Origin of the sequence: Flavobacterium sp. Root420 (assembly GCF_001427905.1) — a bacterium.
Classification (GTDB): Bacteria; Bacteroidota; Bacteroidia; order Flavobacteriales; family Flavobacteriaceae; genus Flavobacterium.
In genome coordinates this window covers 153,051-268,393 of the sequence record NZ_LMEF01000023.1, presented here as the reverse complement: position 1 = coordinate 268,393, position 115,343 = coordinate 153,051, and the positions used below count along the sequence as shown (strand labels likewise).

The 115,343-nt window shown below is 32.7% G+C and carries 109 protein-coding genes (2 of these 109 cut by a window edge); 77 read left to right on the top strand and 32 right to left on the bottom strand.

All coding sequences use genetic code 11. The annotated features are described in order from the left end of the window. Positions 1-1,014, top strand: the 3' portion of a protein-coding gene (locus tag ASC72_RS13210) for a M1 family metallopeptidase (RefSeq protein ID WP_056191442.1). The gene continues 1,056 nt to the left of window position 1, outside the view; the window shows 1,014 of its 2,070 coding nt (coding positions 1,057-2,070); its start codon lies off the left edge, out of view; the stop codon is at positions 1,012-1,014. 144 nt (positions 1,015-1,158) lie between these two features. After that, positions 1,159-2,058, top strand: a complete 900-nt coding sequence (locus ASC72_RS13205; protein ID WP_056191440.1) for a patatin family protein — start codon at positions 1,159-1,161, stop codon at positions 2,056-2,058. A 78-nt stretch (positions 2,059-2,136) separates the two neighbouring features. On the opposite strand, the gene ASC72_RS13200 is transcribed toward ASC72_RS13205, so the two are convergent. Further along, positions 2,137-2,658: a hypothetical protein gene (locus tag ASC72_RS13200; RefSeq protein ID WP_056191438.1), complete on the bottom strand. Its 522-nt coding sequence runs from the start codon at positions 2,656-2,658 to the stop codon at positions 2,137-2,139. Positions 2,659-2,782: 124 nt separating this feature from the next. On the opposite strand from ASC72_RS13200, the gene ASC72_RS13195 reads away from it, so the two are divergent. The 4 genes from ASC72_RS13195 (at position 2,783) to ASC72_RS13175 (ending at position 7,809) form a co-directional block, all read left to right on the top strand. Further along, the gene (locus tag ASC72_RS13195; RefSeq protein WP_056191436.1) at positions 2,783-3,550 is read left to right on the top strand and encodes a TSUP family transporter; all 768 of its coding nucleotides are present in this window, start codon (positions 2,783-2,785) and stop codon (positions 3,548-3,550) included. A gap of 106 nt (positions 3,551-3,656) precedes the next feature. Next, positions 3,657-3,956, top strand: coding sequence for a hypothetical protein (locus ASC72_RS13190; protein WP_056191434.1), 300 nt, complete (start codon positions 3,657-3,659; stop codon positions 3,954-3,956). A gap of 584 nt (positions 3,957-4,540) precedes the next feature. Beyond that, positions 4,541-6,877 carry an ATP-dependent helicase gene (locus tag ASC72_RS13180; RefSeq protein ID WP_056191433.1) on the top strand — a complete coding sequence of 779 codons (2,337 nt, stop codon included), beginning with the start codon at positions 4,541-4,543 and terminating at the stop codon, positions 6,875-6,877. Positions 6,878-7,188: 311 nt separating this feature from the next. Further along, positions 7,189-7,809: an L-threonylcarbamoyladenylate synthase gene (locus tag ASC72_RS13175; protein ID WP_056191431.1), complete on the top strand. Its 621-nt coding sequence runs from the start codon at positions 7,189-7,191 to the stop codon at positions 7,807-7,809. A 188-nt stretch (positions 7,810-7,997) separates the two neighbouring features. Here the strand turns inward: ASC72_RS13175 and ASC72_RS13170 are convergent, their stop codons facing one another. From ASC72_RS13170 to ASC72_RS13160, 3 genes are read right to left on the bottom strand one after another with little or no spacing between them, the layout of a single operon-like run. Beyond that, positions 7,998-8,831 (bottom strand): OmpA family protein, encoded by an 834-nt coding sequence (locus ASC72_RS13170; RefSeq protein ID WP_056191429.1) that lies wholly within the window; start codon positions 8,829-8,831, stop codon positions 7,998-8,000. Between the two features lie 34 nt (positions 8,832-8,865). Beyond that, positions 8,866-9,885 carry a glycosyltransferase family 2 protein gene (locus tag ASC72_RS13165; RefSeq protein WP_056191427.1) on the bottom strand — a complete coding sequence of 340 codons (1,020 nt, stop codon included), beginning with the start codon at positions 9,883-9,885 and terminating at the stop codon, positions 8,866-8,868. 19 nt (positions 9,886-9,904) lie between these two features. Continuing rightward, the gene (locus ASC72_RS13160; RefSeq protein WP_056191426.1) at positions 9,905-10,357 is read right to left on the bottom strand and encodes a type I restriction enzyme HsdR N-terminal domain-containing protein; all 453 of its coding nucleotides are present in this window, start codon (positions 10,355-10,357) and stop codon (positions 9,905-9,907) included. Positions 10,358-10,431: 74 nt separating this feature from the next. On the opposite strand from ASC72_RS13160, the gene holA reads away from it, so the two are divergent. The 3 genes from holA (at position 10,432) to ettA (ending at position 13,446) form a co-directional block, all read left to right on the top strand. Further along, positions 10,432-11,436: a DNA polymerase III subunit delta gene (gene holA, locus ASC72_RS13155; RefSeq protein ID WP_056191424.1), complete on the top strand. Its 1,005-nt coding sequence runs from the start codon at positions 10,432-10,434 to the stop codon at positions 11,434-11,436. Between the two features lie 71 nt (positions 11,437-11,507). Then, positions 11,508-11,684, top strand: coding sequence for a CAL67264 family membrane protein (locus ASC72_RS13150; RefSeq protein ID WP_198528495.1), 177 nt, complete (start codon positions 11,508-11,510; stop codon positions 11,682-11,684). Between the two features lie 70 nt (positions 11,685-11,754). After that, on the top strand, positions 11,755-13,446 hold the full coding sequence (gene ettA / locus ASC72_RS13145; RefSeq protein ID WP_056191419.1) for an energy-dependent translational throttle protein EttA: 1,692 nt from the start codon (positions 11,755-11,757) through the stop codon (positions 13,444-13,446). Between the two features lie 142 nt (positions 13,447-13,588). On the opposite strand, the gene ASC72_RS13140 is transcribed toward ettA, so the two are convergent. Both ASC72_RS13140 and ASC72_RS13135 read right to left on the bottom strand, forming a co-directional pair. Further along, positions 13,589-14,002, bottom strand: coding sequence for a thiol-disulfide oxidoreductase DCC family protein (locus ASC72_RS13140; RefSeq protein WP_056191417.1), 414 nt, complete (start codon positions 14,000-14,002; stop codon positions 13,589-13,591). A 247-nt stretch (positions 14,003-14,249) separates the two neighbouring features. Beyond that, positions 14,250-16,415: a DNA mismatch repair protein MutS gene (locus ASC72_RS13135; RefSeq protein ID WP_056191415.1), complete on the bottom strand. Its 2,166-nt coding sequence runs from the start codon at positions 16,413-16,415 to the stop codon at positions 14,250-14,252. A gap of 132 nt (positions 16,416-16,547) precedes the next feature. On the opposite strand from ASC72_RS13135, the gene ASC72_RS13130 reads away from it, so the two are divergent. After that, positions 16,548-17,213 (top strand): uracil-DNA glycosylase, encoded by a 666-nt coding sequence (locus tag ASC72_RS13130; protein WP_056191413.1) that lies wholly within the window; start codon positions 16,548-16,550, stop codon positions 17,211-17,213. Positions 17,214-17,290: 77 nt separating this feature from the next. Here the strand turns inward: ASC72_RS13130 and ASC72_RS13125 are convergent, their stop codons facing one another. From ASC72_RS13125 to ASC72_RS13105, 5 genes are all read right to left on the bottom strand, one after another. Continuing rightward, the gene (locus ASC72_RS13125; protein ID WP_056191412.1) at positions 17,291-17,665 is read right to left on the bottom strand and encodes a DUF4258 domain-containing protein; all 375 of its coding nucleotides are present in this window, start codon (positions 17,663-17,665) and stop codon (positions 17,291-17,293) included. 36 nt (positions 17,666-17,701) lie between these two features. Continuing rightward, positions 17,702-18,901, bottom strand: coding sequence for an alanine dehydrogenase (locus ASC72_RS13120; protein WP_056191410.1), 1,200 nt, complete (start codon positions 18,899-18,901; stop codon positions 17,702-17,704). Between the two features lie 84 nt (positions 18,902-18,985). Next, positions 18,986-19,459: a GNAT family N-acetyltransferase gene (locus ASC72_RS13115; protein ID WP_056191937.1), complete on the bottom strand. Its 474-nt coding sequence runs from the start codon at positions 19,457-19,459 to the stop codon at positions 18,986-18,988. Positions 19,460-19,566: 107 nt separating this feature from the next. Then, on the bottom strand, positions 19,567-19,974 hold the full coding sequence (tsaE, locus tag ASC72_RS13110; protein WP_056191408.1) for a tRNA (adenosine(37)-N6)-threonylcarbamoyltransferase complex ATPase subunit type 1 TsaE: 408 nt from the start codon (positions 19,972-19,974) through the stop codon (positions 19,567-19,569). A 75-nt stretch (positions 19,975-20,049) separates the two neighbouring features. Next, positions 20,050-21,603, bottom strand: a complete 1,554-nt coding sequence (locus ASC72_RS13105) for a bifunctional response regulator/alkaline phosphatase family protein (protein WP_056191406.1) — start codon at positions 21,601-21,603, stop codon at positions 20,050-20,052. A gap of 223 nt (positions 21,604-21,826) precedes the next feature. Between ASC72_RS13105 and ASC72_RS13100 the strand changes: the two genes are divergently transcribed. The 19 genes from ASC72_RS13100 (at position 21,827) to ASC72_RS13005 (ending at position 45,501) form a co-directional block, all read left to right on the top strand. Further along, a complete protein-coding gene (locus ASC72_RS13100; RefSeq protein WP_056191404.1) occupies positions 21,827-23,056 on the top strand; it encodes an HD domain-containing protein in 1,230 nt (409 codons plus the stop codon). A 39-nt stretch (positions 23,057-23,095) separates the two neighbouring features. Beyond that, positions 23,096-24,139, top strand: a complete 1,044-nt coding sequence (gene lpxD, locus ASC72_RS13095) for a UDP-3-O-(3-hydroxymyristoyl)glucosamine N-acyltransferase (protein ID WP_056191402.1) — start codon at positions 23,096-23,098, stop codon at positions 24,137-24,139. Beyond that, positions 24,132-25,520 carry a bifunctional UDP-3-O-[3-hydroxymyristoyl] N-acetylglucosamine deacetylase/3-hydroxyacyl-ACP dehydratase gene (locus tag ASC72_RS13090; protein ID WP_056191935.1) on the top strand — a complete coding sequence of 463 codons (1,389 nt, stop codon included), beginning with the start codon at positions 24,132-24,134 and terminating at the stop codon, positions 25,518-25,520. Before lpxD ends, ASC72_RS13090 begins: the two co-directional genes overlap by 8 nt. A gap of 72 nt (positions 25,521-25,592) precedes the next feature. Beyond that, positions 25,593-26,378: an acyl-ACP--UDP-N-acetylglucosamine O-acyltransferase gene (gene lpxA, locus ASC72_RS13085; RefSeq protein ID WP_029270176.1), complete on the top strand. Its 786-nt coding sequence runs from the start codon at positions 25,593-25,595 to the stop codon at positions 26,376-26,378. Between the two features lie 93 nt (positions 26,379-26,471). Beyond that, positions 26,472-27,038: an elongation factor P gene (efp, locus tag ASC72_RS13080; protein WP_035624093.1), complete on the top strand. Its 567-nt coding sequence runs from the start codon at positions 26,472-26,474 to the stop codon at positions 27,036-27,038. A 136-nt stretch (positions 27,039-27,174) separates the two neighbouring features. Continuing rightward, the gene (locus tag ASC72_RS13075; RefSeq protein ID WP_056191400.1) at positions 27,175-28,104 is read left to right on the top strand and encodes a UDP-3-O-(3-hydroxymyristoyl)glucosamine N-acyltransferase; all 930 of its coding nucleotides are present in this window, start codon (positions 27,175-27,177) and stop codon (positions 28,102-28,104) included. A 1-nt stretch (position 28,105) separates the two neighbouring features. Continuing rightward, positions 28,106-28,468: a nuclear transport factor 2 family protein gene (locus ASC72_RS13070; RefSeq protein ID WP_056191398.1), complete on the top strand. Its 363-nt coding sequence runs from the start codon at positions 28,106-28,108 to the stop codon at positions 28,466-28,468. An 84-nt stretch (positions 28,469-28,552) separates the two neighbouring features. Then, entirely contained in the window at positions 28,553-29,425 is an 873-nt protein-coding gene (gene sucD / locus ASC72_RS13065) for a succinate--CoA ligase subunit alpha (protein ID WP_007808093.1), read from the top strand. 140 nt (positions 29,426-29,565) lie between these two features. Then, positions 29,566-29,994 (top strand): hypothetical protein, encoded by a 429-nt coding sequence (locus tag ASC72_RS13060; RefSeq protein ID WP_056191396.1) that lies wholly within the window; start codon positions 29,566-29,568, stop codon positions 29,992-29,994. Positions 29,995-30,442: 448 nt separating this feature from the next. Next, on the top strand, positions 30,443-31,054 hold the full coding sequence (locus ASC72_RS13055; RefSeq protein ID WP_056191394.1) for an RNA polymerase sigma factor: 612 nt from the start codon (positions 30,443-30,445) through the stop codon (positions 31,052-31,054). Positions 31,055-31,143: 89 nt separating this feature from the next. Further along, on the top strand, positions 31,144-32,256 hold the full coding sequence (locus ASC72_RS13050) for a FecR family protein (protein ID WP_056191392.1): 1,113 nt from the start codon (positions 31,144-31,146) through the stop codon (positions 32,254-32,256). Positions 32,257-32,504: 248 nt separating this feature from the next. Then, the gene (locus ASC72_RS13045) at positions 32,505-36,233 is read left to right on the top strand and encodes a SusC/RagA family TonB-linked outer membrane protein (RefSeq protein WP_056191390.1); all 3,729 of its coding nucleotides are present in this window, start codon (positions 32,505-32,507) and stop codon (positions 36,231-36,233) included. 12 nt (positions 36,234-36,245) lie between these two features. Beyond that, entirely contained in the window at positions 36,246-37,721 is a 1,476-nt protein-coding gene (locus ASC72_RS13040) for a RagB/SusD family nutrient uptake outer membrane protein (RefSeq protein WP_056191387.1), read from the top strand. Positions 37,722-37,740: 19 nt separating this feature from the next. Then, positions 37,741-38,601, top strand: a complete 861-nt coding sequence (locus ASC72_RS13035; RefSeq protein WP_056191385.1) for a substrate import-associated zinc metallohydrolase lipoprotein — start codon at positions 37,741-37,743, stop codon at positions 38,599-38,601. A gap of 11 nt (positions 38,602-38,612) precedes the next feature. Next, positions 38,613-39,965 (top strand): DUF4302 domain-containing protein, encoded by a 1,353-nt coding sequence (locus tag ASC72_RS13030; RefSeq protein ID WP_056191383.1) that lies wholly within the window; start codon positions 38,613-38,615, stop codon positions 39,963-39,965. A 555-nt stretch (positions 39,966-40,520) separates the two neighbouring features. After that, positions 40,521-41,267: a 3-oxoacyl-[acyl-carrier-protein] reductase gene (fabG, locus tag ASC72_RS13020; protein WP_056191379.1), complete on the top strand. Its 747-nt coding sequence runs from the start codon at positions 40,521-40,523 to the stop codon at positions 41,265-41,267. A 143-nt stretch (positions 41,268-41,410) separates the two neighbouring features. Beyond that, positions 41,411-43,438 (top strand): hypothetical protein, encoded by a 2,028-nt coding sequence (locus tag ASC72_RS13015; protein WP_056191377.1) that lies wholly within the window; start codon positions 41,411-41,413, stop codon positions 43,436-43,438. Between the two features lie 114 nt (positions 43,439-43,552). Then, a complete protein-coding gene (locus tag ASC72_RS13010) occupies positions 43,553-44,449 on the top strand; it encodes a LysR family transcriptional regulator (RefSeq protein ID WP_056191374.1) in 897 nt (298 codons plus the stop codon). Positions 44,450-44,523: 74 nt separating this feature from the next. Next, positions 44,524-45,501, top strand: a complete 978-nt coding sequence (locus tag ASC72_RS13005) for a YeiH family protein (protein ID WP_056191373.1) — start codon at positions 44,524-44,526, stop codon at positions 45,499-45,501. Between the two features lie 14 nt (positions 45,502-45,515). Here the strand turns inward: ASC72_RS13005 and ASC72_RS13000 are convergent, their stop codons facing one another. Beyond that, a complete protein-coding gene (locus tag ASC72_RS13000) occupies positions 45,516-46,466 on the bottom strand; it encodes a hypothetical protein (RefSeq protein ID WP_056191371.1) in 951 nt (316 codons plus the stop codon). A gap of 172 nt (positions 46,467-46,638) precedes the next feature. Between ASC72_RS13000 and ASC72_RS12995 the strand changes: the two genes are divergently transcribed. After that, the gene (locus ASC72_RS12995) at positions 46,639-47,637 is read left to right on the top strand and encodes a zinc dependent phospholipase C family protein (RefSeq protein ID WP_056191368.1); all 999 of its coding nucleotides are present in this window, start codon (positions 46,639-46,641) and stop codon (positions 47,635-47,637) included. 215 nt (positions 47,638-47,852) lie between these two features. Here ASC72_RS12995 and ASC72_RS12990 read toward each other — a convergent pair whose 3' ends face one another. After that, positions 47,853-49,943: an LTA synthase family protein gene (locus ASC72_RS12990; protein ID WP_056191366.1), complete on the bottom strand. Its 2,091-nt coding sequence runs from the start codon at positions 49,941-49,943 to the stop codon at positions 47,853-47,855. Positions 49,944-50,140: 197 nt separating this feature from the next. Between ASC72_RS12990 and ASC72_RS12985 the strand changes: the two genes are divergently transcribed. The 14 genes from ASC72_RS12985 (at position 50,141) to ASC72_RS12920 (ending at position 62,397) form a co-directional block, all read left to right on the top strand. Beyond that, positions 50,141-50,806 carry a response regulator transcription factor gene (locus ASC72_RS12985; RefSeq protein ID WP_056191365.1) on the top strand — a complete coding sequence of 222 codons (666 nt, stop codon included), beginning with the start codon at positions 50,141-50,143 and terminating at the stop codon, positions 50,804-50,806. Next, a complete protein-coding gene (locus tag ASC72_RS12980) occupies positions 50,807-52,207 on the top strand; it encodes a HAMP domain-containing sensor histidine kinase (protein WP_056191364.1) in 1,401 nt (466 codons plus the stop codon). Between the two features lie 309 nt (positions 52,208-52,516). Next, on the top strand, positions 52,517-53,374 hold the full coding sequence (gene hisG, locus ASC72_RS12975) for an ATP phosphoribosyltransferase (protein ID WP_056191363.1): 858 nt from the start codon (positions 52,517-52,519) through the stop codon (positions 53,372-53,374). Positions 53,375-53,478: 104 nt separating this feature from the next. Continuing rightward, complete coding sequence (hisD, locus tag ASC72_RS12970) at positions 53,479-54,762, top strand: histidinol dehydrogenase (protein WP_056191361.1); 1,284 nt, start codon at positions 53,479-53,481, stop codon at positions 54,760-54,762. A gap of 118 nt (positions 54,763-54,880) precedes the next feature. Next, positions 54,881-55,927, top strand: coding sequence for a histidinol-phosphate transaminase (gene hisC / locus ASC72_RS12965; RefSeq protein WP_056191359.1), 1,047 nt, complete (start codon positions 54,881-54,883; stop codon positions 55,925-55,927). Between the two features lie 100 nt (positions 55,928-56,027). Continuing rightward, positions 56,028-57,164, top strand: a complete 1,137-nt coding sequence (gene hisB, locus ASC72_RS12960; protein WP_056191357.1) for a bifunctional histidinol-phosphatase/imidazoleglycerol-phosphate dehydratase HisB — start codon at positions 56,028-56,030, stop codon at positions 57,162-57,164. Between the two features lie 15 nt (positions 57,165-57,179). Further along, a complete protein-coding gene (locus tag ASC72_RS12955) occupies positions 57,180-57,608 on the top strand; it encodes a hypothetical protein (RefSeq protein WP_056191355.1) in 429 nt (142 codons plus the stop codon). A gap of 24 nt (positions 57,609-57,632) precedes the next feature. Further along, positions 57,633-57,983, top strand: a complete 351-nt coding sequence (locus ASC72_RS12950) for a nuclear transport factor 2 family protein (RefSeq protein WP_056191353.1) — start codon at positions 57,633-57,635, stop codon at positions 57,981-57,983. A gap of 314 nt (positions 57,984-58,297) precedes the next feature. Next, positions 58,298-58,879 (top strand): imidazole glycerol phosphate synthase subunit HisH, encoded by a 582-nt coding sequence (gene hisH, locus ASC72_RS12945; protein ID WP_056191351.1) that lies wholly within the window; start codon positions 58,298-58,300, stop codon positions 58,877-58,879. 54 nt (positions 58,880-58,933) lie between these two features. After that, a complete protein-coding gene (gene hisA, locus ASC72_RS12940; protein WP_056191349.1) occupies positions 58,934-59,659 on the top strand; it encodes a 1-(5-phosphoribosyl)-5-[(5-phosphoribosylamino)methylideneamino]imidazole-4-carboxamide isomerase in 726 nt (241 codons plus the stop codon). Between the two features lie 121 nt (positions 59,660-59,780). Next, positions 59,781-60,092 carry an NIPSNAP family protein gene (locus ASC72_RS12935; protein WP_056191347.1) on the top strand — a complete coding sequence of 104 codons (312 nt, stop codon included), beginning with the start codon at positions 59,781-59,783 and terminating at the stop codon, positions 60,090-60,092. A gap of 113 nt (positions 60,093-60,205) precedes the next feature. After that, entirely contained in the window at positions 60,206-60,961 is a 756-nt protein-coding gene (hisF, locus tag ASC72_RS12930) for an imidazole glycerol phosphate synthase subunit HisF (RefSeq protein WP_056191345.1), read from the top strand. Positions 60,962-61,061: 100 nt separating this feature from the next. Then, entirely contained in the window at positions 61,062-61,658 is a 597-nt protein-coding gene (gene hisIE, locus ASC72_RS12925) for a bifunctional phosphoribosyl-AMP cyclohydrolase/phosphoribosyl-ATP diphosphatase HisIE (protein ID WP_056191343.1), read from the top strand. Positions 61,659-61,785: 127 nt separating this feature from the next. Continuing rightward, positions 61,786-62,397, top strand: coding sequence for a hypothetical protein (locus ASC72_RS12920; protein WP_056191340.1), 612 nt, complete (start codon positions 61,786-61,788; stop codon positions 62,395-62,397). A 4-nt stretch (positions 62,398-62,401) separates the two neighbouring features. Here the strand turns inward: ASC72_RS12920 and ASC72_RS12915 are convergent, their stop codons facing one another. Next, positions 62,402-63,100 carry a carbohydrate-binding family 9-like protein gene (locus ASC72_RS12915; protein ID WP_056191338.1) on the bottom strand — a complete coding sequence of 233 codons (699 nt, stop codon included), beginning with the start codon at positions 63,098-63,100 and terminating at the stop codon, positions 62,402-62,404. 168 nt (positions 63,101-63,268) lie between these two features. Between ASC72_RS12915 and ASC72_RS12910 the strand changes: the two genes are divergently transcribed. Beyond that, entirely contained in the window at positions 63,269-64,924 is a 1,656-nt protein-coding gene (locus tag ASC72_RS12910) for a M1 family metallopeptidase (RefSeq protein ID WP_056191337.1), read from the top strand. 43 nt (positions 64,925-64,967) lie between these two features. Further along, positions 64,968-65,828, top strand: coding sequence for a penicillin-binding transpeptidase domain-containing protein (locus tag ASC72_RS12905; protein ID WP_056191335.1), 861 nt, complete (start codon positions 64,968-64,970; stop codon positions 65,826-65,828). Between the two features lie 139 nt (positions 65,829-65,967). On the opposite strand, the gene ASC72_RS12900 is transcribed toward ASC72_RS12905, so the two are convergent. Then, positions 65,968-67,512, bottom strand: coding sequence for a hypothetical protein (locus ASC72_RS12900; protein ID WP_056191333.1), 1,545 nt, complete (start codon positions 67,510-67,512; stop codon positions 65,968-65,970). Positions 67,513-67,667: 155 nt separating this feature from the next. On the opposite strand from ASC72_RS12900, the gene ASC72_RS12895 reads away from it, so the two are divergent. The 7 genes from ASC72_RS12895 (at position 67,668) to acs (ending at position 78,251) form a co-directional block, all read left to right on the top strand. Further along, positions 67,668-68,843, top strand: a complete 1,176-nt coding sequence (locus ASC72_RS12895) for a 2-isopropylmalate synthase (protein ID WP_082564309.1) — start codon at positions 67,668-67,670, stop codon at positions 68,841-68,843. A 72-nt stretch (positions 68,844-68,915) separates the two neighbouring features. Continuing rightward, entirely contained in the window at positions 68,916-70,034 is a 1,119-nt protein-coding gene (gene leuB, locus ASC72_RS12890) for a 3-isopropylmalate dehydrogenase (RefSeq protein ID WP_056191329.1), read from the top strand. Positions 70,035-70,302: 268 nt separating this feature from the next. Next, on the top strand, positions 70,303-71,976 hold the full coding sequence (gene ilvD, locus ASC72_RS12885; protein WP_056191327.1) for a dihydroxy-acid dehydratase: 1,674 nt from the start codon (positions 70,303-70,305) through the stop codon (positions 71,974-71,976). Positions 71,977-72,049: 73 nt separating this feature from the next. Further along, positions 72,050-73,738 (top strand): biosynthetic-type acetolactate synthase large subunit, encoded by a 1,689-nt coding sequence (gene ilvB / locus ASC72_RS12880; protein ID WP_056191324.1) that lies wholly within the window; start codon positions 72,050-72,052, stop codon positions 73,736-73,738. Positions 73,739-73,810: 72 nt separating this feature from the next. Next, positions 73,811-74,332 carry an acetolactate synthase small subunit gene (ilvN, locus tag ASC72_RS12875; RefSeq protein WP_056191322.1) on the top strand — a complete coding sequence of 174 codons (522 nt, stop codon included), beginning with the start codon at positions 73,811-73,813 and terminating at the stop codon, positions 74,330-74,332. A 42-nt stretch (positions 74,333-74,374) separates the two neighbouring features. Then, positions 74,375-75,844, top strand: coding sequence for a ketol-acid reductoisomerase (gene ilvC / locus ASC72_RS12870; RefSeq protein WP_056191320.1), 1,470 nt, complete (start codon positions 74,375-74,377; stop codon positions 75,842-75,844). A 496-nt stretch (positions 75,845-76,340) separates the two neighbouring features. Then, the gene (gene acs / locus ASC72_RS12865; RefSeq protein ID WP_056191932.1) at positions 76,341-78,251 is read left to right on the top strand and encodes an acetate--CoA ligase; all 1,911 of its coding nucleotides are present in this window, start codon (positions 76,341-76,343) and stop codon (positions 78,249-78,251) included. 69 nt (positions 78,252-78,320) lie between these two features. Here the strand turns inward: acs and ASC72_RS12860 are convergent, their stop codons facing one another. The 4 genes from ASC72_RS12860 to ASC72_RS12845 all read right to left on the bottom strand — a co-directional run bounded on the left by ASC72_RS12860 (position 78,321) and on the right by ASC72_RS12845 (position 82,134). Further along, on the bottom strand, positions 78,321-78,917 hold the full coding sequence (locus tag ASC72_RS12860; protein WP_056191318.1) for a PolC-type DNA polymerase III: 597 nt from the start codon (positions 78,915-78,917) through the stop codon (positions 78,321-78,323). A 3-nt stretch (positions 78,918-78,920) separates the two neighbouring features. Beyond that, positions 78,921-80,837, bottom strand: coding sequence for a DUF294 nucleotidyltransferase-like domain-containing protein (locus ASC72_RS12855; RefSeq protein ID WP_056191316.1), 1,917 nt, complete (start codon positions 80,835-80,837; stop codon positions 78,921-78,923). Positions 80,838-81,222: 385 nt separating this feature from the next. Further along, on the bottom strand, positions 81,223-81,606 hold the full coding sequence (locus ASC72_RS12850; protein WP_056191313.1) for a hypothetical protein: 384 nt from the start codon (positions 81,604-81,606) through the stop codon (positions 81,223-81,225). A gap of 111 nt (positions 81,607-81,717) precedes the next feature. Then, complete coding sequence (locus ASC72_RS12845) at positions 81,718-82,134, bottom strand: hypothetical protein (protein ID WP_056191310.1); 417 nt, start codon at positions 82,132-82,134, stop codon at positions 81,718-81,720. Positions 82,135-82,286: 152 nt separating this feature from the next. On the opposite strand from ASC72_RS12845, the gene ASC72_RS12840 reads away from it, so the two are divergent. Further along, on the top strand, positions 82,287-83,516 hold the full coding sequence (locus ASC72_RS12840; RefSeq protein WP_056191308.1) for a multidrug effflux MFS transporter: 1,230 nt from the start codon (positions 82,287-82,289) through the stop codon (positions 83,514-83,516). A gap of 155 nt (positions 83,517-83,671) precedes the next feature. Further along, on the top strand, positions 83,672-83,944 hold the full coding sequence (locus tag ASC72_RS12835) for a DUF4242 domain-containing protein (RefSeq protein ID WP_056191306.1): 273 nt from the start codon (positions 83,672-83,674) through the stop codon (positions 83,942-83,944). A 54-nt stretch (positions 83,945-83,998) separates the two neighbouring features. Here ASC72_RS12835 and ASC72_RS12830 read toward each other — a convergent pair whose 3' ends face one another. From ASC72_RS12830 to ASC72_RS12810, 5 genes are all read right to left on the bottom strand, one after another. Continuing rightward, positions 83,999-85,264 carry an NAD(P)/FAD-dependent oxidoreductase gene (locus ASC72_RS12830; protein WP_056191300.1) on the bottom strand — a complete coding sequence of 422 codons (1,266 nt, stop codon included), beginning with the start codon at positions 85,262-85,264 and terminating at the stop codon, positions 83,999-84,001. Between the two features lie 123 nt (positions 85,265-85,387). Then, positions 85,388-85,915, bottom strand: a complete 528-nt coding sequence (locus tag ASC72_RS12825; RefSeq protein WP_056191297.1) for a GNAT family N-acetyltransferase — start codon at positions 85,913-85,915, stop codon at positions 85,388-85,390. An 83-nt stretch (positions 85,916-85,998) separates the two neighbouring features. Next, a complete protein-coding gene (locus tag ASC72_RS12820; protein ID WP_056191295.1) occupies positions 85,999-87,333 on the bottom strand; it encodes a DEAD/DEAH box helicase in 1,335 nt (444 codons plus the stop codon). 288 nt (positions 87,334-87,621) lie between these two features. Beyond that, entirely contained in the window at positions 87,622-89,160 is a 1,539-nt protein-coding gene (locus tag ASC72_RS12815; protein ID WP_056191293.1) for a DEAD/DEAH box helicase, read from the bottom strand. A 108-nt stretch (positions 89,161-89,268) separates the two neighbouring features. Further along, positions 89,269-89,802 carry a DUF6155 family protein gene (locus tag ASC72_RS12810; protein ID WP_056191291.1) on the bottom strand — a complete coding sequence of 178 codons (534 nt, stop codon included), beginning with the start codon at positions 89,800-89,802 and terminating at the stop codon, positions 89,269-89,271. A 102-nt stretch (positions 89,803-89,904) separates the two neighbouring features. Here ASC72_RS12810 and ASC72_RS12805 point away from each other — a divergent pair, with 102 nt between their 5' ends. Together ASC72_RS12805 and ASC72_RS12800 are read left to right on the top strand one after the other, a co-directional pair. Next, positions 89,905-90,192 (top strand): DUF3817 domain-containing protein, encoded by a 288-nt coding sequence (locus tag ASC72_RS12805; protein WP_056191289.1) that lies wholly within the window; start codon positions 89,905-89,907, stop codon positions 90,190-90,192. Further along, a complete protein-coding gene (locus ASC72_RS12800) occupies positions 90,185-91,441 on the top strand; it encodes a mechanosensitive ion channel family protein (protein ID WP_056191288.1) in 1,257 nt (418 codons plus the stop codon). Before ASC72_RS12805 ends, ASC72_RS12800 begins: the two co-directional genes overlap by 8 nt. A gap of 179 nt (positions 91,442-91,620) precedes the next feature. On the opposite strand, the gene ASC72_RS12795 is transcribed toward ASC72_RS12800, so the two are convergent. Further along, positions 91,621-92,049 carry a hypothetical protein gene (locus ASC72_RS12795; protein WP_056191287.1) on the bottom strand — a complete coding sequence of 143 codons (429 nt, stop codon included), beginning with the start codon at positions 92,047-92,049 and terminating at the stop codon, positions 91,621-91,623. A 59-nt stretch (positions 92,050-92,108) separates the two neighbouring features. Then, positions 92,109-92,492, bottom strand: a complete 384-nt coding sequence (locus ASC72_RS12790; RefSeq protein WP_056191284.1) for an acyl-CoA thioesterase — start codon at positions 92,490-92,492, stop codon at positions 92,109-92,111. Between the two features lie 69 nt (positions 92,493-92,561). Between ASC72_RS12790 and ASC72_RS12785 the strand changes: the two genes are divergently transcribed. The 4 genes from ASC72_RS12785 (at position 92,562) to ASC72_RS12770 (ending at position 95,184) form a co-directional block, all read left to right on the top strand. Next, positions 92,562-92,969, top strand: coding sequence for a hypothetical protein (locus tag ASC72_RS12785; RefSeq protein WP_026985104.1), 408 nt, complete (start codon positions 92,562-92,564; stop codon positions 92,967-92,969). A 9-nt stretch (positions 92,970-92,978) separates the two neighbouring features. Beyond that, positions 92,979-93,458, top strand: a complete 480-nt coding sequence (locus tag ASC72_RS12780) for a hypothetical protein (RefSeq protein WP_056191283.1) — start codon at positions 92,979-92,981, stop codon at positions 93,456-93,458. A gap of 25 nt (positions 93,459-93,483) precedes the next feature. Further along, positions 93,484-94,059: a Crp/Fnr family transcriptional regulator gene (locus ASC72_RS12775; protein ID WP_056191281.1), complete on the top strand. Its 576-nt coding sequence runs from the start codon at positions 93,484-93,486 to the stop codon at positions 94,057-94,059. 153 nt (positions 94,060-94,212) lie between these two features. Beyond that, positions 94,213-95,184 (top strand): zinc-binding alcohol dehydrogenase family protein, encoded by a 972-nt coding sequence (locus ASC72_RS12770; protein ID WP_056191279.1) that lies wholly within the window; start codon positions 94,213-94,215, stop codon positions 95,182-95,184. Positions 95,185-95,251: 67 nt separating this feature from the next. Here the strand turns inward: ASC72_RS12770 and ASC72_RS12765 are convergent, their stop codons facing one another. After that, positions 95,252-96,994 carry a DUF885 domain-containing protein gene (locus ASC72_RS12765; RefSeq protein ID WP_056191277.1) on the bottom strand — a complete coding sequence of 581 codons (1,743 nt, stop codon included), beginning with the start codon at positions 96,992-96,994 and terminating at the stop codon, positions 95,252-95,254. 64 nt (positions 96,995-97,058) lie between these two features. After that, positions 97,059-99,035, bottom strand: a complete 1,977-nt coding sequence (locus ASC72_RS12760) for a thiamine pyrophosphate-dependent enzyme (RefSeq protein WP_056191275.1) — start codon at positions 99,033-99,035, stop codon at positions 97,059-97,061. 174 nt (positions 99,036-99,209) lie between these two features. Between ASC72_RS12760 and ASC72_RS12755 the strand changes: the two genes are divergently transcribed. From ASC72_RS12755 to ASC72_RS12710, 10 genes are all read left to right on the top strand, one after another. Then, complete coding sequence (locus ASC72_RS12755; protein WP_056191274.1) at positions 99,210-100,160, top strand: isopenicillin N synthase family oxygenase; 951 nt, start codon at positions 99,210-99,212, stop codon at positions 100,158-100,160. 111 nt (positions 100,161-100,271) lie between these two features. Next, positions 100,272-100,604, top strand: a complete 333-nt coding sequence (locus tag ASC72_RS12750; RefSeq protein WP_056191272.1) for a translation initiation factor — start codon at positions 100,272-100,274, stop codon at positions 100,602-100,604. 98 nt (positions 100,605-100,702) lie between these two features. Beyond that, positions 100,703-101,572 carry a nucleoside phosphorylase gene (locus ASC72_RS12745; RefSeq protein WP_056191270.1) on the top strand — a complete coding sequence of 290 codons (870 nt, stop codon included), beginning with the start codon at positions 100,703-100,705 and terminating at the stop codon, positions 101,570-101,572. 35 nt (positions 101,573-101,607) lie between these two features. Then, entirely contained in the window at positions 101,608-102,048 is a 441-nt protein-coding gene (locus ASC72_RS12740) for a DinB family protein (RefSeq protein WP_056191268.1), read from the top strand. Between the two features lie 3 nt (positions 102,049-102,051). Beyond that, a complete protein-coding gene (locus tag ASC72_RS12735; RefSeq protein ID WP_056191267.1) occupies positions 102,052-102,444 on the top strand; it encodes a VOC family protein in 393 nt (130 codons plus the stop codon). A 76-nt stretch (positions 102,445-102,520) separates the two neighbouring features. Beyond that, positions 102,521-102,994 carry a DUF4265 domain-containing protein gene (locus ASC72_RS12730; RefSeq protein ID WP_056191266.1) on the top strand — a complete coding sequence of 158 codons (474 nt, stop codon included), beginning with the start codon at positions 102,521-102,523 and terminating at the stop codon, positions 102,992-102,994. 55 nt (positions 102,995-103,049) lie between these two features. Beyond that, the gene (locus ASC72_RS12725) at positions 103,050-103,901 is read left to right on the top strand and encodes a substrate-binding domain-containing protein (protein ID WP_056191265.1); all 852 of its coding nucleotides are present in this window, start codon (positions 103,050-103,052) and stop codon (positions 103,899-103,901) included. Between the two features lie 19 nt (positions 103,902-103,920). Beyond that, positions 103,921-104,853 (top strand): hypothetical protein, encoded by a 933-nt coding sequence (locus tag ASC72_RS12720; protein WP_056191263.1) that lies wholly within the window; start codon positions 103,921-103,923, stop codon positions 104,851-104,853. A gap of 137 nt (positions 104,854-104,990) precedes the next feature. Continuing rightward, a complete protein-coding gene (locus ASC72_RS12715) occupies positions 104,991-105,359 on the top strand; it encodes a hypothetical protein (protein WP_056191262.1) in 369 nt (122 codons plus the stop codon). A 186-nt stretch (positions 105,360-105,545) separates the two neighbouring features. Next, the gene (locus ASC72_RS12710) at positions 105,546-105,974 is read left to right on the top strand and encodes a GNAT family N-acetyltransferase (protein WP_056191260.1); all 429 of its coding nucleotides are present in this window, start codon (positions 105,546-105,548) and stop codon (positions 105,972-105,974) included. Between the two features lie 75 nt (positions 105,975-106,049). Here the strand turns inward: ASC72_RS12710 and ASC72_RS12705 are convergent, their stop codons facing one another. Then, on the bottom strand, positions 106,050-107,510 hold the full coding sequence (locus tag ASC72_RS12705; RefSeq protein WP_056191258.1) for a glycosyltransferase family 2 protein: 1,461 nt from the start codon (positions 107,508-107,510) through the stop codon (positions 106,050-106,052). A 280-nt stretch (positions 107,511-107,790) separates the two neighbouring features. Next, positions 107,791-108,234: a PepSY-like domain-containing protein gene (locus ASC72_RS12700; RefSeq protein WP_056191256.1), complete on the bottom strand. Its 444-nt coding sequence runs from the start codon at positions 108,232-108,234 to the stop codon at positions 107,791-107,793. A 143-nt stretch (positions 108,235-108,377) separates the two neighbouring features. Between ASC72_RS12700 and ASC72_RS12695 the strand changes: the two genes are divergently transcribed. From ASC72_RS12695 to ASC72_RS12680, 4 genes are all read left to right on the top strand, one after another. After that, entirely contained in the window at positions 108,378-108,848 is a 471-nt protein-coding gene (locus tag ASC72_RS12695) for a GNAT family N-acetyltransferase (RefSeq protein WP_056191254.1), read from the top strand. 3 nt (positions 108,849-108,851) lie between these two features. Beyond that, a complete protein-coding gene (locus ASC72_RS12690) occupies positions 108,852-109,313 on the top strand; it encodes an SRPBCC family protein (RefSeq protein WP_056191251.1) in 462 nt (153 codons plus the stop codon). A 64-nt stretch (positions 109,314-109,377) separates the two neighbouring features. Continuing rightward, positions 109,378-109,947 (top strand): Crp/Fnr family transcriptional regulator, encoded by a 570-nt coding sequence (locus ASC72_RS12685; RefSeq protein ID WP_056191250.1) that lies wholly within the window; start codon positions 109,378-109,380, stop codon positions 109,945-109,947. 79 nt (positions 109,948-110,026) lie between these two features. After that, complete coding sequence (locus ASC72_RS12680) at positions 110,027-110,764, top strand: SDR family oxidoreductase (RefSeq protein ID WP_056191248.1); 738 nt, start codon at positions 110,027-110,029, stop codon at positions 110,762-110,764. Between the two features lie 127 nt (positions 110,765-110,891). Here ASC72_RS12680 and ASC72_RS12675 read toward each other — a convergent pair whose 3' ends face one another. Together ASC72_RS12675 and ASC72_RS12670 are read right to left on the bottom strand one after the other, a co-directional pair. Beyond that, positions 110,892-111,506, bottom strand: a complete 615-nt coding sequence (locus tag ASC72_RS12675; RefSeq protein WP_056191246.1) for a pyridoxamine 5'-phosphate oxidase family protein — start codon at positions 111,504-111,506, stop codon at positions 110,892-110,894. Between the two features lie 49 nt (positions 111,507-111,555). Further along, positions 111,556-112,539 (bottom strand): type I glyceraldehyde-3-phosphate dehydrogenase, encoded by a 984-nt coding sequence (locus ASC72_RS12670; RefSeq protein WP_056191244.1) that lies wholly within the window; start codon positions 112,537-112,539, stop codon positions 111,556-111,558. Between the two features lie 601 nt (positions 112,540-113,140). Here ASC72_RS12670 and ASC72_RS12665 point away from each other — a divergent pair. Both ASC72_RS12665 and ASC72_RS12660 read left to right on the top strand, forming a co-directional pair. Further along, positions 113,141-113,509, top strand: coding sequence for a response regulator (locus ASC72_RS12665; RefSeq protein ID WP_082564300.1), 369 nt, complete (start codon positions 113,141-113,143; stop codon positions 113,507-113,509). Positions 113,510-113,594: 85 nt separating this feature from the next. Beyond that, positions 113,595-115,343, top strand: the 5' portion of a protein-coding gene (locus ASC72_RS12660) for a CheR family methyltransferase (RefSeq protein WP_056191240.1). 1,617 nt of this gene lie beyond the right edge of the window; 1,749 of the gene's 3,366 nt are visible here — the first part of the coding sequence; the start codon lies at positions 113,595-113,597; its stop codon lies beyond the right edge, outside the window.

The following is a 115,343-nucleotide window of genomic DNA, read 5'->3' as shown; positions in this document are numbered from 1 at the left end:
ATTCCGGTTTTAAATGCCAAAGCGAGTTCATTGACTTTTTATGAAAAAGGAGCATGGGTCTTGTTTGTTTTGCATGAATCGATTGGAGACAAAGCTTTCAAAAAAGCAATAAAAAGTTATTTAAAAAAGTATGCTTATCAAACCGTAAACACACAAAATTTCTTCGATGAAATAAGAAAAGTATCTAATTTTGATCTAGATAAATTACAGAAAACCTGGTTAGAATCGACTGTTTTTGATACATCGGCGGCCAATGCTTTATTGAGTAAGAATAAAGCGATTCAGGTTCGGTTGGAAATAGATAAATTGAAGAAAACACCGTTGACTGAAAAGGAAGCTTTCCTTAAAAAAACTTTAGAATCAGATATTTATCATTCTATAAAAGAAGCGATTGTTGATCAATTGGAAAATGAAAAATTTGAAGTAAAAAAAGCCTTATTACTAATTGCTTTGCAGACGAATAATATTCAGGTTCGTCAGGCTGTTGCTGCTTCATTATCAAAAATACCCGAAGATTTTAGAACAGAATATGAAACGTTACTTGATGATAAATCATACCAAACCCAGGAAATTGCTTTGTATTATTTATGGAGAAATTTTCCGGAGCATCGCATAGCTTATCTCAATAAATCGAAAGATTGGATTGGTTTCAACGATTATAATCTTCGCACTTTATGGCTTTCATTGGCTCTGTCAACCTCAAATTATGCAGATAATCCGGAATCTTTAATTGCCGAATTAACCGCATTTTCATCTACAAAATATGAAGCCACAACAAGACAAAATGCACTCGAAAAGTTAATTGCTTTTAAAATTATTAACGATCAGGTTTTGAGTAATTTAGTTGGAGCAACAACGCATCATATGTGGCAATTTTCAAAATTTGGAAGAGATACAATAAGATTGTTATTAAAAAATCCTGAAATGCGTGCTTCGTTTGAAAGAATTTTGCCTAATTTGACCCCCGATGAACAGTTTCAATTGAATCGTTTGTTGAAAGAGATAGAGAAGTAGAAGCAAGAAACAAGAGGAAAGATTGACGAGAATAGAATATAGAATATAGAGTAAAGAGCAAAAGTTTAAAAAGTGAATAGGAAAGTCTTTGCTCTTGCTTCTTTGCTCTATTCTCTAAATAAATACAAAACCTACATTAAATATATGAGAGCATTGGTTATTTCTGGTGGAGGAAGTAAAGGAGCATTTGCCGGCGGTGTTGCGCAATACCTAATAGAAGAAAAAAATTACGAATACGATTTGTTTTTAGGAACTTCTACAGGAAGTTTACTTATTCCGCATTTGGCTTTAGGTCACATCAAAAAAATTCACTCAGTTTATACGAATGTTACCATGGGAAGCATTTTCAATATTTGCCCATTTGTAGTTAAAAATAAAGATGGAGTTGATATTGTAACGATTAACCACTTTAATGTAATACGTCAGTTTTTTAAAGGAAAAAGAACTTTTGGCGAAAGCAAAGGTTTGAAGAAATATATTAGAAATAATTTTTCCTTATCAGATTTTAATAAACTAAAAAAACTGAATAATGATGTCGTTATTACTGTAACTAATTTTACTAAAAACGAATCAGAATACAAATCGGTAAAAGATTGTACGTATGAGGAATTTTGCGATTGGTCCTGGATCTCCAGTAACTACGTGCCTTTTATGAGTTTGGTGGAGAAAGACAATTGCGAATATGGCGATGGCGGGTTTTCAAGTTTAGTGCCAATTCGGGAAGCGATCAACCGTGGTGCGACAGAAATTGATGTAATTATCTTAGAAACTGAAGTAAATATGGATAAAACTGTTATTGGTAAAAATCCGTTTTCACTAATGATTGATTTGTTCCGAATAGCCTTGGATCAGGTTGAAAAACATGATATTGCTATAGGAAAACTTATGGCAAACAATAAGAATGTGAAACTTAACTTATATTATACGCCCACAAAACTGACTGATAATGCGTTAATTTTTAATAAGGAAGTGATGAAAGAATGGTGGGAGCAAGGTTATGAATACGCTCAGAATAAGTCTGAGGTTATGAGTGATAATAGGTAATTTTAGATTGTTGATTTTAGATTTTAGATTGTCTGTGCGGGATCTAAAATCTAAAATCGGAACTCTAAAATTAAAATGTTACCAAAGTTCTGAAACCTCATTTTTAATATAACCCAAAGCAGCATTGCTAGGAGATTGTTTCTCTAATAAATCATTCAAGATTTTCTCTCTTAATTTATCAGCGCTGTCGACTCTGTCGCTCATTGCAGCTTTACGGATAATTTGTATCGTTGAGTTTTTAGCGGTTGTAATTATTGTCCAACATTCATCAGACATATAAATTTGCTGCGTTAAATTGTGTTCGAATTCCTGTTCAATTTGGTCGATTACGAAGTTTTCATAATCATGTTTTTCGTTTGAAATTGGCGCAATTCTAATCAATAATTTGGTCAGGTTGATACGCTCTAAATATAAAGTCATACGCTCGTAAGCCTGTAAACGTATAGGTAAAGATTGTTTTTGATATTCCCTGTTTAACAGAAAATTACGTTTTTTATCATTGTTTTTAATATGTAGTTCAAAAAAACTATAAGCCACAAATCCGGTAACGATGGCTGGTAAAGTATAACTCGCTAATTCTATAATTCTTGTAAAATCCATTTGGTTTAATTTTTCAACAAAAATATAATTTTTGCTGAGAAAACAATAGTAATTCTATTGTAATAAATAAAAGGGAAGTTTACTTTTGTGTACAGTTCTCAAAACCAAATGAAACACAATATTAATGGAAAGCTATATTATAATTTTACTTTGTTTAGCTGCTTTTGCTGCAGGATTTATTGATGCAATTGTTGGTGGCGGAGGACTCATTCAAACACCAATGGGATTAATTTTATTGCCCAATTTACCGGTTTCTACAGTTATTGGAACTTTAAAATTACCAGCTTTTACCGGAACTGCTTTTGCTGCTTTCCAATATTTGAAAAAAGTAGTTATTCAGTGGAAATTACTTTTGATTATGATGTGTTTAGCCGTTCCCTCAGCATTTTTGGGTTCTACAATTTTGACAATGGTGAGTAATGACTTTATGAAACCGCTTTTGCTCGTGGTTTTGTCCTTACTATTCATATATACTTATGCGAAGAAAAATTTTGGTCAGCATGTTGCAAAAGATCATTCACCAACAACACAAATAATTTACGCAGTTGTTATCAGTGTGATTGTTGGTTTTTATGATGGATTTATCGGTCCTGGCACCGGAAGTTTTTTTGTTGTGGCTTTTATAGCGCTTTTAGGCTTCGATTTTTTGCATGCTTCTGCGAATGCTAAAATGGTAAATCTGGCTACTAATTTCGGTTCAATCTGCTTGTTTATGATAAAAGGAAAAATCATATGGACAATCGCGATTCCGATGGCAGTCAGCAATGGACTTGGAGGATGGCTTGGCGCTAAACTGGCAATCAATAAAGGGAATGGCTTTATTCGGATTTTCTTTTTGGTTGTGGTAATCGGTACTTTGATTCGATTTGCGTATGATGTGTTTTTTAAATAAGGTATAAGAGGGTGAGATTCTGAGTGCTAAGTTTTATTCTGTTTTTTGTTTACTATCATTTAATTGGAGTATATTTGTATTATATTAATACTAATGGTATCATAAGATGATAGAAATAGTTGAAAATTACGAGAATTACATCAATAGTCTACCTGAATTAATAGGTAAGTCGTATTATAAAGCAGAATTTTTTATGCAAAAATTAGGTTTAAAACACGCAACTTATTATAGAAAGTTAAAATCGAAAAACTTCACTCATCAAGAAGTTAAGCTAATTACTACACTTTTATTTCCTGAAGAAATTTTACTTCAGCAGCTAGAAAAAAGCGAAGAAGATATTAAAGCAGGGAGAACGATAGATTTTTCAGATTTTAAAGAAAAACTAAAAGCTAAGTACAATATCTAAATTTGTTGGATTTCTTTTGTTGTCCCAAAAAAGAACTACATAAATTACTTGAAGTTCGATTTTGTAAAACAAATAAACTTGATTTGATATTAAGAATTTTCGATAGGAAGTTTTTTTATATCTAGATCCAATTTGATTATTATGTTCAATCATGTGCAGAATTGAAATAGTATTTTAGAAAAAGAAGCTGATTTACTTTCAGAGTATTTATACAGGATGTCAAAATATGTTTTCTCAGCTACTTCAGTAATTACTATTTTCATTTTATTTCATAAGTTTTGCAAATATAAGATTATTTAAAATTAAGGAATTTTCTTTCAAGATATTTAAAAGAAGCCAATTGTTTGTATCTGAGCCCCGATAGAGGTGGTATCCTCGCATCCCGATGGCTATCGGGAGGAGAGATATAGCCGAAAGCGGGAATGCTGTCTGAAAAAGAGCCCTTTGTTTTGCTTCGGACAAATATTTTATAATGACCTAATTAACCAATTTTAAAATATCTTAGTAACTTAGAACCTTAGTCTCTTAGTATCTTTCTTTTTACATCTTTAATTGCTATTTTTGCATAAAAGGAGAAAAATTTCATGCAAAAATATATTGACCAGCTAAACGAAGCACAACGAGAACCCGTTTTAAAGAAAGACGGGCCAATGATTATTATTGCTGGTGCAGGATCTGGAAAAACCCGTGTTTTAACTATTAGAATTGCTTATTTGATGGCGCAGGGTGTTGATGCATTCAACATTTTGTCGCTTACTTTTACAAATAAAGCGGCCCGTGAAATGAAACACAGGATTTCGGATATTGTGGGAGCAACGGAGGCTAAAAACCTATGGATGGGAACTTTTCACTCAATTTTTGCCCGTATTCTTCGTTCAGAATCGGATCATTTGGGTTACCCTTCCAATTTTACGATTTATGATTCACAAGATTCCGCCAGACTTATTTCTTCTATTATTAAAGAAATGCAGCTGGATCGTGATATCTATAAACCAAAGCAGATTTTAGGCCGAATTTCAAGCTATAAAAATAGTTTGATTACAGTAAAAGCCTATTTCAACAATCCTGAATTGGTTGAAGCCGATGCAATGGCAAAAAGACCGAGATTGGGAGAAATTTACCAGCAATATGTAGAGCGCTGTTTTAAGGCCGGTGCCATGGATTTTGATGATTTATTATTGAAAACTAATGAGTTACTAACTCGTTTTCCAGAAGTTTTAGCGAAATATCAGAATCGTTTCCGTTATATTTTGGTTGATGAGTATCAGGATACAAATCATTCTCAGTATTTGATTGTTAGGGCTTTATCTGATAAATTTCAGAATATTTGTGTAGTTGGAGATGACGCTCAGAGTATTTATGCTTTTCGTGGAGCGAATATTAATAATATCCTAAATTTTCAGAAGGATTATGAAGGTGTTGTAATGTTTCGTTTGGAGCAAAATTACCGTTCGACCAGAAATATTGTTGAAGCGGCAAACACTGTAATGGAACATAATAAAACCAAACTGGATAAAGTAGTTTGGACGGCGAATGATTTTGGAGCAAAAATTAAGGTTCATCGTAGTTTGACGGATGCAGAAGAAGGACGTTTTGTGGCCAGTACCATTTTTGAACAGAAAATGCAAAATCAGCTTCATAATGGAGCTTTTGCCATTTTGTATCGTACTAATGCTCAGTCGCGTGCGATGGAGGATGCATTAAGAAAACGCGATATTCCGTATCGAATTTATGGTGGATTGTCTTTTTATCAACGTAAAGAAATCAAAGATGTTTTGTGTTATCTGCGTTTGATAATCAACCCAAAAGATGAAGAGGCTTTGGTTCGTGTGATTAATTATCCAGCTCGTGGAATAGGAGATACAACTGTTGAAAAACTTACGATTGCTGCGAATCATTACAAACGTTCGATTTGGGAAGTAATGGTAAATATTGATAAGATCGATTTAAAACTGAATACCGGAACAAAGAATAAACTGAATGATTTTGTGACGATGATTCAGAGTTTTCAGGTAATCAATGAAAACCAGGATGCCTTTTATATTACAGATCACGTTGCCAAAAAAACAGGTTTGGTTCAGGAATTGAAAAAAGATGCTACACCTGAAGGAATGGCAAAAATTCAGAACATTGAAGAGCTTTTAAACGGTATAAAAGATTTTACTGAAGGCCAAAGAGAAATTGACGGTGCAAGAGGAGCTTTATCTGAATTTATGGAAGATGTTGCACTTGCAACTGATTTAGATAAAGATACTTCTGATGAAGATCGTGTAGCCTTAATGACGATTCACCTGGCAAAAGGACTTGAGTTTCCTCATGTTTTTGTGGTTGGTATGGAAGAAGATTTGTTTCCAAGTGCGATGAGTATGAGCACCAGAAGTGAATTAGAAGAAGAACGTCGTTTATTTTACGTAGCTTTAACTCGTGCAGAACATCAGGCGTATCTGACATATGCGCAATCGCGCTACCGTTGGGGGAAACTGACAGATAGTGAGCCATCGCGTTTTATTGAAGAGATCGATCCGCAGTATTTAGAATATTTAACGCCTGCAGAAAGTAATTACCGTTACAAACCGATGATTGACGGTGATATTTTTGGAGATGTTGATAAATCTAAATTACGACTGGCAAAACCAATAGGAGGAACGCCACCAAAACATATTACCGATAACGAGCCAAAACCGGATTTAAATATTCGCAAGCTAAAACCTGTTGCAGGTAATGCACCAAGTGCCTCAAATGCGAATTTATTTGATAGTAAACTAACTATTGGAAATGTAGTAATGCACGAACGTTTTGGAAAAGGTGAAGTTGTTAATTTAGAAGGTTTTGGTCCCGATAAAAAAGCTGAAATAAAATTTGAAGTTGGTGGAATTAAAAAACTATTACTGAGATTTGCAAAGCTTGATATAATAGGTTAAAAAATAGAAGAAAGAAAATAAATAGAGGCAAGAAAAAAGACTTTTCATAAAACTTAATTTAATTGAAATTATCAGTTTTTTGGAGGGTACTTATTTGTTGATAACGACATATTTAGTTTTTAACTCATGATGTTTTTGCAGGGACTTGATTTTCATTGTTCACATTTTTTCTTTATATTCCGTGGAAATGGAAATATTCTTCATTTTAATTGAATTTATTTGCATGTGAATTAACTATATACACTAAAAGTTTTAAAAGGAATAAACTTTAGTCTTTATTCTATAATCTAACATCTTTATTCTAAAAAAAAATGGCTGAGTTCATAAAAATATACCCTGATAAACCAAGTGAAGCTGCAATTGCAAAAGTGGTAAAAGTGCTTCAAAATGGCGGTTTGGTAATTTATCCAACTGATACTGTTTACGGTTTGGGTTGTGATATTACCAATTCACGTGCCTTAGAGAAAATTGCTAAGATTAAGGGAGTAAAGTTAGAAAAAGCAAACTTCTCCTTTATTTGTCACGATTTGAGTAATCTATCAGATTATGTAAGACAGATCGATACGGCAACTTTTAAAATTTTAAAAAGGGCATTACCTGGTCCCTATACTTTTATTTTGCCGGGGAATAATAATTTGCCTAAAGAATTTAAAAAGAAAACAACGGTAGGGATTCGTGTTCCGGATAATAATATTGCTTTAGAGATTGTACGTCAATTAGGAAATCCAATAGTTTCAACCTCTATCCGTGATGAAGATGATGTAATAGAATATACAACAGACCCGGAATTGATTTTTGAGAAATGGCAGAACCTTGTTGATATGGTAATTGATGGCGGTTATGGTGACAATGTAGGGTCGACAATTATTGATTTATCTGAACACGAGCCTGTAATTGTAAGGGAAGGAAAGGGAGATATTGATATTTTGTAAAAAAATACTGAAATTGCATAAAAGTTTAAAATAAATAACTAACTTTAGGATAGTTAAAATTTAGTTAGTTAATTAAAAATAATGTTGTTCTTGATTTGCATTTAATTGCCGAATTAAAAGAATTAAGAATACAAAAAAGCAGGTCAATTGACCTGCTTTTTAGTTTTTTAAAGTATGTAAAACGCTAATTATTTAGCTTGTTTTTTCATTTCTTTTTCAATCATATCGTAGAATTGATCGATTTTTGGCATAACCACAATACGAGTTCTTCTGTTACGTGCTTTGTTTTCAGCGCTGTCATTTGCAACTAAAGGTACATATGAACTTCTACCAGCAGCAATTAATTTTGCAGGGTTAACTCCAAGATCATTTGTTAATACACGCACAATAGAAGTAGAACGTTTAACACTTAAATCCCAGTTGTCCAGAATTATACCATTGCTTTTGTATGGAACATCATCAGTATGACCTTCAACCATACATTCGAAATCTGGCTTGTCATTAACTACTTTTGCAACTTTAGCTAAAACAGATTTTGCTTTATCACTTACTTCATAACTACCGCTTTTGAATAATAATTTATCTGCGATAGAAATAAATACAACTCCTTTTTCAACATTGATTTCGATATCCGGATCGTTGATTCCAACAGCACCTTTTAAACTTGTAACTAATGCTAATGTCACACTGTCTTTTTTAGTTAAGGCATCCTGAAGTCTGGAGATTTTTAAATCTTTTTCTTTTAAACTCTCTAGAGATTTTTCAAGGTTTTCAGCTCCTTTAGTAGTTAATACAGTTAAATCTTTAGAGCTGTTTATTAAGTCTTGATTGTGTGCTTTATAACTTTCAGCTGTAGCTGCTAATCCTGCTTTTTCTTCTAAACAAGAATTTAATTTAACTGTGCAAGAGTTTAATAAATCTTGTGTCTCTTTGTTCTTAGCTTCTAATGCTGCGTATTGCTTTTTCGATACACAAGAAGTTAAGGCCATTAATACTGATAGTGCGATAACTATTTTTCTCATAGGTATTATATTTAATTAAACGTTGATTACAAATTTAGTTTTTAATATTTTGATTACTGTTAAAGATTTCTTTAAATACAGTCAATCTCTTAATGTAATATAGGTAAACGATACTTTTTACGGTATAGTATTGCTGTATTTGAAAATCTTTTCTTTCCCGAAGATATTTTAAAGATATACAATAAAAAGAAAAGTGGGCCTTTAGAATTGCTAAAGTATGGCTGAATTTTCCTTGTGTAAGAAAACGAATACCAGCGATTCCATCTAAAATCATTCGAAAGAAAATTCTAAAAAACAATCCTTTTTTTGGTAAATTTTTTACAAGCATTAGCAATGAATTCCTAAAATTTAAAAATGTCTTTCTCGGATTTCCCTGTTGCAATGTCGCGCCTCCAAGATGATAAACAACTGATTTAGAATTGTACTTAATAATATGTCCCTCATTTGCAGCACGCCAACACAAGTCAATTTCTTCCTGATGCGCAAAAAAGCTTTCATCAAAACCTTTCAATTCATCATATACTTCTTTTCGGATAAAGAAACAAGCTCCCGAAGCCCAGAATAATTCACAGTTATCATCATACTGCCCATTATCTTTTTCAATGGTATCAAAAATGCGTCCTCTACAATAAGGAAAACCATATTTATCAATAAATCCACCAGCAGCACCGGCATATTCAAAATAGTCTTTGTTTTTATAATCAAGAATTTTGGGCTGAATAATTGCGGTCTGTTTTTCAGCGTCAAAAGTTTCAAGTATTGGTTTTAACCAATTTTCTGTTACTTCAATATCTGAATTGACTAAGGCATATATTTCGGCATTTACCTCCTTTAAAGCATCGTTATACCCTTTTGCAAAACCATGATTGCCATTGTTTTGGATAATTTTTATGGTTGGGAAATTTTGTTTGACGAAATGTATTGAATCGTCTGTAGAAGCATTATCGGCTACATAGATAGTAGCTTCTGCTGAAAATTGAAGAACTGAAGGCAAAAACTGCTCAAGCAATTTTTTTCCATTCCAATTTAAAATGACAACTGCTATTTTATCCAAAAGTATGTGATGTTATGATTTAATAAATTTCTTTGTAATCCGGCAATGATTTTAAAAACTCATATTTTTCATTTTCAAAATCCATCTGACAATAAAAATGATTCAGACCGTTTGTGACTTTCAAAAACCGTGCCTGCATTGTCATATTGTAACGGGCAATTTGATCAAAAGTTGCCTGTGATATTTTTACTTCTGGTGCTTTGCATTCTACTAATATATGTATAGAACCGTCAGAATTGAATACCACTACATCATAGCGTTTTCGTAAGCCATTGACTGTTAAAACTTTCTCTACGTTTATGAGGGATTTTGGGTATTTTTTTTCATTCATTAAATAATGAACAACGTGCTGACGAACCCATTCTTCAGGAGTAAGAATGATGAATTTTTTTCTGATTTCATCAAAAATAGACACTTTATTTTCGCTATTTTTGAATCGAAAAGGATATGAAGGAAAATTTAGCTTTAACATAAAGCAAAAATATAAAATAAAGATTATGGTTTTCAATCTGAAATCTAAAATCTAAAATCTGCACTTAAAATAAAATGGACGAAGTTGTAAAAATTGTTAATGATATCAAAGCGGGAAATATAAAGCCAATTTATTTTTTAATGGGAGAAGAACCTTATTACATTGATAAATTATCGGAATATATTGAGGAAAATGTTCTTTCAGAAGAAGAGAAGGGATTCAATCAAACGGTTTTATACGGAAGAGATGTTTCTGTTGAAGATATTGTTTCAACGGCCAAGCGCTATCCTATGATGTCTGACCGTCAGGTTGTTATTGTGAAAGAAGCACAAGATTTATCCAGAACAATAGATAAAATCGAGTCCTATGTTAATAATCCAATGCAAACTACGGTTTTGGTTTTTTGTTATAAATACAAAACACTGGACAAACGTAAAAAAGTAACCAAATTATTAGCACAAAATGGTATCGTTTACGAGAGTAAAAAATTATACGAAAACCAGGTTGGTGATTGGATAAAACGAGTTCTTGCCGGTAAAAAATATACTATTGATCCTAAAGCAAACGCTATGTTGGTAGAGTTTTTAGGAACAGATTTGAGTAAAATTAATAACGAACTGGAAAAATTACAAATTATTTTGCCACAGGGTACTGTAATTACGCCACAACATATTGAGGAGAATATTGGTTTTAGTAAAGATTATAATGTTTTTGAATTAAGAAAAGCTATTGGCGAGCGGAATCAGTTAAAAGCATATAAAATTGCCGAAAATTTTGCTCATAATCCTAAAGAATATCCACTGGTAATGACGACCGGATTGGTGTTTGGTTTTTTTGTTCAGCTTTTGAAATACCATGGATTGAAAGATAAAAACCCAAAAAATGTAGCTTCAGCAATTGGCGTAAATCCTTATTTTCTAAAAGAATATGATTTGGCTGTAAAAAATTATCCGATGCGGAAAGTGAGTCAGATTGTTGGTGCTTTGCGTGATGTGGATGTTAAAAGCAAGGGTGTTGGCGCTAATGCTTTACCACAATCAGATTTGCTTAAAGAAATGCTATATAAAATATTTAATTAAGCCGTGGAAATTCACGATATTTGCACTTCTAAAAATAAATCACATTAAAAATAATTATTACAATTATGGGAATGAATAAAAATACCGTTTTAGGATGGGCTACTTTTATAATGATACTTATGGGATTGTTACTTATAGGTCTTGGCGCTTTTAGATACAGCGAAGTATCGGGCTGGGGTTTTGTGGCCGTTGGTGTTGGCTTTTTAGCGAATGCCTGGGTTTTTAATGCTTTGAAAGGAAGAGTTTAGAAAAATTCAATTGCAATAACAATATTAAAATTCAATAGAAAATAATTAATTAAAATAAAAAATATATAAAATGTCAGACGATAAGAAAGTAATTTTCTCAATGCAAAAATTGAGTAAAACCTATCAAGGAGCAGACAAACCAGTGCTTAAAAATATTTATTTGAGTTTCTTTTACGGAGCTAAAATTGGTATTTTAGGTTTAAATGGTTCTGGAAAATCTTCTCTTTTGAAAATTATTGCCGGAGTAGATAAAAATTATCAGGGTGATGTTGTCTTTCAGCCTGGTTATACGGTTGGTTATTTAGAACAAGAGCCTATTCTTGATGATTCTAAAACAGTCATCGAAATTGTTCGTGAAGGAGCCGCAGAAACAATGGCGGTTTTAGAAGAATACAATCAAATTAATGACTTATTTGGTCTTCCGGAGAATTACGAAGATCAGGACAAAATGGACAAGTTGATGGATCGTCAGGCCGCTTTGCAAGATAAAATTGATGCTCTTGGTGCTTGGGAAATCGATACAAAACTTGAAATTGCAATGGATGCTTTGCGTACGCCGGAAGGAGATACGCCAATTAAAAACCTTTCTGGAGGTGAGCGTCGTCGTGTGGCTTTATGTCGTTTGTTGTTACAGCAGCCTGATGTATTGTTACTTGATGAGCCTACTAACCACTTAGATGCAGAGTCTGTACTTTGGTTAGAGCAGCATTTAGCGCAATATGCCGGAACTGTAATTGCCGTAACGCACGATAGATATTTCCTTGATAATGTTGCTGGTTGGATTTTAGAGCTGGATAGAGGAGAAGGTATTCCATGGAAAGGAAATTATTCTTCGTGGTTAGACCAAAAATCAACCCGTATGGCACAAGAAGAAAAAGTAGCTTCTAAACGCAGAAAAACGTTAGAACGCGAGTTGGACTGGGTTCGTCAGGGAGCAAAAGGGCGTCAAACGAAGCAAAAAGCGCGTTTACAGAACTACGACAAATTATTAAACGAAGATCAAAAACAACTGGATGAAAATCTGGAAATCTATATCCCGAACGGTCCGCGTTTAGGAACCAATGTAATTGAAGCTAAAAATGTAGCAAAAGCTTTTGGAGATAAATTGTTGTATGATAATTTAAATTTCACTTTACCGCAAGCTGGAATTGTTGGAATTATTGGGCCAAACGGTGCTGGTAAATCAACCATTTTCAAAATGATTATGGGCGAGCAAAAAACGGATAGTGGAGAATTTTCAGTTGGAGAAACAGTGAAAATTGCCTACGTTGACCAGTCGCACTCTAATATTGATCCGAATAAATCGATCTGGGAAAATTTTGCCGATGGTCAGGAATTGATTATGATGGGTGGAAAGCAAGTAAACTCAAGAGCTTATTTATCTCGTTTTAACTTTGGTGGAGGTGAGCAAAACAAGAAAGTTTCAATGCTTTCAGGAGGTGAACGTAACCGTTTGCACTTAGCAATGACTTTAAAAGAAGAAGGAAACGTACTTTTACTGGATGAGCCTACGAATGATTTAGATGTAAACACACTTCGTGCACTTGAAGAAGGTCTGGAGAATTTTGCAGGTTGTGCTGTAATTATTTCTCACGACAGATGGTTCTTAGACAGAATTTGTACACACATTCTGGCTTTTGAAGGAGATTCTGAAGTTTACTATTTTGAAGGAGGTTTCTCTGAATACGAAGAAAATAAAAAGAAACGTTTAGGTGGTGATTTAACTCCAAAACGTTTGAAGTACAGAAAGTTGATTAGATAATTTCTAATAAATTTCAAATTTAAAAATCCCAAATTCTAATCTTAAGTGATTTGAATTTGGGATTTTTTTATGTTCAATCTTGTAATTCCTCGGGATGACAAAAAAAGTGATAATTGGAATTTGGAATTTTGTAAATTGGAATTTAAAGAAACTTAGCTTTCAATTCCGGAGTAGGAATCATACAGCTTTCTTTTTTGCCATACCATTTGTAGCGATTCTTGGCAATATAGTCATAAATATAATTTCTAAGTTTTTCAGGAAAGATTCTAATAATAGATATTAGACTATAAATTCCTCCCAGTTCTTCTGCAATTTCTATAGCAGCTGAAGATTTATAGTAATAAGCAACACCAGGATTATATAAAATTATACTATCAATTTTATTCTGATCAACACCAATATAGTTACAAATCTCTTTCCCAAAATCTGATTGCAAAGCCACAAAACGAAAAATATCTTTTTTATCATTTTTGATGATAAATTGAACGGCGCTGTTGCATAAATTGCAAACGCCATCGAAGAGAATTATTTTTTTATTTGGTGGAAAGTCAGTCATGAGTGTTAGATTTTTAGGTTTTAAAATGCAATGTTTTATAGGTATTTGTTTTATCTATTAAAATGAAAATTCATATAAAATTTACAAATCAAAACATGCTGTCATAAATTTATTTTAAGCCATTTTTAAAAAACAACGATCTTCTTTCTCGTAATTTTGAAGATCTTCATTTAAATCGCTTTATTTTAATTTTGACAATTTTTAATCATAATTCCAGGCTGAAAACTGCGACCGAAAACTGAAAACTTTATTTCTTCCCAGCCTCAACAAATTCCAATTCATCCAAACTTACCTTCGAAGTAAAAATCCCGTAATTCACAGTTGCTTTATTTTTTTCTATTGAATCAATACTCCCAACAGATCTTCCATCTAACATTCTTACACGATCTCCAACTTTCAAAATTGGTTTTGGTTTTTCGATGATAGGTTTCAGTTTCTTTTCTTTTTTCTCTTTTCGTATTTCTTCAACCTGAACAGAAACTTCAGCGATAACTTCTTTCTTCTTTTCGATTATGGCTTTAGCTTCTTTTGGAGTTGCTTTTTTACGTTTTGAATTTTCAATTTCAATAATTTTCAAAAATTCTCCAATAAGTTCCTTCTTATTTTTGTTGTTAAAATATTTTTCTGAAATATCTTCAATTTTCTGACCAATGTAAATAGTCTTCTGGTTGCTGTCGTATAATTCCTGATAGCTTTCCAGTTTCTGTTTAATTTTTACATTGATATTTTCCATCTTTTTGCTTTCTTCACGGGCTCGGGTTTCTTCTTCCTTTAAATTGATAGAAGTTTTTTCGAGCTTCGATCTTTCTTTCTGAAGTGTTGCAATGGTTTTGTCAAAACGAACTTTTCCAACTTCGATTTTCTTTTTGGCACGATTAATCAATCCAAACGGAATACCATTTTTCAAGGCAACCTCAAAAGTAAACGAACTTCCGGCTTGGCCTAAAGCCAGTTTGTACATTGGCTCAAGTGATTTTTCATCGAACATCATATTCGCATTGGTAGCAAAAGGCAATTCGTTAGCCAAAATTTTCAAATTTGAATAGTGTGTGGTAATAATTCCAAATGCTTCACGATGGTAAAATTCTTCTAAGAAAATTTCTGCCAAAGCGCCTCCTAATTCAGGATCAGAACCGGTACCAAATTCATCAATCAAAAACATGGTTTTCTTGTTGCACTTCTTCAGAAAATAATTCATGTTTTTCAGACGATAACTGTAAGTACTCAAATGATTTTCAATAGATTGGTTATCTCCAATATCGGTTAAAATTCTATCAAATAAGAAAGTTTCACTTCGTTCGTGAACCGGAATCAACATGCCGGACTGTAACATCAGTTGTAGTAAACCAACTGTTTTGAGCGATATTGTTTTTCCACCTGCATTTGGTCCTGAAATTACAATAATTCGATTATCTTGTTTTAATTCAATAGTTTGCGGATGCGTAACTTCGTTTTTCTCTTTGTTATTCAAATACAAAATCGGATGATAAGCTTCTCTAAAGAACAATCTTCTTTCTTCGGTTATTGTTGGTAAAATTCCGTTAATTCTATTGGCATATTTTGCTTTTCCCGCAACAACATCAATATCACTCAAAAATCCCTGGTATTCAATTAGTAAAGGCAAATACGGACGAATCTGATTTGATAATTGTTTTAGAATTCGCGTGATTTCTTCTTTTTCTTCGTATTCCAGATTCGCTAATTCTCTGGAGTATTGTAAAGTAGCTTCCGGTTCAATATAAGCAATACTTCCAGTTTTGGAACTTCCTAAAATTGAACCTTTTACTTTACGACGATACATCGCTAAAACCGCTAAAACTCTACGATTTTGCACGAAACTTTCTTTAATATCGTCCAAATAACCAAGGCTATTATTGTGAGAAAGAGCAACTCCAAAACTTTGGTTTACTTTACCGCGAACAATATTCATATTTTGGCGAATGCTCAATAAAGCTGGAGAAGCATTGTCTTTTATTTCTCCATATTTGTCTACAATAGCATCAATTAAGGTAACGATATCTTTGGTGTATTCTACTCTTGAAGCTCTCGCGTTTAGATTTGGGTAATAATCGTCAAACTTTTTAAGGAAATTTAGCAAGAAATTGGATGTTGACGAAAGTGTAGCAATTTTTCTAAAACTGCCTACTTCCAAAAAACTATCTTCAATAGCTAAGAATTTGATTTCGTGTGTAATGGCGTCAAATCCGTGATTCGGAATTGCGTTATTATTTTGAAAAGAGGAAACATATTCTGATGTCTGCAATAAAGCCTGCATCAAAGTTTCTTTATCTCTAAATGGTGTTATTTGTAAAGCTTTTTCTTTTCCAATATCTGTGTTACAACCTGCTGAAATGGTTTCGAGCACCGTTGGAAATTGTAAATCTTGTAATGTTTTTTCGGTAATACTGATCATTTAATTCCTTTAATAAAGTACATGCAAAAGTACGAAATTAGTAGCATTGAATTCTAGAAAGTTCAGGTCTAAATTTTATTGCTTTAAATATGATTTTACTTAAAAATTCCGGAAATTCGCATAAAAAAAGTTATGGACATAAAAATGCATTCTTCCTGGAAACCAGTTTTAAGTGATGAATTTGAAAAAGCCTATTTCAAGGAATTAATTGCTTTTGTAAAATCTGAGTATGCCACTAAGATTTGTTATCCAAAAGGGAGTCAAATTTTTTCGGCGTTTGACCATTGTCATTTTGATCAGGTAAAAGTGGTTATTATAGGCCAGGATCCGTATCATGGCCCAAATCAGGCGAATGGATTGTGTTTTTCTGTAAATGACGGAATTCCGTTCCCTCCATCTCTTTATAATATTTTTAAAGAAATCGAAAAAGATTTGAACAAACCGATTCCCAAGACAGGTAATTTAGAACGCTGGGCAGATCAGGGTGTTTTTCTTTTAAATGCGACTTTAACAGTGAGACAATCTGAGGCTGGAAGCCACCAGGGCAAAGGTTGGGAGAAATTTACTGATGCAGTTATTAAGCAGATTTCCGCTGAAAAAGAAAATGTAGTTTTTTTACTTTGGGGAGGTTTTGCTCAAAAGAAAGCTGCATTAATTGATGCGTCAAAACATCATATTCTAAAATCCGGACATCCTTCTCCTTTAAGTGCTAACAGAGGATTTTGGTTTGGAAATAAGCATTTTAGCCAAACAAATGATTTTTTGAGATCAAAAGGACTGAAAGAAATAGAGTGGTAGTAATAAACACAAATTTCACAGATTTGCACTAATTAATAATTTGTGATAATTCGTGAAATTTGTGTTATTGGCTTTGTTTATTTCTTAACAATTTCGTCTAAAATCGCTTTATTTTCAAAATTGATTACTTTTAAAATAATTTCTTGATTCTTAGCTGTTTTTCCTTCAATAATATAAAGTTTTCCTTTTTTGAACGGAACATTACTTTGATCAAAATCAACATCTCCAAAAGTCAGTGTGTTTTTAACATCAACTGTATCAACCCATTTTTCATTCAAAGTTTGGATTGCTTTATCGGAATATTGAAAAGGTTTTGTGCGTAAATTATTTAAAACCCGGGCGTTTGGGAAGTAATTGCAACGGGTATCTTTCCCACTAAATACAAGGGCTACAAAAAAGCATCCCATAACTAAACCAATCAAATAATAAGCAAAACGATGTACGAACTTCATGAAATAAAATTTTTGCAAAGGTACAGTAAAGTTCCTTTAAAATACAAGTAAATTAATATCGTTGTCTGGCAAATCGAACCAATCACCAATTGCTTTATTTGTTAGGATTCCGTGGTATAAATAAACTCCGTTTTTTAATCCTTTATTGCATCTGATAGAGCTTTCTAAACCACCGTCGTCTGCTATCTGAAGTAAGTATGGAGTTAATATGTTACTAATTGATAATGAGGCAGTTTTGGAGTATCTTGATGGGATATTTGGTACGCAATAATGCAAAACATTACTTTTTATGAAAGTCGGTTTTTCGTGTGTGGTAACTTCTGAAGTTTCAAAACAACCTCCGGTATCGATGCTAACGTCGACAATTACGGCTCCTTTTTTCATGTGTTCAACCATAGTTTCTGTCACTACAATCGGGCAGCGTTCTTTACCGCGCATGGCGCCAATTGCGACATCACAGCGTCTTAACGCTTTTAATAATGCTTTTTGTTGTACTGTAGAAGTAAAAATTCTTTGGTTTAAATTATTTTGCAAACGACGTAACTTTGTAATCGAATTGTCAAAAACCTTCACATTTGCACCAAGTCCAATGGCAGTTTTAGCAGCAAACTCGCCAACAGTTCCAGCGCCTAAAATTACAACTTCGGTAGGGGGGACGCCGGTAATGTTTCCGAATAATAATCCTTTTCCAAATTCATCTGTAATCATTAATTCGGCAGCAATAAGGATTGATGCTGTTCCGGCAATTTCACTTAAAGATTTTACTGCAGGATAAGATCCGTCTTCATCTTTAATATATTCGAAAGCTAGTGCGGTTATCTTTTTTTGAGCTAAAGCTTCAAAATATTCTTTCTTTTTAGTTTTTAACTGAATAGCCGAAATGATAATCGTTTCAGGATTAATCATTTTAATTTCAGCCAGAGTAGGTGGCTCTACCTTAAGTAACATTGGACAGCCAAAAACTCTTTTGGTGTCTTTTGTCACTTCCGCACCCGCATCACTATATTCCTTGTCAGAATAACTCGAACTCTCGCCGGCACCAGATTCAATCATTACACGATGTCCTTCGTATGTAAGAGAGTTAACAGCGTCTGGTGTCAGGCAAATACGACGTTCCTGATAACTTGTTTCTTTAGGTATCCCTATGAAAAGCTCTCTTTTAAATCGGCCCACCTCAAGTTTTTCTTCTTGTGGTAACAATTGTTGTTTCGTAAATGGAGTTAAGGTAATTGACATGGGTTGTGCAAAAAATTAAGAGTACAAATTACGTAAAAAGTTTTAAAATTAGTGCAAATTTTCTGCTAATACTAAAAGTGAGTATTAAGAGATTGTTTTTTCCATTTTTATGTCGGCTCTTTCGTAGCTGACATCTTCTAATCGAACTTCAACAAAACCAAATTTTTCATATAAATGAAGAGCAGGAAGCAAAATTCTATTTGAATATAAAAGTAACTTTTTGATATTATTTTCTTCAGCGACAGCTACACTATGAACCAATAATTTATTTCCAATTCCGAGACCTTGTGCTTTGTCTGACACCGCCATTTTGCTCAATTCGAAAGTGTTCTCATCTATCTTCATCAGAGAAACTGTTCCGAGGATTGCATCATTATATTTAGCGTAAAAAATCATTCCGCCTTTATCTATAATCTCTTCCTGCGGATTTGAAAGTACTAATTCATCTTTTTCCTCAACTCTAAAATATTTTTGGAGCCATTCTATGTTTAAAGTTTTTATGTGTTCTTTTAAATCTGCTGAGTAGGGGATTATTTCTACTGTATTTTGGGTATTCATAATAATATTAGTTGTTAAGAGGTACATGAAGTTTTCGCAAAGGTTCGCAAAGTTTTTTAAAATATTCTTTGCGATTCTCTATAAAGTCTTTGTGAATCTCTGTGGAATTAAACCAGTTCTAAACTTCTCTTTCCATCAGTCAACAACTCAATTGTAACTGTAGAATGTTCTTCCGGAATTAAATTGGCAATTTTTTCAGACCATTCAATAAAACACCAATTTCCAGAATATAAATAATCATCAACACCCATATCAAGCGCTTCGGTTTCTTTGTTTAATCTGTAGAAATCGAAATGATAAACGATTTGATTGTTAGACGTGTAATATTCATTAACTAAAGAAAAGGTTGGACTACTTGTAGCATCCTGAACGCCTAAGCTTTTGCATAATTGCTTGATTAAAGTAGTTTTTCCGACACCCATTTCTCCATTGAAAAGAATGATTTTTTTTGGATTTGAAGCTATAATTTGCTCCGCTACTTCCTGAATTTGATCTAATGAAAAAACGATATTCATTTGTGTTTATTTATTATATAGTCTCAGTTTACAGTTTTCAGCTGCGACTGTAAACTGCGACTGAAAACTTTTTTTTTATTTCGGATTAAAAACCAAAAAAGGTATAATCATTTCTTCTAACGAAATCCCTCCGTGTTGGTAGGTGTTTCTGTAATAACTCACGTAATGATTATAGTTGTTTACATAAGCCAAAAAGGAATCATTTTTAGCGAATATAAAGGAGCTACTCATATTTATAGCTGGTAATCCAATATCTTTCGGTTCTTTTACAACGTATACATCTTTTTGTTCGTAAGTCAAACTACGACCGGTTTTGTAACGCAAATTTAAACTTGTATTTTTATCTCCAACTACTTTCGAAGGGTTTTTTACATTGATAGTTCCGTGATCTGTGGTCAGAATTAATTTGAAACCTAAAAGCTGTGCCTGTTGGATAATTTCTAAAAGCGGAGAGTTTTTAAACCAGCTTAATGTCAATGAACGATAGGCTTTATCATCAGAAGCTAACTCTTTTACAACCTCCATTTCTGTCTTGGCATGCGATAACATATCTACAAAATTGTAAACGACTGTAACTAAATCATTGCCTTTTAAAGCTTTGAAGTTCTCAGCCAGTTTTTTTCCGCCTACGTAATTCGTGATTTTGAAATAATCTTCTTTGATATTTAAGCCTAAACGTTTTAATTGAGCAGAAAGAAATTCGGCTTCATAAAGGTTTTTTCCGCCGTCTTCAACATCGTTTTTCCAGTATTGTGGAAATTGTTTTTCCATTTCGATTGGTAATAATCCAGAGAAAATAGCATTTCTGGCATATTGAGTTGCTGTTGGAAGAATCGAGAAATAAGGAACTTCTTTTTCTAATTTATAATAGTTAGAAACCACTGTTTCAAAAGATTTCCACTGGTCATAACGCAAATTATCAATAACCACAAACAAAATTGGTTTGTCTTTTTTCTTGATTTCCGGAACAACTAATTCCTTAAACAAGTTGTGAGATTGAATAGGTTTATCTGCTTTTGGAACAAACCAGTCTTCGTAATTTCTTTCGATATATTTTCCGAATTGCGAATTGGCTTCAACCTTTTGAGATTCAAGTATTTCAATCATTCCCTGATCGTTAATATTCTCCAATTCTAATTCCCAGAAAATCAATTTTTTATACAATTCAACCCAATCTTCAAAAGAATTAACCATTGCTAATTCCATTGAAATTTTACGAAATTCTTTTTGATAATCTAAAGTTGTTTTTTCAGAAATCAATCTTGAATGATCCAGGTTTTTCTTCAAACTCAATAAAATCTGATTAGGATTTACCGGTTTTATCAAATAATCCGCGATTTTAGAACCAATCGCTTCTTCCATTATATATTCTTCCTCGCTTTTGGTAATCATAATCATTGGAATGGCCGATTTTTTTTCTTTCATTTCCGAAAGTGTTTCCAAACCGCTCATTCCCGGCATATTTTCATCCAAAAAAACAATATCAAAATTATCTTCTTCAAACAAAGCAATAGCATCTAAGCCGTTGTTACAAGTAGTTACAGCATAGTTTTTTTTCTCCAGAAATAATATATGTGGTTTTAAAAGATCGATTTCATCGTCGACCCAAAGTATTTTTATCTTGTCCATAAACGTATTTTAATTTTTATGCAATTTAGAAGTATAGAACTTAAAAAGTATTAAAAATAGTATAAAATTCAGAATAATTAATACTGTTTTTAGATTAAAAATCTTTTTTAATTAAGATAATTTTTTGAAAATCAATGTGAATTATTGTTGATTTTTAAATGGAAAAACCCAAAGGTGTTTATAGTTAATTACTTATATTTGTTGACCAAAAAATAACCAGATAGTGACTCATATTAATAAGTTAAAAATATTTAATGATCCCATTTATGGGTTTATTTCCATTCCGAACGAACTTATTTACGATTTAATTCAACACCCGTATTTTCAGCGCTTACGCCGTATTTCGCAAATGGGATTGTCGTATTTGGTTTATCCGGGTGCTAATCATACCCGTTTTCATCATGCTTTGGGATGTATGCATTTGATGCAGAAAGCTGTTGAAACACTTCGTTTTAAGGGAGTTGCAATTTCAAACGATGAAGAATGTGCCTTATTAATAGCTATTTTATTGCATGATATTGGTCATGGACCATTTTCACATGCTATGGAAAAAAGTATTGTTGAAGATGTGAATCATGAGGCTATTTCCTTATTATTTATGAATCAGCTGAATGAAGAATTTGACGGAAGATTAAGCTTGGCAATTCAGGTTTTTAAAGGTGAATATCATAGGAAATTCATGTTGCAATTGATTTCTAGTCAATTAGATATGGATCGAATGGATTATTTAAAACGTGATAGTTTTTACACCGGAGTTGCAGAAGGAAATGTAAACTCAGAGCGATTAATTCAGATGATGAATGTGGTCGATGGTGTATTGGTTATTGAAGAAAAAGGAATTTATTCTGTTGAAAAATTCCTGCTTTCCAGAAGATTAATGTATTGGCAGGCTTATTTGCACAAAACGAGTTTGGTGGCCGAATTAATTTTGATGAAAGTACTAAAAAGAGCTAAAGAACTAACCTTAAAAGGAGTTTCTTTACCTTGCAGCGAACCACTGTTGTTTTTTATGCAGAATAAAGTTGCCTTAGAAGATTTTGATGCCGAAAAACTGGATTTATTCTCTCAATTAGATGATTTTGATATTATAAGTGCTTTAAAAGCGTGGCAAAAACAAGATGATTTTATACTTTCTACTTTAAGTAAAATGATCATTAACAGAGATTTGTTAAAGATTAAATTAAGTGCCGAAAAGATTCCGATGGAAGAATCGCAATCAATGAAAGAGGAATTTGCTGAAGAGCATCATATTTCGCAATTAGAAGCGGGTTATTTTATTTTTAGAGGGAAAATTAAAAACCAGGCCTATAGTAAAGAAGCTGAACCGATACGGATTTTGAAAAAAGATAAAACAATTGAAGATGTTGTAGAAGCATCTGATCAGTTGAATTTGAAATCGTTATCTAAATTGGTGACAAAATATTACATCTGTTTTCCAAAACAACTTATCTAAAATTAACATTTAAAATCTATTTTTTATATTTTTGTCGCAATGAAATTTACAGCAGAACAAATAGCAGGAATTTTAGAAGGAGAAGTTGTTGGTAATCCCAATGCAGAAGTTTCTCGGCTGTCTAAAATTGAAGAAGGCGAGGAAGGATCGCTTACTTTTTTGGCTAATCCCAAATATATCAACTACATATATACTACAAAAGCATCAGTAACAATTGTAAATGACAGCTTTATACCAGAACAGGAAATTACTACAACCTTAATAAAAGTAGAAGATGCGTATGCCTCTTTTTCTAAACTTTTGCAGTTTTACAATCAGGTAAAATTGAATAAAAACGGAATCGAAGCGCAGTCTTTTATCTCTGAAGGAACTAAATATGGTGAAAATTTATATTTGGGAAGCTTTAGCTATATAGGACAAAATGTGGTTTTAGGTGATAATGTAAAAATTTATCCAAACAGTTTTATTGGTGATAATGTTGTTATTGGTGACAATGTGTATATTTTTGCCGGGGCTAAAATATATTCAGAAACGATAATTGGAAACAATTGTACCATTCATTCTGGAACTATTATAGGTGCAGATGGTTTTGGTTTTGTGCCGGACGAAGAAGGTGTGTATAGTAAAGTACCTCAAATTGGTAATGTAATTATAGAAGATAATGTAGATATTGGTGCCAATACTACAATTGACAGAGCAACTCTTGGTTCTACAATTATTAGAAAAGGAGTTAAATTAGACAATCAGATTCAGATTGCCCATAATGTAGAAATTGGTAAAAACACTGTAATCGCTGCTCAATCAGGCGTTGCGGGTTCTACAAAAATTGGCGAAAACTGTATGATTGGCGGGCAAGTTGGTATCGCAGGACACTTAGTTATAGGTAATAATGTTAGGCTTCAGGCACAATCAGGAGTAGCAAGAAATATCAAGGATGATGAAATTTTGCAAGGATCTCCTTCACTTGGATATGCTGATTTTAATAAATCATATGTTCATTTCAAGAACTTCCCTAAAATTGTGTCCGAACTGGAAGAATTAAAAAAACAAATAATAAACCCAAAAAATGGAAATAATGGTTAAACAGAAGACCATCAAAAATGAAATTTCACTAACAGGCGTTGGATTACACACTGGAAAAGAAGTTACAATGACTTTTAAACCAGCTCCAATTAATAATGGTTTCACTTTTGTAAGAGTAGATTTGCAAGGTCAGCCAGTGATTGAAGCTGATGCCAATTATGTTGTTAATACACAAAGAGGTACAAATTTAGAAAAACTAGGGGTGAAAATTCAAACTCCGGAACACGTACTGGCTGCATTGGTTGGTTGTGATTTGGATAATGTTATCATAGAATTAAATGCTTCAGAACTACCTATTATGGATGGTTCTTCAAAATATTTTGTTGAAGCGATAGAAAAAGCCGGGATTGAAGAGCAAGATGCCAAACGTAACGTTTATGTAGTAAAAGAAGTGATTTCTTTTACTGATGAAGCTACAGGAAGCGAGATTCTGGTAATGCCAAGCGATGACTATCAGGTTACTGCAATGGTTGATTTTGGTACTAAAGTATTAGGTACGCAAAATGCAACGATGAAAAGCATAGCCGATTTTAAAGATGAAATTGCTAATTCAAGAACTTTCAGTTTTTTACATGAATTAGAATCTTTATTAGAAAACGGACTAATTAAAGGAGGAGATTTAAACAATGCAATTGTATATGTAGATAAAGAAATCTCTGACTCTACAATGGAGAATTTAAAGAAAGCCTTTGGCAAAGATAAAATTTCTGTAAAACCAAATGGTGTTTTAGATAATCTTACTTTACATTATCCAAACGAAGCAGCTCGTCACAAATTATTAGATGTTGTAGGAGATTTGGCTTTAATTGGGGTAAGAATTCAGGGAAAAATTATAGCAAACAAACCAGGTCATTACGTAAATACCCAGTTTGCTAAAAAAATTGGAAAAATCATTAAAATTGAGCAAAGAAATCATGTGCCGGTTTATGATTTAAACAAAGAGCCTTTGATGGATATTCACAAAATCATGGCGATGTTGCCACACCGACCACCGTTTTTGTTGATTGACAGGATTATAGAAATGTCTGACCGTCACGTTGTAGGTTTGAAAAATGTCACGATGAATGAAAATTTCTTTGTAGGACATTTTCCTGAGGCTCCGGTAATGCCGGGAGTTTTAATTGTTGAAGCGATGGCACAAACAGGAGGGATTTTAGTATTAAGTACAGTTCCGGATCCTGAAAATTATTTGACTTATTTTATGAAAATAGATAATGTTAAATTCAAGCACAAAGTATTGCCAGGTGACACATTAATTTTCAAATGCGAATTGATTTCTCCTATCAGAAGAGGAATCTGTCATATGCAGGCAAATGCATACGCAAATGGTAAATTAGTTACCGAGGCAGAATTAATGGCTCAAATTGTAAAAAAACAATAATTTTAATCAAAATTATTGTTTACGTTTGTTGCCCAAATTAGACTATTTTAATTTAAAATATAAAACATACAGATGAATCAACCATTAGCATATGTTCATCCTGGCGCTAAAATCGCTAAAAACGTTGTAATCGAGCCTTTTACAACAATTCACAATAATGTTGTTATTGGTGACGGTACGTGGATTGGTTCAAATGTGACCATTATGGAAGGCGCTCGAATTGGTAAAAATTGTAATATTTTTCCAGGAGCGGTCATTTCAGCTGTGCCACAAGATTTAAAATTTGGAGGAGAAGATTCATTGGCTATTATTGGAGACAATTGTACGATCAGAGAATGCGTAACTATAAATAGAGGTACGGTTGCTTCAGGTCAAACTATCCTTGGAAACAACTGTCTTGTAATGGCTTATGCTCACATTGCACACGATTGCGAAATTGGAAACAATGCCATTATCGTAAACGGAGTTGCTTTGGCAGGTCACGTAGTGGTTGGAAACCACGCTGTAATTGGAGGTTTGGCAGCGATTCACCAATTTATTCATATTGGAGATCATGCCATGATTTCTGGTGGATCTTTGGTAAGAAAAGATGTTCCGCCTTATACAAAAGCAGCAAAAGAACCGTTATCTTATGTTGGAATCAATTCAGTTGGTTTAAGAAGAAGAGGTTTTAGCACAGAAAAAATTAGAGAAATTCAGGAAATTTACAGAATTTTATATCAAAAGAATTACAATACAACTCAGGCTTTAAGTATTATTGAAGCAGAAATGGAAGCTACTCCTGAGAGAGATGAAATTTTAGATTTTATTCGAAATTCATCAAGAGGAATTATGAAAGGTTATTCAGGAAACTATTAAATAAAAGTTTAATCGTTTATTTGTTTATTCGTTAAGTCGAAAACAGATAAACGATTTAACGATTAAACAAAATATTAAATAAAACAAAACAAAATGGCATCTACATCAGATATTAGAAACGGATTGTGTATTAAATTCAATCACGATATTTATAAAATCGTTGAATTTCTTCACGTAAAACCTGGAAAAGGACCTGCTTTCGTAAGAACAAAATTGAGAAGTTTAACTACAGGAAGAGTATTAGATAATACATTTTCTGCCGGGCATAAAATTGACGATGTGCGTGTAGAGACGCATAATTACCAGTTTTTATATGCAGAAGGAGATGAATTTCATTTTATGAATACAGAATCTTTTGAGCAAATTTCTTTGAATAAAAACATTTTGGATGCTCCGGGATTGTTAAAAGAAGGTACAAGTGTAATGGTTCAGGTAAATACTGAAACTGATTTGCCTTTATCAGTAGATATGCCATCTTCTGTAATTCTTGAAGTTACTTATGCTGAGCCGGGAGTAAAAGGAAATACCGCTACAAATGCTACAAAATCTGCTACGGTAGAAACCGGAGCAACAGTAAACGTTCCGTTATTCATCAACGAAGGTGATAAAATTAAAATTGATACAGCTTCAGGTTCTTATATGGAGCGTGTAAAAGAGTAATTTTTAATTGGATAATTTGTCAATGAGTCAATTAGAAAATTGATACATAAGCAGAAATTGAAGAATTTTTATTTTCTAATTGACACATTTTCTAATTGACACATTCTCTAATTGACAAATTTTCTAATTATAAAATATGAAATTTCCAAAGATTCATTCTTTACAAGAAATTGCAAGTTTGCTTAATTGCGAATTTATTGGTGACCAAAACTTCCCAGTTTCAGGCATGAACGAAATACATGTTGTCGAGCCGGGAGATATTGTTTTTGTTGACCATCCTAAATATTATGATAAAGCTTTGCAATCAGCAGCGACTATTGTTTTAATTAATAAAAAAGTAGATTGCCCGGAAGGTAAGGCACTTTTAATTTCTGATGATCCTTTCAGAGATTTTAATACACTAACCAAACATTTTAGACCTTTTCAAGCGACCAATGTAGCAATAGCCGTTTCTGCAGTTATTGGAGAAGGAACTGTAATTCAGCCTAATTCTTTTGTTGGAAATAATGTTACAATTGGTAAAAATTGTATAATACATTCAAATGTTTCTATTTACGATCATACTGTAATTGGTGACAATGTAATTATCCACGCCGGAACTATTTTGGGAGCTGATGCTTTTTATTATAAAAAACGTCCGGATGGTTTCGATCAGTTAATATCCGGCGGAAGAGTTGTTATTGAAGATAATGTTGGAATTGGCGCACTTTGCACCATCGACAAAGGTGTTACCGGAGATACAACAATTAAAGAAGGAACAAAAATCGATAACCAGGTTCATGTTGGTCATGATACTGTTATAGGGAAAAAATGTTTAATAGCATCACAAACTGGTATTGCTGGTTGTGTTATTATTGAAGACGAAGTAACTATTTGGGGACAGGTTGGTACAACCAGTGGGATAACAATAGGAGCGAAGGCCGTTATTATGGGACAAACCGGAGTTACTAAATCTGTTGAAGGTGGAAAATCTTATTTTGGTACACCAATCGAAGAATCACGAGAAAAGTTAAAACAGTTAGCCAATATCAAAAAGATTCCTGAAATTCTAAATAAATTGAAGTAATATGTCTATAAAAGAGTTTGTACAGAAATTTTATAAGTCGGATGCCTTAATTGATAGCGAAATCATGAAAACGTATTTACATCCTGATGTAAAGTTAGATTGGAATAGCACCAAAGGATTAATTGAGATGGATTATGATTCTATGCTTGGAATGGCTACTGAATTAAGTCGTGCATATGTACGTTCGAAAGTCAGAATTAGTCATATTATTGCCGAAGATGACTTGGTTTCAATACGTTATTCTCATTTTGTGAAAACGATTGAAAACCCAAGAGAAGAGATGTTATTGGCCCATTTTTCTACAATTTGGCAAATTAAGGATGACAAATTATACCGTGGTTATCAAATGAGTCAATTTTCTTAATTTTTTTGAAGACAAAAAGATTAAAATACATTACAAAACCTTACTTTTGCATCACAATTTTAAAAACTACATAAAATATATATCATGAGTGTTTTAGTTAATAAAGATTCCAAAATAATTGTTCAAGGATTTACAGGAAGCGAAGGAACTTTCCACGCTTCTCAAATGATTGAGTACGGTACTAATGTTGTTGGTGGTGTTACTCCGGGAAAAGGAGGAACTAGCCATTTAGATCGTCCGGTTTTTAACACAGTAAAAGATGCTGTTGATCAAGCTGGAGCTGATACATCTATCATTTTTGTACCACCAGCTTTTGCTGCTGATGCAATTATGGAAGCTGCTGATGCTGGAATTAAAGTAATTATTGCTATTACAGAAGGAATTCCTGTAGCAGATATGATTAAAGCAAATAATTATGTTAAAGAAAGAAATTCTAGATTAATCGGGCCAAACTGTCCAGGTGTTATTACTCCGGGAGAAGCTAAAGTTGGTATCATGCCAGGTTTCGTTTTCAAAAAAGGTACAGTTGGTATCGTTTCTAAATCAGGAACTTTAACCTACGAAGCTGCAGATCAGGTTGTAAAACAAGGTTTAGGAATTACTACAGCTATCGGAATTGGTGGAGATCCAATTATTGGAACTACTACTAAAGAAGCTGTTGAATTATTGATGAACGATCCGGAAACTGAAATTATCATCATGATTGGTGAAATTGGAGGTCAATTAGAAGCTGATGCTGCTAAATGGGTTAGAGCTGATGGTAACCGTAAACCAGTTGTTGGTTTTATCGCTGGAGAAACTGCTCCTGCTGGTAGAACAATGGGTCACGCAGGTGCTATTGTTGGTGGTTCTGATGATACAGCTGCTGCTAAAAAACAAATTATGAGAGACAACGGAATTCACGTTGTTGATTCGCCAGCTGAAATTGGTAAAAAAGTAAAAGAAGTACTTGGATAATCTCCAATATTAAAATAAAAAATTCCAAAAAAAAGTCTCAATATTGTGTTGAGACTTTTTTACATTTTTAAAATGTGTGGAATATAATTAAACTTAGCAACTTAGATACTAAGAATCGTAGTAGCTTAAAAATAAGAAAGATGAGTAAAGAATTAAAAAAGTTTAAAGTAAGCAATAGTTTTACTTTTACGATTGAAGATAGTTTAGAACAAGTTTGTAATGCTCCTGAAGGAGGTGCAGGAATTTTTGTTGTATATGCTGTTGAAAGTGATGCAAAAGAGTTAATAATGGTTGGTTCTACAGGAACTGTTCAAAATGATGGAACTCTAAAAAGTAAAAACGGAGGTTTATATGATAAAATTGTAAACGGTCATCAATTTGCTAAAACAGGAAGAAAATATTCTTGGCCAGCACAAATGAAGTTGGAAAGTATTGAAACTTTAGAAGTGGTATGGTACGAGACTTTTAATGCAGATGTAAAAGCGATTCCAACTGCTGTTGAAGGTCAGGTTTTGCAAAATTTCTTAGATGAAAATGCAAAATTACCAAGATGGAACGTAGCTTTTTAAAAGTTATTTAGATAAAAAATTATCAAAAAAGCCTTACTAAGTATTTAGTAAGGCTTTTTTTATGGAATTATTTTTTCATTCTTTTTTTTGTTTTGTTGTTGTTAAAGAATTATATATCGCAGTTATAGTTTTAAACGTAGTATTATCCGTTAGATTATTAGTTAGTTTGGATTAAGAATTAAAAAATAGAATAAACACGTAAAGAGGTAAAATCCTACAAGTCATAAATATATGTTAAGGAAAATATAATTTTAACATTTGCCTGAAAGCCCTGCAAAATCTAATAATGAGACAGTTTCTTATATTAAGAAACTGTTTTTTTTATGTAAAAAAATTGGCTTTTAAATAGAAGCTTTTATATATTTAGCAAACAAAATGGAAGGATAATGTTAAATAAATGCATTCCTTAAGTAAAAAGTCTATTAAGCACATCACCCCAAATTAGAAGATGAAGAATACGATTTTAAAATTCAGTAGTGTTGATGATGCAATGCTTTGGAATAATTTAAGAGATGGTGATGAAAAGTCATTTTCGATGCTGTTTGAAAGATACTACACCGACTTGGTGCGTTATGGCAATTCACTTTCTCCATATGAAGAAAAAGTACAGGACTGTATTCAGGATGTATTTACAGATATTTGGGTATATCGAAATGTACTTCAAAGTTCGGTAATTGTCAAAGCATACCTATTATCCAGCGTACGTAAAAGAATTGCTCGTTTGTATGAAAGAGACCATATTTTTCGTAAAACAACCAGTACAGATTCTATTGCATTTCTTTTAGAGTTTTCAGTTGATTATGAACTTATTGACGATGACTATGCTACAAAAGAAAAAGTTATTCATTTAAATAATTTACTGAAAGATTTACCGGCACGACAAAAAGAAGCGCTATATCTTCGTTATCATCAAGGTCTGACTGTTGAGCAAATTGCAGAGATGTTGGATGTTAATTATCAATCTGCCAGTAATTTGCTACATCGTGGTCTGCTTAGTCTTCGCAAGGAATGGAAGGGAAGTTTTACCATATTCCTTATGCTATTTTCAAGTGGTTTTTAATTTTATTTCAAAAAAGATAAAAAAAATCACAATTTGATGAGTATATAATAAGAGTGCTGTCCTCTATGTTTTTGTAACCTTATTTTTAGATGCAAAAACGTAACACATATACCCAAATTGAAGATTTTTTGTCTGACGAATCTTTCCAGTCATGGATTTTATTTAAAATTGATGAAAACGGTTGGGAAGAATGGACTTTAGAAAGTCGCCAACGTGCTAAGTTGGTTCAGGATGCAAGACTTTTATTGTTAGCGATGAAAGTTCCGGAATCTGATTTGTCTTCCTCAGATATCCATAACGCGTTACAAGCGGTATGGCGCAAAATTGAAGAGAAAGAAAATCAAAGTAATACTGAAGAGAATTCAAAAACATTTTTTTTAAGAAAATACTTTCTTGCAGGAGTTGCTGCAAGTTTACTCCTCTGTTTAATGTCAATGTGGTTTTATAATAATCATTTTAAGACAGACAATATTGTTACCTACAAAGAATTAATCGATGAAAATAACGAAGGGTTAGTTGAACAAACTAATAATTCAAGTAAACCGCAAATTATCACTTTGTCTGATGGCAGTTCGGTTTTATTACAACCCAATAGTAAATTAAGTTACCCTAAAATCTTTACCGGAAACGAGAGAAAGGTTTATTTATCCGGCGAAGGTTTCTTTGAAATTAGTAAAAATCCAAGAAAACCTTTTTACGTTTATGCAAACGAGATCGTTACCAAGGTAGTTGGAACTAGTTTTAGAATAAAAGCTTATTCTGATCAACCTGACGTTGAAGTTCTTGTTCGCACCGGTAAAGTTAAGGTTAAATCAAATGACCTTATAGCTAAATCAGATCAACAGGAAGTGGTGCTGCTTCCTAATCAGGCGCTTCGATTTTTAAGGAGTGATTTAAAATTCAACAAAATAACAAATATTACCCAAGATGAGACCTTAGTGAAAAGTGTTGGCAATATTGAGCAGCTAAGCTTTGAATTTACGGATATTCCCGTCTCGCAAATTTTTGAAACAATAGAACAAGCTTATTTAGTTGACATCGATTATCCAAAAAATAAACTTAAAGATTGTCATCTTACCACTTCACTCAGTGATCAGCCCTTAACAGAAAAACTAAAAATTGTTTGTAAAAGTATTGGAACTAATACCAATTTTGAGATGAACGGAAACCAAATCACGATCACATCAGAAGGTTGTAATTAATTTAATCTGTATAACTGTAATTGTACAGAATAAGCTCACAAATAAAATGCAAAACCAAAAAAAAACTAAAAATTAACCAAACTTAAAATTCACTTTGATTGCCTATGTAAAAACCAAATGCATAAAAAAAGTGCCGAAATGCTGTAACATTATCGACACTTATAAAATTGAATTCCTCTCTGTAAAGAGCAATTCAGTACGTTTCTTAAAATACACGCGAATAGTATTAATCAAAACAAACCAAAATTATGAAAAAACCAGTTGTTAAACAACGATTACTCCATCGAATCATGAAAATAACGCTATTTCAGTTTGTCTTAGCACTTGTGTTTTCAAGTGTTACAATGGCAAACAGTGTAAATGGACAAAGAAAATTAGATACAAAAGTTACTATTACTGTTGCAAATTTAACTTTAGATAATGCATTAACTAAGTTGGAAAAATCTGCGCACGTAAAATTTTCGTATAATTCCCGATTGCCTCAGCTTAATCAAAAAGTGACTATAGAGGCTGATCAGGAAGTTTTGTCAAGTGTACTTAACAGAATTTTAAAACCATTTAATATTACTTTTTCAGAAGTAAGTAACCAGATTATTTTACAAAAAAATAATGCAATGGATCCATTTTCAAATATAGAAAACAATCCTTCTTTATTTGAAATATTGGCACCAGGCCCTATTATCAAAGGAAAAGTTACTGATCCCAGCGGAGTTCCATTACCGGGAGCAACGGTGTTGGTAAAAGGTACTAAAGTTGCCGTTTTAACAGATTTTGATGGGAATTTTTCTATCGAAATGCCTGCTAATAGTACTGCATTAGTTATTTCATATGTTGGAATGGAAACTAAAGAGATTGGTATAGAAAATACTTCTCCAACCATTATTTTAAATGAAGCTGGTCAAAACCTTAAAGAGGTTATTGTAACAACAGGTTATGAAAAAACCTCAAAAAGAACTTTTACAGGTGCGATTAGTAAAATTTCAGGAGCCGAGTTAAAAGTAGATGGAGTGGTAGATGTTAGTAGAATGATTGAAGGAAAAGCGGCTGGGGTTACGGTGCAAAACGTTACAGGAACTTTTGGTACTGCTCCTAAAATTACAGTTCGTGGATCATCTTCTATTTTTGGAGACACAAAACCTTTATGGGTGATTGATGGTGTTGTACAAGAGGATATTATTAATGTTTCATTTGCAGATTTAGCTTCTGGTAATTCAGAAACTTTATTGAGTTCGTCTGTAGCAGGTTTAAATGCTAATGATATTCAAAACATTGAGATTTTGAAAGATGCTTCTGCAACTTCTATTTACGGATCAAGATCTTTGAATGGGGTTGTGGTAATTACAACAAAACAAGGCCGTAGAGATGCGCCTTTAAAAGTGACTTACGGATTGGAACAAACTATTAGAGCAGTTCCAAACTATAGCCAGTATGATATTTTAAATTCTCAGGAATCCATGAGTATTTTTAAAGAAATGGAGGCTAAAGGATACTTGGATTTACCTTCAACCGTAAATGGAAGATACGGTGGTGCATATAATATTTTAGGGAGAGCAATAAATACGTATAATCCTGAAACAGGAACCTATTTAGTGAATAACGATCCTGTTAGCCGTAATAACTTCTTAAGAAAATACGAATTGGCAAATACAGACTGGTTTAGTGTATTATTTAGACCTTCTATCACGCAAAATCACTCTTTGAGTTTTTCTGGTGGTGGAAAAAACAATACATTCTATGCTTCTTTGGGATATTATACTGATCCGGGATGGACTCTTGCTGACGATGTAAAACAAATATCATCAAATATTAAAGGGACATTTTATGTAAATGACAGATTAAATCTTACGCTTTCAACTTTAGCTTCGGTTCGTGATCAGGGTGCCCCTGGAAGTTATGAAAGTGAAAAAGATGTTGTTTTTGGTAAAGTAACTCGTGATTTTGATATCAATCCATTCAACTATGTATTAAATACAAGCAGAACTTTAAGACCATATGATGAAAACGGAAATTTAGAGTATTATAGAAATAACTGGGCTAAAATGAATATTATCAATGAATTGGAAAACAACTTCATGGAAATCCAGGTTAAAGATATTCGTTTTCAATTGGATTTAGATTATAAAATTACCCCACATTTAAACTACAATCTTACTGGTTCTGCTCGTTACGCTAATACAAGCCGTGAACACAAAATTATGGAGAATTCCAACGTAGTTGGGGCTTACAAAGCGGGTACTCCGGAAGGTGAAGATGGAGTTAATACATTAGTTAGAGACCAGAATATATTTTTATATCAGGATCCTAATGATTTAACTGCTCCAAAAGTTTCTGTATTGCCAAATGGTGGTTTTTTGAGAAAATTCACCAACGATATGACTTCTTATAACTTAAGAAACAGCATTAGCTACAGAAATACTTTAAATGACAAACATGAATTAGAAGGTTTGTTTGGAACTGAGTTAAGAGTTGTTGATAGAAGTAGTGATAATTTTACAGCTGCAGGTTTACAATACGACAGAGGTCTTACCGCCTTTACTGATCCAAGATTAATTGAAAAAATTATCAACGGAGGAGATTCATATTATGGGTTTAATGAAGAAAAAGAAAGAACAGTAGGTTTCTTCGGAAAAGTAGGTTACACGTATGATCGTCGTTATACTGCTTCGGTTACAGGTCGTTATGACGGATCGAACAGACAAGGAAACAGTGATTCTTCAAGATGGTTGCCAACTTATACTTTTAGTGGTAAATGGAATGTTGCCGAAGAAAAATTCATGAAAGATATTGAATCTGTAAATACTTTGGCATTAAGAGCTTCTTATGGACTTACTGCAACAGCAGGTCCGGCAACAAACTCGTTAGCAATTTATAAAAGTTATATAACAGATCGTTTTAATCTTGATGACAGAGAATCAGGAATTAATATTGACCAATTGCAAAACAGCGATTTAACCTGGGAAAAACAATTTGAGACCAACATAGGTGTTGATCTTGGAATGTTTAACAACAGAGTACAATTTACTTCAGATGTTTATAGCCGTAAAGCTTTTGATTTGGTTGATTATGTGATTACTTCAGGAATTGGTGGTCAAAGAATCAGACAAGGAAATAATGCCGATATGGAAACTAAAGGTCTTGAGATTGGATTTACAACGAAAAATTTTGATAATCGTGATTTCAAATGGTCAACAACGCTTAATTTTTCTGTTTATTCACAAAAAATTACAAAGCTTGAAAACACACCAACAGCATTTGATTTAGTAGATGCAAATGGAGGAAATACAATCGGGCATCCAAGAAACTCATTGTACTCTTATCAGTTTACAGGTTTGAATAATCAAGGTTTACCAACTTTTATATTACAAGACGGAGCTGATAATAATATTACAGAAGCTAATTTTCAGGACAATTTAGATGTAACTAAATATTTGAAATATGAAGGGTCAATCGAACCTAATAAATCTATTGGTTTAGCAAATACATTTACTTATAAAAATTGGTCTTTATATGTTTTCTTCGTGGGATCAGGAGGTAACAAAGTACGTTTGAATCCTATTTATGATAGTACTTATGATGACTTAACCGTATTTACAAAAGATTTTACAAATCGTTGGATTAATCCGGGAGATGAGAACTTTACAAATGTACCGGTTATTGCAGACAGACGTTTGAATTCTAATTATGGAGGAGAACGCACATTGGCAAGAGCTTATAACACTTACAACTATTCTGATGCACGTATTGCTGATGGAGATTTTGTCAGACTTAAAAATATCTCTTTAAGCTGGGAATTTCCAAATGATTTCAAGAGAAAACTTGGACTAAGTACATTTACTTTAAAAGGTTCTGCCGTTAACCCATGGTTAATTTACTCAGACAAAAGATTAAATGGCCAGGATCCTGAGTTTCGTAATGCCGGTGGTGTTGCTATGCCAGTTACATCTCAATACACTTTTACTTTAAACATTTCATTATAATAGTCCAAAAACATGAAAAAATTAAAAATAACTTTATCGCTATTAATACTTATAAGTATTACTGGTTGTGATGATTTCTTGTCTGAGAAGCCAGATAATAGAACCGAAATAGATACTCCTGATAAAATTTCTGAATTATTGGTTGGGGCTTATCCTCAAATGAGTTATTTCGACATTGCAGAAACAATGTCTGATAATGTTTTTGATAGTAATATGCCAGAGACATTAATTAAAAATGAGCAAAACTATAACTGGGAGCTTCAAACAGAAACTGCAGATATAGATACGCAAGCCTATTATTGGGATGCTTGTTATCAGGCCATTGCGCATGCAAATAAAGCCTTGGAAGCTATAGATCAATTAGGAAATACGGCTGACTTAAACCCTCAAAAAGGAGAAGCACTTTTAGCACGAGCTTATTCTCATTTTATGTTGGTTTCATTTTGGTCGCAACGTTACAATCCGGCAACGGCAAGTACTGATTTAGGAATTCCATATGTTACAAAACCGGAAACCGAATTAGTAACGAAATACAAAAGAAATACCGTAGCTGAAGTTTTTGAATTTATTGAAAAAGATATTCAGGAAGGTTTAAAGTATGTTATCAATGATTATAAAGAACCTAAATTTCATTTTACCAAAAATGCTGCAAAAGCTTTTGCCAGCCGTTTTTATTTAGTAAAAGGAGATTGGGACAAAGTAATTGCTTTATCTGATGATTTAGGAAACAGGCCTGTTGGTAAATTAAGAGACTTTGCATCTTATGATGTTATGGCGATCAATGATCAGAGATTAAGTTATGCAAGCAGTGCGGCTGAAACAAATTTATTGGTAGTTTCTGCAAATACGATTGTAAGCAGATCGTACTACTCAAATAGATTTTATCTTTCAGGGGCACGTTATCCGGAAATATTCGGCACAGCAACAAACCTTTTAGCAAAACCATGGTATTATAACTTTTATTCATCAAACAGTAGTATAACAGTGTTTCTTCCTAAGTTTTATGAATATTTTAAATATTCAAACGTAACAGCCGGAATTGGAGATCCATATGTTGCTGAAGTTCTGCTAAGCAATGATGAGTTCTTCTTAAATAGAATTGAAGCTCATGTAATGAAAGGCCAGATACAAGTGGCAAACGATGAATTAGAATATTTTTTATCAACTAGAACAGTAGGTTATGTAGCTACAGATAAGGTAACACAAGCTAAAGTAGTAGCTAAATATCCGGTTATAGCAGATGAATATACACCGTTTTACACCATGACTCCCGTACAAACCTCTTATGTAAAAGCTATTGCTGAAACCAGACGTAGAGATTTTGTACATGAAGGAATGAGATGGTTTGATGTTAAGCGTTTTAATATTGTAGTTAGACATGAAACTACTAATAAGCCTGTTAACATTTTGGTTAAAGGTGACAATCGCAGAGCTTTACAAATTCCGCTTCACGCGTCGAATACAGGTGTTGAGCTAAATCCTAGATAATCTTTAAAAGCAAATTCTTATGAAACTAATAAAATATAGTAAAATAGCATTTTTGGTTATGGTTTCTATGGCTGTAATTTCTTGCGCAAACGATGAACGTCCGGGAGATAGTCAGCTAGATTACACACAACCAACTAAAACGGCATTAGATAATTGGATTACGACTACTTATTTAAATCCGTACAATATCAATGTTCAATATAAATGGAATCAAAATACGGTAGATAACAGTCGTTATTTATTTCCTCCAACAATTGATAAAGTGCAGCCTGCCCTTGAAATTGTTGAAACAATATGGCTTAGAAGTTATTCCCAAATTGGAGGAGCAGATTTCGTGAAGAAAATTGCACCAAGGGAAATTGTTTTAATTGGTGGTGTAAACTTAAATAGTGTTGGAACAAGAACTTTAGGTATAGCGGAAGGAGGACAGCGAGTTACTTTATTTGAAACTGATTATATAGATCAGTCTGATCGTGATAATGTCTCAGAATTTATTCACACAATTCAGCACGAGTATATTCATATTTTGAATCAGCATAAACCTTTTGATGAAAAATCATGGGCTGCAATAACTCCTGGTGGCTATACTTCAGATTGGTATAATTATGATATTCCGGAATCAAACGAGATTGGATTTATTACAAGTTATGCGAGATCAAATATTAATGAAGATTTTGCAGAAACAGCTTCTATGATATTAATTTATTCAAAAGCAGAGTATGCTGCTTTTTTGGCCGGTATTGATGATCCTGATGCTTTAGCTGCCTTAAAAGCAAAAGAAGCACTTGTAGTAAAATATTTTAAGGAAGCTTTTGACATGGATTTCTATGCATTAAGAGATGCTGCTGAAATAAACACAAATGCTGTAATAACAAATTAAAAAAAGGTATTATGAAAATTAAAAACATATATAAGTTCTTATTTGCTGCCTTTTTGGCTTTGCAATTAAGCTCCTGCGATAATAATACAGACGCAGATCCAAAATTTGATAAAACGCCAACCGAGCGTTTAAATGCTCAGAAAACAGAATTGAACGACGCTTTGCTTTCTTCAGAATTTGGTTGGAAAGCCGTTTATTTTACAGATAACACGATTTTGGGAGGTTATACACATTTATTTAAATTTGCAGCCGATGGTACAGTTCAGATGGCTTCTGATTTTGATGATGATACAGCTGTTTATAAAAGCGAATACCAGGTACAGCTTGGAAGTACGGTAAGTTTGACCTTTACCACAAAAAACAGAATACACCTTTTATCTGAATCAGATAATTATCCAATAGCAGCACTAAGAGCAAAAGGTTATTTGGGGGATTTTCAGTTTTTGTATTACGGACAAGAAAATGGGCAGATTATTTTTAAAGCCAACAGAAATGGTGCAGAGATACGTTTTGTAAAGGCAACTGCACAAGACTGGACTGATCTGCCAAAAAACATTGACATGATTGACAATGTAATTGGTGATGATACTCGTCCGCTTTTTAGATTATTAGAAACCAATGACGGAACAGCAAAACACCAGTTTGATTTCTCATTTTCAGATGTAACTCGTTATGCAGAAGCAAATTCCATAGAAACTGGTTATTCTGTAAGTTATAACATGGGAGTTGGTTACACACCAACCGGAATTGTAGTAAGCCCGGCTGTAGAAGTTGCCGGACAAAAATTAACCAATTTTGTATACAATGATGTTGATGGAAGTTTTACTGCAACTGGAACGAATGGGGTTACGGCTGTAATTAAATATAGCAACAAACCATTGATCTTAACTGATGATTATAGGGTAATGCTTCAGGCTCCTCAAACAGGTTTTGCTTATATTCATGCAAATTTAGCTACTGCACCAAGTAATTCGTCGCTTTTTAATTCATTAATTGCTGAAATTCACGCAAGTTTACCTTCAACTCAAAAAGTAAATAGAATTCAATTCACTTTTAATGATGCAGCTGGTGAAAGTTACATTTCATATACATTTACAGGTGGTAAAACTACTATTTATCACAACTTTACAGTACAGCAAGATGCTGTTAATAAGAAATTAATACTTGTTCCAGGTACATGGCAAGCTAATACGGGAGCAGTTATTGCACAACCTGCATTACTTAAAAAAGTAGACACTGAACTTATGAATCCTAGTGGATTATATATTAAAAAAGAAGCTTTCAAAATCGCTTTTACAAATAACATTTACACATTTACAAGTTCAACAAGTAATTTTAGAATGACCACATACGCTTTTCAATAAACAGTTTTAGTTTTATTTTATTTTGAATGAAAGCAGCTCATTGCTGAGCTGCTTTTTTTAATAGTTAAACATATGATGAAGAAATATATCACTCCAATAAATATAGCTGTCCTTTTATGGGGTTTATTACTTCTTGTTATATCAGGATTCTATCCAGATTATACAAGATATTATTTGTACTTATCTATTATAGTAATCATTCCGGTTGCGATTTTTAATCTAATAAAGCAGAGAAAACAAGACAAGCTCAATAATACAACAGAGTTTCAAACGTCAATTTACAGAATGCTGTTTATGGCTGTCTTGCTAATTGTTTTCTTTTTTATAACTAGACAAAACAATATTTAAGATTTTAGTTTTATTTTTATTTTGAAGAGAAAGCAACTCAATCTTGAGTTGCTTTTTTGATTTTGGACAGTCTATTAAAGTATTTATATTTTGAAATGTTGAAAGGTTATTGCGATTGTTATTTTTTTAAAAAGGGAATTATCATATATTTGACGTGTCATTCATAGCAGGAATAGCTACAAATAAATATTAAAATTAATTTTGAATATGAAATTACTAGAAGGAAAAGTTGCCATTATTACGGGCGCTAGTCGTGGAATTGGAAGAGGAATTGCTGAAGTTTTTGCTAAACACGGAGCAAATGTTGCTTTTACTTATAGCGCATCTGCTGCTTCTGCAGAGGCTTTAGAAGTTGAATTAAATGCTTTAGGAGTTAAAGCAAAAGGATACCAATCGAATGCGGCCGATTTTAATGAAGCGCAAACTTTTGTTGATGCTGTTTTGGCTGATTTTGGAACGGTTGATATCTTAATTAACAACGCTGGAATTACAAAAGATAATTTATTGATGCGTATGTCAGAAGCTGATTTCGATCAGGTTATTGACGTAAACTTAAAGTCAGTGTTTAATATGACCAAAGCGATTCAAAAAACTTTCTTAAAACAACGTGCAGGTTCTATTATTAATATTAGTTCAGTAGTTGGTGTTTCCGGAAATGCAGGACAAACAAATTATGCAGCGTCTAAAGCCGGTGCAATTGGTTTTACTAAATCTGTTGCTTTGGAGTTGGGTTCTCGTAATATTCGTTGTAACGCAATCGCTCCTGGTTTTATTGAAACTGAAATGACTGCAAAACTACCTGAAGATGTAGTAAAAGGATGGAGAGAAGGGATTCCGTTGAAACGTGGAGGAACTACTGAAGATGTTGCAAATGCATGTCTTTTCTTAGCTTCGGACATGAGTGCATATGTTACAGGACAAGTGCTTAATGTTTGTGGAGGAATGTTAACCTAAGGTACTGAAGTTCTAAGTTACAAAGGTTCAAAGGTTTTAGTGATCAGTTTATCTGACTCTAGAATGAAGCTGGAACCGAATAGTCGCAAACGTTGACTTTTGAAATCTGATTACTGTAAACTGATACTGAATACTAAATAAATATGACTACAAATACGATTCTATTATTATTGCTTTCTTTAGTAATAGCGGGTGGTTTGTCATATTTTCAATATTATTTTAAAGCCAAAAACAAATCCAATGTGATTGTGTTTTTGGCTTTTTTACGTTTTTTGGCCATTTTTGGATTATTGGTTTTATTGATAAATCCGATAGTTTCTAAAAATTCGTTAGAAATCACCAAAACACCGCTAGCTATTGCGGTGGATAATTCGAGTTCTATTGTTGCTTTAAAATCAGATAATACGGTTAATGAATTATATCAAAAACTAATTTCAAATCCTGCGCTTCAGGAAAAATTTGACATTCAGTCGTATCAATTTGATGCCGATTTTAAACCTTCAGACAAATTCGATTTCAAAGGAAAACAAACCAATCTCGATGAAGTTGCCAAGAATCTGAAAAGCATCAACAAAAACCTGATTTTCCCAACGGTTGTAATTACGGACGGAAATCAAACTACAGGAAATGATTATGTATATCGATTTGATCCTGTTAATAAAGTCTATCCTTTGGTTGTGGGAGATACAACCACGTTTTTTGATTTAAAAATCAATCAGCTTAACGTAAACAAATACGCTTTTCATAAAAATAAATTTCCGGTTGAAGTATTTCTACAATATGCGGGAGATAAAGCTACGAATGCAGATTTTACAATTTCGCAAGGAAATTCAGTTGTCGCAAAAGAAAAGCTTTCTTTCTCACCTTCTAAAAAAACAGCCACCATAAGTTTACTTTTGCCTGCTGATAAAGTGGGTTTGCAAATTTTTAAAGCGACTATTTCTTCAAACGCAAAAGAGAAAAACAGTTATAATAATATCAAGAATTTTGCAGTCGAAGTGATTGATCAAAAATCAACAATCGCCATTGTTTCATCAATAAATCATCCTGATATAGCATCGTTAAAACGCTCAATTGAAGTTAACGCGCAACGTAAAGTGATTTTGGTTAAACCAAATGATATAAGTCAATTACAAGATGTTTCTGTTTTGGTTTTATACCAGCCAACAACAGCTTTCAAGGCAGTATTTGATAATAATAAATTAGCAGGAAGAAACACTTTTATCATTACCGGAAACAACACCGATTTTAATTTTCTAAACCAACAACAAAACAATTTGATTTTTAAAATGAGCGGACAGAGAGAAGATTATTTACCTGAATTCCAATCTCAGTTTAATCTGTTTGCCATTGAAGATTTTGGTTTTGAAAATTTTCCGCCTTTGCAAAATTTATTCGGAACGATTTCATCAAATGGAAATGTATCGGTTTTACTTTCTTCAAAAATCAGAAATGTCGCTACAAATGCGCCGTTATTGGCTTTTGCCGAAAATCAAGGAAAAAGAACTGCTTTTTTATTAGGAGAAAATAGCTGGAAATGGCGTTTACAAAGTCATATCGACAATCAGTCATTTGAAAAATACGATGTTTTTATAGATAAGATTATTCAATATTTGGCTTCATCGAATTCAAAGAAATCTTTGGTAGTAACACATGAAAGCTTTTACAATTCCGGAGAAGCAATTGCAATCAATGCGCAATATTTCAACAAAAACTACGAGTTTGACGAAAAAGCCAGATTGACCATTACAGTTACGAATGCTGAAACAAAACAAAGTAAAAATTACGATTTATTAAAAGGAAATAATTCTTTCTCTGTTAATCTAGATGGTTTGACAGCTGGAAAATACAATTTTTCAGTAAAAGAATTAAATTCAAACACATCCTATTCAAGTCATTTTGAAATTTTGGATTTCGATATCGAAAAACAATTTGTTAATCCGGATGTTTTAAAATTGAAGCAATTAGCGTTACAAACCAATGGAAGAGCATTCTTCGAAAATCAGGCAGATGATTTAATCAATACACTTTTAGAAAACAAAGAATACAAATCAATTGAGAAAAATGTTTCAACCAAAACTCCATTAATTGATTGGGTTTGGTTGTTGATTTTAATAGCCTTGTTACTAACTACGGAATGGTTTGTGAGAAAGTATAATGGATTACTTTAAATAGATACAAAGGTTCATAGGGACAAAGGTTCAGCGTTTTTGCTTAACTTGAAACTTTACCCGAGGCTAAAAGCCGAATTGGCGAAGCAAACATGAAACAAAAATAACTATATTATGGATTTCAGGCTAAAAGTATTCTACACCGTTGCACTCCGCTTAAACTTTACTAAAGCGGCAACAGAATTATATATCTCTCAGCCTGCAGTCTCAAAACACATTCAGGAACTCGAAGAAACTTATAAAACCAAGCTCTTTGAACGAAACGGTTCTAAAATTGCTTTAACTCCAGCCGGAGAAATTCTTTTAAAACATACTAAAAACATTTTCGAGATTTATAGAGAAATTGACTTTGATATGAGCTCGTTCATTAACGAACGTCAGGGTTTATTGCGATTAGGAGCTAGTACGACAATTTCACAATATATTATTTCTCCCGTTTTGGCTCGTTTTCATCAAAAGCAAAAAGATATCAAAGTCAATTTGTTAAACGGAAACACGGAACAAATCGAAAATGCCTTAATCAATAAAGAAATTGAAATCGGAATTGTTGAAGGGCAGTCTAAAAATCAATCGATTAAATACATTCCTTTTTTAAAAGATGAATTGGTTTTGGTTTGCAATACCAAAAATCCGTTGGTCAAACAGCATAAAATTGCATTAGAAGATTTAAAAGCAATGAAATTCATAACACGTGAAAGAGGTTCCGGAACACTTGAAGTTATAGAATATGCTTTAAAACAAGTAAATGTAAAATTAACGGATTTACAAATTGAGATGCAATTAGGAAGTACTGAAAGTATTAAATCGTATTTATTAAACTCAGATTGTTTTGCTTTCATGTCAATACACGCGGTCAGTAACGAATTAAAAAATAATGAATTAATTGTTTTAGATGTTGAGGATTTGATTATTGAAAGATATTTTTACATTATTACTTTAGTTGGAAAATCAGATTCTTTAACGGAACTATTTATTCAAAATTTATTCTCTTACTATAATTTAAAGTTATAATCAATTGTATTTTACGATTGGTGTTTTCAATTTATATGGTTGACCTTTGTACAATAATTATCAAATAGCCTATTTTGAAAACGAAACTACATTCCGAAACTCATTTATTTACGGTTAATCTTTATTTCCAGCAAGCTGTTTTTGTTCTGGTGATCGGATTGTGTTTGTTTTCAATTATTTCTCCACCAATCGCTTTGTTGTTAGGGGTTTTGACTGTAAATGTTTTCGGAAATCCATTTGTTGCATTCAATCATAAAGCCATTACTTTTTTATTACAGTTTTCAGTTGTTGGTTTAGGTTTTGGAATGAATGCGACAGCAGCTATTTCAGCGGGAAAAGAAGGATTTCTATTGACGATATTTTCAATTTTTAGCACTTTAATTTTCGGAACGCTGTTAGGAAAATGGCTTAAAACAGAGAAAAAGACATCGCATTTAATTTCATGCGGAACAGCAATTTGTGGAGGGAGTGCTATTGCGGCGATTTCTCCGGTAATAAAATCGAATGAAAATCAAACTTCAATTGCTTTGGGTGTCATTTTTATTCTGAATTCAATTGCCTTATTTGTTTTCCCTTTTATTGGGCATCAACTTGATTTATCTCAAAAAGATTTTGGTTTATGGTGCGCCATTGCTATTCACGATACCAGTTCTGTAGTTGGTGCTGCCAATAAATATGGGGCAGAAGCCTTGCAGGTTGCTACAACGGTAAAATTAGCAAGAGCTTTATGGATTATCCCAATTTCACTTGGAACTGCCCTGGTTTTCAATAATCAATCGGGAAGTACCGGAAAAAAAATCAAGATTCCTTATTTTATTGGCTTATTTATTTTGGCAATGCTTTTTAATACTTATGTACCTGAAACTACTATTATTGCACCACATATTGTGGGAATTGCTAAAATTGGTTTGACTATAACTTTATTTTTAATTGGAGCAACCTTAAATATAAATACTTTAAAATCAGTAGGAGTGAAGCCCTTGTTGCAGGGAGTTTTCCTTTGGATATTTATTGCCGGTTTAGGTTTAGCATCGGTGTTATATCTGAATTAAGGTCTCACTATAATTTATTTCACATTCGAAAATTTCACAACAGGTTTACCAACAGCTTTGTATAGTTTGCCACTAAAAGTATATCTTTTTTCTATGCTAAATGTAAATTGCTTTTTTGTCTTAGCCATTTCTGCTGTTTCGTCTGGCAGGTTCACTTCAAATTCATCATTAGGTTTTGGTTTACTATAAGAGCCTTTTGTTGTAATGATAATATCTCTGAAATATTTTTTATTGCTGTCGCTTGCAGTCTTATAAGAACTTGACCAATCAGTATTTGGAACATTTGCCATTTGGTAGCCGGACGTTTCAAGTATAGATTGATATTTGCCATTAAGTCCTGCGATAATATAGAAAAAACCTTCATATGGACCGCCTGCGCCACCATTTGAATGAACCAACGTAAAAGCATACTGATCTTCTCCAATTTCTAAAAGTTTAGGTTTTGGCGATTGGGCAAAAGAGCCAAATGCAGCTACAGCGGGTTGAAAAGATTTTATTTCCCATACATTTCCATTTTTTGTAAATTTAGCAACGCCTAAAAGACCTCCTGTAAACCTGCTGGTTTGTAATCCGTCTTCGTCATAAACAGAATGATTAAAAAATAATAGTTTAAATTTATTTCCTTTAGAATCCTCATAATCGATATTTGACAAAAGTCTTGTTGCAACGCCCTGATTATACGGAAACAATTGATCACCTTCTTCACCATTTGCATCAATAAAAGGCAAAGGCTTGCAATTTTTACATTTCCAGCTTACAAAAGTATTATGATCAGAAAGATGGTATAATTTTCCCGGAAATAATTTCTGCATTGTTTTTACAGGATCCAGCGGATCGGCAATAGACAGCGTTCTTTTTGGATTTAAAATAGTATCGCTGACGCCTTTTAATTGCACAATATCGTCTTGTGCAAAACAAACAGAAGTAAATGTCAAAAAAAGAAAACTAAAGCGAATAAGGCTCATATATTAAAATTTAGGAGAAATATAAAACGAATTTACAAAGAAACTTTTAATATGAACTTATTTCATATATATGGTTCAAATTTTATAAAGAATTAAATTAACATAATCTTTGTCGGTTTATTTTTGAATTATCGTTAAATAAAATAAATTTGTACTTCAAACAAATTTACAAATGAAAAACTTTAAAATGAAACCAAGACTAATCGCCTTTTTTGCATTAGGAATTGGATTTTTAACCTTATCATGGGGAATCGTTGGTCACGAACGTATTAACAAAGCCGCAGTAATGGCTTTGCCACGACCACTTCAAATTTTCTTCTATAATCATATTGATTTTATTACACAGGAAGCTTCTGTTCCGGACATTCGTAAATATGCCTTGAATTACAAAGACGAAAATCCAAGACATTATTTTGATATGGAAAATTTTGGTTCTGCTGACAGCCTGCCAAAAACCATGGAAGAAGCAAAGAAAAAATACGATGCTAAATTCTTGAACGACAACGGAATTTTACCTTGGTATATTGAAGATTTGATGGTTAAACTAACTAAAGCTTTTAAAGATAAAAATAGAGCAGAAATTTTATTTCTTGCTGCAGATTTAGGACATTATGTAGGTGATGCGCACATGCCATTGCATACTTCTGCAAATCATGATGGACAATTGAGCGATCAAAAAGGAATTCATTCTCTTTGGGAAAGCAGATTGCCTGAATTGTTTGCTAAAAATTATAAATTAAATGTTCCCGAAGCTCATTATTATGAAGATGTTCATAAAGCAACCTGGGATATGATTAATGACACACACAGTTTAGCGCAGCCTTTATTAGATATTGATAAAAAACTAAGAACTGCGACTCCTGAAAACCAGGTTTTTAAAATGGATGCTGACGGGAAAGTGTTAAAAAGTAAATATAATTCGGCTATTTTCTCTGATGAATATGCTAAAAAACTGCATAAAGAATTAAACGGAATGGTTGAAAATCAAATGAAAAAAGCCATTACAGCAACTGCAAGTTTTTGGTATACTGCCTGGGTAAATGCCGGAAAACCTGATTTAAGTGATTTAGATTCACCAGCAGTTACGCAAAGAAACAATCAGGCACTGAAAGACGATTTACAATTATATCAAAGCGGAGATCTATTCGGAATGCAGAATCAAAATGATTAAATTTTGTTTCAAGTTTCAAGTTTCAAGTTTCAGGTTTCAGGTTTCAGGTTTCAGGTTTCAGGTTGAAATGAGAAATAATAAATAAAAAGAAAGCCTCAAATTCAATTGAATTTGAGGCTTTCTTTTTATTATATCATAGCGAACTTTGCGTAAATCCTTCGTACATTGTGGTTAAACCTGAAACTTGAAACAAAGTAAACCTGAAACAAATATTCTTATTTCTGATATTTCTTCTTCTTCAGCATATCCGAGGCCGTCTGATAAAACGAAATAGTTTCATTGACTAAATCAGTTCTTTCTGTTTGCAACGGAATTTCATCATAATAGATTTGATATTCCGTAGCAATTCCTGGTTTAGGACTCAGCTTCAGTTCGTATTGTTTTACTATTTGTTTTGGAGATAAAATGGTTAAAACATTATCTCTTATTAATCCTAAATCCTGATAAGTTGCAATAAAAGCTCTTGGTTTATAATCAGATTTCAAAACATCCTGACCAAAAAACTTACTTTGGTAATCAAAATGTAGTAATCCAAAAAGTGTTGGCATTAAATCAATCTGTGACATTAGTTTATTACATTTTGAAGGTTTTTCACCAGGAGCAAAAATAAAAGCCGGAATTCTATATTTGCCTAACGGAAGTTGTGTTTTTCCTGCACTTGAAGCACAGTGATCAGCAACAATTACAAATACAGTATTTTTAAACCACGGTTGTTTACTCGCCATTTCAAAGAATTTTTTCAATGAATAATCGGTATATTTTACTCCACCGTCACGAGATTTAATGTCACCCGGAATATCAATTTTATTGTTTGGATAAGTAAAAGGCCTGTGATTACTCACTGTCATGATATGATTAAAGAAAGGTTTGTTTTGCTGAGCTTCGTCGTTCATAATCTTTATGGCTTTGTTGTACATATCTTCATCGCAAACGCCCCAAACATTTGAAAACGTGATTTCTTCAGGAGAAAAACTAGATTTATCTACAATTTGATATCCGTTTCCAGAATAAAAGTCCTGCATGTTATCAAAAAAAGCATCTCCGCCGTACATGAATTTTAGATTATAGCCTTTTTGTTTGAATATAAATCCCGTAGAGAATTTATTTTTATTGTCTTCTCTTTTTACAACACTTTCTCCAGCGGTTGGAGGCAAGCATAAAGTTACGGCCTCTAATCCACGAACAGTTCTGTTTCCTGCGGCATATAAATTGGTAAACTGAAGACTTTTTTGGGCCAGGCTATCTAAGAAAGGAGTAATGTTTTGTTCATTACCATAAGCTTTCATAAAATCGGCACTATAACTCTCAATAGTAATTAATACTACGTTTTTATGATTTTCGAGAGAATCTCCAGTAATCTTTCGGGTTGTATTTTCTCCGGAAATAGTAGCAAACTGTTGTTTTAAAATTGCGAAGGCTTTGTCGTTCGGAAGTGTTTTGTAAAATTTAAAGTAATCTAATTTGTTATTCTGAAAAGCCAAATAGAATTTATACAATCCATTTGCTTGTAATTCATTGACAAAAACATTTTTTGATTTTTCTGTTTTGGCCAACGTAGGAATAGCGATTAAGGAAAGGGCAAATAAACTAAGGTAAATTAAAGTGATTTTTACTTTTTCACTTACGGTTGGAATATTATCTATGTAATTTCTGGAATTTTTAAGAATAAAATAGGTAACAACTCCTGTTACTAAAAATAAAGCTGAAAATATAGGAATTACGGGATAGGATTGCATGATGTTTCCAATAACTTCATTTGTATAAATCAGGTAATTAACTGCGATGAAATTATATTTTACCCCAAATTCGTTCCAAAAAAAATATTCGCTTAAACCATTCTGAAGAATTAATAAAACGTACAGAAAGATCACAAAAGCAAATAGCCAAAATCTGATTTTATCTCTCCATTTTGGAAGAAAAAGTAATAGTGTAAAAAGTAAAGTTTTAATTCCGATAAAAATTAGAACAATCTCTGGCAGTGCCCCTCCATATTCATCAAAAATACTTTTCCCAGAAGCTACGTATAGAAATAAACTAATAAAAAACCCAAGAATAATATATCCCGAAGGTTTGTTGTATTTCGAATTCGAAATAAAAATTAGATACAACCATAAAAAAACACTCGCTACAACAAATACAAAAAAATCTGAAACAAGACCTAAGCTAAAGATTTTCACGCTCTGAAGAATTGTAAAAGAGCTTTGCGTAATGGGATGAAAAAACAGCACAATTCTTAGCAGAAAACTTATGGCAAAATAGAAAAAAGCAAGATTGTAAAAAGGGGAAAGTTTCTTGTGAAAAGTCATGTATATTATTTTTTTACAAAATTAATTCTGATTGATTAATTCGGGATTAAGTTACGCTTTTACCTTACTTAATGTTAACTTAATGTTTTCTTAAGGCAATTAAGTTTGTTTTAATCTAACATTTTGATTCTTTAATGCGTCTTAAAATATTTATCTTTGACTAATTCAAAAGAAATCTAATTTAAATTAAATAGATAATGCATATTTTAATAGTTGAAGATGAGTTAGGTATTGTTCAGTTTTTGCAACAAGGTTTGCAAGAGGAAGGTTATGAAATAACAACTGCCAATGATGGTTCAAAAGGTTTTGAATTGGTTCAGAATCAGCAATTTGATTTAATTTTATTAGATTGGATGTTGCCTAAAATCAATGGTTTGGATTTATGTAAAGCCATTAGAATTAAAGATCAAAAAACACCAATAATTTTTTTAACTGCAAAAGATACTGTTCAGGAAACTATTGAAGGCTTGAAAGCAGGTGCAAATGATTATATAAAAAAACCTTTTAGTTTTGAAGAATTGGTAGAACGTATTAAAGTTCATTTTAGAAATAGAAAAGGAACTGAAATTCTAATTTTAGGGACTATTAAAATAGATTTATCTAAACATATTGTGCTCAAAAATGACGAAGAAATAGCATTGACGCAAAGAGAATTTGAATTATTAACATATCTAATTCAAAATAAAGGAAAGGTCTGTACACGAAATCAAATCTTAAAAGATGTTTGGGAAATTAATTTTGAATATGATACTGGCGTTATAGATGTTTTTATGAATGCTATTCGAAAAAAACTCAATTTAAAGATTGAAGAAGATTATATTAAAACAATTCGCGGTATTGGTTACATTGCAAACGACTTATAAATGGCACAGCTTTCCTTTAAAAACAGAATAGCTTTAAACTATATAATTACTACTGGTTTATTGATTTTAGTGGTTTTTTCAGTGATTTATTCGATAGTAAAACATACTGTTTACAGTCACATTGATGAAAATATAAACGTTGAAATTCGGAACCATTTAGCAGAAATTAAGGTTGTTGGCAACAAAGTAATTTTAATTGATGAAGAAGAATGGAATGAGCGCGAACACAATACTGTGGATGTTAATCCGGTTTTTGTTGAGTTTTTAGATTTGAATAAAAAGATTATCGAAAAAGCGCCTAATCTAAAAACAGAAACTCTTGAATTTAAAGATTCAGTCGAAGATTATGAGTTGTTTGATACCAAAATGGGAGATCATGCTATTAGGCAAATTCAGGTGCCGCTTCATGTAAAAAAAAGACAAATAGGGTATATTATTGTTGCTATGTCATTGGCTGATTCCAAATTGGTCTTAAATAATTTATTTGACATCATGTGTTTGTCATTTTTAGCGATTTTATTATTATTATTTTTTATTGCAAGATTCTTTGCCGGACGAAGTATAAAGCCGATAAATTCGATTATAAATACTTCAAAAATAATTACAAAAGACAATCTGAAAACGCGAATTCCGTTGCCCAAAACCCGCGACGAATTGTATACGCTTTCAAAAACCATAAACAATTTATTAAACCGAATTGAAGATGCAATTGAACGTGAAAAACAGTTTACTTCCGATGCTTCCCATGAATTAAGAACACCCTTAACAGTTATTAAAGGAACTCTTGAAGTTTTAATTCGTAAACCTCGTGATAATAAAGAATATGAAGAAAAAATTAATTATTGCATAAACGAGGTAGATCATCTAAATATGCTAGTTGATCAGCTTCTTTTAATGGCTCGATTCGAAAATCAAAAACAAAATGTAAATACAGAATCTGTTTATCTGAATGCCTTAATTTTGGATGTGTTAACGCTAAATTCTGAAAAAATAAACAATAAGGAAATCAGTGTCAAATTTGATGCTGAAGAGGATTATTATATTCAATCTGATAATTTTTTGGTGATTACGATTTTGAGAAATATTATTTCAAATGCAATTAAATATACCAGTATTGGTGGGCGAGTTTTGATTTTACTTTCAAAAGAAAATGGGGAGACAATTTGTAAAATTTCAGATAACGGCATCGGAATTGCTAAAGGAGATTTAGAAGCAATTTTAAATCCTTTTTTCAGATCAAATTCTACAGATCACCCCGAAATTAAAGGAACTGGACTAGGTTTGTCAATTGTAAAAAGAACTACAGACTTGCTTGGTATAAAGTTTAAAATTGAAAGCGAAATAGAAGTAGGGACCACCGTTATTTTATGTTTTAACGAAAAAATGAAAACGTTATCGTAAATTGAAAAAATGTAATAAAAAGGTTATCTAAAATATTTTTTAACAATAAACTATCGTTAAGTTAAATTAAAAATTGCTTTTTTATGAAATTAACTAGTATATTTGCAACCGAATCGAAGAATTATAAAATAAACCAAACAATGATTTCAAATCAATTACATCATCATCATTTTCATTATTGCTCTCAGGCGATGTGTTAATGGTATGCATGTAAATCATCATATTTTAAAACCCGTTTGAGTACATCAAGCGGGTTTTTTAATTCCAATTCTTTGTACTCAAACTATTAATTCAACAAACAACTAAAAAATGAGTACTTTAAAAATTGCAATTCAAAAATCAGGTCGTTTAAACGAAGACAGCATTCAAATTCTAAGAGATTGCGGTATTTCGATTAACAACGGAAACGATCAGTTAAAAGCAGAAGCTTCCAATTTTCCTTTAGAAGTTTTATACTTGAGAAATTCAGACATTCCTCAGTATTTAATTGATGGAGTAGTAGATTTAGCCATTGTCGGCGATAATTTATTAGTAGAAAAAGGAAAACATATCGAAGTGATTCAGAAACTTGGATTCTCAAAATGCAAGGTTTCTGTAGCTGTTCCAAAAACTTTTGAATACAACTCTATTCAGGATCTAGCAGGTTTGCGTATTGCAACTTCTTATCCAAACACTGTTAACGAATATTTTAATTCTTTCGGATTGACGGTTGATATTCACCAAATTTCAGGTTCTGTAGAAATTGCACCAAACATTGGTCTTGCCGATGCTATTGTAGATATCGTTTCAAGTGGAAGCACTTTATTCAAAAATAATTTAAGAGAAGTGGAAGTGATTCTGAAAAGTGAAGCTGTTTTAGCAGTTTCTCCAAAAGTTTCTCCTGAAATTCAGAAACACATCGATACTTTAAAATTCAGAATCCAATCGGTTTTAAGAGCAAGAAATTCAAAATACATCTTGATGAATGTACCGAATGAAAAAATCGACGAGATTGGAAAAATTCTACCAGTTTTAAGAAGTTTAACCGTTTTGCCATTGGCTCAGGAAGGTTGGAGCAGCGTTCATTCCGTAATCGACAAAGATACTTTTTGGGACGTAATCGATAAATTAAAAGAAGCCGGAGCTGAAGGAATTTTGGTTTGCCCAATTGAGAAAATGGTTCTGTAGGACTTCGTCCGCTTTAGGCTTTATGCAATAAGCTTTAAGCCATTAAAACACAAAGTTAATAAAGCTTAAAGCCTATAGCTTAAAGCTTAAAGCAAAAAATAAAAATGAATAAAATAGATAATCCAAAACCAGATACCTGGTCAGATATATTAAAAAGACCAACCAAAACAATCGATGATATCGAAGTTACGGTTAAGGAAATTTTTAAGGAAGTACAGAAAAAAGGTGATGAAGCTGTTGCAAAATACACTTCAATCTTCGACGGAATTGCTCTGGACAATTATGAAGTTACTCCAGAAGAAATTGAAGAAGCTATAAATTCCATTTCAGAGGAGTTGAAAGATTCAATTCAATTGGCGAAAGCAAATATTTTAAAGTTTCATACTGCTCAAAAAACAGAGCGAATTTCAGTCGAAACTATTGAAGGCGTAAATTGCTGGCAGGAAAAAAGACCAATCCAAAAAATCGGTTTGTATATTCCGGGTGGAACCGCACCTTTATTTTCAACAGTTTTAATGTTGGCCGTTCCTGCAGAAATTGCAGGTTGCAAAGAAATTGTTTTATGTTCACCTCCAGACAAAACAGGAAAAATAAATCCGGCGATTTTATATACAGCCAATTTATGCGGTGTTACCAAAATATTAAAAGTGGGCGGAATTCAGGCAATTGCCGGAATGACGTTTGGAACACAATCGATTCCGAAAGTATATAAGATTTTCGGGCCAGGAAATCAGTTTGTAACGGTGGCAAAACAATTAGCAACACAATTTGGAGTAGCAATTGACATGCCGGCCGGACCTTCAGAATTGTTGGTTGTGGCTGATGATACTGCAGTTCCTGCATTTGTAGCATCCGATTTATTATCTCAGGCAGAACACGGAACTGATAGCCAGGTAATTTTAGTTTCAACTTCAAAAAGATTGATTGATGCTGTTGAAGCGGAAATTCAAACCCAAATTGAAGAACTTCCAAGAAAAGCAATTGCAAAAAAAGCTATAGAAAATTCGAAATTAATTTATGTAGAAAATGACCAGATTGCATTGGATTTGATCAATGAATATGGTCCCGAACATTTTATTATTTGTTCTGAATATGATGATTTTTATTGCAACGGAATTGTAAATGCAGGATCTGTTTTTATCGGTAATTATACGCCGGAAAGCGCTGGAGATTATGCATCAGGAACAAATCATACGTTGCCTACAAACGGTTACGCGAAGAATTATAGCGGAGTAAATCTGGATAGCTTTATGAAATCGATGACATTTCAGAAAATCTCTAAAACCGGAATTCTAAACATTGGAAAAGCTATTGAAATTATGGCTGAAGCCGAAGGTTTACAAGCGCATAAAAATGCTGTAACCTTGAGATTAAAGAGTATAGAGTAAAGAAAATAGAAGTTAGAACATGGAATAAAGAGGTAAGAAGCAAGATGAAAGAGTTAAAGGATAGATTCGAATCTTTATTCTTGCCTCTTGACTCTTTTCTCTCTCAAAAATAAAAATAATGGAATTCGATATAAACACAATAACACGTGAAAACGTAAAAACATTAAAACCCTATTCGTCAGCAAGAGATGAGTTTGAAGATTTTGATACTGCCGAGATGATTTTTCTGGATGCCAATGAAAATCCGTTTCAGAATGGTGTGAATCGTTACCCCGATCCACAGCAAAGTTCGGTTAAGGCAATTTTAGCTAAGAATAATAATGTAAAAACAAGCCAGATTCTATTAGGAAACGGAAGCGACGAAGTTTTGGATTTACTATTCAGAGCTTTTTGTGAACCTAAAATTGATAATATTATTTCGTTACCACCAACGTACGGAATGTACAGTGTTTTGGCTAATATTAATGCGGTAGAAAATAGAGAAGTTTTACTTTCGACAGATTTTCAGCCACAAGTAGAGAAAATTTTAGAAGCTATTGATACTAATACAAAAATCATCTTTTTATGCTCGCCAAATAACCCGACAGGAAATTCTTTCTCTGATGAAAGTGTGGTTAAATTACTTCAAAACTTTAAAGGGTTGGTTGTAATTGATGAAGCATATATTGATTTTTCAGACAAAGAAAGCTGGTTGATAGAAATAGATGAATATCCAAATTTAGTTATTACACAAACACTTTCTAAAGCGTATGGTTTAGCTGGAATTCGTCTCGGGATTTGTTATGCTTCTGAAGCTGTAATTTCGGTTTTAAATAAAATCAAGCCTCCTTATAATGTAAATGAATTAACACAACAGAGAGCAATTTCTCGTTTGAAAGATTCTGATAAAATAAAACAGGAAATAGCTTCAATTATTGAGCAAAGAGAAGAATTGCTTAAAGTTTTACTTGAAGTTAGTTTTGTAGAAAAAGTATATCCAACAGAAGCCAATTTTGTGTTGGTAAAAGTAGACGATGCCAACAAAAGATATGACGAATTAATTGCAAAAGGAATTGTTATTCGTAATAGAACAACTCAGCCATTATGCGAAAATTGTTTACGTTTTACGATTGGAATTCCAGACGAAAATGCAATATTAATTAAAGAATTGAAGTTGTTGAGCTAAAAGTTTAACCGCAAAGTTCGCAAAGAATATTACGCAAGGAACGCAAGTTATTTTGCCACAGATTTAATGATTAATCTGTGGCAGAACAAAATAATAAAATATGAAAAAAGTACTTTTTATCGATCGTGATGGAACGATTGTTTTAGAACCTGAAAATTTGCAATTGGATAGCTTGGATAAACTAGAGTTTTATCCAAAAGCTTTTCAATATTTGGCTAAAATTGCCATTGAATTAGATTATGAATTAGCTATGGTTACCAATCAGGACGGATTGGGAACAGATAGTTTTCCGGAAGATACGTTTTGGCCAACGCAGAATTTTATTTTAAAAGCCTTTGAAAATGAAGGGGTTTTGTTTGATGAAATTTTTGTTGACAGATCTTTTCCTGAAGATAATGCGCCAACACGCAAGCCCAGAACCGGAATGCTGACGAAATATTTGAATAATCCTGAGTATGATTTGAAAAATTCGTTTGTTTTAGGTGATCGTCTGACTGATGTTGAACTGGCGAAAAACCTTGGTGCGAAAGCGATTTTTATGAATATGACAGACGGAATTGGAAGTAATGAAATTTCGTCGAAACGTGAGGAATTGAATGATACGATAATCTTGCAAACGACGGACTGGAAGACTATTTATGAGTTTTTGAAGTTGGAAGCACGTTCGGCATCGATTACACGTAAAACACATGAGACCGATATTTTCATTAATGTGAATTTAGACGGAACCGGAAAAAGTAAAATAGATACGGGAATCGCCTTTTTTGATCATATGTTAGACCAGATTTCGCGTCACGGACAAATGGACTTGGAAATCTTGGTAAAAGGTGATCTAGAAGTTGATGAGCACCATACGATTGAAGATACTGCAATTGCTTTAGGCGAAGTTTTTGCAAAAGCACTAGGGAATAAATTAGGAATAGAACGTTACGGTTTCTGTTTGCCAATGGACGATTGTCTGGCGCAGGTTGCCATTGATTTTGGTGGAAGAAACTGGTTAGTTTGGGAAACCGAATTTAAACGCGAAATGGTGGGTAAAATGCCAACAGAAATGTTTTATCATTTCTTTAAATCGTTCTCAGACGGTGCTAAAGCTAATATCAATATAAAAGCAGAAGGAACCAACGAGCACCACAAAATTGAAGCGATTTTTAAAGCTTTCGCGAAAGCGATAAAAGTAGCGGTGAAAAGAGATACAGAAAAAATGATATTGCCAAGTACAAAGGGAATGTTGTAAGAAATTTTAAAACAAATGACTAAAGAAGAATTAGAATCCCAGAGGTTAGATATTGAATTTGAAAAAGCAATAGCAAAGCATGATAAAATCGTAGACGAAGGTCAAAAAAATATCATAAAGTATTTTGATAGAATACATGACAAACTTTTTAATTTTAATAATATTATTATTGCTGGGTCTTTTGCACTTTCTAAAATTGAAAATTCTGTTCCCTTATGGACTATATTAGTTCCGATATTTAATTTGATAATTATAGTTTACATTGAATTTAGGATGATGGAACTGGGACGTTTTGATGTAAAATCAGGAGAAAAAACATTAATTGAAATTAAAGATAACAGAAGGAGTATAAATAAAACAAATTTATTCTCATTACTTACAATAACAACAACTTTCGTCACAACTTGTTTTTTCTTGTATAATCTAATTTTTATTTCAAAATAAATATATCATAAACGGAATTAACTTATGGAACCTAAAAAATTTGCCAAAGCATGGATTGACTCCTGGAATTCTCATGATTTAAATGATATCATGAAGCATTATGCTGATAATATTGAAATTACAACACCAATGATAAAATTGGCAGCGGGAATTGAAAGTGGTTCACTTCAGGGAAAAGAGCAGGTGAGAACCTATTGGGAGAAAGCTTTGACAAAGGTTCCGGATTTGCATTTTGAATTAGTTAATGTTACATCAGGAGTAGATTCTGTGGCACTTTATTACAAATCGATTATGAATAAAATGGCAATCGAAGTTATGTTTTTCGATCAAAACGGGTTAGTAAATAAAATGATTGCACACTATACCGACCTGTAAATAAAAAAAATGCCTCAGGTTCTTAAAATATTAAATCCCAGAGGGGCGCTATATTTATAGAACATTGTGAATTTGTTTGTAAAAAGGCACCATCGGGGGTGGAATTAGTGAGTAATTTAAAAACCGAAATATCGCTCCGCTGGAGCTTGATTAAATAACGAGAATTATTAGCTATAAATAGTATGCTCCTCCGGAGCTGTGTAGAGATAAAAAAGTTCATTATATTGATAGTATTGAACTTAATATTAAAATAGTAATTAATGATTTTATATTGTAGAGAAATCTAAAATCTAAAATCTAAAATCTAAAATAAATTGAGGATAGTAATTATAAATTACGGAGCAGGAAATATTCAGAGCATTATGTTTGCTATTGAAAGACTGGGTTTTAAAGCTGTTTTGAGTAATAATCCCAAAGAAATTCAGCAGGCTGATAAAGTGATTTTTCCTGGGGTTGGCGAAGCGAGCTCTGCGATGAAAAAACTAAAGGAAAGCGGTTTGGATAGTTTAATTCCGACATTGAAACAGCCGGTTTTAGGAATTTGTCTTGGTATGCAATTGATGTGCAAATCATCTGAAGAAGGCGATACCAAAGGTTTAGGGATTTTTGATGTTGATGTGATTAAATTCACCCCAAAAGTAAAAGTGCCACAAATGGGTTGGAATCAGATTTATAATCTAAAATCGGATTTGTTTAAGGGGATTTCTGAAGATGAATTTATGTATTTGGTGCATAGTTTTTACGCTCCAAACTGCACCGAAGCAATTGCAACGACCAATTATGAATTAGAATATGCGTCGGCTTTGCAAAAAGACAATTTTTACGGAACACAGTTTCACCCAGAAAAAAGTGGCGCTTTAGGAGAGAAAATACTTGAGAATTTTTTAAAAATATAATGAAAGATTAGAGACTTTATGACTTTAAACTTTCGAACTTTAAGACTTAAATAAATGAGAATAATACCAGCCATAGATATCATTGACGGAAAATGTGTTCGTTTGTCAAAAGGCGATTATGATACAAAGATAATTTATAACGAAAATCCACTTGAAGTAGCTAAGTCATTCGAAGCACACGGAATCGAATATTTACATTTAGTAGATTTAGACGGTGCAAAATCGAGTAAAATTGTCAATTATAAAATTCTGGAGCAAATTGCAACACAGACCAGTTTGCAAATTGATTTTGGTGGAGGCTTAAAATCCGATGAAGATTTAAAAATTGCTTTTGAAAGTGGTGCAAGTCAAATTACGGGCGGTAGCATTGCGGTAAAAAACAGAGCAATTTTCGAAAAATGGATCTCTGAATACGGTTCAGAGAAAATCATTTTAGGTGCTGATGCAAAAGACGAAAAAATAGCAGTTTCAGGATGGATGGAAGATTCTGACGAAGATTTGATTCCGTTTATTCAGGAATATCAAATGAAAGGAATTCAATACGTTATTTGTACGGATATTGCCAAAGACGGAATGTTGGAAGGCCCAAGTTTTGATTTGTATGAAAAAATATTAAAAGAAGCCGTTGGTGTAAAATTAATAGCTTCCGGAGGAATTTCAACATTTGAAGAACTACCAAAGTTGGCGCATCTGGGTTGTGAAGGAACAATAATCGGAAAAGCGATTTATGAGGGTAGAATTTCTCTAAAACAACTAGAGAACTACATAATTAGAAAATAAGGATGAATTAGATAATGTGCCAATTAGAAAATTAGATAATTTTTGGCGTTGCGTTTAAATTATCTAATTATCAAATTTTCTAATTGGCACATTAAAAAATTGACACATTAAAAAAAAATATATGATAACTTGTCACTTAAAATACGTTATAGATCCTTATCAATTAGAGGTATTTGAAGATTATGGTAAGAGATGGATTAAGATTGTGAATCGTTTAGGGGGTCAGCATCACGGCTATTTTATGCCTTCGGAAGGAGCAAATAATATTGCGTATGCTTTATTTTCATTTCCAAGTTTTGCGGATTATGAAAATTATCGAAAAGCAATGTTTTCAAAAGACGATAAAGAATGTGTAGACGCATTTAAACTTGCAGAAGATACAAGATGTATTATAAGTTATGAAAGGACTTTTTTAAGTCCTGTATTTGAGTAGAAAAAATTAGATAATTTGTCAATTAGAAAATTAGATAATTCCCGCATTGCGAATAAATTATCTAATTATCAAATTTTCTAATTGGCACATTAATAAATAGACACAGTAGAGAAATGTTAGCAAAAAGAATCATCCCTTGTTTGGATATAAAAAACGGAAGAACCGTAAAAGGCGTTAACTTTGTTGACTTGCGCGACGCTGGTGATCCGGTGGAACTGGCGGAAATTTACTCGGCTGAAGGTGCGGATGAATTAGTTTTTCTGGATATTTCAGCTACTGAAGAACGTCGTAAAACGTTGGTTAATATGGTGCGAAGTGTGGCGGAGAAAATAAACATTCCGTTTACGGTTGGCGGTGGAATTTCATCAGTAGAAGATGTTGAAATTCTGTTGAATAATGGAGCTGATAAGGTTTCCATTAATTCATCGGCAGTCAAAAACCCTCAGTTGATCAATGATTTGGCACAGAAATTTGGAAGCCAATGCGTGGTTGTTGCTATTGATGCCAAACAAATCAACGGACAATGGATCGTACATTTAGTTGGAGGAAAAGTGCCAACAGAATTAAATTTATTTAATTGGGCTGTAGAAGTTGCTGAACGTGGAGCAGGCGAAATCTTATTCACCTCCATGGATAATGACGGGACTAAAAATGGTTTTGCCAATGAAGCTTTGGCTAAATTATCAGAATTAATCAATATTCCGATTATTGCTTCTGGCGGAGCAGGAAATATTCAGCATTTTGTAGATTCTTTTAAAGTAGGGAAGGTGGATGCAGCTTTAGCAGCGAGTGTTTTTCACTTTAAAGAAATTGAGATTAAAGCTTTGAAAGAGGAATTGAGAAATAATGGTATTGAGGTTAGGCTTTAAGAGAATAGAGTCAAGAAAATAGAACAAAGAATCAAGAATCAAGAAATAAAAATGAAGAATTCAGTAAATCTAAAATCTGAACTCTAAAATCTAAAATAAAATGAACATAGATATTAAAAGCTCACACGGCTTGATTCCAGCCATAATTCAGGATTCAGAGACAAAAAATGTTTTGATGCTGGGTTATATGAATGAAGAATCAATTCAAAAAACTATAGAAACCCAGAAAGTTACCTTTTTCAGCCGTTCCAAACAAAGACTTTGGACAAAAGGCGAGGAGAGTGGAAACTTTTTAGAACTTGTAGATATTAAAAATGACTGCGACGGCGATACGCTGTTAATTCAGGCAAAACCTGTTGGGCCAACGTGTCATACGGGCGCTGATACTTGTTGGCAGGAAGAAAACAAAGAAAATTACGGTTTCATTTCTAGTTTAGAAAACACGATCAAAACAAGAAGAGAAAATGCCGATTCTGAGAAAAGTTACGTAGCTTCATTATTCGAAAAAGGAATCAATAAAATTGCCCAAAAAGTGGGTGAAGAAGCTGTAGAAGTAGTAATTGAAGCAAAAGATGATAATGATGATTTGTTCTTGAGCGAAAGTGCTGATTTATTATTTCACTATTTGATTTTATTGCAGGCAAAAGGCTTTCAATTGAGCGATGTTGTGGATGTTTTGAAGAAACGCCAGAAGTAGTTTCGAATCTTATTAGAAATAAAAAATAGATTGCATTGTGATTTAGAGATACAGTTCTAAACATGATGCATTTTTTTATGTTTAATATTTGAAAAAAAAGTACTTTTAATACATAAAAATATTCTTTATGAGATTGTATATCTGTTTGTTGTTATTTCTAAATTCCTATTTTAATTATGGTTTTAAGAAAAATGTGTTACCATACTCGATTGTTATTTCAAAAGCAGATTTAATTGTTGACGGAGTAGTATCAAAAGTTTCAAATGACAAATATGAATTTACAATTACTCAATTTGTAAAAGGAAAATCAAGTTCCAAAATTAATGTTTCCATTTGGAAAGAATGGCTTTGCGATCCAAGGATTAAGGAATTAAAACCCGGACAGCGATTGATTTTATTTTTAGAAAAAACAGCTTATGGTAATTTTTCTCCAATTAATCAAAGCACTGGAGAGATATACGTAGATAATGATAAGTTCATAGATATATTTCTTCCCAAAGATTTTTCTAATCCTGCAATTTTAAAAAAAGGTGTTTTAATGTTTGTTGAAACCTTCAATCTTTATGGAGACTTAAATGATCGGTTTTTACAGAATGTTTATTTTATGTCTAGCAAATCTATATTTAAAATTTATAAAATGAGAAGCAACAATAAATTTTTCGATTTTTTAGTTAATGATTTGACATATTCAAACGTAAAATATAATGTCGGTTACACGATTAACCAAATAAACGATTAAACATTCACTCCACAAACTCAAACATCGCAAATTCCTCCGGTTGATGAAATCCAAATTTTAAACTTTTATAAGGTTGTAAGGCGAGATATTCAGTAGTAGTACCGTAATCGATTCTAAAAGTATTTCCTTTCCATTTTGTTCCAGTTTTAGGCTTTGAAAAATTACCATTTTGAATTTTCTCCAAACTTGAAAAAGGAATCTTAATTTCTGTAGCATAACCATCAGGAGTTATTTTACTTACTGCTTCAAGTCCTGAAATATCAAATGTCATTGACGTTTTCCATCCACCACAATCAGGAGAAATACATTTCAATAACATATCATAATGGGTCGAAAAGGCATTCACTCCAATTTCAATATAATTTTGGCTATCTCCGTCAGGATCAATAAAAATTTCCACTAAATCATCAGTATTAAATATTTGCGAATCCTTTTTCTGGGTAGATCCAACTATTTTAGAATCAGATGATTTATAAGCTATATATAGATTGTCATTATTCCACGAAAGTGAAACCATTGTATTCTGGCTAGCATTTGCACCAGAATCATGAATTATGAATGGACCTTGAAAAGCTGTTTTCCAATCTGATAAATTTCCGTCAATAATTAGCTGATCAGTTGTTTTATGAATTGGTATGTTTTGAGAATGTACTGTTATCGAGCACATAAAATATAAAAAAGAAGCAATAGAAATAGGTTTCATAAAACAATAATGGAAATTTGAAAGGGCTAAAATAAGGAAGAATTGTAAACTTTAACATTAATTTTTTCGAATCGAAATTATAAAATTATTAAAAACTTGATTCGAATGTTTACTTTTGTTGATGATTAAGTTCGTTTAAATACCTTATTTATTTCAAATTTCTAATTTATGAAAAATTACTTTGGAGGCATTATTATCACCTTTTTGGTCGGTTTTAATGCCAATGCGCAAGGGCTTCTGAATAAGTCTGAGACCGTTTTTACACATCAGGATTCTTTACGCGGAAGCATTACTAAAGAACGATCCTGGTGGGATTTAAAATACTATCATCTTGATGTGAAAGTAAATCCTGTAGATAAAACGATCAAAGGTTCAAATACTGTTAAATATACTGTTTTAACAGAATACAATAAAATGCAGATCGACTTGCAGGAACCAATGCAGATTTACAAAGTAACACAGGACGGAAAAGAATTGAAGTTTGAAAGAGACGGTAATGCTTTTTTCATCCAATTAACGGCAAAACAAAAAGTAGGAGAGACCAAAGAAATTGTAATTTCTTTTGGAGGCAAACCTAAAGAAGCCGTAAAACCACCTTGGGACGGGGGAATTACCTGGAAAAAAGATAATAACGATAAAGACTTCATCGCATCCTCTTGTCAGGGTTTAGGTGCCAGTGTTTGGTGGCCCAACAAAGACCATATGTATGATGAAGTGGAGAATATGTTGATTAGCGTTAACGTTCCGGGAGATTTGACAGATGTTTCGAACGGAAGATTGAAAAGCGTTAAAAAAGAAAAAGACGGTACTAAAACTTTTAATTGGTATGTTTCAAACCCAATTAATAATTATGGAGTAAATATCAATATTGGAGATTACGTTAATTTCTCTGAAAAATATAAAGGAGAAAAAGGAGAACTAGACTGTAATTATTATGTCTTACGCGATAATTTGGCTAAAGCCAAAGAACAGTTTAAAGATGCTCCAAGAATGCTAAAAGCGTTTGAAAATTGGTTTGGACCTTATCCGTTTTATGAAGATAGTTACAAACTGGTTGAAGCTCCTTATTTAGGAATGGAGCACCAAAGTAGTGTGACTTATGGGAATGCATATAAAAATGGTTATTTAGGTCGTGATTTAAGCGGAACTGGCTGGGGATTAAAATTCGACTTTATTATTATTCATGAGTCTGGACACGAATGGTTTGCAAACAATATTACGTATAAAGATATCGCAGACATGTGGATTCACGAGAGTTTTACAAACTACTCAGAAAGCCTTTTTGTGGAGTACTATTACGGAAAAGAAGCTGGAGCGGAATATGTTAGAGGTTGTAGAAAAAACATCCAGAACAACGCACCAATCATTGGACATTATGATGTAAATAACGAAGGATCAGGTGATATGTATCCAAAAGGAGCAAACATGTTGCATACGATTCGTCAAATTATTAATGATGATGCAAAATGGAAATCGATTTTAAGAGGTTTGAATAGTACTTTTTATCATAAAACCGTTACTTCTAAAGAAATTGAAGATTATATCAATACGCAATCGGGAATTAATTTCAACAGAGTATTTGCTCAATATTTAACTACGACTCAAATTCCGGTTTTTGAATATATGTTTAAAAACGGAACTTTAGGATATCACTGGACAAATTGTGTAGCTAAATTTGATATGCCGGTAAAAGTAAAAATAAATGGCATTGAAACCTGGTTGAAACCAACAACAGAATGGAAATCGATGAAAACAAGCAATGAAAATAGAACTTTAGAAGTTGATAAAGATTTTTATGTAACGAGTTCTAATATTGTGGAGTAATTAAATTTATGCTTTTTAGAGACGCTGCAAAATTCAGATAAAGATGAAATTAAGAAATATAGTTTTAAACTTATTAACTTTGGGATTATTTATTTCTTGTATTTCAAGTAAGAAAAAGGCATCTAAATCGGTCTTAGGGTTAAATGATACAGTTGTTGTACATCAGGAATTTAAGAAATATTTTGATTCATGTAGTGTCACCGGATCTATTGCTATCTATGATAATGTGAAACAAAAATGGATTTTGTCTGATACTATTGATACTAATGTACAAACATTACCTGCATCTACATTTAAAATTATTAACCTTCTTATTGCACTTGAAACAAAAACAATATCTGATGAGAATGAAATAATGAAATTGGTAAAAACAACAGATACGATAAAATATGGCTATAGACCCGAAATTTATCATGATATGAGTATTAAAGAAGCTTTTGAAGTTTCGGCTGGTTGGGTATTTGTGGAATTAGCAAAGAAAATAGGAAAGGAAAATTATAAAAAATATTTAACGCTAGCCAATTATGGAAATATTAATCTGTCTCAAAAAGATGCCGATTTCTGGAACTTTGGAGCTTTTGGAATTTCACCAATCAATCAGGTTGAATTTCTTAAAAAATTATACTCAGGGAAATTACCTTTTTCAAAAAGAAATATTGAAATAGTAAAACAAGTGATGCTTAGTGAGCAGAACGAGCAATATAGCATTCATTCTAAAACTGGCTGGACACGGGAAAATGGTTTTAATATTGGCTGGTGGGTTGGCTATATCAAAAATAAAAAAGGAACCTATTTTTTTGCAACGAGACTTTTACAGAATAGAAACAATAATAGAGCTAATTTTGGAAATTGCAGAAAAGAGATTACCAAATCAATATTTAAAGAACTAGCTATTGTAGATTAGATAAATGTTTACATATTCACAAAGTATGTCATTTTGATGAAGGAGAAATGACAAAAAGGCGGTGAAAACATAGTTTTCACCGCCTTTTTTATTGTAATTTAGTCCCGAAGCTTCGGGATAAAAAATTGGAATTTCAATTCTATCGACTACTCAATTTTGCCTTTTCCTTAATAATATCAGCAATTTTACGGTTTTCTATTTTGCTTTCCAGCCACGAAATAATGTCTAAATAAAGAAAAGCCCTTTTTTCATAAGTGTTTTTCTCCAATTCAATAAAACGCTCGCGCATTTTAATAAATTCCTTTTTAATATCTGTTGGATAGAAGTTATTCAGGTTTCTCAAAAATTTAATGATTTCCTTTTGAACTTCATGTAAATCATTCATTTTCAGTAAAAACTTGTACGTGCTTTTAAGATGATTTTCTAAATAATAATCTTTTCCTAACTCATAATGTGCAATCAACGATAATAGTCTCGCAAAACACATTAAATCCTCACGCATCGTTAAGTTCTTGTTATTGATGATTTTATCCAAATATAGTATGCATTCGTTATACTTTTCGTTTCCAAAATAAATAGAAGCAATTTTATAGAAAAACAACATTTCGTGATGTTCATCAAGATGATCACTGTGAATTTTTATTTTTTCCAGAATCTCCGGAATCAAATATTCACTTTCGGCAAAAGTACCTTCTAGTATATGTAAATTTAATTTATTGTTATAAACATATAGAAATGATAGTGATGCAATGTTATCGTTTACCGGAAATTTATCATCCTGAATCGTTTCCTCTAAAAGTGATAGATATTTTTTGAAATTCGATTTGTATTTCAGCATATAAAGCGATTCCAAAAAGTAATGGTTCCCTTTTAAGAAAAATACCGGATTTTGGTAAATCATATTTGGATTATCGTAAAACAGTGTAACCCATTTATAAGCATATTTATAACTTGCCAAGAAATCCTGAACAAGGAAACTGCGCCAAAGATTGGCATTATAAAACCAATACTTTTCCCTGAAACCAAATTTACTTTCGTCTAATTTTGCGGTATGTCTGTTAAAATAATCATCAATATATTTATATTCTTCGTCATTCTTTACATAACCTGTTTTTAGCATGATTCCGTATAACTGCAGCGATAAATTTGATAATTTACTCGAAATAGTATTTCTGTAATTTAATTCTTTTGCCTGAATTACCAATTCATCTGCACGGCCCTGGATACTTCGGGTAATATATTGTGATTCAATTAATTTTTCGAATTCTACAATTTCATACGCCATATATTTTTCATCATTTTCCAGCGCAATGATTTTTGTCTTATCCAGAATTTTCAAACTCTGTTTATACAATCCTTTATTATACAAAATCCCTGCAAAATCTATTTGTTCACGCAATTGATATCGAATATTCTGACTCGGAATGTTCAGTCGAATACTGACCAGAATTTGTTTGTATAGGTATGATTTTAAGTTAGATAGCTGTATTTTTTTAATGATGCCACTTTTCAGAATAAGCTTTTCATCATAGGTTTCAGACTTATCTAAAATATTAAATAACTCGATAAATTTAGTATTCGAACTTGTTTCCAATCGGCTTGCAAAAATTTTAAACTGTCTTTTTTCGGATTTGGAGAGCGATTTTATCAGAACAAATAAGAAATCTTTTTGATGGTTAGCCATTGTAAAATATAATAATATAACTTATTGATTATTAACTATTTAACTCATTATAAATTGTGTTATGAACAGTATAATTTCATTAAAATGAATTTCATACTACGTAAGTACAATATATATTTGTTATCAAGATGTGAAATTACATTAAATAAATGAATATGAATAGAGAGAAAGTTCAAATTTTTGACACCACTTTGCGCGATGGTGAACAAGTTCCAGGATGTAAGTTAGATACTAAACAAAAATTAGTTATCGCAGAACGACTAGACAAAATGGGAGTTGACGTTATCGAAGCAGGTTTTCCTGTGTCAAGTCCGGGCGATTTTTTATCGGTCTCTGAGATTTGTAAAATTGTAGAAAATGCAACCGTCTGTGGACTAACAAGAGCCGTAAAAAACGACATTGATGTTGCCGCAGCAGCTTTAAAGCATGCTAAAAGACCTAGAATCCACACCGGAATCGGAACATCTGAATCTCATATACTCCATAAATTAAATACTACCAGAGAAGATATTATAGCAAGAGCAAAATATGCTGTTTCTCACGCAAAATCATATGTAGAAGACGTTGAGTTTTACGCAGAAGATGCTGGTAGAACAGATAACGCGTTTTTAGCACAAGTTTGCGAAGAAGTAATTAAATCCGGAGCAACAGTATTAAATATTCCTGATACAACAGGATATTGTTTACCGGAAGAATACGGAGCAAAAATTAAATATTTAAGAGAAAACGTAAAAGGAATCGAAAACGTAATCCTTTCATGTCACTGTCATAATGATTTAGGAATGGCAACTGCAAACTCTATTGCAGGTGCAATAAATGGAGCGAGACAAATAGAATGTACAATTAATGGTATTGGCGAAAGAGCAGGAAACACGGCACTTGAAGAAGTAGTAATGATTTTCAAACAACATCCTTACCTTAATTTAGATACAAACATCAATACAAGAGAATTGAACGAAATGAGTCGTTTAGTTTCTGAAAGTATGGGAATGATTGTTCAGCCAAATAAAGCTATTGTAGGAGCAAATGCTTTTGCACATAGTTCAGGAATTCACCAGGATGGAGTTATCAAGAACAGAGCAACTTACGAAATCATGGATCCGCTTGATGTGGGTGTAAATGAATCTTCTATTATTTTGACGGCAAGAAGCGGAAGAGCTGCTTTGGCGTATCGTGCTAAAAAAGTAGGTTACGAGTTGACAAAAGTGCAATTAGATATTGTTTATATTGAGTTTTTGAAATTCGCCGACATTAAAAAAGAAGTTTTAGATGTTGATATTCATCAGATTATAGAAGCTTCTAAAATTCAGGGTGACTTGATCAGAAGCTAGTTAAAAAGAAAATAGAATAAAGAAGAAAGAACAAAGAAAAAAAAGATTTAAATACATAAAGAACGAGACGTTATGAATTTGAAAATAGCAGTTTTACCAGGAGACGGAATTGGACCGGAAGTAATTTTACAAGCTAAAAAAGCGTTGTACGCGATTGGCGAGGTTTACAATCATGAATTTGTATTTGAAGAAGCGCTCATGGGTGCGATTGCTATTGACAAAACAGGTAATCCGCTACCGGAGCAAACTTTAAATCTTTGTTTAAACACTGACGCTGTTTTATTTGGAGCGATTGGAGATCCTAAATATGACAATAATCCAAATGCAAAAGTTCGTCCGGAGCAGGGATTATTGAAATTACGTAAGGAATTAGGGTTGTTTGCAAATATTCGTCCAATAAAACCTTATAAATCACTAATTGATGCTTCTCCTTTAAAAAGAGAAATTATTGAGGGAGCTGATTTTACTATTTTCAGAGAATTAACAGGTGGTGCTTATTTTGGCGCAAAAACATTAAATGAAGAAGGAACACATGCTTCTGATTTATGTGAATATTCAGAAGAAGAAATCACCCGAATTGCACATTTAGCTTTTAAATCGGCACAAAACCGTCGTAAAAAGCTAACAATGGTAGATAAAGCAAATGTTTTGGAAACTTCTAGATTATGGAGAAAAGTAGTTCAGAAAGTGGGCGAAGGTTATCCTGATGTAGCTTTAGACTTTTTATTTGTGGATAATGCAGCGATGCAAATCATCTTAAATCCAAGGCAATTTGATGTGATTTTGACAGAAAACTTATTTGGAGATATTTTATCAGATGAAGCAAGTGTTATTACAGGTTCTATTGGTTTATTAGCTTCAGCATCTTTAGGAGAAAAAAATGCTTTGTTTGAGCCAATTCACGGCTCATATCCACAAGCTAAAGGAAAAAATATTGCCAATCCTATTGCTTCTATTTTATCAGCAGCAATGTTGTTAGAGCATTTTGGTTTGTTTAAAGAAGCCAATATAATTTATCAGGCAATTGAAAAAGCAATTGAATTTAAAGTTGTTACTGTTGATTTAAAACCAGATTCAAAATTCGGTACAAATGAAGTAGGGGAGTTTGTTTCTAATTTTATTTTCAGCAAAGACGACTTATTGTATTTTAATAATGACAACGTTCATATCGGACAATCGACAATTGTTTAATATTTTTTGTTAAAACTTAAAGAAATAACAAGAAGTATCTAAAATGTTGAGATTTTATTTTTTTAGTCACTTAAGTTTGCATACTTTTGTCACACTAAAAAAATAACAAGATGCAAATCTCAATTATTATTACTTCTGTCGTTGTTGTCAATGTGATTTTCACATCTGCATCGGGAATGGTATAAATATAATTGAAAAACTATATTATAAACCTTCCAAATACTGGAAGGTTTTTTTTTGAATAAAAATTAAAATAAATTAATACATAATGGAATTAAATAAGTACAGCAAAACCATCACTCAAGATCAAACACAACCTGCGGCGCAAGCTATGTTGTATGGTATTGGTTTAACTGAAGAAGATTTGAAAAAAGCACAAGTTGGTATTGTGAGCATGGGTTACGATGGTAACACCTGCAACATGCACTTGAATGATTTAGCAAAAGATGTTAAAAAAGGTGTTTGGGATTCAGATTTAGTCGGACTTATTTTTAATACCATTGGTGTTAGTGACGGTATTTCAAACGGTACTGAAGGAATGCGTTTTTCATTGGTTTCCCGCGATGTAATTGCAGATTCTATTGAAACTGTTATGGGAGCACAATTTTACGACAGTTTAATTGCTATTCCAGGTTGTGATAAAAATATGCCAGGAGCTTTAATTGCAATGGGAAGAGTAAATCGTCCGGCTATTATGGTTTATGGAGGAACAATACATTCAGGAAAATGGAAAGGTGAATCTTTGAATATTGTTTCCGCTTTTGAAGCATTAGGAAAAAAATTCAACAACACAATTTCTCCTGAAGATTATAAAGGTGTTATTCAGAATGCATGTCCGGGAGCTGGTGCTTGTGGCGGAATGTATACTGCAAATACTATGTCTTCTGCAATTGAAGCATTAGGAATGAGTTTACCTTACAGCTCTTCAAATCCTGCTTTGAGTGAAGAAAAAAAACAAGAATGTCTGGATGCCGGAAAAGCAATCAGAAATTTATTGGAAAAAGATATCAAGCCAAGAGATATTATGACTCGCAAGGCATTTGAAAATGCTATTACTCTTGTAGCAGTTTTAGGAGGTTCTACAAATGCAGTTATGCACTTAATTGCTATGGCTCATTCAGTTGATGTAGAAATCACAATCGATGATTTTCAAAAAATTAGCGATAAAACTCCTGTACTTGCTGACTTAAAACCAAGTGGTAAATACATGATGGAAGACTTACATGCTGTTGGTGGAGTTCCTGCAGTATTAAAATATTTGTTGAAAGAAGGACTTATTCATGGTGATTGTTTAACTGTAACAGGAAAAACAGTTGCTGAAAATTTAGCTTCAGTGCCAGATTTACAAGATGGACAAGAAGTAGTGCATGAAATCCAAAAAGCATTAAAAACAACAGGAAATATTCAAATCTTATATGGTAACCTAGCTTCTGAAGGATGCGTTGCAAAAATAAGCGGAAAAGAAGGTGAGTTTTTTGAAGGACCTGCTGTAATTTTTGAAGGTGAATTTGATGTTATTCCTGGTATTCAAGCCGGAAAAGTAAAACCAGGTGATGTAGTCGTCATCAGGAACTGTGGACCAAAAGGTGGTCCGGGGATGCCTGAGATGCTAAAACCGACATCGGCCATTATTGGAGCTGGACTAGGAAGCAGCGTTGCTCTTATTACAGACGGAAGGTTCTCCGGAGGTTCACATGGATTTGTGGTAGGCCACATTACACCAGAGGCTTATGATGGTGGTGGTATTGCACTTGTAAATGATGGTGATTTAATTGCTATCGACGCTGTGAAAAACACAATCAACCTGAAAATATCTGACGAAGAATTTGCAGCCAGAAAAGCGGCTTGGGTTCAACCACCGTTAAAAGTTTCAAAAGGAGTTTTACTTAAATATGCAAGATCGGTTTCAAGCGCTTCCACAGGTTGCGTAACCGATAACTAATTATTAAAATAACAAAATATCACAAATCAATAGCAATTGAAATAACATTGATTTGTGATAAAAAAAATATACTATGAAAATATCAGGGGCAGAAGCCGTTATAAGATGTTTATTAGAAGAAGGAGTAGACTTAGTTTACGGATATCCGGGAGGAGCCATAATGCCGGTTTATGACGAATTGTATAAATTTCAGGACCAATTACACCACGTTTTAGTACGTCACGAACAAGGTGCAACTCATGCAGCTCAGGGATATGCCAGAGCTACAGGAAAAGTAGGGGTGGCAATTGCTACTTCTGGACCGGGAGCAACAAATTTAGTTACAGGAATTGCAGATGCTCAAATCGATTCAACGCCAATGGTTTGTATTACAGGTCAGGTTGGAAAACATTTATTAGGTTCTGATGCTTTTCAGGAAACGGATATTATCGGAATTTCAACTCCGGTTACGAAATGGAATTATCAGATTACAGAAGCTTCAGAAATTCCGGAAATCATTGCAAAAGCGTTTTATATCGCTCGTTCTGGTCGTCCAGGTCCTGTTTTGATTGATATCACTAAAAATGCTCAGTTTGATGAGTTTGAATTTAGTTATGAAAAATGTACAGGAATCAGAAGTTACAATCCGGTTCCAAAATTAAAATTAGATAAAGTTGCAGAAGCTGCTGCCTTGATTAACAATGCTAAAAAACCTTTTATTGTTTTTGGTCAGGGAATTATTCTCGGTCAGGCCGAAGAACAACTGAAAGCTTTTATTGAAAAATCGGGTGTACCGGCAGGTTGGACTATTTTAGGACTTTCAGCTTTACCAACAGATCATCCTTTAAATGTTGGAATGTTAGGAATGCATGGAAATTATGGGCCTAATATGCTAACTAATGAATGTGATGTTTTAATTGCATTGGGAATGCGTTTTGATGACCGGGTTACCGGAAAGTTAGCTACTTACGCCAAACAGGCCAAGGTAATACACTTTGAAATTGATCCTGCTGAAATTGATAAAAATGTAAAAACTGAAGTAGCTGTCTTAGGTGATGTTAAAGAAGCTTTAAATGCAATATTGCCTTTAATTGAAAAGAGATCACACGATTCATGGCATAATGAATTTAAGGAATTTCATAAAATTGAATTTGATTCTGTTATAAATGAAGAATTAAATCCAACCAATGGTAAAGGTATTTCGATGGGAGAAACCATGGAAATGATCAACAAACACTCAAAAGGTGATGCGATTATCGTTTCAGATGTTGGTCAACACCAAATGTTTGCTTGTCGTTATGCAAAATTTAATTCGACTAAAAGTAATATTACTTCTGGTGGTTTAGGGACCATGGGATTTGCTTTGCCAGCTGCGATTGGAGCAAAAATGGGAAGACCAGATCGTGAAGTTGTTGCTATTATTGGTGATGGTGGATTCCAGATGACCATTCAGGAATTAGGAACTATTTTCCAGACAAAAGTGCCGGTAAAAATTGTCATTTTAAATAATGAGTTTTTAGGAATGGTACGTCAATGGCAGGAATTGTTCTTTGATAACAGATATGCTTCAACAAAAATGATTAATCCAAATTTTGTTGCAATCGCTGAAGGATATCATATTAAATCTAAAAAAGTAACACAAAGAGAAGATTTGGATGCTGCTGTAGCCGAAATGATGGCTTCAAAAGATTCATATTTCTTAGAGGTTATGGTAGAAAAGGAAAACAACGTTTTTCCAATGATTCCAACAGGAGCTTGTGTTTCTGAAATCAGATTAAGCTAAAGAAAAAAGTTTCAGGTTTCAAGTTTCAGGTTGTATAACGTAAAACCTGAAACAAAATAAACTAAAAATAAAATGGAAGATAAAACATTTACCATATCGGTATACTCAGAAAATAATGTGGGCTTATTGAATAGAATATCAGGAATATTCTTAAAGCGTCACATTAATATATTAAGTTTAAACGTTTCAGAATCAGAGATTGAGAATGTTTCTCGTTTTATTATTGTAGTAGATACAACAGAAAAATGGGTTCAGAATATTGTGGGACAAATAGAAAAACAAATTGAAGTAATAAAAGCATTTTATCATACAGATGAAGAAACAATTTATTTGGAAAATGCTTTATTTAAAATACAGTCAAGTTTGTTGTTTGATGAAAAACAAATTCAGAATATCATCAAAGAAAGTCAATCTACAATCGTGACCGTTTCTCGTGATTTCTTTGTGATTTCAAAATCAGGAAGACGTTCAGAAATTGAAGAATTATATGCCAAATTCAAACCTTACGGTATCATGCAATTTGTGCGTTCAGGCAGAATATCTGTTTCTAAAGAAAAGATGGAAATTTCATCATTATTAGAAGCTCTTAACTAGTATCAATTATAAATTACATATCATTAAATATTTTAAAAAAAAATGGCAAATTATTTCAACACATTACCACTTAGATTACAATTAGAACAATTAGGAGTTTGTGAATTTATGGAGCAATCTGAATTTGCAGACGGAATCGCAGCATTGGCAGGAAAAAAAGTTGTTATTGTAGGTTGTGGTGCACAAGGATTGAATCAAGGTTTAAACATGAGAGATTCAGGTTTAGACATTTCATATGCATTACGTGCAGATGCAATCGCTGAAAAAAGAGCTTCTTATAAAAATGCTACTGAAAATGGTTTTACTGTAGGTACATATGAAGAATTAATCCCGACTGCGGACTTAGTTTGTAATTTAACGCCGGATAAACAACATACTGCGGTAGTTACGGCTATTATGCCATTAATGAAACAAGGTTCGACTTTAGCATACTCTCACGGATTTAATATTGTTGAAGAAGGAATGCAAATTCGTAAAGATATCACAGTAATTATGTGTGCGCCTAAATGTCCTGGATCTGAGGTTCGTGAAGAATACAAAAGAGGATTTGGTGTACCAACTTTAATTGCTGTTCACCCTGAAAATGATCCAAACGGTTTTGGTTTAGATCAGGCAAAAGCTTATGCTGTAGCAACAGGAGGTCATAAAGCAGGAGTTTTGAAATCATCATTTGTAGCTGAAGTGAAGTCAGATTTAATGGGTGAGCAAACTATTCTTTGTGGATTGTTGCAAACTGGATCTATTTTATGTTTTGATAAAATGGTTGAAAAAGGAATCGAACCAGGATATTCTTCAAAATTAATTCAGTACGGATGGGAAACTATCACTGAGGCTTTGAAACATGGTGGTATCACAAATATGATGGATCGTCTTTCTAATCCTGCAAAAATCGAAGCTTATGAAATTGCTGAGGAATTAAAAGATATCATGCGTCCATTATTCCAAAAACACCAAGATGATATTATTTCTGGAGAATTCTCAAGAACAATGATGATTGATTGGGCTAATGATGATAAAAATTTATTGACATGGAGAGCTGCAACCGGAGAAACTAATTTCGAAAAAACTCCTCCAACTGATGCTCCAATAGCTGAACAAGAATATTTTGACAATGGAGTATTGATGATTGCAATGGTAAAAGCTGGTGTTGAATTAGCTTTTGAAACTATGACTGAAGCTGGAATTATTGAAGAATCAGCTTATTATGAGTCATTACACGAATTGCCATTGATCGCTAATACAATTGCAAGAAAGAAATTGTTTGAAATGAACCGCGTTATTTCGGATACAGCTGAATACGGATGTTATTTATTCGATCACGCTTGTAAACCGTTATTAACTGAATACATGAAAACTGTTGAAACAAATGTAATCGGAAAACCATTTTCAACTTCAAACGGAGTAGATAATGCTATTTTAATTGCGGTTAACAAAGAAATTCGTCAACACCCTATCGAAGAAGTAGGAGCGTGGTTGAGAGAATCTATGACTGCAATGAAAAAAATTGGATAATAAATTGGGGAATTACCACACATTCGACTGTGATGGGATTTGCACTGTATCTCTGTTTTATTTAATATTTTGAATTAGTAAGCACTTATTAAGAAAAATGAATATAGATGCAATATTGCATTCACTTAACTTCTTTAAGTAAGTTAAGTGAGGTAATCCCTTATAATGGGGTATGTTTAGTAATAAATGTACTTGTTGAGATTTCTATTTTAATTAATAAAGCTGCTGCTATTTTCAAAATAGAGATGCAGATTGTAATACAGATTACAAAAAATTAATTGTTATTGAAATTGTTAAAATTAAAAAGGCGTGGTATTTAATTACCATGCCTTTTTTGCGATATGTAATTTTGGTTGAAAAACTAATTTTTTAAATTATATATATTAAAAGATTGTGTTTTTTTTAATATGTGTTTTTTTTTGCCAAAATTTATGAATTAAATAATTTTAAGAATACGCTGATATTTAATACATTTATAAAAAAATTCCAAAAACATATGAGTTATTATAAAATTGAAAATTTAGAACAATATTTTAAACATTACAATAAGTCAATAAGAGAACCAAGGAAATTCTGGGGAAAAATAGCTGAGGAAAATTTCACTTGGTATCAACAATGGGAAAAAGTAGTTGATTTTAATATGGCTGATGCCGAAGTAAAATGGTTTACTGAAGCTAAAGTTAATATTACAAAAAACTGTATCGATAGACATTTAAGTAAAAGAGGAGAAAAAACGGCAATTATTTTTGAACCGAATGATCCGTCTGAAGAAGCTTTACATATCACATATAACGAACTTTACGAAAGAGTATCTAAGATGGCCAATGTTTTGCGCGATCAGGGAGTTCGTAAAGGAGACAGAGTTTGTATTTATTTACCAATGATTCCGGAATTGGCTGTTGCTGTTTTAGCCTGTGCGAGAATTGGAGCTATCCATTCTGTGATTTTTGCCGGATTTTCAGCTTCTGCTGTTTCTGCCAGAATTAACGATTGCGAATGCAAAATGGTAATCACATCTGATGGTGGTTATAGAGGAAACAAAACGATTGATCTTAAAGGAATTGTAGACGAAGCATTAGATACTTGTCCATCAGTTTCTAAAGTTTTAGTGGTTAAAAGGACTCAAACTGATATTAAAATGAAAGAAGGTCGTGACGAATGGTTGCAGCCTTTATTAGATGCAGCTCTGGATAATAGTGTTGCTGAAATAATGGATGCTGAAGATCCATTATTTATCTTATATACTTCAGGTTCTACCGGAAAACCAAAAGGAATGGTGCATACTACAGCCGGATATATGGTTTATACAGCATATACTTTTAAAAATGTTTTTGCTCACGAAGAAAATGATATTTTCTGGTGTACTGCTGATATTGGTTGGATTACTGGTCATTCATACATTTTATACGGACCATTATTAAACGGAGGAACTACTGTAATTTTTGAGGGAGTTCCATCTTACCCTGACTTTAGCCGTTTTTGGGATATTATTGAAAAACATAAAATCACACAATTCTATACAGCGCCAACTGCAATTCGTTCTTTAGCAAAAGAAAGTTTAGATTATATTCAAAAGTATCCTCTAAAATCATTAAAAGTTATTGGATCTGTTGGAGAGCCAATCAACGAAGAGGCTTGGCACTGGTTTAATGACCACGTGGGAGATAAAAGATGTCCGGTGGTTGATACCTGGTGGCAAACAGAAACGGGTGGAATCATGATTTCGCCAATTGCTTTTGTAACACCAACAAAACCAACTTACGCAACTTTACCATTACCAGGAATTCAGCCTGTTTTGATGGACGAAAAGCGTAATGAGATTGAAGGAAACCAAGTAGTTGGAAGTTTATGTATTAAATTTCCATGGCCTGGAATTGCCAGAACTATTTGGGGAGATCACCAACGTTACAAAGACACTTATTTTTCTTCTTTTCCTGGGAAATATTTTACGGGAGATGGAGCGCTTAGAGACGAAGTTGGATATTATAGAATTACTGGTAGGGTAGATGACGTGGTTATCGTTTCCGGCCATAATTTAGGAACAGCTCCTATTGAAGATGCAATTAACGAACATCAGGCTGTAGCAGAATCTGCTATTGTTGGTTTCCCGCATGATATTAAAGGAAATGCTCTTTATGGTTATGTAATATTAAAGGAAACCGGAGAAGTTAGAAATAAAGAAAACCTGACTAAAGAGATTAATCAATATATTGCAGACCACATTGGACCAATCGCTAAACTAGATAAAATTCAGTTTGTTTCTGGTTTACCAAAAACACGTTCCGGAAAAATTATGCGTAGAATTTTACGTAAAATAGCTGAAGGAGATTTTTCTAATTTTGGTGATACTTCAACATTATTGAATCCTGAGATTGTTGAAGAAATTATGAAAGAAAGAATTTCTTAATTCTGAAATAAATAGAAATAAAAATGCCTCTTAATTTTAAGAGGCATTTTTTATATGGTTTAGGTTTATTTATTTTATTCCTAATCTCGATTTTAATTTCAAAAACAAAAGTGCAATTCTGTACGCATCTTCAGCAGATGAATTTCGATCGCTTTTAGGTATTTTATATATTTCGCATAAATCATCCAGTGAAAACTGTTTATCATTCACATCCATTAGCTTTCGGTACATCACATCCACATCCAAAGCTTCATTTTTTATTCTGCCACAGTCCAGACGCTCCAAGGCTGAGTTCAGCATTTCGATATCAAAATTAATATGATGTCCGACTAAAATTGCATTTCCAAGAAAATTTATAAAAGCTTCTAGTGCCTCTGGTTCCGGCATTTTTATCATTTTACTTTCAATGATAAACTCATTAGAAAGGCCATTGTCCTGCAAAAATTTGTATTGCAGTAAAACCGATTCAAAATTATCTTTAATTACTATACCGTCATCAACAACTGAAAAAGCTCCTAAAGATAAAATCACATCTTTACTGGGATTTAGTCCTGAAGTTTCAGTCGACAAAACCACAAATCTATTGGGTTTTGTTTCGAATTTGGTTAAATAGTCTTTCCAGAAATCCGGATACTCTTTATTAATATTTTTCAGCCAGTCTAGCATATACTATGAGAATTGGGTAAGTTGAAATTTACTCTTAATTAATTCCTCAAGATCTTTCATTGGTGTTAAAGCATTTTTCAATTTTTCCTTATCCGTTTTAGACATTTCTCTAAGATTGATGTATTGTCCTGAATCATCATTTTTCAATCCTTCAACAGTTCTAAATTTTGATAATGTTAAAAAAGCTTCAGCACAACTTAAATATATTTCAGCATTTTTAGAGTCGGTTATTGCCAACTGTTTAAATCTTAAATAGGTATTTTTTATTCCTTTTATATTGGCATTCAAAATTAATAAACGCGCGCCATCAATCAAAGGCATTAATGCACGGGTTTTAATGTCAAATTTTGTTTTATGCGGACCTTCTTCTTCCACAATGAATTTTTTGAAGAAACTTAACGGCGAATTTTTCTTTAAAGCATCATTTCCTAAAAAGTCAAAGAATAAAGTATTATTTACAGCATTTTTAAAAATAACGTTTTCAATTACTTCCTCAATTTTTGGCTCTCCAAAAATAATCTCATAATCAAAGAAAATACTGCTTAGGTCATTACTGTTTTCACCTGGAGTATTCATCCAACTGTTGTATTGTTTTGTCCAGTCAGTCAATGATTTACACCATAACATATTGCTTCCCATATGGCCATTTGGACAATATTCGTAACCCACTTTTTCTAATATAGCCGTTGTTCTTTTAGCCAGTCTTAAAAAATAATCTTTTGTTTCTCTGTATTTCTCAGGTGTAACATCTTCAAATATTAAAATGCTGTCCTGATCTGTTAGCAAAAGTTGCTCTTTACGTCCTTGACTACCAATACTTAACCATGCAAATCGAGCAGGAGGAGAGCCTAAGTCTAAAATTGATAATTCAACAGCACGTTTAATTATGGCAAGGTTAATTTCACTCGCAATATTGCTAATATGTGAAATTGGAATATTTTTCTGAATCGAATTCTGAATCAAATCAGACAAACGATCACGAATTTGTTTTAAATCTTTCGGAAGTTGAGAACGCTTAATTTCTTTGATTAAAACACCAGGATTACTGGCTTGGGCAACAATTAGATCATGCTCAGAAATAATTCCCTTGACTGCAGATTTACTTGTACCATCTTTAGTAACACATAAGTGCGTTACGTTATGTTTTAACATTAATAATTGAGCTTCGGCAAGTGATACATTTTCAATTACGGTAACAACCGGCGAAGACATGATTTTATCAATCGTTTCGGTAATAGGATAACGCCCTGTAGCAATTTTAGATGATAAATCTGTAGCAGTAACAATCCCAATTGGTTTGTTTTTCTCGCATACAATGATATTATCAACCATAGACTCGGTCATTAAAATAGCAACATCTTTAACAATATGATTTGCTTCAGTTGTTAAAGGTGAATTGTTATAGCTAAGCGACTGTATATATTGCATTTCTGATTGCTGATCTACATAAAAAGAGGTGTCAGAAATTACTTTTCCATTTGAATTTACACTGTCTTTAGTATGTCTTGAATTTACAGCAAAACTTTCCAGCAAAAAGTTTAAAACATCAGAATTATTGGCCACAAAAGGTCTGAAAACAGCGATTGGAATAGCATAAATAATACTTTCTTCACGTGCTTTCGCAGTCATCATATAGTTATTTTTGGCAAAAAATGGTCTTAAACCAAAAATATCTCCTTCATGACATTTATTGATAATTGTTTCTTCAGCATCAGCAATTGTAGTTAAATTAATGACACCAGACGCCACAACATAAAAACTATCATGAAGCGCGTCATTGTTTTGAAACAATACGGTATGTTTTTCTAAATTGATAACTCTGATATTGATTGCAATATCAGATAATTCCTGAAAAGTCAAATTATCAAATGGCGGGTATTCTTTTAAAAAATCGGCAATATGCTCAGCAATTGTATTCATACGTTTTGATAATTTTTTTAAAGTATCGAATGTAAAAATAATAAAATAAACTCTTACAATGAAAGCATCTTTATGAGAATGTATTTATTTTAAAGAAATGTTAAAATTTATAGTCTTCTAAGCTTTAAAATGATTTTTTATTGGTTAATTTCTTTATTATTTAACTTTCGTTTTATTGTAATGCATTTAATAACAATAAATTATTAAATATTAGTAGGATTTAAAGTGTTAGATTCAATTGCATTTATGATATTTTGATATACGTTATTATTGGTGTAAATAAAGTAACTGTTGGTATGATTGAAGAGTAATAGGTTTTTAAGAATATTCTATTTTACATAATATAAATTATAGGTCAAAATAAAACATACTTAAAAGGGCTGTCTTACTCAAACAACTTTGTTAAAATCGTTTCATCTGGCACTAAATCAGAGCCGCCTCTTTTGATAAATTGTAAAAGATTCTCATTTGCATATAATACAGCATTTGCTGACTGACCATTTTCAGCTTTAATTTTTATTTGCGCTTTTTCACCAAGAACATATACATAACCAGTAATATCCATAACACCGGAATTTAATTCTACGTTATCACTTATGATTTCTGCAGTTCCCACAATCTTATTATTAGATTGCGCTATAGTAATTTTAAAAATATATTTTTTGCTACAGTCCTTACAATTTTCATTGCTCCAAGTTCCTGTAAACAGATTTGTTTGTGCGTATGTTGAAAAAGAAATAAATAATAACAATAAGATGATTTTTTTCATTTTGAGAAAATTTTTGACATTTATTTTGTGACTCAAATATAAATCAAAAAAGCATCACAAAGTGATGCTCTTTTTGTATCAAAAATAATAGTTTAAAATATCATTTCGGAACTAAATTTTTGTTTGGTAAACAGCTTTACCATTTAAAGAAACTTCAACTTCTCCGGTTTTTTCAGTAAATGTTGTTCTTAAAACACTTCCTTTAAAAAGAGAAACATCTCCGTAAACTTTTCCGTTTTCATCTGAAACATATTCGAACAATACTTTTTTATTATCTGGTTCAATTCCAATTTTATAACTGGAAAATTTTGTTCCTTTTAATTTAAATTCTTGTTGTGAATCAATTATTTTTCCATCAGCATAATAATTAGTTACTGTTTTACTCAATGTAATGTCCGGATAAAATTCGTTTACTTTTTGAAGCAAAGCATATTGCGCTGCGTTTGCATCTTCTTGTTTAGATGTAATTGTTTGAGCAAATGAAATGGTTGATGTAATAAAGGCTAATAGTAAAATGTACTTTTTCATATTTTTAATTTTAAATTAATCGTTTTCAAAACACTTTTGAAAGCCGAATATGCAGAAAAACAAGTCTTTTTAAAGATATTAAAGGGTTTCTCTACCTAACAAGGTACTAAATATTTACCTTTGCCGAAAATAAAAAGCAATTTTTTAAGAAAATGACAACAAAGAAATATATACAGCTAATTCTTATTTTAGGTTCATTGACAGCGCTTGGTCCTTTTTCAATTGATATGTATTTACCTGGTTTTTCTGGTATTGCAAAAGATTTACATACAACTGTCGCAAAAGTTTCGATGAGTTTGTCAAGTTATTTTATAGGAATCTCTGCCGGGCAATTGCTATACGGACCTTTGTTAGATCGTTTTGGGCGAAAAAAACCTTTATTTATCGGCTTAATGGTTTATATTTTAGCTTCACTGGGCTGTGTTTATGTTACTGATATAGATACTTTTATCGGATTACGTTTTATTCAGGCTATTGGTAGTTGTGCTGCAACCGTAGCTTCTGTGGCAATGGTTCGTGATCTATTTCCGGTTAAAGATATTCCGAAAGTGTTTTCCTTATTAATGCTTGTTCTTGGGCTTTCGCCGATGTTAGCACCAACAATTGGTGGTTATGTAACTGAAGATTATGGTTGGCATACCGTATTTTTTATTTTGATGTGTATGGGAATTGCTATTTTAATTGCCTCACAAGTTGGTTTGCCAAATAGTTATAAACCGGATACTACAATTTCACTAAAACCAAAGCCAATTATTTCTAATTTCTTAAAAGTGTTGAAAGAACCACAATTTTATACTTACGCTTTTACTGGTTCTATTGCATTTTCCGGGTTATTTACATATGTAGCGGCCTCTCCTATAATTTTTATGGATATTTATCATGTTGATGCCAAAACATACGGTTGGATTTTTGCTTTTATGTCTGTGAGTTTTATTGGTTCTAGCCAGTTAAATTCGCTCTTATTAAAGAAATTTTCTAGTGAGCAAATGATTTTAACAGCATTAATTTCTCAGTCTGTAATTAGTATTATCTTCTTAATACTGGCACTAAACAATCTTTTGGGTTTATATCAAACAATAACCATGTTGTTTTTATTTCTGGGCTGCTTAGGAATTTCAAATCCAAATACTGCTGGATTAACTATGGCACCTTTTGCTAAAAATGCTGGAAGTGCATCCGCTTTGATGGGAGCTATTCAGTTAGGTTTAGGGGCGTTAGCCTCGTTTGCTGTCGGAGTTTTTGTAAAAGATTCTGTTGCTCCTATGGTTCTTATTATGACTGTAACGACTTTAATTGCACTTGTTGTTTTGAATATTGGAAAACGTTTTATCAAAGAAGGTGTTTCGATAGATAGCGAAAATGAAATATCCATCGGGCATTAATATTTTTATCTGTTTAAAATACTGTTTTTAAGCGTTTTACTGTTCTTTATTTCGTAATTTTATACTGCTTAAAATTAGATGGAATCCAGAAACCATTTGAAAAACGGGGCGAAACCGAAAAGCCACACGAGTAGGAAAATAAATGTTTAATTATTATGCCTAAATATGTTATTGAAAGGGAAATCCCAAATGCCGGTAAACTTACATCTGATCAGTTAAAAAGTATTTCACAAGCTTCATGTGGTGTACTTAATCAATTAGGAACTCAAATTCAATGGGTAAACAGTTATATTACAAGTGATAAACTCTATTGTATATACATTGCACCAAATGAAGAAATGGTTTATGAACATGCTAAATTAGGTAGTTTTCCTGCCAATTCAGTAAGCGAGGTTTTTGGTATTATTGACCCAACAACCGCCGAATAAATAAAAAAGCCAGAATTAAATTCTGGCTTTTTTATGCAATTTAGACTTGTGTTATTAGATTTGTTGTTTTTTATCTGGTCTAATAATCATTCTAAGAGATTGATCTCTCGCGAAATAAGCTACCATCCAGTTCCAAAAAGTATTTAATCTGTTTCTATAAGTTATTAGCGAAATTAAATGAATAAACAACCAAATAATCCAGGCAAAAAAACCATTAAAATGCCATTTTGGATTTGGTAAATCAACTACAGCTTTGTTTTTTCCGATAATGGCCATTGAGCCTTTATCATTATAAACAAAAGGTTTAAGAGGTTTATTTTGAACTATTGCTTTAAAGTTTTTTGCTAAATTTAATCCTTGCTGAATAGCAACCTGAGCCACCTGCGGATGTCCATCAGGGAAATTTTTATCTCCGGCTAAGATAGCAGTATCGCCAATAGCATAAATATTCTGAAGTCCGTTTACCTTACTATATTGATCAGTTGCCATACGTCTTCCGCGACCATAACTTTCTTTCGGAATTCCTTCAAAAAGTTTAGCAGAAACTCCTGCAGCCCAAATTAAATTTTTGGTTTTGATTGTTTCACCATTTTCAAAAAATACAGTATCGTCAACGTAATCTGTAACACGAGTATGTAGTTTAACCACAACACCCAATTTTGTAAGCGCTTCTAAAGTGTCTTTTTGAGAAGCTTCGCTCATTGGAGCAAGTAACGCATCACCTCCATCTACTAAATAAACGTTACTGGCAGAAGTTTCTAATTCCGGGTATTCTTTAAGTAAAATGTTTTTGCGCATTTCGGCAAACATTCCGGAAACTTCTACTCCTGTAGGCCCTCCTCCTGCGACAACAATCGTTAATAATTTACGACGTTTTCTAATATCTTTACAAATAGCAGCTTTTTCAAGGTTCTTAAGCAACGCATTACGCATTTCGATGGCATCATTTAAGGTTTTCATCGGAATGGCGTTTTTCATTACATTTTCCATACCAAAATAGCTTGTTTCGGCTCCTGTAGCAAAAACCAAATGGTCATAGGTTAATTCTCCATTGCTAAGGATTATTTTGTTTTCCTCCGGAACAACAGAAAGTAATTCCCCTAAACGAAATTGCAGATTCTTTTTGCCCGCAAAAAACTTCCTGAAAGGATAACTGATACTTGAAGGTTCTAAAAATGCCGTAGCAACCTGGTATATAAGTGGTGGGAAAAAGTTGTAATTGTTTTTGTCTACAAGGGTTACTTGTATTTGTGGGTGGTCTACAAGTTCTTTGGCAAGATTGATTCCTGCAAAACCACCTCCTATAATTACTATGTTCATATATGTTGTTATTAAGTAGGCCTCTGAATAAAACTATTTCTGCTTATAGCAGTTGTATAAATTTAACATTATAATTCCACATACAAAAACCAATTTGGAGATTTATGTTAAATATTTTTGGAATTAATTTTCCAATTTTAGTTTCATCATAAGGTCAGTTTGCTCATCATCTCCTAGTTTAAAAATATGTTTGTCAAATTCAACAAATCCATTTTTTCTATAAAAACTTAATGCTCTGAGATTTTCTTCCCAAACACCCAGCCACACATATTCACTATTTTTTTGTTTTGCTATTTCAATGGCCTTGTCATAAAGCAATTGTCCGATCTTTTTTCCATGAAATTCTTTTGAAACGTAAATTCTTTCAATTTCCAGGGCTTTACTGTCTTTTAATTCGGTTTGAGATTCTCCAAAGTTCACTTTTAAATAACCAATTACGTTATTTTCAAGAGTTGCAAAATAAAATTCTGAATCTTTATTATTAAGTTCAGCCGTTAGTTTTTCAGATGAAAATCCTTCTTCTAAATAATTTTTCATATTTTCTTCGGAATTTGAATCCGAAAAAGTTTCCTGAAAAGTTTGTCGCCCAATTTTTTGTAATTGGTCAATCTCGTTTAAGGATATTTTTTTTATTTGGATATTTTCTGCCATTGTATAATTGTATTTTTATAATTCAAATTTTCATTTGCCTATAAAAATACAACATAAATCAGCTAAAGCAATGGTTCCAAATATTACTTTTTGAATTTTTTAACAGGTTTTTCCGTTACTTCAACTTTGTTTTGCAAAACATAATTAGCCATTAATTTTTCTATTAATTCATCTTTGGTGAGATGATGAAAAACGGTTTTTACTTTTATTTTTAATTCCGCTGAAATATCGTGATTTGGTTTGGTTTTGAAGATTTGTTTTGCCCATAAAAGTGTATTGTTTTCTTCTAAACTAATGACAGAAGGTTTTTGGAATTTAGTAAATTTAATTCCTAATTCTTTTTCAAACTCCGGAATTTCAATTACTTCTTCCTCTTGCAAAACGGTTAACGAAAGTCCCTTTGCTCCTGCCCTTGCCGTTCTTCCGCTACGGTGAACGTAAGTTTCATAAGTGTCCGGCAGGTGATAATTTACCACATAAGAGATTTCTTTTACGTCAATTCCTCTTGCAGCCAAATCAGTTGCCACTAGAATATTAATATGTCCTTCACGGAATTGCTCCATAATTCTGTCACGAATTCCCTGAGATAAACTTCCATGAAGTGCTCCTGAAGAAAAACGGTTTATTGCCAGATTTTTAGCTAATTTATTAACTGCGGCTTTCGTTTTACAGAAAATAATTCCGCGTTCACCTTCTTTAGAATTTAAAAAATGCATTAAAACATCTAATTTTTCAATCGGATCAACTACAATATATTCATGATCAATTCCTTGGTTACCAACAGTTTCCATGTTGGCGCTAACCTGAACTACATTTTTATTTAAGTAATTTTGAATCAGTTGTTTGATTGTTCCCGGCAAAGTTGCGGAAAACAATAAAGTGCGGTGTTTTTTAGGTAGTTCAGCTACAATTTCGTCTAAACTTTCTTTTAAGATGGAAACCATTTCATCAGCTTCGTCTAAAACTAAATATTGAGTTTCTTTTAAATCAATTGCTTTACGCTGAATCAAATCAATTAAACGTCCTGGCGTCGCCACAACAATTTGTGTTGGTTGTGTTAGACGTTCAATTTGTGGTTTTATTGGGATTCCACCACAAGTTGAAGCTATAGATATATTTGGAATATGTTTTCCAAAATCTTCTAAATTTCTAAATATTTGCTGTCCAAGTTCCCTTGTCGGAACTAAAATTATAGCTTGAACTGTTGTTATTTCAGTATTAATTAGCTGTAATAATGGCAATCCAAAGGCAGCTGTTTTTCCGGTTCCGGTCTTGGCTAACCCCACAACATCATGGCTTTCAGCTAAAAGCAACGGAATTGTTTTTTGTTGAATTTCTGTTGGTTCAACAATGTTTAATTCGCTTAATGCTTTTAAAATTGGTGCTGAAACTCCTAATGCTGAAAATTGTTTAGACATAACTTGTATTTTAGAGTTCTGATTTTAGATTTTAGATTCTGCCACAGATTACTCAGATTAAAATGATTTTTTTTGTCATTTCGACGAAGGAGAAATCACATTATACATGGCACGCACTGCTATGCTTTGTAAGGTGATTTCTCCTTCTTCAAAATTATTTTTTTCAAAGTTTAAACTTCAAAAAACGATATACTTTATGGATTTACAGTTCGTTGCTCTCTGGATGTGATTTCTCGTTCCTCGAAATGACAAACTCTAAAAAACGTCTAACATTAAACCTTCTTCAGATCAATCCGGTTCGTTCATGATTTTTTCACGGTATTTTTTACCGATTAATAAAACCATTTTCAATTTATAATCGTCAACCAGCCATTCGCGGTAGTTTTTACTGCATTGGCTCAAACATTTTGCGTAACGTTTGATTCGGCATTCGATATCGTCGTCAAGCTCTTTTCCTAATGATTTTGCTTCTTGTAATGTTTCAGTATTGTCTACGCACATTGCAGCATGCTGCTCTAACGATTTGTCTAATACTACTTTAGAACGTAAATTTTGTTTGATGATTAATTTATGTTCTTCATCAACATCAAAAGTAACATCGGCTGTTTTGCTGAATTTCGCATGTAATTCCGGAGGCATACTGTATTTGAAATACAATTCGATTTCAGTATCATCACGCAGATTTTCCAAATAAAATTCAGGTGATTTGAAAATATGTTGCCAGTTTACCGGCTCACTCCACAATCCAAAACGCGCGGCATTGTTACCTAAATCGATAACCGTAAATTCATCTTTACCAGGTAATTTACGAGATCCACGACCGATCATCTGATAGTATAAAGTTAACGATTTTGTTGCTCTGTTTAGGATGATGGTCTCAACAGTTGGCTCATCAAAACCGGTAGTTAAGATTCCTACTGATGTTAAAATCGCATCCGGAGTTTTCTTGAACCATGCTAAAATATCTTTACGCTCTTCTGCACTACTAGTGTTATCAAGGTGTCTAATGTCATAACCTGCTTCTCTAAACGTTTCATATACATATAATGAAGTATGAATACCGTTGTTGAAAATCAAAGTTTTTTTACCTAATGAACGCTCTGTGTAAGCGTGTAAAAGTTTCTCCTGCATAATAGTATTGGTATACAAATCATCAGAAGATTTAACGGTATAATCTCCATTGATACCCACTTTTAGTGAAGTTAAACCAACATCATAGCTGTAAGTTGTAGCGCGTGCAAGGAATCCTTTGTCAATCAACGAACTAATTGTATCTCCTACAATAAGTTCATCGTAACTCTGGTGCATTGGTAATTTTATATTTGAACTCAATGGTGTTGCTGTTACTCCAAGAATAAAAGCATTTTTGAATGAGTTTAATAATTTTCTGAATGAATTGTAATGTGCCTCATCAATAATTACCAAACCAATGTTATCAAGATGTAATTTCTCGTCATTGATACGGTTTTTTAAAGTTTCTACCATCGCCACAAAACAAGAATAATCGTTTTGATCAGGCAATTCCTTTACTTTACTATTGATTATTTTGTTGCTTACACCAAACCCTTTAAGCATTTTTGAAGTTTGCTTACAAAGTTCGATGCGGTGTGTTAATACAACCACTTTTTTGTCATTATGAGCTAAATAACGACGAACGATTTCAGAAAAAATCACTGTTTTTCCTCCACCGGTAGGTAATTGATACAATAGATGATGTTGAGCAGGAGCATTATCTAAACGCTCAAAAATGGCGTCAATATCGCCTTTTTGGTATGCATAAAGTTCTTTTTTCTCTTCTCTTTCTATTTCTAAAGTGTTTTGAGACATTGTTTATTTTTGGATTTTTGCAAAAATACACCTAAAAAACAGTTATTCACCTTATTTTAACTTAAAATAAATGTTTTTTTTAAATAAGATTTTTTATGAGAAGCGTTTTTATAAGTCGATTTTGTCGAGAATTGCTTCAAAATCATACTTGTTTTTCCATTTTTGTTGAATAGTTTGCTGTTGAATTTCTAAAATTCTTGTTTTAAATTCAGGTAAAATTCCATTAGAAATTATAAAATTTACAGCTTGCTCGAAAGAATTAAATATGCTTTTGTAAAACAATTCCTGCTTTATAAAATTTCCTGAAGAAAACGTTTGCGCTATTTCTATATTATATAACATCAAATCGGCAATGATAAAAGGATCAACACCTAACAAAATAAAATGCTTGATCATTTTCTGTGCTACAGACCGACGCATTTTTGCTTTTGGACGCCATTTTGCATTTGGTTTTTTGACAGGAAAATATTCATGAGAAATCTTGGTTTTGCTTTCCTGCAAGAGTTTGTCTTCTTTTGGATTGAAAACAAAATCATAAAAGGTTTTTACCGGAATAAACTTCTCGTATAATTCGATAATTTGTTCTTCGAGTTGTTCCTTATTTAATTCGGCTAAATATTTTTTTAAATCGCGCTTACTCATTATCAAAGTTTAAGAATACAAAAATAAATAGTTTCCGGATTCATATCGCAAAAACCAACCATAATACTTAATTTTGCTCGTATAAATTCAAAAAATAGATACATGCTCAAGATTTTCAAAGTTACTGCAATTTTAGAAGGAATCTCCTATTTAGTTTTATTCGCAAACATGCTAATCATTAAAAACAACAATCCGGAACTTTATCATACTGTATTACGTCCATTAGGGATGACACACGGTGTATTGTTTATTGGGTATATTATTTTAGCATTTTTACTAAGAAAATCTCAAAACTGGGATTTAAAAACCTTCGGAATTATCCTGATTGCGTCTCTTATTCCGTTTGGAACTTTCTACATCGAGAAAAAATATTTAGAAAATAATGCATAAGCCTTTGGATAAAATATTTAACTTTTTATATCCGCTTTTTAGAGATTGGGGAATGAGTCGCAACTTTGCGTCTTATATTAGTCTTGTCTTTAATATTGCCATTATGGTCGCATTGGCTTACGCCATTTATTATGTTGCAAAATTTGTTTTAGTTACTTTGACCGCCATTTTTGCGCAAAAAACCAAAACAAAGTTTGATGATTATCTGATTCATAATAAAACTACAAAATATACCGCTTATTTAATTCCGTTTTTCTTTATTTATAAGGCTGTACCCATTATTCTGGATCGCTATGAATATTGGGAATCTTTGTTTGGAAAACTAGTTGGTATTTATATCGTTTTGATCAGTTTATGGATTATCAGAACGATTTTTAATGCCTTACGTGATTATTTAAAACAAAAACCCGAATACAGCGACAAACCGATCGACAGTTTTGTTCAGGTTATTATGATTGTGCTTTGGATTTTTGGTGTTGCCATGATTATTTCGACTTTATTCGGAATTAAAAAAGGTGAATTATTGACCATTTTAGGAACTCTTTCTGCAATTATTATCTTGATTTTTAGGGATACAATTTTAGGATTTGTTTCGAGTGTTCAGGTTGCGATTAACGACATGGTTCGTATTGGTGACTGGATTACGATGGATAAATTTGGCGCCGACGGAGATGTAATTGAAATTAATTTAACGACCGTAAAAGTTCGGAATTTTGATAATACCATTACAACGATTCCAACGTATTCCTTAAGTTCAGACTCTTTTCAGAACTGGCGTGGTATGCAAAAATCTTCAGGAAGACGAATTAAAAGACATGTTTTAATCAAAAGCAGCAGTATTCGCTTTCTGACTAATGAAGATTTGAATCAGATGAAAAAAGTACAGCTTATTTCGTCTTATATCGTAACCCGACAAGCTGAAATTGAAAAATATAACGCAATGCACGGTGTTGATAAAACCTTATCTTTAAATGGTCGAAATATGACGAATCTAGGTTTGTTTCGAAAATATATCATGCAGTATTTAGTGACGTATCCCGGTTTGAATAAAGATATGCATATAATGTGTCGCCAGCTGCAATCGACTGAGCATGGAGTTCCGTTAGAGATTTATGCTTTTTCAAGTGATAAACGTTGGGCAAACTACGAATATATTATGGCCGATATTTTTGATCACATAATGGCTTCCGTAGAGTATTTTGATTTGGAAATATTCGAATTACCATCGAAGATTGGTCGATTAGATTAATTTTTTTGTTTCAGGTTTCAGGTTCTTTGCTTTGAACATAATTTAACCCCAAAGTTCGCAAAGGTTTACGCTATGAACGTAAAGTTATCCTTTGCGACCTTTGCGAAAAACCCTTTTCGAGCTTTACGATTAAGTATATCCCTATAACTTGAAACCTGAAACAAAGAAAACCTGAAAAACTAATTTTCAGTCTTTTCAAAAACAAACTCTGAGTTGTTGTATTCTATAGGTATTTCGGGAATAAAAAGCGGAAGATTAAAATAAGTTCCGATTACACCTTTTCCCAGAATCAGTTTATTATCTTTTTTTAATAAAGCTATTGGAATTCTTTTCCAGCTTCCTCCGTTAGCGATAAAATGAAAGTCACCTCGTAGCGTGTCGCCTCTCAGATCTCCTCTTACATCGCCTGAGTCCTTCCCGAATTTATGATACAGTATTTCATAACGTCCATAGAATCTTTTGTCATTTATTTTGATGTCTAAAATCGCGGTGTCTTTGCCATTCACGGCACGATAAAAAACACGACTGTATTTATCTTTTTCTTCTTTTGAATTACAGGAAATCAATAAGATAAAAATGATAAAAACGACTATACAATTTTTAAACATCCTTTTTTGTTTTTAAGGCTTAGTTAAAATGAACTTATATCACTTAATAGGTAAAAAAATTACAAACGATCTTTTACGAATTCAATTTGGGTTTTCCCGTGGGCTTTTGGCTTTCCTTCTTCATCTAAATTTACCATGGTAGTGTGATCAATTGTGATAATAATTTCACGCGTCATCATGTTTCTTACGGCACATTTTAAAACCAGTGATGTATTTCCGAATTTAACGACATCAATTCCAATTTCGACAATGTCACCCTGGCGGGCAGAACTTTTAAAATTGATTTCCGACATGTATTTGGTAACTACTCTCGGGTTTTGAAGCTGAACAATGGAGTATAAAGCTAATTCTTCATCAATCCACGCTAATAATTTTCCGCCAAATAAAGTTCCGTTTGGATTTAAATCTTCGGGTTTGACCCACTTTCTGGTATGAAATCGCATAATTTTAATTTATAAGAGTAAAAATAGATTTTTTTGTATTGGAATTTTTTCTAAATTTAAAGAAAAAACATGGCAGATAGAGACACTTTTTTAAGAGAATTCAGGGGCGAAACTTTAGGAACTGTAAGTGCTCAATCTTCGGCAGATGAGTTGTTTCAAAATCAGACGATTAGGCCTATTTTAAAACTGCAAAATGATTTGTTTATTGCGGTGTTTATCAACTATGTAAATAAAAACAAAGCCGATTTCTATTCGTACACAGTCGAAAAGAAACTCCAGGTCATAGAAAATTCCATTCAGAAAGATATTAAATTCAGAAATTCTTTAAAAGGAATTGTCATGGCACTTTTTACGATTGAAGAATATGAAACTTACATTCAAAATTCTTCGAGTCTAAACAAAAGAATGATGAATTTATTAATTGATCGCTTGAAAAGTCAGGTGCAATTGTTTGAATTGGAATCGAATTCGAATTAGGTTTTATAAATGAAAATTGAAATTGTAGAGAATAGAAAACAAAGTCTATTTGCTTATAAAAATGATGAGTTATTATTTTATTCAACAATAAAATTTAATTGGTTAAAAAAGAATTTGGTTAAAATTTTTGATTCTAATGATGATCTTATTTTAGAACTTCAAAGTTATGAACCTCCTTTTAGTTCACCGAAATATAAAATCTTATTTCAAGATATAGAAAAAACAAAAGATATTAGCGAAATTACTGAAATTGATATGTTCTTCAATCTCAATAAAAGCTTAAGGAAAACAAAAGGTAATTATTTTTCTTTCAATACCAATTTCTCTTATTTTTCAGAAACAATTAAAATTGCAGATATAAAACAGAAATTTTGGAGTTCCACACAAAAAATGTATTTAGAGATTAATGACGAAAATATTGATTTTCTTAATTACATCATGATTCATATTTTATCGACGCGTACAGGATATAATTCTAATGTCGATTAATAATTTGTAAGAAATATATAAATAGATGTTCAATCAATTCCGAAATAAATTCCTTCTCGACGATTCAAAATGGAATGAATATACAAGTTATTTTCAACGCCTTGAAGTTCCTGCCAAAACCATTCTTCTGGAAGAAGGAGAAATCTCAAAAAAGCTTTTTATAATCGAAAAAGGCAGTATTAGGGTTTGGTTTAATAATAAAGGAAAAGATCTAACAACCCAATTTTTCTTCGAGAATCAAAGTGTATCTTCTATCGAAAGTTTTATGAAAAAATTACCCAGTCCGGTTGTTATTGAAACTATCGAGCCCTGTGTTTTATGGTGGATTCAAAAAAGTGATTTGGATAATATTGTCGAAGAAATTAAAGAAATTCCAGAACTCAGAGACCGTTTCATCAACATGCTTTTTGAGCGCACATTTGATTATATAAAACATTTTGTTTCTTTTATAAAAGACTCTCCTACTCAGTGTTATCTTAACTTAATTAAAGAAAGACCTCAGGTAGTACAGCGTGTGTCACAACATTACATTGCGTCTTATCTTGGCGTGAGCACCGTTCATTTAAGCAGAATCAAAAGCCAATTGCTTCATAAAAAATAATTGAATTTCCATATAAGTTATACAAGTAATTATAAGTCAGGTTTAAATGAACTTATATAACTTATATAGTAAAAAATAGATTTCATTTGATAACAAATGTTATCGTCGGCTTCTCGCCTGCTCTCTAACTTTGCCTCATAAAATTTAATAATTATGAAAGCAGCAGTAGTTTATAAAAAAGGCGAATCGCCAAAATATGCAGAATTTACAGAGCCAATTCCACAAAATGAAAATCAAATTTTACTTTCGGTCAAAGCCGTAGCCATTACCAATTTGGATAAAGGAAAAGCCAGCGGTAAACACTATTCTTCAGGAAATCAAAATGAAAACGGATTCATTGTTGGTAGTGATGCCGTAGGTTTATTGGAAAACGGAACAAGAGTTTATGCCCGTGGCATTATCGGTACAATGGCTGAGAAAACAATTATTGATAAAAATATTTTGGTACCATTACCAGAAGGAATTAACAATACGATAGCGGCCGCAATGCCAAATGCAGTAGCGGGCTCTGCGATGGCACTTAAGTTCAGGGCGGGGATAAAACCAGGAGAAACTGTTTTGATAAACGGAGGAGCTGGTTTTACAGGTCAAATGGCTATTCAGATTGCAAAACATTATGGAGCAAAAAGAATAATTGTTACTGCAAGAAATGAAAAAACATTCCAAAAACTATTAGAATTAGGCGCTGACGAAATTATTTCACTAAAACAAGATGATGAAACGATTATCAAAAAGCTTAAGGAAGTTCATTTAAATACGCCGATAGATATTGTTTTAGATTATTTATGGGGACATCCCGCGGAATTAATCCTTTCTGCTTTAAAAGGAAATGGTTCCTTTACCCATAAAGTACGTTATATTAATATCGGAAGTATGGCTGGAGATGCTATTCCGTTGTCAGCAGGAATTTTAAGAAGTGTTGATCTTCAATTATCAGGCTCTGGTTTAGGCAGCTGGACAAAAGAAGAACTAAAATTGTTGTTGTCAGAAATACTTCCGGAAATGTTTCTTTTAGCCGCTCAAAAGAAAATTAAAGTAAATATCGAAGAAGTTAATCTAACTGATATTGAACAAATATGGAATGCAGATGTTTCAGATGGTAAACGTTTAGTTGTAACAATCTGACAAAAGAAAAAGGTTTGATAAGATACTAATCTCATCAAACCTTTTCAATTAAATATCTTTGAAAATGTTACTCTTTAGATAACATTAATTCTTTGATGTATTTTACCGGAGCACTTCCAAAACTTAGGAATTTCTCATGAAATTGTTTCAAATTAAATTTATCACCTTCTTTTTTCTTAAGTTCTTCTCTTAGGTTATAAATCTCGGTATATCCTGTAAAATAAGAACATAGTTGCACTTGTGATAGCGTTACACGCTTCCACTTTCCTTCTGCTTCTGCTTGCTGTTGAAAAGCTTCTCTGGTAAGTAAAATCATGGCATCTTCTTTAGGCATACCTTTGGTGTGAACACTATTGTCTAATATGGTATTACAAGTTGCTCTCAAATTCCATTTATAATACATCAGCCACATTTCATCAGAGTTTTTATAACCGCTCTCCAACATCATTTTTTCAGCATAAACAGCCCAGCCTTCTACCATGGCACCGTTTCCTAAAATAGATTTTATAATACTTGGCGATTGATTGCTGTAAACCAATTGTGTGTAATGTCCCGGAACCGCTTCGTGAATGTTTAAAATTTGAAGAATATAGTTGTTGTATTCGCGTAAATAACTTTCGGCATTTTCAGCCGTCCAGCCAGACATACTTCCTACGTTATAATAAGTATCTGCATTTTTATCATAAGGGCCCGGAGCAGAAATCGAAGCACCTGCAACACCCGCCATATAAGCTGGCTCTTTACGGACCACTAAAGGTTTTGAGGGATCTATATATAATAAATCTTTGGTTTTAACGTAAGCTATCAGCTCTGGAATTTGTTTTTCAATTTCCGATTGGAATTTCTCCGGACTTGTATGCTGTAAGGATATTTTATCAATAACCTGTTTGATTAAATCCAGTTTATCAGCGGGTTTTGGCGCGTTCCCTTTGTATTTTGCCCAGAGTTTATCTGCGATTACAAACATTTTGTCATGCAAATCATTTTTGTGATCAACGGCAATTTTATAAATTTCATCAGCTGTATAACTGGATTGAATGTCGAAGTTAAATTTCTTCGCATACAAATCAGCTCCTAATCTAAAGGAGCGAGGTGTTTTATTTGGTAATTTTTGCAGCCAGTCCGCATAATCTTTTATGGCTTTTATGGAAACTTTTGCTTTGTCCTGCATTTCTTTTTTCTCAGCAGCACTCAGTTTGCTTTGTTCTAAAGCGGCATTTAAATCATCTTCAAAAACAGAAGAGCCTCCAATGTTCTGTGCAATTGCAAGATCAGTATGTTCGATTGTCGGATTTTTGATATTTTTTTTGGCAGCTTCATAATAAGCCGGAATGTTATTCATTTTGATATTAAAAGCACGTAAGCGAACTTCTACAGCATCGTATTTTCCGTTTAAAATTTCCGCGAAAGCGCCACAAACATTATATTCTGCGGGATTCCATTCAGATGATTTTAGTTCTTTAAAGCTGAAAATCGTCGCCTCTAACTGATTTTTTATCATTTGAAAATCGGTCTTATTATTGTCAGACAAATTTTCAATATCATATTGTTTTAATGAATCCAATTGGGCATTGGCAAAATCAAGTTGTGCTTTCGTTTCCTTCGCATCCGGAACGACGAGAACGCTATCTAATTTATGATAACCAACACCCGAAGCCCAACCCGGATTAATTTTCCATAAATCGGAAACAAATCCGTCTTTGTACTTGTCAAATTTTTGGTCTAAAGCTTTATCTGTAGTGGTTTTAGTGCTTTTATTACAGGAAAAAAATAATGAAATGGCAAAAATTGAAACAAACAGTTTTTTCATAAGTTAAGTTTTTATGTTTTAAAGATAGAAAGAATGTCATCACGTAAAGCAAACTGTTTCTCAATTAATATTTTAACAAGTCAAATAAAACCTCTTCAAAACGATTTTTCGGTAAGAATTGATCTTCTAATGCTTTTGTAAACGGAATTGGCGAATCTAAACTGGCCACTCTTTTTACAGGAGCATCCAGATATTCAAAGCACTCTTCCATGATTAAAGCAGAAATATCGCTGGCAATTCCGCCAAAAAGGGTATCTTCCTGATAAATAATTACTTTTCCTGTTTTTCTTACTGAAGCAAAAATAGTTTCAGTATCTAAGGGCTGAAGTGTTCTTAAATCAATTAAATCCGCATCAATTTCAGGATTTTTGGCTAAGGTTTCCAAAGCCCAATGAACAGGAGCCCCAAAAGCAATAATCGTAACCGTATTTCCTTCTTTTAAAACAGCTGCTTTTCCAAGTGGTATAGTATAATAATCTGTTGGAACATCCTGATAAACGCTTCTGTACAATTGTTTATGTTCAAAAAATAAGACCGGATTCGGATCATTAATCGAAGTATTTAATAAACCTTTTGCATCATATGGAAAGGCCGGATAAACTACTTTTAAACCAGGCGTTTTAGTAAACCAGGCTTCGTTTGTTTGTGAGTGAAAAGGGCCTGCTTGTGTACCGCCACCGCAAGGCATACGAACCACAACATCAGCTTTTTCGCCCCAACGGTAATGTGATTTTGCCAATAAATTTACAATCGGATTAAAGCCTGTTGAAACAAAATCAGCAAATTGCATTTCGACAATCGCTTTGTATCCATTAATAGATAATCCCATTCCAGTTGAAACCACGGCACTTTCACAAATTGGAGTATTACGAACTCTGTCTTTTCCAAAAAATTCTACAAACCCATCTGTTATTTTAAAAGCACCTCCATATTCTGCAATATCCTGCCCCATAATAATCAGGTTTCTATGATTTTGCATCGATTGCTCCAAACTGTTTCTGATTGCATCTATAAACCGAATATTTTTAGTTTCTTCAGAATGAGTAACTTCTTCATAAATAAAAGGTTTATAAACATCATCTAATTCTCCACTGTAAGTTGGAACAATTTCAGGTTCAGCATTTGCAATGGCTAAATTTTCATCGATTTCCTGTTTGATTTCATTGTGAAGTTGTTCGTCAAATTCAGCTGTTAAAACCCCGGTTTCCGTTAAAAATTTTCTATAATTTGTAACGGGATCTTTTTCAGCCCATTCGTTCATTAATTCTTGTGGAACATATTTTGTACCACTCGCCTCTTCATGCCCACGCATTCTAAAGGTTTTAAATTCTAATAAAACCGGATGCGGATCATTTTGCATTTGTTCTTTTAACTCCGAAAGCTTGTTGTAAACTTCCAAAATATTATTTCCGTCAATAATATGACTCTCAATGCCGTAACCAATTCCCTTGTCAGCCAGATTCGCACATAAATATTGTTCGTTTGTAGGTGTTGATAGTCCGTAACCATTATTTTCAATTATGAACATTACAGGCAATTTCCAAACGGCAGCAATATTCAATGCTTCATGGAAATCTCCTTCGCTGGTAGCACCTTCGCCAGTAAAAACGGCTGTTATTTTTTTATTATTCTGAAGCTTATCGGCTAATGCAATTCCGTCAGCAATTCCTAATTGCGGACCCAAATGCGAAATCATTCCAATAATTTTATATTCCTGAGTTCCAAAGTGAAAACTGCGGTCTCTTCCTTTTGTAAAACCATTCGCTTTTCCCTGCCATTGCGAAAATAATCGATGCAAAGGAATATCACGTGTAGTAAAAACACCCAAATTCCGGTGCATTGGCAATACATATTCTGATTCATCTAAGACAGATGTAACCCCTACTGCAATGGCTTCCTGCCCTATTCCGGAAAACCATTTGGATACTTTTCCCTGACGAATCAGGATTAACATCTTTTCTTCGATTAAACGAGGTTTTAGGATTCTTTTGTATAATTCCAGTAATTTTGCATCAGTAAGGTTTTGTCTGTAAAAGATCATAGGGTTGTTTGGTTTTTTTGTGTTTCAAATATAGAAAAATATAACAATTTTATTCATTTTTGTTATATATTTTTAATTTTATTATAACTTTTAAAATTCAATTCTAAAATATTCTCTACCTTTGTTATTGAAAGGTTTTTCGACACCTTTCATCTTAAATAAAAAATGTAAAGTATGCAAAACATTCCTAGTGTAGACTTACGTGATTTCCTTTCGGACGACCCGAAACGTAAACAAAAATTTGTAAATGAAATCGGCAGTGCATTTGAAAACATTGGCTTCGTAGCCCTAAAAGGTCATTTTCTGGACGACCAGTTAGTAAACGAGCTTTATAGCGAAATTAGAAAATTTTTCGCTTTGCCAGTAGAAACTAAGCATAATTATGAAATTCCCGGTATTGGCGGACAAAGAGGTTATGTATCTTTTGGAAAAGAACATGCTAAAGGACGCAAAGAGGGCGATTTGAAAGAATTTTGGCATTTTGGTCAGTATGTTGACAAAGATTCAAAATATGCTTCAGAATATCCTGAAAATGTTGAAGTTAAAGAATTACCACGTTTTAATATCGTAGGTAAAGAAGCGTATCAAATGCTTGAAAAAACAGGCGTTTATGTGTTGAGAGCTTTGGCTTTACATTTAGGTTTAGACGAGTTTTATTTTGATCAATATGCTAAAGAAGGAAACTCAATTTTAAGACCAATTCATTATCCTCCAATTACTTCTGAGCCAGAAAATGCTATTCGTGCAGCGGCTCACGGTGATATCAACCTGATTACACTTTTAATGGGTGCTCAGGGAAAAGGGCTTCAGGTTCAAAATCATGACGGAGAATGGATTGACGCTATCGCAGCAGATGATGAATTAGTGATTAATGTTGGAGATATGTTATCAAGACATACCAATAACAAACTAAAATCAACGATTCACCAGGTTGTAAATCCGCCAAGAGAATTATGGGGAACATCTCGTTTTTCTGTGCCGTTTTTCATGCATCCTGTAAGCGATATGCGCTTAGATTGTCTAGAAAATTGTATTGATGCTGAAAATCCTAAGAAATTTGAAGACATCACAGCAGGTGATTATTTATACGAACGTTTAGTAGATCTAGGTTTAATTAAAAAGTAAACTTATTAAATCTCAATATTAAAATTCCAAATTCCAATTCAACTTGGAGTTTGGAATTTGATTTTTATGAACTATATTTATTGGAGGTTATTTTTTAGAATAAAAAAAATTATGGACTTACAAGATCAATTAAAAAATTTATTTCCTGATCACGTTGAATCAAATGAACCTGAGGAAATTCAGGAGCAAGAACACGTTCTCTATGTTCAAAAAGAGCCTATGATCTGCAAATTTGAAAAGCGAAAAGGAAAGGCAACCACTATAATTGAAGGCTACGAAGGATCTGATGAAGATTTTAAAATTCTGGCCAAAGAAATTAAAACCAAACTAAGCGTTGGTGGAACCTTTAAAGATGATTCGATCATTATCCAAGGAGATTATCGTGACAAAATCATGGCCATTTTAAAAGAAAAAGGCTTTAAAACAAAAAGAGTTGGAGGGTAAAAAAGTTTTTTTAGTTTCATGTTTCAAGTTTCAAGTTGTTCATGAAGTTAAAAAAACTTTGTCCCTTTGTACCTCAGAACCTTAGCACCTCAAAAAAAATGATAAAACAATCAGAATTAATACTAAATCCAGACGGAAGTGTTTACCACTTAAACCTTCGTCCTGAACATATTGCACACGATATAATTTTTGTAGGAGATCAGAATAGAGTAGAAAAAATTACTCAGTTTTTTGATACCATTGAATTTTCAACACAAAAAAGAGAATTTAAAACCCAAACTGGAACTTATAAAGGAAAACGAATTTCGGTAATGTCAACCGGAATTGGGCCGGACAATATTGATATTGTTTTGAATGAACTGGATGCTTTAGTAAACATTGATTTAGAAACGCGTCAGCCCAAAGAAAATTTGACTTCTTTGAATATCATCAGAATTGGAACTTCGGGTTCTTTACACGCTGACATTCCTGTGGATAGTTTTGTAATGTCTAAAATCGGATTGGGGTTGGACAATATGCTCCGCTCCTATTTGATTGATGATGTTTCACAAGATGCTCTTGAAGATGCTTTTATAATGCATACCAATTGGGATATCCGAAAAGGAAGACCTTATGCGATTTCGTGTTCTGAAGCATTAGAAAAAATTATTGAATCTGATAAAATATTCAAAGGGATTACAGCAACTGCTGGTGGATTTTATGGTCCACAAGGGCGTGTATTACGTTTAGATATTCAGGATTCAGCATTAAACAATAAAATGGATAATTTTAATTTTGATGATAATCGAATCACCAATTTAGAAATGGAAACAGCAGCCATTTATGGGCTTTCGGCACTTTTAGGTCATAATGCATTATCTTTAAATGCTATTATTGCCAATCGTGCTTCAGGAACTTTTAGTGAAGATCCTTATAAAGCAGTTGATGAGCTAATTGCTTATACATTGAATAAACTGGCTGAGAAATAATTAGAAAATTTATCCATTAGAAAATTAGATAATTCATGCAAAACGCTATTCTTACATTTGAGAGATTATTAAATGAAAATGTCAATTATTTTCCGATAATTGATCCGATTATTTTAGAAGAAAGAAAACCAGGAAAATGGTCTAAAAAAGAAGTTTTGGGACATTTAGTTGATTCTGCCACTCACAATTTAATTCGTTTTACAGAAATTAATTATCTCGAAAAACCATATCGTCACAGGCCTTATAATCAAATTGATTTAGTAAATTTAAATCAGTATCAGGCAAAAGAAATTAATGAACTGACGCAATTATGGTTTTCGTTAAATAAACAAATCTTACGAATTATGAAGTCTGTTGATGAAGAAGCTTTAGATTATAAAATTATCTTAAGCGATGAATCTGTTATTGATTTAAGATTTCTGATGACGGATTACGTTGAACATTTAGAACATCATATTAATCAAATTAGATCATAGATTATGTTTTTAAGAGTGGCCCGACATACGAATGATTTAGAGAGAATTGAAAATTTTTATGTGGATATTCTCGGTTTTGAACGATTAGGAGGTTTTCAGAATCACAATAATTACGATGGCGTTTTTATTGGGAAATCGGGTTTGGACTGGCATTTTGAATTTACACAATCAAATTCAAAAGCAAAACATACTTTTGATGAAGAAGATGTTATTGTACTTTATCCGAAGACAATTTTAGATTATAATGAATTGGAGAATAAGCTCATACGTAACAATATTTCAATAATAACTGCAATTAATCCGTTTTGGAATGAAAATGGCAAAATGTTTCAGGATCCTGATGGTTACCGAATTGTTATATCACCATTAAAAGCAATAATTGACGAAATTAATTAGTCAATTAGAAAATTAGATAATTAAGCTGTCACTAAAAAAATAGTAGAGTGGCTGAAAAATAAGTATATATTAAATAATGGCAGAAACGCACAAAAAAATCCTATTTAGATATTATAGTGATTTACTAGAAGATACGGTTGTAGAAACCATGTGGGCTGAAATTATCGATTTAGAAAAAGGATATTTTAAATTAGATAATATTCCTTTTTTTGGACCTTTAATTGCAACAGATGACATTTTCTTTGCAGAATTTGATGAAGAGGAACAAAAACTGGTTTATAGAGAAACTATTGAAATTTCAGGAAACTCAATTGTTCAGGTTGTAATTTTAGAAAAAGATTTTGACAAGGAAATTATTAGAGAGAAACTCAAAGAAATTAATTGCGAATCTGAAGGTATGAACGAAACTCTTTTTGCTGTCGAAATAACTCGTGAAGTTGATTATTTTGTTGTAAAAAGTATTTTAAATGAATATGTAGAACTTGAGGTAATAGATTTTGCAGAGCCTTGTCTTTCTGAAAAACACAGAGCAGATTTATTAAAAAATTAGACAACAAACAAACTTAAAATACGCATACCAAACAACCCAACTTAAACTTAAACTAATGAAAACTGTAAAAATTGTAGGTGTTCCTGAGCACTTTAATTTGCCATGGCACCTATGCATTGAAAATGGCGAATTTGAAGCAGAAAATATTGATTTACAATGGAAGAATATTCCTGAAGGTACAGGCAAAATGTGCCAAATGTTGCGAGATGGTGAAGCCGATATTGCCGTTATTTTGACAGAAGGAATTGTAAAAGATATTGTAGCGGGAAACCCAAGTAAAATTGTTCAGATTTATGTGCAATCTCCTTTGATTTGGGGAATTCACGTTGCAGCAAAATCAAATTTTAATACGGTTAAAGACCTTGAAAACAAAAAAGTAGCCATTTCCAGATTAGGTTCAGGTTCGCAGTTAATGGCATATGTAAATGCACATGAACAAGGCTGGGAAACAGAAAATTTGCAATTTGCAATTATAAATACCATTGATGGCGCTGTTGAAGCTTTGACAAACGGAACTGCTGATTATTTTATGTGGGAACGTTTTATGACAAAACCACTTGTTGATAAAGGCATTTTTAGACGTGTAGGCGACTGCCCTACTCCCTGGCCCTCTTTTGTGATAACGGTTCGTGATGAGTTTTTGAAAAAGAACCCAAAAGTAGTGGAGAAAATCCTTGAAATCATTAACAAAACAACGCATGATTTTACACAGATTCCGGATATTGATAAAACTTTGGCAGATCTTTTCAATCAAAAAATCGAAGATATTCAGGAATGGCTAAAGTTAACACAATGGTCTCAAAAACATTTAAGTGAAAAAGCATTTGATAAAATTCAAAATCAATTATTTGATCTGGGAATTATTGATAAAAAAAGTACTTTTGTTGAAACGGTAAAAGCGCTGTAAAAAACTGCTTTTGATTCTTATGATGAAATTCCCTAAAATCGACTTTCCGCAATTAAAATCCAAATTACAGGTGAAATCGCCCTGGGATAGGATTATTATTATGCTGTTGAGTCTTTTAATTACCATTCCGGTATTCATCATTCTGCATCAAAATTTAATTGATCTGAAATGGCCTTTCAATTTAGATCGTGTTTTTATTTTTATATTGGTTTTTGCGGCTATTTTCTTTTTTTTGATGTTGCTTCGAACCATCATTATTCTTTGTGTAGCCTTGTATTTATTGGTTTTGTTTTACGGAAGTGTTATCGGGAATTATGGTTTCAATGAAATTTCGGAAGATTATAATTCGATGATTTATACCATGTCTGATAATCCTTTTCCACAAGATATTATTGCAGCAAAACTACTTCCGTTCCCCAACAAATCAAAAATCATCAATGCAATAGAATATCAAAATCCGAAGGTTCGTAATTTTGCTATTATGGCTACGACAAAGCATTTTAAAGGAGTTAAAGGATATTCAGATTACAGAACTATAATTCAGTGTTTTGCCGTCTTTAAAGAGATCAATAGTCGTTGGAATTATGTAAATGATCCAAAGGAAGGTGATTATATTGCTACTGCAAGCGAATCATTGGCTTATTTTTCAGGAGATTGTGATGATCATTCTATTTTAATGGCTGCTGCAATACGTTCTATTGGAGGTACACCAAGACTTATTCATACAAAAGGACACATTTACCCTGAAATTTTAATTGGTTCCTTAATTGATCTGGAAAAAGTCAATTACCTTATAAAAAATGTACTTTTTGTAAAGGAAAGTTATGGTAAAAGAATTCATTATCATATTGACGACCGTGGTCAGGTCTGGATGAATCTCGATTATACGGCGACTTATCCGGGTGGGCCATTTTTATATGAAGAGATTCTTGGAGCTCTTACGCTGAACTAGGTTTCGCTCTTTAAAAGAAAATTAAAAAGATTTTTTTTTAATCGTAAGAGACTAATTATTAGATATTTTCCTAGAAAAACATAAAACGAATATATTTTTTTTGTAACTTTTCATGTTTAATTTTTAATCTCAAAACCATGAAAAAGTCTAAATTATTTATCCTCGGAATTGCATTGTTGACATTATTTATGATTTCATGTCATAACAAGAGAAACAAATTGGTTAATTCCTGGAAGATTACTGCCGTAGAACCTAAAATGCCACTGTCAGATTCTGCTAAAACTGCGATTTTAAAAAATGGAATGCTCACGTTTACAGAAGATGGCCATGTAACAGGATATTTACAGAGTGAAATCACCGATGGAACTTATGCCTTAACAAAAAAAGGAAAAAGTTTAGTAATTAAAGATGAAACAGGAACTCCATATCCGTGTGAAAGCTCTATTACAGATGATCAATTGATATTGGATAGCAGAGAAATGAAATTAACATTTAAGAAAATATAAGCAGAAATTTCTTTGTACACCAATTTTAAATAAACAATAAAACCAAAAAAAAACATATTAGCTCCTAACTAACCTTGGTTTTAGGAGTTTTTTTTATATTTAAAAGTGATACATTTTGTAAACTTAAGACGTAAATAAGCCTCATTTTTATTGTAAATTTGAGTTGCATGATTTTAAATCAAAAAGATGCTTCGAATCGTTGAAAAAAATAAAAATCACATAGCCGATTTACAAAGAATATTTCTGGAAGTCCGCCAAAAGACATTTTATTGGCTGGATACTCAAAATTATAATCTTATAGATTTTGATCATGAAACACAGGGTGAATTTGTTCTGGTTGCCGTGTTTGATAATAAAGTTGTCGGATTTATTTCGTTATGGCTTCCGGGAAATTTCATTCATCATTTTTATATTGATGATGAATTTCAGCAGCATAAAATTGGAACAAAACTATTGGAAGAAGCCATTCAGATAATGAAAACTCCAATTACATTAAAATGTTTAGAAAAGAATATCAGGGCTATTGAGTTTTATAAAAAAAGAGGTTTTGTCGCTACAGACAAAGGCATTTCAGCTCATGGTGAGTATATTTCTTTTGCGCTTCATAAAACATAATTTCAAGACATTAAATCTATAAACTAAAACGCCGCAAAATAGATAATTTTGCGGCGTTTTGATGTACAAAAATCTTTATTTTACTTCCGATAAACCTCTCGTTAACCAGCCTCTTTTATTGGCTGTTGCAATAGCATACGGCGTAATCCAAAATAAACTGAAAGTATAAAAAATACTGTATGAATATGCCCAGAAAGCTTCAGATATGCTGTATCTTTTTGCATAAAACAATACAGAAAAACTTGATACTATTAAAATACTTAAAAGTGTTGAGCTAAAGAATAACACCGGATGTATTGCTATAAAAAACAGCATAAAAAACAAGAACGGATACGCCATAACAATCTTTAACGATTGATTTAAAAATAAAAGACGTGCACCAAATTTAGACTCTTTTCTAAAATCCTTGAAAACGTATTTTGCCATCATGATATTCTCACGTACATTGCTTCTGCCCCATCTGATAAACATTTTGTACAGTCCAACATATTCTTCCGGAACATTTGTAAGAACCACTGCGTTTCTCTGGAACAAAACATGGAATCCTTGTTTCAAAATCATATTGGTCATAGCGCGGTCTTCTCCAATGTCTGACGGCTGTCCCATAAAAGTTTGGTCAATCCATTCTGGGAGACAATTAAATACAGCATCACGTCGATATGCTGCTGCTGCACCGGGAGTACAAAGAACAGAACCTAGCATACTTTCTGCAGAACGCATGAATTCAAAACTCATTACGAAACTTACATTTAGCATTTTAGGCAACAAAGCTTTTTTATTATTCAAAACGTGAACATTTCCGGCAACGGCGCCACATTTTTCATCAACAACAAACGGACTTACAAGATTTCTTAAAGTATCTTTCTTTACAATTGAATCACTATCAACGGTTACGAAAATTTCTCCTGTACCAAGTTCAAATCCACGGTGTAAAGCATGACGTTTTCCTTTGTTCTCTGGTTGTTGGTAAATTGATAATCGATCTCCTAATTTAATTTTTGCCTGTTGCATCCAGTACCAGGTATCGTCTTTACTTCCATCATCAATGGCAAGAATTTGTAGTTTTTGTTCCGGGAAATCGCTGTTGGCAAGACTTAATAAAGTTTCCCACACTAATTTACCTTCATTGTATGCCGGTACAATTACAGTACAAGTTGGTAACAATTCATCTGAAACGGATTCAATCGGCTTATATTTAAAATACAGGTATAAATTATATAGAAATGAACCTGTTTGAAAAAAGAATAACGCTGCAGTTAAAATTAAAAAAGGCAGACCCCACGAAGAGTTTATTCTTTCTATGTGAAACTGATCAAAGTCTGATTGTAATTTATAAACTAAAAATGACCCCGCAAGCATTAATGCAAAAGTGCCAATAAGCACAATAAAAGGTAATAAGTTTGCGTTTTTCTTTAAATCTTTGTTTAAAGATTGATTTTTAATATTAAAAATGGAATTGTTAATTGAAAGTTCATTTTTGACACTAATATTGTTTGAAGTGTAAAATTGTTCCTGAATAATTGTTTCGCTTTTCATAATGGCAATTGCTGTTTCTTAATGGCTTTTATTAAATTGGCATTCCTTTTGAATATTAATTAATGTCAAAAAATGATAAATATATATTCGAAAAAATATGACTATATCCCATTTTACAAGCCTCATGCCATTATCATTTTATACTGACAATGAGTTGATTAACGATTATAAGCTAAAATTGCGATGTATAAAGATTATACACTTGTGAAAAGTTTATACTAAAAACTCAAAAAAAAAGCCTCCAAATTCATTGATTTTGGAGGCTTCTCTTTTTCTAAAATTACTTGACGTCTTTATTTTTATCTTTTAAAATTTTACCTTCTTTAGTAAATTCAAGATCAATGTCATTCGTTAAATCGACGTCGAGATCTTTGTGACCATAATCGATATGCGTTATTTTTTCATTCGGATAATTTTTGGTCACATAATCTTTGACAGACGCTGGAATAAACTCGGTTGGAATTGGTTTATCATCACCATCAACTTCGCGATACGATCCGTCTTTCCAAAATTCAACCTCAGTTCCATCTTTTAGTTTTACCTCATATCCTTTTTCACCGTGTTCAGCATCTTTTTTAGCAATATCAACTGTGGTATTGCTAAAGTATTTTTGAAGAAATTCCTGTGCTGGTTTAGGCAATTCAGTAGTTTCAATTTTTTTCTGTGCTTTTGTCGATATTACAAAACCTAGTAATAAAACGACTGTTAGGATTCTATTTTTCATGGTTTTTATATTTAAAAATTATCGTATGTAGCTAATTTACAACAACTAAATATGCATTCAAACCAATTTAAGAAAGCTTTAGTTTTTTAAAAAGAACTTTTTTATCTATTTTTAGTGTTCAATTTTTTAGTTTTATAAAAGAAATGTCCATAGAAAAAGCGATTAATACCGATCACCAGATTTTAACCCAAATCACGAAGAAATCAAAAGCATTTTGGGGATATTCAGAAGAACAAATTGAAATTTGGTCCGAATTTTTAACGGTCACTTCGGGTTATGTAGATGCAAATATGGTTTATAAATTATCTGTTGAAGATCAGATTGTGGGCTATTATTCCTTTTTTAATCAAGATGAGAAGACTGTAAAACTGGATAATTTATTTGTTCTCCCGGAATATATCGGAAAAGGATTAGGTCGGCTATTAATGAAACACTTTTTATTGAACATCGATAAAACGAATGCAAATAAAATAACACTTAATTCAGAACCCAATGCAGAATCATTTTATTCGAAATTAGGTTTTGTGAAAGTGGGAGAAATTGAAACTTCTATTAAAGACAGATATATGCCGATAATGGAATTAACTATTAAAAGAGAATTTAATAAGAAATAAAAAATGGCAACAGTAACTTTCCCTTCAACTCCTGACTGCGAAATTGTAAGTTCGAGAGTCGTAAACTTTTCTCAGGAACTTGTTTTTAAAGCCTGGACAGATCCAAATCATCTAAAAAACTGGTGGGGACCAAAAGGTTTTACCAATACATTTGAAGAATTTGACCTTAGACCTGGCGGCAGATGGAAATTTGTAATGCATGCTCCGGATAAAGGAAATTTTCAAAATGAATGTGAATTTGTAAAAATTGAAAAGCCAAGCGAAATCGCCTGGATTCGAATTTCTAAACCTCTATTCAACATCGTTGCTACTTTTGAAAAAATAGCTGATGATCAGACAAAAATAGTTTTCAGAATGGTTTTTGACACTCCTGAAGAATGCGCAAAACTTAGACCATATGTGGTAGATAAAAATGAAGAGAATTTTGATAGGCTTGAGAATGAGTTATCTAAAATGACGCTGTAATTATAAAAAACGTTTTTTGTCATATGACAAATTCTTCAATGTCAATAATTCCTAACTTGCGTGTATGAAAGAATTTATAGCATATATATTGCAGTTCGGAAACTTAAATCAACAACAACTTGATTTAATTTCAAAAAAAGCAACAGAGAAAACCCTTCTAAAAGATGACTATTTTTCTGAAGCAGGGAAAATTGGGCAGGAAGTTGGTTTTGTTTTAGAGGGAATAGTAAGAGTTTGTTACTACAACAACAAAGGAGAAGAAATTACCAAATATTTCATTGATGAAAATAATATGGTAGTTGATTGGGAGAGTTTTGACAATGATATTTGTTCAAATGCCTATTTACAGGCAATTACAAACTGCAAAATGCTGGTTTTTTCTAAAAAAGACTGGAAAGAACTTTTGGAAATCATTATTCCGTGGGAAGCCATTGTAAATAAAATTATTTCAAGGGCAATGAGAAAAAAAATAGAAAGAATAAGCCACTTGGTTTCAGAAGATGCTACAACAAAATATTTGATGTTTCTGAAAAATTATCCTAATGCAGTCAATCGCATTCCTCTTTCTTATATTGCCTCTTATTTGGGTATTACACAATCTTCATTGAGCAGAATTAGAAAAAATATTCGTTAAAAATGCTTTTTGTCATTTGGCAAATGATTCTATTTTTAAATGGAAGAACTTTGCTTCAATAATTTAAAACAATAAAAAAATGAAAATAGCATTAATTACAGGAGCTAATAGAAGTATTGGATTAGAAATAACAAAACAGCTATCAAAAAAAGGATTATTCGTTTATTTAGGAGCTCGTGATCTTGAAAAAGGTAATGCAACGGTACAAGAATTAAAAAAAGAAGGATTCGAAAACATCAAAGCAATTGAAATTGATGTAACAAAGCCTGTTTCAATAGAAGCTGCAAGAAAAATAATTGATAAAGAGCAGGGAAAATTGGATATTCTGATAAACAATGCTGGTATCAGTGGCGAATTTCCTCAGAATGCGTCAAATGCATCAATTGTAGCTATTCAACATGTATTTGACACCAACTTTTTTGGTGTAATAAGTGTTACGCAGGCATTTTTAGAATTGCTTAAAAAGTCAGATGCTCCAAGAATCAGCAATATTACTTCTGGTTTAGGATCTTTGACTTTACACAGCGATCCAAACTGGAAATATTACAATTTTAAAGCTACAAGTTATGTAACTTCAAAAGCTGCCCTAAATGCCTACACTATTACATTGGCTTATGAGCTCAAGGATTTATCATTCAAAGTAAATGCAATTGATCCTGGCTATACGTCCACAGATTTCAATCACCACAGCGGACCCGGCACTGTTGAAAGTGCTGCAACTTTTATCATAAAACACACCGTGACAGATGATACTGCGCCAACAGGTATGTTTTATAGCAATGATATTGAAGATGAAAGCGAAGTTAGTCCATGGTAAAAAACTAATTTAAATTTATTAATAAAACTCCATTCGGTGCGGCGAATGGAGTTTGTTATTTTATAATAATAAATCTAACATCATCGGGATGTGCACCAAAAGCCAAAATATCAATATTCATGTTTGCTTATTTTGCTAATAATTTCAATTCAAGTTCCTTTATTTTATTTTCCAGATCATTGATGTATTTTTTTTGAGGTAATAACGCCTTCTCAACTTCTTCTGTTGAATAACGTGGTGTAATATGCTGTGGGCAATTCCAGTCATACGCCTGAATTTCAAAAATAAGCATTCGTTCCGGACGGAATTTATAATCTTCGGGTTTTAAGGAATTATATAATGCTTCGTTGTCTTTCAATTCTATAATTTTTGCCTTTGCATAGATTTTTAATCGTGCTCTTTGCGGATACGAAACCATGATGAGTGCTACTTTTTCATTCTTAGAAATATTTCCTGTTGAAATGTATTGTCTGTTACCTGCAAAATCAACAATTCCAATTGTTTTGTTGTCAATGACTTTAATAAATCCGGAGGGTCCACCGCGATGCTGAATGTACGGATATTCATTTTCTCCAAAACTGGCCATATAAAAACTGTCTCTGTCACCAATAAAGTTGATTTCATTGCCTGTCAATCCATCCACAACCGACATTTTTTCCATTCTGTCATAAGAATTCCTGCTTCCCGCTTCTTCCTGAATCTTTTTAATATTATCTGTAAAGGCTAATTGTGCGTAATTCATAATTTGAGATTCTAGATTTTTTTAACTCATTTCTGGAGGATGTGGAATTTTATAATTCCTGAATCTGTCTGATCATTTGGTTGGTAAATCCCCATTCATTGTCGTACCATGCCATTACTTTTACCAAATCACCATCTACAACTCTTGTCATTTCTAAATCGACAGTGGCAGCAAAAGGGCTTTGTATAATATCTGTAGAAACAAGAGGTTCATCGGTTACAGCAACTACTTTATGATAACGATCTGTTTTTGCTTCTTCTATTAATACCGAATTAATTTCTTCAACTGTAGTTGGTTTCTCTGTCACAAAAGTAATATCAGATATAGAACCGACAGCAACCGGAACTCTCACAGCGACACCATCAAATTTTCCTAAATATTGAGGCAAAGCTTTTGTTGTTGCAATCGCTGCACCCGTTGCGGCTGGAGCTAAATTCATTCCTGCTGTTCGCCCCATTCTTGGCTCTCTTTTAGACGGAGCATCAACTAATGTTTGTGATGCTGTATAAGCGTGAGTTGTATTTAAAATAGCTTTTTTAATTCCTATTCTTCGTCCTAAAATTTCAATAATTGGACTTATGTTATTGGTGGTACAGCTTGCACATGAAAAAACGGCCACTTTACCATCTTCGGTATTAACTCCGTGAACAACGGTTGGAGTGTCTTTAGTAGGTCCGGAAATTACAACGAATTTAGATCCTGCGGTTAAGTGTTTCTCAGCATCTGCTTTATTGGTAAAAAAACCTGTACTTTCTATTACTACATCGACTTGTAACTCTTTCCAGGGTAATTCAGCGGGATCTTTTATAGCCGTATATCTTATTTTGTGATTATCAATCAATATAAAATCTCCTTCAAAAGTTACTTTTCTATTGTATTTGCCATAAATACTATCGTACTTTAATAAGTAAACTGCATTTTCAATTGTCATTAAATCATTAATTCCTACCACATCTAAATCTGGAGTATCCAAAATTATTTTTAGTGATGATCTGCCAATTCTGCCAAAACCATTAATTGCTATTTTTTTCATTTTATTAAAATTTTAATTATCTAAAACACTACAAAGCTCCACTTATTTCTGTCGTTGGGGTTAGACAGTTTTTCCCGAAGAGTTGGCTATTTTTCCTTAAGATCTAAAAAACTTTACCAATTTTCCCCAACACTAACGAGAAGTTTTATAAAGATACAACTTTAATAATCAAGTAAGTAACTGTGTTTGTATGTTAAATCCTGCAATCTAATTCTGAATAGATAGCAGGATTTGAATTCTCTTTATTATTTATTTACTGACTTTACGTGAAAGGAAATCGCCAATAATTGTTGCCATCTCACTTCCTTAAGTTAGCTGTGGAGTTATCTTATAGTTTCATATTCTTTTAATGCATTTCAATAGAATATAAAAAACAAATTCAATATGAGGGTTTTGTCGAACACAAATTGAGTTAAACTTTCCATTTCAGCTTTAATTTACATTACAATGGGAAGAAAAAAGTATTGTAATTGAACTCCTGCCATTTATTAAAGCGTACATTTGAAAGTAAATCATTAATATATAATGAATAATAAAGAGAATATGAGGATTTTGCTAACTTGCTGATGACAGGGAATTTTTTGCTGATGCAGTAGCAGATATCCATCTTAATTTTCCAGTTGAATTTTGTGAAAACGGCTTAGAACTTTTAAATCGTCTTTACAATAAAGAACTCGATATTCCCGATATCATATTTTTAGATCTTAATATGCCTGTAATGTCAGGATTTGAAAGCTTAAAACAAATTCGGGATGATGCTAAATTTAAGGACATTCCCATAATTGCGATTTATTCAACATCGGCTACAGAAGATGGTATCAAGAATACCTTTGGATTAGGTGCTAATGCTTATATTGTAAAACCTACTGATTTTAATGATTTAAAGAAATTATTAAAAAAGGTTATTGAAATGGATTGGAAAGAAAAGTTAAAGCACTTAGAATTTGAATCATTCATCATCACAGTTTAGTTTAAACCATGCAATGCTTTGCCAGTACTATTTTGTATTAATTTATATTCCTTAATACACATCTCACAAATTAATAATTGAAATCATGTATATCCCCACAAATACTTTACCAAAGGCTACACGCCAGGATTTTCCCATTGTTGGTATTGGAGCCTCAGCTGGTGGATTAGAAGCCTTTAGCCAGTTTATTGATGCTATTCCTGCCGATTCTGAAATGGCTTATGTAGTTGTTCAGCATTTGCATCCGCTTCATGACAGTATGCTTACTAAGCTTCTTGCGAGAGTTGCCAAAATTCCCATTAATGAAATTACAGATGATATTCATTTAGCTCCAAATAATATTTATGTTATTCCGGAAAATAAAATGCTAACCTCTTTTGATGGAGTACTAAAATTAAGTCCCCGTGTAAAAAACACCAAAAATCAGGCAATAGATATTTTTTTTACTTCATTGGCTGAAGTCCATCTTGATTTAGCATACGGTGTTTTGCTTTCAGGAAATGGTTCTGACGGAACAATCGGATTAAGGGCCATCAAAAAACACGGAGGTATTACTTTTGCGCAGGATCTTGATGCTACCCATAATGAAATGCCACAAAACGCAATTAATGAAGGAGTCGTTGATTATGTAATGCCACCGGCAAAAATGATAGAAAAATTGATCAGTCTTTCTAAATCAAAAGATAGTATTGGTAAAGAAAATGATCCTAACGATGAAGAGGTTTTTGAGGAAATTATTAAAATTTTACGCCATCACAGCGGAGTTGATTTTACTTATTACAAACAAACTACCGTGCGACGTCGTATTGCAAGACGAATGGCATTGAGCAAAATTGTCAGTCTTAAAGATTATCTTAAATTGTTGAGAGGAGATAAATTAGCATCAGAAGATTTGTTTAACGATCTGCTTATACCTGTCACTGAGTTTTTTAGAGATACTAAAATTTTCCAGATAATGAGAGAAAAAATTTTTCCATTATTAGCAGGGAGAATCACGGAAGGCAACACGATACGCATCTGGATTGCTGGCTGTTCTACTGGTGAAGAAGCTTATACAATAGCTATCGCTCTTCATGAATTTTTAGGGGATAATCTACAAGGAAAGGAAATTCAGGTTTTTGCTTCGGATATTTCAGAAGTGGCTATTAAAAAAGCCAGAATTGGATTTTATAGGAAATCGCAAATGCGTAATGTTTCGGAAAATATCCTTTCCAAATATTTTACAGCGAATACCAATGGTTATACTATAAAACGACAAATTAGGGATTTATGTGTTTTCGCAGTTCATAATTTTTTGAACGATCCTCCTTTTGCCAAAATGGATTTAGTAACCTGCAGAAATGTATTTATATATATGGATTCTTTGTTGCAGAAAAAATCACTGACTACATTTCATTATGCATTGAAAGAAAATGGATTTTTACTTTTAGGAAAATCAGAAACCGCAGTTCCTGCTGCTGAACTTTTTCAGTCATTCGATAAATCTGGAAAAATTTATATTCGCAAAAATGTCTTAGGAAAATTTGTTCATTCGGGCTTAGGAGTTAATGAGAAATTAAAAACGCTCAAATCTGCTGTAAAAAGAAAAGAAATTATAAAAGAAGATTTTAGAAAAAGTGCTGAATCACTTTTACTCGCCAACTATACTCCGGCCAGCGTAATTGTGAATGAGCAAATGGATATTGTCCATATAAACGGATCTATTGCCGAATTTGTTGAGCTTTCGATAGGAAAACCAACTTTTAATCTACTGAAAATGGCTCGGGAAGGACTTGCTTTTGAGCTTCGTAATGCCTGGCATAAAGTCAAAGAAACTGGTTTGCCTATAAAAAAA

Excerpts from the sequence above, each read along its gene's own strand:
- ASC72_RS13120 (WP_056191410.1), bottom strand. The coding sequence starts at position 18,901 with ATGTCAATTACCTTAACTCCATTTACGAAACAACAATTGTTACCACAA.
- ASC72_RS12755 (WP_056191274.1), top strand. The coding sequence starts at position 99,210 with ATGCAAAACATTCCTAGTGTAGACTTACGTGATTTCCTTTCGGACGAC.
- ASC72_RS12845 (WP_056191310.1), bottom strand. The coding sequence starts at position 82,134 with ATGAAAAAGTACATTTTACTATTAGCCTTTATTACATCAACCATTTCA.
- ASC72_RS12800 (WP_056191288.1), top strand. The coding sequence starts at position 90,185 with ATGCATAAGCCTTTGGATAAAATATTTAACTTTTTATATCCGCTTTTT.
- ASC72_RS12780 (WP_056191283.1), top strand. The coding sequence starts at position 92,979 with ATGAAAATTGAAATTGTAGAGAATAGAAAACAAAGTCTATTTGCTTAT.
- fabG (WP_056191379.1), top strand. The coding sequence starts at position 40,521 with ATGAAATTACTAGAAGGAAAAGTTGCCATTATTACGGGCGCTAGTCGT.
- ASC72_RS12680 (WP_056191248.1), top strand. The coding sequence starts at position 110,027 with ATGAAAATAGCATTAATTACAGGAGCTAATAGAAGTATTGGATTAGAA.
- ettA (WP_056191419.1), top strand. The coding sequence starts at position 11,755 with ATGTCAGACGATAAGAAAGTAATTTTCTCAATGCAAAAATTGAGTAAA.
- ASC72_RS12850 (WP_056191313.1), bottom strand. The coding sequence starts at position 81,606 with ATGAAAAAAATCATCTTATTGTTATTATTTATTTCTTTTTCAACATAC.
- ASC72_RS13090 (WP_056191935.1), top strand. The coding sequence starts at position 24,132 with ATGGTTAAACAGAAGACCATCAAAAATGAAATTTCACTAACAGGCGTT.
- ASC72_RS12765 (WP_056191277.1), bottom strand. The coding sequence starts at position 96,994 with ATGAAAAAACTGTTTGTTTCAATTTTTGCCATTTCATTATTTTTTTCC.
- ASC72_RS12920 (WP_056191340.1), top strand. The coding sequence starts at position 61,786 with ATGAGATTGTATATCTGTTTGTTGTTATTTCTAAATTCCTATTTTAAT.
- ASC72_RS13010 (WP_056191374.1), top strand. The coding sequence starts at position 43,553 with ATGGATTTCAGGCTAAAAGTATTCTACACCGTTGCACTCCGCTTAAAC.
- ilvB (WP_056191324.1), top strand. The coding sequence starts at position 72,050 with ATGAAAATATCAGGGGCAGAAGCCGTTATAAGATGTTTATTAGAAGAA.
- ASC72_RS12700 (WP_056191256.1), bottom strand. The coding sequence starts at position 108,234 with ATGAAAAATAGAATCCTAACAGTCGTTTTATTACTAGGTTTTGTAATA.
- lpxD (WP_056191402.1), top strand. The coding sequence starts at position 23,096 with ATGAAATTTACAGCAGAACAAATAGCAGGAATTTTAGAAGGAGAAGTT.
- ASC72_RS12955 (WP_056191355.1), top strand. The coding sequence starts at position 57,180 with ATGACTAAAGAAGAATTAGAATCCCAGAGGTTAGATATTGAATTTGAA.
- ASC72_RS12985 (WP_056191365.1), top strand. The coding sequence starts at position 50,141 with ATGCATATTTTAATAGTTGAAGATGAGTTAGGTATTGTTCAGTTTTTG.
- ASC72_RS12950 (WP_056191353.1), top strand. The coding sequence starts at position 57,633 with ATGGAACCTAAAAAATTTGCCAAAGCATGGATTGACTCCTGGAATTCT.
- ASC72_RS13205 (WP_056191440.1), top strand. The coding sequence starts at position 1,159 with ATGAGAGCATTGGTTATTTCTGGTGGAGGAAGTAAAGGAGCATTTGCC.
- ASC72_RS12725 (WP_056191265.1), top strand. The coding sequence starts at position 103,050 with ATGAAAACTGTAAAAATTGTAGGTGTTCCTGAGCACTTTAATTTGCCA.
- ASC72_RS12830 (WP_056191300.1), bottom strand. The coding sequence starts at position 85,264 with ATGAACATAGTAATTATAGGAGGTGGTTTTGCAGGAATCAATCTTGCC.
- ASC72_RS12745 (WP_056191270.1), top strand. The coding sequence starts at position 100,703 with ATGATAAAACAATCAGAATTAATACTAAATCCAGACGGAAGTGTTTAC.
- ASC72_RS13060 (WP_056191396.1), top strand. The coding sequence starts at position 29,566 with ATGAGTAAAGAATTAAAAAAGTTTAAAGTAAGCAATAGTTTTACTTTT.
- ASC72_RS12770 (WP_056191279.1), top strand. The coding sequence starts at position 94,213 with ATGAAAGCAGCAGTAGTTTATAAAAAAGGCGAATCGCCAAAATATGCA.
- hisG (WP_056191363.1), top strand. The coding sequence starts at position 52,517 with ATGAGTACTTTAAAAATTGCAATTCAAAAATCAGGTCGTTTAAACGAA.
- hisD (WP_056191361.1), top strand. The coding sequence starts at position 53,479 with ATGAATAAAATAGATAATCCAAAACCAGATACCTGGTCAGATATATTA.
- ASC72_RS12735 (WP_056191267.1), top strand. The coding sequence starts at position 102,052 with ATGTTTTTAAGAGTGGCCCGACATACGAATGATTTAGAGAGAATTGAA.
- sucD (WP_007808093.1), top strand. The coding sequence starts at position 28,553 with ATGAGTGTTTTAGTTAATAAAGATTCCAAAATAATTGTTCAAGGATTT.
- ASC72_RS12820 (WP_056191295.1), bottom strand. The coding sequence starts at position 87,333 with ATGTCTAAACAATTTTCAGCATTAGGAGTTTCAGCACCAATTTTAAAA.
- ASC72_RS12675 (WP_056191246.1), bottom strand. The coding sequence starts at position 111,506 with ATGAATTACGCACAATTAGCCTTTACAGATAATATTAAAAAGATTCAG.
- ASC72_RS13105 (WP_056191406.1), bottom strand. The coding sequence starts at position 21,603 with ATGGACAAGATAAAAATACTTTGGGTCGACGATGAAATCGATCTTTTA.
- lpxA (WP_029270176.1), top strand. The coding sequence starts at position 25,593 with ATGAATCAACCATTAGCATATGTTCATCCTGGCGCTAAAATCGCTAAA.
- ASC72_RS13045 (WP_056191390.1), top strand. The coding sequence starts at position 32,505 with ATGAAAAAACCAGTTGTTAAACAACGATTACTCCATCGAATCATGAAA.
- ASC72_RS13040 (WP_056191387.1), top strand. The coding sequence starts at position 36,246 with ATGAAAAAATTAAAAATAACTTTATCGCTATTAATACTTATAAGTATT.
- ASC72_RS13140 (WP_056191417.1), bottom strand. The coding sequence starts at position 14,002 with ATGACTGACTTTCCACCAAATAAAAAAATAATTCTCTTCGATGGCGTT.
- hisF (WP_056191345.1), top strand. The coding sequence starts at position 60,206 with ATGTTAGCAAAAAGAATCATCCCTTGTTTGGATATAAAAAACGGAAGA.
- ASC72_RS12695 (WP_056191254.1), top strand. The coding sequence starts at position 108,378 with ATGTCCATAGAAAAAGCGATTAATACCGATCACCAGATTTTAACCCAA.
- ASC72_RS12935 (WP_056191347.1), top strand. The coding sequence starts at position 59,781 with ATGATAACTTGTCACTTAAAATACGTTATAGATCCTTATCAATTAGAG.
- ASC72_RS12710 (WP_056191260.1), top strand. The coding sequence starts at position 105,546 with ATGCTTCGAATCGTTGAAAAAAATAAAAATCACATAGCCGATTTACAA.
- ASC72_RS12805 (WP_056191289.1), top strand. The coding sequence starts at position 89,905 with ATGCTCAAGATTTTCAAAGTTACTGCAATTTTAGAAGGAATCTCCTAT.
- ASC72_RS13015 (WP_056191377.1), top strand. The coding sequence starts at position 41,411 with ATGACTACAAATACGATTCTATTATTATTGCTTTCTTTAGTAATAGCG.
- ilvD (WP_056191327.1), top strand. The coding sequence starts at position 70,303 with ATGGAATTAAATAAGTACAGCAAAACCATCACTCAAGATCAAACACAA.
- ASC72_RS13190 (WP_056191434.1), top strand. The coding sequence starts at position 3,657 with ATGATAGAAATAGTTGAAAATTACGAGAATTACATCAATAGTCTACCT.
- ASC72_RS13115 (WP_056191937.1), bottom strand. The coding sequence starts at position 19,459 with ATGAATACCCAAAATACAGTAGAAATAATCCCCTACTCAGCAGATTTA.
- ASC72_RS12895 (WP_082564309.1), top strand. The coding sequence starts at position 67,668 with ATGAATAGAGAGAAAGTTCAAATTTTTGACACCACTTTGCGCGATGGT.
- ASC72_RS12760 (WP_056191275.1), bottom strand. The coding sequence starts at position 99,035 with ATGATCTTTTACAGACAAAACCTTACTGATGCAAAATTACTGGAATTA.
- ASC72_RS13050 (WP_056191392.1), top strand. The coding sequence starts at position 31,144 with ATGCAAAAACGTAACACATATACCCAAATTGAAGATTTTTTGTCTGAC.
- ASC72_RS12990 (WP_056191366.1), bottom strand. The coding sequence starts at position 49,943 with ATGACTTTTCACAAGAAACTTTCCCCTTTTTACAATCTTGCTTTTTTC.
- ASC72_RS12980 (WP_056191364.1), top strand. The coding sequence starts at position 50,807 with ATGGCACAGCTTTCCTTTAAAAACAGAATAGCTTTAAACTATATAATT.
- ASC72_RS13000 (WP_056191371.1), bottom strand. The coding sequence starts at position 46,466 with ATGAGCCTTATTCGCTTTAGTTTTCTTTTTTTGACATTTACTTCTGTT.
- ASC72_RS13160 (WP_056191426.1), bottom strand. The coding sequence starts at position 10,357 with ATGTTAAAGCTAAATTTTCCTTCATATCCTTTTCGATTCAAAAATAGC.
- ASC72_RS12825 (WP_056191297.1), bottom strand. The coding sequence starts at position 85,915 with ATGGCAGAAAATATCCAAATAAAAAAAATATCCTTAAACGAGATTGAC.
- ASC72_RS12855 (WP_056191316.1), bottom strand. The coding sequence starts at position 80,837 with ATGAATACAATTGCTGAGCATATTGCCGATTTTTTAAAAGAATACCCG.
- ASC72_RS12785 (WP_026985104.1), top strand. The coding sequence starts at position 92,562 with ATGGCAGATAGAGACACTTTTTTAAGAGAATTCAGGGGCGAAACTTTA.
- ASC72_RS12810 (WP_056191291.1), bottom strand. The coding sequence starts at position 89,802 with ATGAGTAAGCGCGATTTAAAAAAATATTTAGCCGAATTAAATAAGGAA.
- ilvC (WP_056191320.1), top strand. The coding sequence starts at position 74,375 with ATGGCAAATTATTTCAACACATTACCACTTAGATTACAATTAGAACAA.
- ASC72_RS12860 (WP_056191318.1), bottom strand. The coding sequence starts at position 78,917 with ATGCTAGACTGGCTGAAAAATATTAATAAAGAGTATCCGGATTTCTGG.
- ASC72_RS13130 (WP_056191413.1), top strand. The coding sequence starts at position 16,548 with ATGGACATAAAAATGCATTCTTCCTGGAAACCAGTTTTAAGTGATGAA.
- ASC72_RS12795 (WP_056191287.1), bottom strand. The coding sequence starts at position 92,049 with ATGTTTAAAAATTGTATAGTCGTTTTTATCATTTTTATCTTATTGATT.
- ASC72_RS12910 (WP_056191337.1), top strand. The coding sequence starts at position 63,269 with ATGAAAAATTACTTTGGAGGCATTATTATCACCTTTTTGGTCGGTTTT.
- leuB (WP_056191329.1), top strand. The coding sequence starts at position 68,916 with ATGAATTTGAAAATAGCAGTTTTACCAGGAGACGGAATTGGACCGGAA.
- ASC72_RS12720 (WP_056191263.1), top strand. The coding sequence starts at position 103,921 with ATGATGAAATTCCCTAAAATCGACTTTCCGCAATTAAAATCCAAATTA.
- ASC72_RS12790 (WP_056191284.1), bottom strand. The coding sequence starts at position 92,492 with ATGCGATTTCATACCAGAAAGTGGGTCAAACCCGAAGATTTAAATCCA.
- ASC72_RS13135 (WP_056191415.1), bottom strand. The coding sequence starts at position 16,415 with ATGATCAGTATTACCGAAAAAACATTACAAGATTTACAATTTCCAACG.
- ASC72_RS12705 (WP_056191258.1), bottom strand. The coding sequence starts at position 107,510 with ATGAAAAGCGAAACAATTATTCAGGAACAATTTTACACTTCAAACAAT.
- ASC72_RS13125 (WP_056191412.1), bottom strand. The coding sequence starts at position 17,665 with ATGAAGTTCGTACATCGTTTTGCTTATTATTTGATTGGTTTAGTTATG.
- ASC72_RS13150 (WP_198528495.1), top strand. The coding sequence starts at position 11,508 with ATGAATAAAAATACCGTTTTAGGATGGGCTACTTTTATAATGATACTT.
- ASC72_RS13055 (WP_056191394.1), top strand. The coding sequence starts at position 30,443 with ATGAAGAATACGATTTTAAAATTCAGTAGTGTTGATGATGCAATGCTT.
- ASC72_RS12815 (WP_056191293.1), bottom strand. The coding sequence starts at position 89,160 with ATGTCTCAAAACACTTTAGAAATAGAAAGAGAAGAGAAAAAAGAACTT.
- acs (WP_056191932.1), top strand. The coding sequence starts at position 76,341 with ATGAGTTATTATAAAATTGAAAATTTAGAACAATATTTTAAACATTAC.
- ASC72_RS13195 (WP_056191436.1), top strand. The coding sequence starts at position 2,783 with ATGGAAAGCTATATTATAATTTTACTTTGTTTAGCTGCTTTTGCTGCA.
- ASC72_RS12775 (WP_056191281.1), top strand. The coding sequence starts at position 93,484 with ATGTTCAATCAATTCCGAAATAAATTCCTTCTCGACGATTCAAAATGG.
- ASC72_RS13180 (WP_056191433.1), top strand. The coding sequence starts at position 4,541 with ATGCAAAAATATATTGACCAGCTAAACGAAGCACAACGAGAACCCGTT.
- ASC72_RS12670 (WP_056191244.1), bottom strand. The coding sequence starts at position 112,539 with ATGAAAAAAATAGCAATTAATGGTTTTGGCAGAATTGGCAGATCATCA.
- ASC72_RS12995 (WP_056191368.1), top strand. The coding sequence starts at position 46,639 with ATGAAAAACTTTAAAATGAAACCAAGACTAATCGCCTTTTTTGCATTA.
- ilvN (WP_056191322.1), top strand. The coding sequence starts at position 73,811 with ATGGAAGATAAAACATTTACCATATCGGTATACTCAGAAAATAATGTG.
- ASC72_RS13175 (WP_056191431.1), top strand. The coding sequence starts at position 7,189 with ATGGCTGAGTTCATAAAAATATACCCTGATAAACCAAGTGAAGCTGCA.
- ASC72_RS13075 (WP_056191400.1), top strand. The coding sequence starts at position 27,175 with ATGAAATTTCCAAAGATTCATTCTTTACAAGAAATTGCAAGTTTGCTT.
- holA (WP_056191424.1), top strand. The coding sequence starts at position 10,432 with ATGGACGAAGTTGTAAAAATTGTTAATGATATCAAAGCGGGAAATATA.
- ASC72_RS12900 (WP_056191333.1), bottom strand. The coding sequence starts at position 67,512 with ATGGCTAACCATCAAAAAGATTTCTTATTTGTTCTGATAAAATCGCTC.
- ASC72_RS12835 (WP_056191306.1), top strand. The coding sequence starts at position 83,672 with ATGCCTAAATATGTTATTGAAAGGGAAATCCCAAATGCCGGTAAACTT.
- ASC72_RS13200 (WP_056191438.1), bottom strand. The coding sequence starts at position 2,658 with ATGGATTTTACAAGAATTATAGAATTAGCGAGTTATACTTTACCAGCC.
- ASC72_RS13170 (WP_056191429.1), bottom strand. The coding sequence starts at position 8,831 with ATGAGAAAAATAGTTATCGCACTATCAGTATTAATGGCCTTAACTTCT.
- ASC72_RS12740 (WP_056191268.1), top strand. The coding sequence starts at position 101,608 with ATGCAAAACGCTATTCTTACATTTGAGAGATTATTAAATGAAAATGTC.
- ASC72_RS12905 (WP_056191335.1), top strand. The coding sequence starts at position 64,968 with ATGAAATTAAGAAATATAGTTTTAAACTTATTAACTTTGGGATTATTT.
- ASC72_RS12715 (WP_056191262.1), top strand. The coding sequence starts at position 104,991 with ATGAAAAAGTCTAAATTATTTATCCTCGGAATTGCATTGTTGACATTA.
- ASC72_RS12840 (WP_056191308.1), top strand. The coding sequence starts at position 82,287 with ATGACAACAAAGAAATATATACAGCTAATTCTTATTTTAGGTTCATTG.
- hisC (WP_056191359.1), top strand. The coding sequence starts at position 54,881 with ATGGAATTCGATATAAACACAATAACACGTGAAAACGTAAAAACATTA.
- ASC72_RS12915 (WP_056191338.1), bottom strand. The coding sequence starts at position 63,100 with ATGAAACCTATTTCTATTGCTTCTTTTTTATATTTTATGTGCTCGATA.
- ASC72_RS12750 (WP_056191272.1), top strand. The coding sequence starts at position 100,272 with ATGGACTTACAAGATCAATTAAAAAATTTATTTCCTGATCACGTTGAA.
- ASC72_RS12690 (WP_056191251.1), top strand. The coding sequence starts at position 108,852 with ATGGCAACAGTAACTTTCCCTTCAACTCCTGACTGCGAAATTGTAAGT.
- hisB (WP_056191357.1), top strand. The coding sequence starts at position 56,028 with ATGAAAAAAGTACTTTTTATCGATCGTGATGGAACGATTGTTTTAGAA.
- ASC72_RS12730 (WP_056191266.1), top strand. The coding sequence starts at position 102,521 with ATGGCAGAAACGCACAAAAAAATCCTATTTAGATATTATAGTGATTTA.
- hisIE (WP_056191343.1), top strand. The coding sequence starts at position 61,062 with ATGAACATAGATATTAAAAGCTCACACGGCTTGATTCCAGCCATAATT.
- ASC72_RS12685 (WP_056191250.1), top strand. The coding sequence starts at position 109,378 with ATGAAAGAATTTATAGCATATATATTGCAGTTCGGAAACTTAAATCAA.
- efp (WP_035624093.1), top strand. The coding sequence starts at position 26,472 with ATGGCATCTACATCAGATATTAGAAACGGATTGTGTATTAAATTCAAT.
- ASC72_RS13070 (WP_056191398.1), top strand. The coding sequence starts at position 28,106 with ATGTCTATAAAAGAGTTTGTACAGAAATTTTATAAGTCGGATGCCTTA.
- tsaE (WP_056191408.1), bottom strand. The coding sequence starts at position 19,974 with ATGAATATCGTTTTTTCATTAGATCAAATTCAGGAAGTAGCGGAGCAA.
- ASC72_RS13035 (WP_056191385.1), top strand. The coding sequence starts at position 37,741 with ATGAAACTAATAAAATATAGTAAAATAGCATTTTTGGTTATGGTTTCT.
- ASC72_RS13030 (WP_056191383.1), top strand. The coding sequence starts at position 38,613 with ATGAAAATTAAAAACATATATAAGTTCTTATTTGCTGCCTTTTTGGCT.
- hisA (WP_056191349.1), top strand. The coding sequence starts at position 58,934 with ATGAGAATAATACCAGCCATAGATATCATTGACGGAAAATGTGTTCGT.